Origin of the sequence: Clostridium magnum DSM 2767 (genome assembly GCF_001623875.1) — a bacterium.
Lineage (GTDB): Bacteria > Bacillota > Clostridia > Clostridiales > Clostridiaceae > Clostridium_AM > Clostridium_AM magnum.
This window is the reverse complement of record NZ_LWAE01000008.1, coordinates 1-115,343: the sequence shown is the minus strand read 5'-3', so window position 1 is coordinate 115,343 and position 115,343 is coordinate 1. Positions and strand designations below refer to the sequence as shown.

Genomic DNA, 115,343 nt, shown 5'->3' with positions numbered 1-115,343 from the left:
GAACTTCCTATATCAGAGCAACTTATAATTTCAATATAGATACAGGAATATCTCTAGGATTAAAAGACCTGTTCAAGCCTGGAGCTCCTTATAGAGAACTTATCAATAGCGAAATAAGAAAACAACTTATAGCAAATAAAGATATATATCCTCCTGAAGCTGCACAAAATTTTAAGGGCATTGCAGAGGATCACCCCTTTTACTTAGAAGGTACAAATATTGTGTTATTTTTTGGCTTCAACGAAATAGCTCCTACCATCTCCGAAATACCTGTTATTAAATTGCCATTTAAATCCTTCACTGGTTATATAAAACCAATGTTTCTGAGCTAAGTACACATATTTAAAAAAACAGCCTATAAACCACTAATTAGTTTATAGGCTGTTAAGGCATCTTCAAAAGATTCCTAGTTACTTATTAACTGTATTCATTATTCCTTGTGCTATAGCTTCTGCAAGCTTGTCCTGAAATTCTCCATTTCCTAATAAAGCTTCTTCTGTTGGGTTACTTATAAATCCAACTTCCACAAGCACCGATGGTGCTGCAGTATTTTTTATAACATAGAAATTAGCTGTCAGTACTCCTCTATCAATAAGGCCTGTTTCATTGATTAACTCCGTTTGTATTGATTGTGCTAACTGCTTCCCTTCTGAATTTGCAGAATAATAATATGTTTCTATTCCACGAGCTCCTGATGACACTGAGCTATTAGCATGTATAGATACAAAATAATTAGAACCTGCTGCATCAGATATATCACATCTTGCCTGAAGATCTTCACCAACATTTGCTGGCCAAGACACCTCATCGCTAGTTCTAGTGTATACTACATCTATACCCTTTTGCTCAAGTATCTTTCCCAGCTTTAAAGTTACGTCTAAATTTACATTCTTTTCATATAATCCACTAGGCCCTACTGCCCCTGAGTCATATCCACCATGCCCTGCATCTAAAGTTATTACTGTCCCACCATATATAACTCTTTGTACTACATAATCTGGAACTACTCCAGTTCCTCCAAGAACCTTAACTACAGATACCGAGACTATATGATCTTTAATTATACGTTGTTGACTTCCATTATCATTATGCACTAGCACTATTGGAGAATTACATTTAGATGCTGCTGCCGAACCTGATAACGCATCTGCAAACCCATTTCCATCCGCTACAAAAACTGTACCAATATTTATAGTATCAAGAAATTCATTTATAATGGCAGTATTAGTCTCGTATCTATCTCTTCCACTTAGTCTTTTATAATCATTAAGAACACTTACTACAGAATCCTCTACTGCTCCATTCCCACCTATAACATAATATTTACTACTATTATTATCATCAATAAATTGCTTTGTAACATCCAGTAATTTATTAGGCACTGTAAGGATTATAGGCATTTGTTTTGAAGCTGCAATTGAAGCTATAGATAAAGCGTCCGGGAAATTTTCACCTGATGCAATAACAGCACCATTACTTGTCCCTATTTCCTTAGCTACTTCAATACTAGTTTCATATCTATTTTTTCCCTGTTTACGAATGACCTTTAACCCCTTATTTTTTAATTCATTCTCAATTTGTTCAGATATTACAGCAGTTCCCCCTACTATAAATGCATTTTTAGCATTTAATCTTACAACTTCACTTAGTACATTACTTCTCATATTGCTGCTTTCAGTCAAAAGAATAGGCGCTCTATATTTTTGTGCAAGCGGAGCCGCACATAGAGCATCCGGAAAGTTTTCTCCTGAAACTATTACCACATAATCTGATTCAGTCCAATAGCTCTGAGAGATTTTTATAGCAGTTTCATATCTGTCACTCCCACCAATTCTTTCAACTGCTGGAGCTGCAGATACTTTTAAAGTTGTAGCAAACATTGCAACGAAAAAAGCACAAATAATTAGTAAAACATTCTTTCTGCTAAACATTATTTCATCTCCTTGTATTATAGTTATTAATTTCACCTCATCTATTTTAACATAAATTGCGATGAAAATAGTAGCAATTTAATACGATAATTGGAGATTTAACAAGTATTCATTAAAAATTCATATATTTATAGTTGCTATAGATAACGATTTATAGTATCAGTTTCTGAATTTATACACATATATTTATATATAGGTCTTCCAACAGAGCCATAGACTGCTTCCCTTTTCAATATTCCAATTTCACTTAAAAAATCTAAATATTTTTTCATTGAAACCCGTGAAATCCCCACATTTCTAGCCATTTCGCCAGTAGAAAAAATGTTTTCTTTCATTTCTTTGATATTTGTCCATACTTTTCTCAAAGTATTTTTATCAAGTCCTTTAGGTATTTGAGTTAAGGCCTGAGTTTGATCTTTGTTAACTAAAATAAGTTTATCAAGCTCCTCTTGATTAAGTGCATCCTTATCTCTCATAAAAGTATGAGTTTCCTTATAAGCAGTAAGTGCTGTATTAAAGCGTTCAAATTCAAAGGGTTTTATTAAATAGTCTACTGCGCCATATTGTAAAGTCTTTTTTATTGTTTGAATATCACAAGCAGCTGATACTATAATAACATCTATCTCTTTTCCAGCTTTTCTTATTTGTGCTAACAAGTCTAGTCCACTCATACCAGGCATAAATATATCCAGTAAAACTAGGTCAATTTTTTCATCCTGCAATACTGCTAATGCTTCGTCAAAGGAACGAGTTATAGCTATTAGTTCAAAGCCACCTACCTGTTTAAGATATCTCTTATTGAATTCTGCCACCATTGGATCATCTTCTACAATTAAAACCTTAATCATTCAACACCATCCTTACTCTTATAAGGTAAATAAATTATAAAGGTTGTTCCATCACCTACCTCTGAAAACAACTGCATGTTTCCACCTAATCTCTCTACACTTTTTTGTACTAAATAAAGCCCCAGTCCACGATTGTCTCCTTTTGTAGAATATCCTTTTGCAAAAATCTCATTTTTTAGTTCACCACTAATACCTGGACCACTATCACTTACTTCAATAGTTAGAATGTCATCTTCATAGACTAAGGTTAAATTTACAATTTTATCTTTGTAATCCTTTACCGCGTCCATAGCATTATCCACTAAATTACCCAGTATTGTGGCTATTTCATGAGTTATTTCATTTTCTTCTGGCTCAGGAACAAAACATTCTTCTGATAAAACAAATTGAACTCCAATTTCCCTAGAATAACTGATTTTTCCCAAAATAAATCCAGCAAGCACAGGATCTTTTATATGTCTTATAACGAAGCCAACTTGTTCCTGATATTTATCAGCAATACTATTTATGTATTCTGCCAGTTCGTCATAATATTTCATATGAACCATACCTAAAATAATATGCAATTTATTCATAAACTCATGGGTTTGTGCCCTAAGTGCATCTGCATATAGCCTTACTCCAGTAAGTTGCTCTGCTAATATTCTAATCTCAGTTTTGTCGCGAAATGTAGCTATTGCGCCAACAGTCTCTCCTTTTACAAATATAGGTATTCTATTAGTTAATAGGGTTATACCTTTAAGTTCTTGTTCTTGATCTAGTTCAGCTTGTCCTGTTTGTAAAATGTGATTTAATCTAGTGTTTTGGATACATTCTTCTACCTTCTTTCCCATAGGATCAGTAATTCCAGCTCTACTAAATATAGACATAGCTTCTTCATTAATTAACGTAATACGAGAATCCTTGTCTACAGCCAAAATCCCTTCCCTTACTGAGTGAAGCATAGCGCTACGTTCCTCTAGAAGCTTAGAAATCTCTGATGGTTCTAATCCAAACATAGTTTTCTTAATACTTTTAGCCAGTAACATTGCCCCAATTAAACCAACTAGAAATCCAAATCCAACTCCAATATATATTATTATCCTACTCTGAGCTACAGCTTGATGCACATTATTTAATAAAATTCCCACAGCAACGACTCCAATTTGTCTGCCATCTGATGTAAATATTGGTGTAAAAGCTCTAAGTGCCATCCCCAGCGTTCCTTCAGCCGTTGAAACATATTCATGTCCTTTTAAAGCCTCTTCAACATCATCACCAACAAAGTGTTTCCCTAGCTTAGCTATATCTGGATGAGATTTTCTTGTCTGATTCATATCCATTACAACTATATATTCAACATTAGTCATGTTTTTCATATTGTTAGCCATCTCTTGAATTACTTTTTCATCTTTTTTTCCATTTAGAGCTTCAATTATTGACGGTGAATTTGCCACTATACGTGCAATATATGTTGCTTTATCCTCCAAATTCTTTTCAGTATTATAGGCCACTTTTGCACTAATAAGTAAGTTTGTTACTAATAATGATATAGCAATAACACAACAAACTAGTAGTGTAATAGTAGTCTGTAATTTTAGATTTGGTTTTTTTATCCTCATTCTATTACCTCCAAGACCTTACTACAGAATTCTTATATTTATGATATTAGTTCTTAAAAATATTAAATCTCATAATATTAGTATATCTCGATAAATTCATTTAAGTATATGTATTAGTTTTATTTGTCTTTTAATTTAATAACCTTTATATAATTATATCATATTTTATCTAAAAAAAGCTTTTAAGCACTAAACTAAACGCTTTTCTCATTTATCCGATGACTACCCGCTCTAATACTCCCATGCTTTATATGAAACTCCATCTTATTCAAGTTTCACTTCATTTTAACTCCATAAATATAAGAAAAGTAGAGAAAATTTCTGATAAACTAAGATAATCTATGCTAGAATATAAATAATGGTTAAATCGCCTATTATACAAGTTTAATCCTAACTTGTAATAAGTTATTTTATACTATATAATAATCTCATAAACAAAAGATACTAAGAGTATTGATAACTATTATTCCAATATTTATAATATAATTAATAAGGTTTTTAACCTGAGGAGGATTTTAAATGGGTATATTTAAAAGAATGTCAAATATTATTAGAGCAAAGGCTAACAATTCATTAGATGAAATTGAAAATCCTATTGAATTGCTAGATCAAAAGGTAAGAGATATGGAAGAGAGCTTAAACAAGGCAAAGCTTTCCTCAGCAAAAATATTAGGAAATGTTCATGAAATTGAAAAGAAAATAGAAAAAGCTGAGGCAGAATCAAAAGATTACGATGAAAAAGTTAGATTAGCAATGAATAAAGGCAATGAGGAACTAGCTAAGAAGGCTCTTGAAAAGAAGCTTGAAGCAGACAAAATGTATACAAGTCTTAAAGGATCCTATGATGATGCTCGTACTAAAGCTGAAGCTATAAAGAAAAAATTAAAAGACCTTGAAGAAGAGGTACAGAAAACTAGAAATTATCGTGACGAAGCTGCAGCTAGATATAATAATGCAGAAGCAAGTGGTAAAGTAAATGAAATACTAGCTAGTGTAGAAACTAAAAGTAATAAAATAAGTTTAGATGATATAGAGAGAAAAATTCAAAAGAAAGAGGCTTTTTCACAAGGCTTAGAAGAACTAAAAGTTGATAACTCATTAAACAAAGAATTTGAAAAGCTGGAAGAAGTAAATCTAGATGAAGAGTTAAAGAAATACAAACTAAGTTAAGGTGGGGTTTTATGAGTAAGGATATAGAATTTTTAAAAAATGAAAAAGATCGTTATGGAAAAATATATATAGACTTAACCTATGCAATAGATAATATATCTCCTTTTATAGATAGTAAAGAGCTAAATAATAGAAAATATGTAGCTAAGCTTCCCATACTTAAAAAGTATATAGAGCTTATAGAAGCAGCTCATGGAGAGCTTAGTAAAAAGAGTGGATTCTTCAGATTATTTAGTGATAATAAATATATTGATCTATTAGACACTTACAAAAGAGATAATATGGAGACATTAGCCCAGCTTGAAAACTGCGGCCGCTGTGTATATCGTAATTGTATGGAAGATAGGTTTGATGGATGTCTAGGATGTAAATCTGGTTCCAGAATAGTATTCTGTGATAATAAGAAAATAAGTGTTAGGCTCCATGATAATTGGCTTCTAGATTTAACAAATGATAGAACTGGAGCACCTGATAAGTATAATGTTCTAGCAACACTGCAGGACATAGAGCTCGATAGAAAATATATTATAATTGAAAATTTAATAACAAAAGAAAAGTTTATTCTACATTATTATCCTGGTATCAGTGAAGATAGCTATGGTGAAATTACTGATCCTGAGGAATTTGATTTTATAGTATCCACTTACCAAGGCTTAGAAGAGTAAGATTTTTATTAAATTTATAGATAAACACGACCGAAAGTTGACTTATTTTTCCGGTATATGTTACCAAGCTTCGACACTATAAAAACTTTTAATCAGTCTAAATCTCAGTATTTTGAAAATCTAAGAACCTTTGCGCAGTAGCTAGCAGCCTATAGGACTACTAATTTTAAACAAATAATCTTGTGGGCTGCTAAGCACTACATTTGAATTGCTTAGCAATTCTGCATAAACTCGTACCTCAAACACATCAAAGGCTCTAAGATTTTCTAAAATACTTCTCTAAGACTGATAAAAAAGTTTTTAAATGTGCTTTCAGCTTTGGTAACATATACCTCCGAATAAGTCAACTTTCTATTGCAGTTATCTATAAATTCAATAAAAATACAAAAAACTTATGACATACTACTTGTCATAAGTTACGTTTCAATTTGGAGCGGGTGAAGGGAATCGAACCCTCGTAACTAGCTTGGAAGGCTAGCACTCTACCATTGAGTTACACCCGCATAGACATAAAACATCAAAATCTTTGATTTTATTATGTTTTAGTCCTTCTCAGTTCTACTGAGAAGCTCATTATATGAAATATCAAAATCTTTGATTTTGTTATGTTTTAATTATATTAACTCTATTAATCAATGTAAACATAAATGGTGCAGGTGAAGGGAGTCGAACCCCCATGCCTAAGGCGCTAGATCCTAAGTCTAGTGCGTCTGCCAATTCCGCCACACCTGCAAATATAGATATCAAAGTCAAAGATTTTGTTATTTTTTAATTCTCCTCTACATAAGTTGAGGATTTTAATTTTTGGTGGCTTACCGGGGAATCGAACCCCGGACAACATGATTAAAAGTCATGTGCTCTACCGACTGAGCTAGTAAACCAAAATGGCTGGGATAGCAGGATTTGAACCTACGAATACTAGAGTCAAAGTCTAGTGCCTTACCGCTTGGCGATATCCCATTATACTGGTCGGGGTGACAGGGATTGAACCTGCGACCTCATGGTCCCAAACCACGCGCGCTCCCATCTGCGCCACACCCCGATATTTGGTGGGTCATCGGGGGTTCGAACCCCGGACACCCTGATTAAGAGTCAGGTGCTCTACCAACTGAGCTAATAACCCACACATTTGGTGCGTCTTAAGGGATTCGAACCCCTGGCCCACGCCTTAGAAGGGCGTTGCTCTATCCAGCTGAGCTAAAGACGCATATTTTGGAGCGGGTGAAGGGAATCGAACCCTCGTAACTAGCTTGGAAGGCTAGCACTCTACCATTGAGTTACACCCGCATATTTGGAGCGGAAGATGGGATTCGAACCCACGACGTTCACCTTGGCAAGGTGACGCTCTACCACTGAGCCACTCCCGCAACTGTTGTGCTCACATTGATTTATCTCCTGAGCACATTTATAGATTTTATACTATTTTAGAATGCTTGTCAACCACTTTCATAATTATTTTTAATCATATTAAGCTATATTCCAACTATAAGCTTGTGATATATACTGTTTTCTATTTTTTTCTTCATTTTTCATTATCTTATATATACACCATAGTTATTGTGAAAAGGTGCTAAAAATTTTAGCACCTTTAAAGTTCACTAACTAAACATTTTCATCAATATTGTTGCTACCACTATCATTGAAGCTCCACCTATTCTTGTTGAAATCTGTGCGAAAGGCATTAACTCCATACGGTTTGAAGCTGAAAGTATTGCAACGTCCCCTGTTCCTCCTAATCCACTATGACATGCTGTTACTATAGCAGATTCTACTGGATACATATTAACATATTTTCCTATGAAGAAGCCTGACGCTATCATAGCTAAAACTGTTGACATACATATAACAATATATGCTGGTGTAATTGCCGCTACAAGATCTTTCCATGGAACAAATAGTACTCCAAGCCCTACCATTAGAGGGAATGTTAAGCTAGATGATACAAATTTGTAAAGATGGAATGCTCCTTGTTCCATTTTTGCTGGCATAAGTTTTGAAACTTTTAAAAGTGCTGCTGTGAAAATCATTATGATTGGTCCTGGGATTCCTATGAACTTGCTTGCAAAACCTCCAAATATGAAAAGCGAACATGCTATAAGTAGTCCTGCTCCCATTAATGGAAATTCTACTGGTTTATTAATATTTTGTTCACCAGTTATGTCTGAAACATCACCAGATTTAACTAACGTACCATTTCCACTAAGCTCAGTTTTTTGCTCACCTAAACGTTTTAATAATCCTGATGATATAATAGCGACTACGTTTCCAAGCAGTGCAGCTGGAATCATTTGAGCAATAAACTCTGATTGAGGTTGTTTTAAAATCTCTGCATAAGATAAAGAAAGTGGTAATATTCCTTCTCCTATACCTCCTCCAACAATTGGAATTACTATAAAGAAGAATGTTCTATATGGACTATACCCGAATAAAAGACCTACAAGTACTCCAGCTGCTATAGCTGCAAGTGTTCCAACAATAAGTGGAATAAACATACGTATAAATCCTTGAATCAAAACTTTTCTATTCATTCCAAGTATACTACCTGCTACCAAAACAGAAATATACAGATATAAGAAATTAGAGGTTTTCATTAATCCTGTAATAGATTTTACTATGCTTGGATTTAATAAATTAGCATACAATAGATAAGATGGAACAAATATAGCTAGTATTGCAGGGCCACCGATAGTTTTTAATATTGGAATTTTAGTTCCAATGTCACCTAAGAACATACCCATAACCATAATTATTGCAAAACCACCAATCATGTCTGCTGGTAATTTTCCCACAAATGATGCCCCTATAACCACAATAGATAAGACTACATATAGTGGTAATGGTATAGTTCCAATTTTGTAGTTACATATTGTAGAGAAAATACCAGAATTAGTGCTTTGCTCAGTCTTTTTAGCATTCAACATATAAGATACCCCCCGTTTTAATAATTTTTAAACCCTTATTTAAATTTTTTAATACCCCTATTTTAATAATTTTTTAATACATCTATTCTTGCTACACCTGTTTCTAAAGCTGCTTTTGCTACAGCTTCAGCTACCTTTAGCGCTACTTTTTTATCTAATGCACTTGGTATTACATAATCTTCATTTATATCTTCTTCTTTTATATAGTTAGCTATAGCGTGAGCTGCTGCTAATTTCATTTCTTCATTTATTTGTCTTGCTCTAACATCTAAAGCTCCTCTAAATATTCCAGGGAAAGCAAGTACATTATTAACTTGATTTGGGAAATCTGAACGTCCAGTTCCAACAACTCTTGCCCCTGCTGCTTTAGCTTCCTCTGGCATTATTTCTGGTACAGGGTTTGCCATTGCAAATATTATTGAATCCTTATTCATGGATTTTACCATTTCAGGTTTTAATGCTCCTGGAGCAGAAACTCCAATAAATAGATCCGCACCAACTATTGCATCCGCTAAAGTTCCTGTTATATTATTGGGATTTGTTATTTCTGCAAGAGCTTTTTTAGCAGAATTTAAATCCTCTTGATTTCTGCTAATTATTCCTTTTCTATCGCAAGCAACTATGTCTTTTACACCGGATAAAAGCAACAACTTAATTATAGATGTTCCTGCCGCACCAGCCCCATTTACTACTACTTTAATATCTTCAAATTTCTTTCCTGTAAGTTTAAGCGCATTTATTAATCCAGCAAGTGTTACTACAGCTGTACCGTGTTGATCATCATGGAATACTGGTATGTCTAATTCTTCTTTAAGTCTGTCTTCTATTTCAAAACATCTAGGTGCAGCTATATCTTCTAAATTAATTCCTCCAAAAACCGGTGCCATCAACTTAACTGTCTTAACAATTTCATCAACATCTTTAGTGTCTAAACATATAGGGAATGCATCTACATCTGCAAAACCTTTAAATAATATGGATTTTCCTTCCATAACAGGTATGGCTGCTTTAGCTCCTATATCTCCTAATCCTAGTACTGCTGTACCATCAGAAACTACTGCTACAAGATTTCCTTTCGTTGTATATTTGTAGACGTTTTCTTCATCTTCATGAATTTTATTACAAGGTTCTGCAACCCCTGGTGTGTAGGCAAGACTTAAATCATCTCTTGTTTCTAATGCAACTTTTGATATTACTTCAATTTTACCTGCATTTTTTTCGTGAACTTTTAAACTTTCTTCAAAATAATTCATAATAATTCCATCCTTCCTAGTATTTAAAATTTTTATTTTTTCTCTTCTATGACCATATAATATCAACAAATTCAGAATATTAAAATATTCTGTAACTTTTAAAAGTAGTTTTGTTCATAAAGAATACTTTGTTATATTTTTAACACTAATATGTTCCTCTTCCTAAATCTTTTACCGTAGCCTTTACCCTTACTTCTATATTAGACTCACTTATAACTTTATCCCAATCCATACCAGTTTGTCTTCCATACTTAGCCGCAGCCACTCTTCCTAACTCCCAAATATCTGTTTTATATTCATACTTAGCTTTATTAATATATTCAGTACACATTTTTTTCACTTTATCCTCAATATCACTAGTAATTTTTTTCAGTTCTTTAGGATCTTTATAAATACTCGTATCTAACTCATTAGATGCTATAGTTCCATTTAACTCAATATTTATTATAAAGTTATACTTTCCATCTGTTTTATAGCATTTAACTTTTCTTTTGGATTCTGCATAAAAATCAACATAGTGTTTTGAATCCTTTTGTATAGTTAATATGCCTTTTCCTCCATCAAATTTTAAAAGGCTTATTGTTCTAGCTTCTTTTATATTTGTTTTTCCAATCATTTTATCTCCTTTGAATATAGCAAGACCGGTAATTTCAGGACCTTCTTCCTTTAATTCAACATAAGGAAGTACACCATTTCTTCCCTCTGCATCTACTCTTACAATTAAATCCATCATACTAAATTGATTTGAAAAAAAGTTATTGTATATTGAGTTTTTTATCATTCCCTCAATGAATTCTGCAGAACTTGCATAACCTTCCATTTTATATTTTAATAGATCCACAACCTTCCCCTTAACCACTACTGCTGGACTCCTATCATTAACTGTAGGATTATTAACTAATACATCAATGACGTTATTTACACCAAGTTGTGCATATGCATCGCTTATCACATATAACTTTTCAAGGCCTAATAAAAACTTCTTGTTAGATTTTCTTTGGCGATCATTCCTAGCTTCTGCTATATTGTCACCTTCACTCTTAAGTATCCTGCTTGTTATACTTCCATCTGGATTAAATTCATATACAGAAAGAATAACGCTAGCATATTCGCCTTTTTCTAAGTCAGAACCTATTGCTATTGGAATATCTAGATTTTCTACCACTTCTCCCTTTGTCCCTATGAAACTATATCCTAAAATTAAAGTTAGAATTAATGATAAAATAAGTCTTTTTATGGAGTTTTTCTTCATGTTTCTCACCTTTTTTCATAGTCGTTAAAGAAGCTCCTGCAATGACCTAATTATTGACTAATATGTTCCTCTTCCTTCGTCTTTTACTGTAACCTTTACCTTTACTTCTATAATAGATTCACTTACAGTTTTGTTCCAATCTATCCCAGTTTGTCTTCCATACTTAGCTACAGCCACTCTTCCTAACCCAAAAATATCTGTTTTATATTCATAGTTAGCCTTATTAATATATTCCGTGCACATTTTTTTTACTAGATTCTCCATATCGCTAGTGAACTTTTTTAATGCTTTAGGATCTTTCAAAATACTAGGATCTAACTCATTAGATGCTATATTCCCATTTAAATCTAGATTTATTAAAAAGTTATATTTACCATCTGTTTTATAACATTTAACTTTTCTTTTGGATTGTGCATAAAAATTGACATAGTGTTTAGGATCCTTTTGTATGCTTAATATACCTTTTCCACCACTGAATTTTAAAAGATTTATTGCTCTAGCTTCCTGCATATTTGTTTTTCCAATCATTTTATCACCTCTAAATATTGCAAGACCGGTGATCTCAGGTCCATCCTCCTTTAATTCAACATAAGGAAGCACAGGATTCCTTCCTTCTGCATCTACTCTTACAATTAAATCCATCATATTAAATTGACCCGAAAAAAAATTATAATACCTTGAATTTTTTATCATACCCTCAATATACTCTGCAGAATTTGCGTAACCTTGAATTTTATATTTAAATAAATCCTCAGCTTTTCCCTTAAACACTACTGTTGGATTTCTATCACTAACTTGAGGATTATTAAGTAATATATCAATAATATTACGTATGCCATATTCAGCATATTTCTCACTTATTACATATAATTTTTCTACTCCTAATAAATATCTTTTATTAGCTTTTCTTTGACGATCATCTCTAGTACCTCCTATACTACTGCTCTGACCTGTAATAGTTTTACTCTTTATATCACCTGAAGGAGAAAATTCATATATAGGAATAGGAACTCTGTATTCCCCACTTTCCGAAAGGTCATAGCCTACTGCTATTGGAATTTCTAGGTTTTCTACCACTTCTCCCTTTGTACCTATAAAACTGTATCCAAAAATTATAGTTAGGATTATTATAAAAACAAACCTACGGTTGAAGTTTTTCTTCACATTTCTCACCTTTTCTTATAGTTATTAATAAAGCTATTATCCCCACATATATTACATTATAAAGTGAATATATTGGTATAATTTTATCTACAAAAGATCTCCTTATAGTCGGATTTTGGTATAAAGTCGATAAATAAAATATTAATGGATACATTAATAAAACAAAGGATTTTCTGCTTACACTTTTACTTATCTGATTTAAGCCAAAGGTAAATGTATAATAGGAATTAGATGAAAGTCTAAATATTATCAAAGTCCATAAACTCATAAATATGTATCTAAAACTATTGATAATAGGTATGGTTACAGCTTCTGTTACTGTAATTATAGGCCATAAAAATTTAGGTATAATATCAATTCCTAAATAGAATATAGCACTAAAGACGAACCATGTATAAATAATAGAAGTAATAACCGTACTGACTATACCACACTTTTTTATTTTCTTATTATCCTTAAAAAAAGGATAGATTAAAAGCAAAATTTCTACACCATTATAGGAAAGCATGGTTTCTTTTGTTGACTTTATTATATTTATAATTCCTGATCCAAATACAGGCATTATATTTAAAATACTTCCTTCCTTTAAAGCTGCAATAGGAATAAAGAAAACTATTAAGGTTGAATAAAATATCACTTCATTCATTCTCGCAACAGTTTTAATTCCTTTATATGCTACAAAAGCTGGAATCAAAAGCATTGTTATTAATATTTTTTGTCTGCTTAAAAAAGGAGTCATGTATATCATAAGCATGTTTGCGCCTCCGGCAGCTGCTTCTGTTAGTAGTAACAAAAAGAACATTAAAAATATTAAATTAAAAATAGTCCCTAAAAACTTGCCACAATACTTTTCGCTTAGTATTAATATGTTTTGCTCTGGAAATTTTTTATGCATATATTGTGCTAATAAAATAAAGTACATAGCATATACTGTACCTAATATACTGCTCATCCATCCATCTTGTTTTGCATCCTTAATTACACCAAGAGGCAGGGTTAACACTCCAATGCCAATCATACTTCCAACTAAGATTAAGGTCAGCTGACTAGGTGTTATATAGCTATCCTCATATTTATCCATTTTTCTTCCCCCTAAGCTTATTCTGCCAATTAGTTTGTTTTGTAGGGTTGTTATTAGGTATGGCCTCCGGTCTTTTATTCATGTTCCACATAGGTGCTCTTACAAAGGTATCTTTCATATCCCTTTGATAAAATGAGAAATAAGGTACTCCAAAGCTATCTAAAGAACAGAGGTAAGCTATAATAAAAAATATTACTATAACTACACCTAACATCCCTAACCAATTTGCCATAATTATAGCAGGATAATTTAAAAATCTTATGGAAAGAGACATTTCATAGTTAGGTATTAAAAAAGTTGCTGCAGTTGTTATTCCAACTACAAGCAATGTAGAAGAGCTTACTATTTTAGCTTTAAGTGCTGCATCACCTATAATAATACCGCCAACTACACTTAAGGTTTGACCTATCTTACCTGGAAGTCTAAGGCCCCCTTCCCTTAAAAATTCTATAACCAAATTCATAGATAACATAGACATAAAAGGGGTCAGTGCTAAGCCTTCTCTTGCTTCAATTAAAGATTGTATATAAGCTGAGGGTATTAATTCTGAATTAAATTTAATTATAGTTATATAAACACCTGGAAGAGTTAATACTAAAACAGCAGCTATATATCTTATCATTCTATTGAAACTCGCTACTAAAGTTCTATTGTAATAGTCCTCTACTGTTTCAAAAAATTCAACAAACATAGTAGGTAAAGTTAAAGCAAAAGGAGTTCCATCCAATAGTATAGCTATCTTTCCTTCCATTAAACCTGCCTGCACTCTATCAGGTCTTTCTGTATAAAAAATTTGAGGAAAGATACTATAGGTGTGCTCTTCTAAACACTGCTCAAGAATAGCATTTGACGATACATAGGATATATCTATATCTGTTATTTTATTTCGTATCTTTTTTAATAAATTTTTATCTACTATATCATCTATATACATAATAACTAAGTCAGTTTGAGATCTTCTGCCTACGGTGAAATTTTCTATAATGAAATTTTTATCCTTTATTCGTCTTCTAAGCATACTTATATTTGTTTCTAAACTTTCTATAAAGCCATCTCTAGGGCCTCTAGTTGAAGATTCATTTTCCGGATCTGTAACAGATCTATAGGATCCCTGTGCCGTGTCTATCATTATAAAATTGAAATATCCTTCAACTAAAACAACTGTTTTTCCTCTTTTAATACCTTCTACAGCTTTGTTTATATCTGTCTGGATTTCAGTGTTGCTCATAGCAATGTATTTCTTACATAAGTAGTCTCCTAATTCAGCTATTCCATTTAAATCTTCTTCTACATGAAGCATTAGATGAGTCAATATGTCTCTATCTATAATATCTTTATTAACCAATCCTGCTGTATAAACAATGGCAGCATTTTTGGGACTCTGTTTTCCTATAATAAAGTGTTTTTCAGCTAATTTGCTTTTGCCTCCTATTAAATTTTTAATCTGTTCTATAGCACATGCAATATTATTGTTTGAATCTGGCATATATATCACCTCATATGAGAATTTATCTCTTTACACAATCAACTTGTTCATGTTACTTAAAGATCAAGTTTAGAGACTCCAAAAGTTACTTCCTCTTATTCTTAAAATTATTTTCTCCTTTTTGTAGATATAAAATTCTAATAATTAGTACGTTATTTCTATAATTTCTCCTAATACAAAAACCCCTCAGTTTAGTTAAATAACTGAGGGGTTAATTAGAATCTACTTAGTTCTTTTTATAGAAATCATTCTCTGTCTGAGAACATATTTATATTTATTTTTATCTATGTACATTCTTTGATCTGCTATTTTAATTAGTTCATCAAAACTTTTTTCTGAAGAATATCTAATAGCATATCCATATGCAGCAGATGGAATTAGTATTTCATTTTCATCAAGGATAATTTTTCTTTCTTTAGTAATCTCCCTAATATCAGCTATTATCTTTATCACCTGCTTTTTATCAAGGCTTTTCAGAATTATGTGAAACTCATCTCCTCCCATTCTAAGGATTAAACTCTCTTTTGGACAGGTTTCCTTAAGTATATCTGCAAAAAGCTTCAATAATTCGTCTCCTACATGATGACCATATTTGTCATTGGCTATCTTTAAGTTATTCATATCCGCAACTATCACCGTTTGTGGATATTCTTTATCGTCTAAAGTCTCCTTAATTTTTCTATTAAAGAAGTTTCTATTATGTACATTAGTTAAAGTATCAATATAAAGAAAATGCTCCCTCTGCCTAAGCAATTCTGTTTCAGTTCTTTCTTTTATTAAATCTCTAATCAATTTTATTACACATAGGATTACAATAATTAGTAGGATAGCTAATGCTATTATTGTAAATATAAGCTTTTTATAATATTTCTCGCTATTCACATGTGGAACCTCTTCATAGCCTATCTTGCTTAATTGATCTATATCCATTAATGGAATAACCTTATCTATTATACTTGCTAGTTCTGGTTTATTTTTTGTGACACCGTAATATAAATATGAATCTGCACTAGTTATGCCTTTTTCCACTAAATCGTATAACTGCAGTTCTTCAGTATAGTACCTAACTACAGTTGGATTTTCTATGAGGTAATCAGCTTTTCCTTTATGTACCATGGTAAGGGATTCCTGTATATTGTTTGTCTCTATAATATTAACGTCAGTTAGATTTTTTTTAAGATACTCATAATGCCAGAAGCCTTTAATAACAGCAACTCTCTTTCCTTCTAAACCGAATATATCTCTTACGTCTCTGCTATCCTTTCTCCCCACAATTATATCTCTTTCTAAGCTGAAAGGCCGCGTATACCATGCATATTTCAACCTTTCATCAGTTTTGGCCATATTTAAAACATCTACTTCTCCTTTTGTAAGCTTCTCATATAAACTATCAAAATCTCCATAGTTACTTATAAACTTTACGCCAGTTTTTCTTGATATTTCCTTTATCATCTCTCCACTTATACCTTTATGTGTATTATTTTCATAGTAGTCAAAGGGTAGATAATCTTTAGTAACTCCCACAACTGCTTTACCATCTTTTTTTAGCCATTCTATCTCCTTATCTGTTAGATTCATTATTTTTATATTGTATTCTATTTCACTTTTATCAATTAGCTCTTGAAGTTTATTAGTGCTTGATAAGTATTTGATCTCTTTATCAAGTATACTAGCTAACAACTTATTCTCTTTCCTTGTGGAAAAGGTCATATCTGATGTTATATTATGGATCTTAAAGGCATAGGTTAACTCAGGGAACCTATAGATATAATCATAAACAACAGAGCCTCCAGGCATAATAAAAGCATCAACTTCATTGTTATTTAAAGCTGAGATTCCTTCTTCTTGAGAATAATATTTCTCTTGTTTATAGTTTATATTTTTATAAGTACTTGGCAGTACTTCTGATATAATATCTCCCTTCATAAAACCTACAGTCTTTTTATCAATATCACCTATAGTATGTATATTACTCTCCTTTTTAGCTACAATTACATAAGCATTCTTATTTATAGCACGGGTAAAACTCATGAACTTTTTTCTTTCTGTAGTTTCATTTGCTCCAAGAAGTATATCTACACTACCACTTTGTAGTCCTGAGTAAACTTCCCCCCATCCTTTAGAAGCTTCTATTTTTATATTTAATGCCAAATCTTTTTTCACAATTTCTAGTAGAGGAATTAAGTACCCTTTTTCTTCTCCTTTATACTTAAAATATTCAATTCCCGAATAAGGATCTATTCCCAATACGAAGTCACGATCTTTATTCTCACTTATCCACTGTTTTTCCTCATTGCTCAATTCTATTGGATTATCTATATTAATAGCAGCTGAAACTTTAAAAGAAATAATTGTTAAAAAAGTCAATAAACATGCACAAATCCTTAAAATATGTTTCAACACTACCACCCTCTCAAGTAAAATAATATCATGTCAAACTATTCTTAATAAATAAAGTTATATAATAGTATTTTACATTAGTTCTATATACTAAATAATAATATAAACTACCATTCTCTTCAACTAAAATAGCCTGTTATCGTAAATAAAAAATAAGGGCCTATAGTTAAAAACACTATAAACCCTTATTTTTTCATTTTATCCGATGACTACCCGCTCTAATACTCCCATCTTATTCAAAGTGGGAGTAAAGATCGGCTACATCCCTGGATTCGTTCAACTAAGAATCAGGTGGAGGTTAAATGCCTAGATGGCATTTAACGGGCAAAGCCATCTAGGTCGTAGACAAACTCCATCTGATTCAAGTTTCACTTCATAAACTTATATATTCATCAATCCGCTTATTATATAGGATTTAAGTTTCAAATAGTTAGCATATCCCTAGGTGTAAGCTAACTTTTGAGCCTAAAACCCTATATTAAAGTCCTAAAAGCTCTTTAGTATGTTTTTCTACCATTTCTGGAGTAACATCTGCTCTTCTAGCAACTCCTGTTTCAATAGCAGCTTTTGCTACATAATAAGCTACCTTTGGTGCTATTCTTAAATCAAAAGCATTAGGTATTACAAAGTCTTCTTTTAGTTCTTCTTCACTAACAAGTTCTGCTATTGCATAAGCTGCTGCTATCTTCATTTCATCATTTATTTCACTTGCACGAACATCTAGCGCTCCTCTGAATATTCCTGGGAATGCCAACACGTTGTTAACTTGATTCGGAAAATCTGATCTACCTGTACACACAACTCTAGCTCCAGCTTCTACAGCTAGGTTTGGAAGTATTTCTGGGTTTGGATTTGCCATTGCCATTATTATTGCATCCTTGTTCATGGACTTTACCATTTCTTGAGTCACACAATTAGCTGCAGACACTCCTAAGAATACATCTGCTCCCTTTATTACATCTGCAAGATCTCCCTGCTCAAGATTAGGGTTTGTCATTTGGGCTATTTCATCTTTATATTCGTTCATTCCAACTGTTCTGCCTTTATAAATAGCTCCTTTAGTGTCACAAAGAATTACATTCTTTGTTCCTATTTTTAATAAAAGCTTTGTAATAGCAATTCCTGCTGCTCCAGAACCATTAATAACAACCTTTAAATCTTCAAACTTCTTATTTGTTAGTTTTAAAGCATTTATTAAGCATGCTGCTGAAACTACCGCTGTTCCATGCTGATCATCGTGGAATATTGGAATACTACTTATTGCTTTTAATTTAGCCTCTATTTCAAAACATTCTGGAGCTTTTATATCTTCTAAATTTATTCCTCCAAAACTAGATTCCATAAGTTTTACAGTTTCAACTATTTTATTAACCTTGTTAGTCTCTATGCAGATTGGAAAAGCATCTACTCCAGCAAAAGCCTTAAATAGTACCGCCTTACCTTCCATTACTGGAAGTCCTGCTCCTGCTCCTATATCACCTAAGCCTAGTACTGCTGTACCATTTGTTACAACAGCTACCCAATTTCCTTTTGAAGTATAATCATATATGGTTTCATAATTTTTATTTATTTCTAAACATGGCTCTGCAACACCTGGAGTGTATGCCATTGTTAAATCCTCTTTATTTTTTACAGGGACTTTACAATGAAGGGCTATCTTACCTTCATTATCCTTATGAAATTTTAATGCTCTTTCTCTTAAGTTATCCATTATATATACCCTACCTCTTTTATTATTTATTAACTTTAAATGAACTCTTTAAAGATACTATTCTGTTAAACACTATTTTATCGTCATTAGTATATTTAGGGTCTACATTAAAATATCCCTGTCTAATGAACTGGAATTTGTCATGAGCTTTTGCATTTTTCATGCTTGGTTCTACAAATCCCTGAAGTACTTCTAATGAATTAGGATTAACTTGATCAAGGAAGGTTTTATCCTCATCAGTTTCTTCATTCAAAATCAAAGGTTCGTATAATCTAATTTCTGCAGGTACAGCATTCTTTGCATCAACCCAATGAATTGTTCCTTTAACCTTTCTTCCTGTAAAACCGCTTCCGCTCTTTGTTTCTGGATCATAAGTGCAGTGTAATTCTACTACATTGCCGTTTTGATCTTTAATAACCTCATTACACTTCACGAAATAAGCTTCTTTTAATCTTACTTCATTTCCCGGAAACAATCTAAAATATTTCTTTGGAGGATCTTCCATAAAATCCTCTGAATCAATATATATCTCTCTTGAAAATGGAATTTGACGATTTCCAAGCTCTAGAGCATCTTGATGATAAGGAACCTCAAGCATTTCAACTTGATTTTCCGGATAATTTGTTATTATGACTTTTATTGGTCTTAAAACTGCCATAACCTTTGGAGCTTTATGCTCTAAATCTTCTCTTACAAAGTGCTCTAACATTTGAGCATCTACTGTACTATTAGCCTTTGCTACCCCAATAGCTCTACAGAAATTTCTCATAGCCTCAGGGGTAAAGCCTTTTCTCCTTAAACCAGCTATAGTTGGCATACGAGGATCATCCCAACCATCAACAAAGTTTTCATCTACTAATTGTTTTAATTTTCTCTTACTCATAACAGTATTTGTTATGTTTAATCTAGCAAACTCAATTTGCTTTGGCTTGCTTTCCATCTCGCATTCTCTGATTACCCAGTCATATAATGGACGATGGTCTTCAAACTCTAATGTGCAAATAGAATGAGTGACTCCTTCAATTGCATCTTCAAGTGGATGGGCAAAATCATACATAGGATATATACACCACTTATCTCCTGTATTATGATGTGATGCATGAGCAATTCTATATATAGCTGGATCTCTCATAGTTATGTTTGGTGATGCCATATCAATTTTAGCTCTTAAAACCTTCTCACCATCTTTGAATTCACCTTTACGCATACGCTCAAATAAATCTAAATTTTCTTCTACTGTTCTATTTCTATAAGGACTTTCCTTACCTGGCTGTGTTAATGTTCCTCTATATTCTCTCATCTCTTCTGGTGTTAAATCATCTACATATGCCTTACCATTTTTAATTAATAGTACAGCACGATTATACATTTCTTCAAAATAATTTGATGCAAAATGTAGTTCCTCCCAATCAAAACCTAACCATTCAACATCTTCTTTAATGGATTCAACATATTCTGTATCTTCCTTAGTTGGATTTGTATCATCAAAACGTAGATTAGTTCTACCTTTAAATTCATCAGCTAATTCAAAATTTAAAACAATTGATTTTGCATGACCAATATGTAAATAGCCATTTGGCTCTGGTGGGAAACGAGTTATTATTTCTTTATAGTTTCCTGATTCTAAATCTTCTATTACAATATTCTTTATAAAATTTGATGAAGTAATTTTATTCTCCATTTTTTCTCCCTTCTCTTTTATCATATACTATATATAATTACAACGAATTTAATATATCATAAAAATACATTATTTTCTATCAATTATAGATAATTTTATTACTTTTTCTATTATTAGTATATCTATATTGTACATATTTGATTCTAATTGAAAATCTAAAATTCTGCAATACTTTAATCATTTTCCGTCATAATATAACAATATCAAAGGTCCTTCTCCATGGATATTTGTCCATTTAAAATATAAATTATACACACTACAATTATTAATTTTATTGTATATAATTTATTTGCATGGGTAAACTTAATCTTGGTTGCTATAATAAAATTCCTTTTATTCAAGGTTTGGAATTTCTGTGTTACTAAAACCCAGTTATTCTAAACCTTAAAATTTATGAAGTGTAAACTTGAATCAGGTGGGGTTTCAACCCCCACCTAATTCTTAGTTGAACGAATCCAGGGGCGTAGCCGCTCTAATACTCCCACTTTGGAGAAGATGGGAGTATTAGAGCGGGTAGCCCTCGGATAAATACCTCTTCTAATCTTAGTATTATATACAAAATCCGGATATTTTAAACATGCAAAAGAAGCTGGCAATAACCAACTTCACCAACTCACATTTCATTTAACATCCATATTGTATAATTTAAAACCCCTGCAAAGGATACCCAAATAATATAAGGTATCATTAAAATACCTGCTGTCTTATCAATTTTATAAAATTTAAATGTAGTTAGAAGAATAAAAATCAGCATTAATAACAATTCTATAAAGGCTAATCCATAGAGTTTAAATCTAAAAAAAATAACTGTCCACATAAGATTTAAGCCTAACTGGATAAAATAATATTTCATTGCCCTTCTTATATCTTTACCACCCTTCCCATTTAGCCATATTCTATAAAACGCAATAGCCATGAAAAGATATAATATAGACCACACAATAGGAAACACCCATCCCGGAGGAGAAAATGATGGTTTTATAAGATTATCATACAATCCTCTATTAGACATAGCTAAATAACCTGACAAAAACCCTAATGCTTCAGTTAAAATAATAATAAGAAAAAGGGCTCCTAACTTTTTCTTATCTCCCACCTTAAATAAATTTATCACATTATAACTCCTTTCATTTATTCATCTGATAATTACCCACCCTAATACTCCCATCTGATTCAAGTTTCACTCCATAATATTATAATGCTGTAAACCATTTATTTATGTATTATTTTTTTATATTTCCAGACAAAAAATAAACCTGCTTTAGGCTGGCATAGTAGTTGAATAATAACTAAAAAATATATAGACATCAGTATCTCTACTGATGCCTACATAATTCATCATTTAAAATACAATTAAAATTTTATTCAGCATTTAATCCTGCTAAATTTAATAAATTCCAAGGCTTATTGTAATGTGGTTGGAAGAAGAAATCAACAAATGCTAATTCATCTATAGTCATCTTATTTTGTATACATACAGACATAGTATTAATAGATTGTGTCAAATCTGCTTTTGAAATAATTTGGGCACCTAAAATTATTTTAGATTCTTCTTCATATACCAATTTTAATTTTGCTGTATCATAAGTAGGCATAAATTCCGGACGGTAATTATCTTCAACGGTCACTGTCTTAACCTTAATTTCTGCTGCCTTTGCTGTAACTTCTGTTAGTCCTGTGGAAGCTATATTGTAATCATAAATTTTAATTCCTGAGGTTCCTTGAGTTCCCATGGATCTAGTTGTTGGTTTTACTAAATTCCTAGCAATTAGTGTTCCCATGCGAACTGCATTAGTAGCTAGTGGTATATACTGATGTTTTCCTGTAGGATTATACATTACAGCACAACTATCTCCTGCTGCAAATACTCCTTCTTTATTTGTGCGCATATATTCATCTACCAATATAGCACCGTTAGGCAACATATCAACTTGACCTTTAAATAATTCTGTATTTGGTTTAAATCCAATACATAATATTACTAAATCAGCTTCATATTCACCTTTATTTGTGATTACTTTAGAAACCTTTCCATCTGTTCCTTCAAATTTAGTAACAAGTTCTCCTAAAGATAACTTTATGAAATGATCTCTAAAGGCCTTTTCTGCAGTTTCAGTAAATTCTTTATCTAAGTATTTACTCAAAATACGTTCTTCTGCATCAATTAGAGTTACATTCTTGCCATTTGTTTGAAATGCTTCTACAAGCTCAACACCTATATAGCCAGCACCAACTACTACTATATTTTTAGCTTTTTTCGCCTTTTCAATTATAGTATTTGAATGATAAAAATTCTTGGATAGTAGTATATTTTCTAGATTGATTCCTTCAATTTTAGGAACTATTGGCCATGAGCCTGTTGTTATTATGAGTTTATCAAAGCAGTCCTCAAATTCTTCATTTGTCTTTAGATTTTTAACCTTAAGTTTTTTTTCTTCTAAATTTGTTTCTAATACATCATGACACATTTTAGTGGTTACTCCTAGTGATGCTAATTGCTCTGGAGAAGAATAAAATAGACCTTTAGGATCTTTTACAATTCCGCCAACATATAATGCAATACCACAGGATAAGAAGGATATATTATCATTTCTCTCATATACAGTTATTTTAGCATTTGGGTACAACTTAGCTATATTAACTATTGCTGCTGTTCCAGCATGTGTACAACCTATAACAGCTACTCTCATCATAACACTCCCTTTATGAATAATTATTATTATTAAATATAATTAATTTAACAATAATATCTTTTACTTTATAAATTAATTATATTCTATTTTGGATTCTATTTCAAGTTTCAATTCATAAATATTTTTTCAATGACATAATGGAATAATATTGAAATTAAGGATTATAATTTCAATATTTCCCTTTCCTATAATAAGCATATTTATGTTATAATAAAATGATACTCTATTTATTGAATTTTTACCCAATCTTACTACATAAATATAAGTTTCACATGAAGTGAAACTTAGTTAAACGAATCCAGGGACGTAGGAGGTTTTTATATTGGATACCAGAGACAAAATTAAAAATATATTTTTATACTTACTTAGTATAAAAAATATGGACAAAAAAATTATAAGAGATGTTAATAAGTACACAAGAGTTATTTGGGAAGCAGATTTATATAATAAAAAAGGCTGTACATTAAATAAAAAAGAAGATGAGAACTGGCTTGAAATAGGAAAAGAACATAAAGATCTTTACAATACTCTTTTCAAAATATACTCTGATTTAGAAAAGAATAGCGAAGACTTAGAAATAGTATGGGGACATGGCCTTTTAAGCTGGAAAATAAATGATGAAAAAATACTTCATCCTATGTTCACAACAAAAATGTCATTAAATTTTAACGCTGAGCAAGGCATATTTATACTCACTCCTTACAACAATATAACAAACTTAGAATTAGGGGTATTAGAAGGTTTAGATCTGCCTAATTTACATAAAATAATAGACATAAATATAGATGTTAAAAATCACGGAATAGATGCACGGAATTTTGAGGATATAGAGACCTTATTAGTTGAACTACTAAATTGTTTAAATACTGATTTTTTACAGGAACTAAAAAAGGACCCTGTTACTTTCACAGATATAACAATTGAAGACAAGCCAACTTTTTATAATGCTCCTTGCATAATTTTAAGAAATATAGATACTAGACTTTGGGATTTAGAATTAAAAGATATTTTAAATTATATAGATGAAGGAAGACCTCTTCCTGAAACTATTGAGGCTTTAGTAAAAGAAACAAACTCTGTGGCTATCAAAGAAAGCTATAGAGAATGGCAATATATAGGAAAAGATATACTATTTCCTCTTCCTGCTAATGAAGAGCAAGAAGAAATTACTAAAAGACTTGCAAATAATTTTGGTGTAGTTGTCCAAGGTCCACCAGGAACTGGCAAAAGTCATACTATAGTTAATTTGATATGTCACTTAATGGCTCACGGCAAAAGAGTTTTAGTTACAAGTCAAACTGATAAGGCATTAAAGGTGCTGTCAAATAAGATACCATATGAAATAAAATCTTTATGCATAAGCCTTTTAGGAAATGATACTAAGGCTTTGAAGGAACTGGATGAGGCAGTAAGAAAAATAACTGAAAATTTATCTATAGACCCAAACACCCTTCTAAAGGAAGTTGCACCTCTTGAAGAGGATTTAAAAAAGTGCAGAGAAAATATAAATCATCTTAAGCATGATTTAAAAGAAGCTGAGTCTTTTGAAAATAAAACTGTAAACTATAAAAATGAAACATTTACTCTTACTGAACTTGCAAAATGGTCTAGAGACAATAAAAACATATATTCATGGATAGATGACAATATTCAACTTAAAACAAGATGTCCTTTGAATGAAGAAGAATTCGATGCTCTAATTAAACTTATAAAAGAAAATAAGAAAGAAGATATAGATAAATTAAACAAACTAAAGGATTTATTGTATAAAATCCCTTCATATGAAGATATGTCATTAAAGCTTGATAGAATAAGCTTTTTAGAACAGAATATGCCTAAATATAAAGATAGTATCGATCGTTGGGAAATTAAATCTGTTGATAGCAATATTGACGAACTTTTAAAGCTAGTTATAAAAGCTCAAGAAAAAATCGAACAAATAGATAATAGCTGGCTGAAGGCAGTTATGAAATCCTATTATAATAATGAGGCTTCTAGAGAATTTTGGCAGGACATAATATTAAACTTAAATAATTATGTAAGACAAATAAGTATTATAAAACAAATTGTAAATTCTCATAGCGTTAAAATTCCTAGCAGCATAGATATTGATAAACTTCAAAGTGATTTTGAAATACTAAATAAACATATCCAATCTAAAGGTAAGCTTAGTTCTATGTTTAAAGTATTTCACAGCAACTTAAACTATATCTTAGCTGATTGTGAAGTTGATTATAGACCTATAAGTACTAAAGAACAATGTGATATTTTTGCTAAGTATATAGAAAAAGATATTCTAGAAAGAAGTCTAAGAACTCTTTGGAATAATACTGTAAAAGAATTTGGCGGGAAGCTTGTAACAAATTCGGATAGCAACCTGTTAAATACAATAGCTGAAAATGCTATAGAAATAGAATCCATAATTAACTGGGAAGAAGAATATGTGAATCCTATACTTAAGTTATTAGGTGACACAAAAACCCCAATAGAATTAAACTTATATAATAAACAATCCTATGACTATCTTATAAAAGGATTGAAATCTTTACAATGTATAAAAGAATATGAAGAATTAAATAAATATATGGAAACTACAAGAAAACTATTTCTTAAGAATGATTATTTAGCTGAGGCCGCTGATTGGATAGCTGAATACGATAAAACAAAAATAAGAAAACTCTATGATCAATTGTGGAAGCTTAGAGAATTAAAAGATAAGGGTGAGCAAATAAATAAATTTTTAGTAAAATTAAAGGAGACTTGTCCGAGTTTTACTAAAAAGCTATTAAACGAGTGGAACAATAACTCCTTAAAAGACTATTATAAAAATTGGGATAATGCATGGAAGTGGAGAGCTGCTACATCTCTTCTAAATGAAGTATATAAATTAAAGCCTGAGCAAATTGAAAAAGATATTGAAGCTGAAAAGTTAAGAGAAAAGTCTCTCATAAAGGAAATAGTATCTAAAAAAACTTGGTATAATCAAATAATTCGTACCTCCGAATCCCAAAAGAGAAGTCTCTTCACTTGGATGGAATCTATAAAGAGAATCGGAAAAGGTACTGGTAAGCAGGCTGCTAAATACAGAAAGCTAGCCCAAAGAGAAATGGAAAATTGTAAAGGTGTTATTCCCGTTTGGATTATGCCATTAAATAAAGTTATTGAAACCATAAAGCTTCATAATGATTTATTTGATGTAGTTATTATGGATGAAAGTAGTCAAAGCGACATTTCTGCAATAACTGCACTGCTGAGGGGTAAAAGAGCTGTTATTGTTGGTGACGAATGTCAGATAAGCCCCGAAGCTATCGGAAAAGATAATGAGATGGTAGAGAATCTTATTGGTAGATATTTAAAGGATGTACCTCATGCAGAATGGTTTGATTTGAAAACAAGTCTCTATCATACTGCTTTAAGAGTATTCCCAAGCAGATTAGTACTTAAAGAACACTTTAGATGTGCTCCGGAGATAATAGGCTTTAGTAATGATTTATGTTATTCTAGAGAAATTATTCCTTTAAGATGTCCTGAAAAAGCAGATACCTTTATGCCTACTGTCTGTGCAGTAAAGATTGAAGATGGCTTTAAGGATGCTTCTAAAAATATTAATGAGAAGGAAGCTGAAGCTTTAGTAAATAAGATTGTTCAATGCTGCAGAGATAGTAATTATGACGGTATGACTATGGGTGTTATATCTCTACTGGGAGAAGCTCAAAGTGATCTTATAGAGAATATGCTTAAAGAGAAGTTAGGCATAGAAGAAATGATAGAAAGAAAAATAATTTGTGGTGATGCTTACTCCTTCCAGGGTGATGAAAGAGATATTATTTTCCTATCCTTGGTTATTGCAAATAACGCTAAATTTACTGCCTTAACTAAAGAATCTGATATAAGGAGATTTAATGTTGCTGCAAGCCGTGCTAGAAATCAAATGTTCTTATTCCATTCCGTTGAATTAGAGAGTTTAAACTCTAAGTGTGTAAGAGCATCACTATTATCATACTGCTTGAACAATGAAAATAAATCTGTGATTTATGAGGAAGGTAATAATATACTAGCTTCTGGCTTTAAAAAAGATATTTATAACGAATTAAATCGCAAAGGCTACACAGTTAAGACAGATGTAAAAGTTGGGAAGTATAAAATAGACTTCGTTATTGAGGGCTCCGACATGAGGCTTGCTGTAGATTGTTGCTGCGAAGAAACTGCCTTCTCATTAAACTGGGAAGAAAATCATAACAGACGTATGACTTTACAAAGAGTAGGATGGAATTTCTTTATAATAAGGGAAAGCCAATTCTATTATCAACCGGAGGAGACTATGTCTAGCCTCTATGAGGAATTAAAAAACATAGGAATAAAGTCAAAATTTTATGAAATAGATAATTTAACTGAAGAAGAAGCTGCTTGTGATCTAGAATAGGAAAAGTCTATGAAAAATTAAAGACACGCCTTGCAATCAGTTGAAACTTAAATTAGATGGGGGTTAAATGCTATTTATGCATTTAACCCCCACCTAATTCTTAGTTGAACCAGCTCAACAATATATTCGCTATTTAAATATTCAGACACATACTATTACTAGTTCCCTTTATTGTCAATTGATAATAAAAACCTTCAAATTAAATTTAGAATATTTCATTTACTTTTCTCCACTTATAAGATATTCTTATATAAGATTATGTTTTATCACTTGATAATGCATGTCCAAAAGTTGACAAAACTTGTAAGGAGGATTTGTATGGGACTTTTTTCTGTTTTTTCAAGAAGCTCAAGTAAGGGACATTATCGCAGTAGTAATCATGGCAGTGGTTATTATAAAAGAGGTCATAAATCAAGTTTTGGGTTTTTCGACTCAATAATTCGCAAATTATTTTCTGGAAAACGATATTCTCACTCCTCTTCTAACTATCGCCACTCTTCCCACTATAATAAAGAACATTACCATTCCCACCATAAAAAGCATTATAGTTCATGGTCATAAAACTATTTAATAGAGATACAGTATATTCACCAAACCAACAACTTTATGGATATACTGTATTAAAAGTAATTGGTGAAGGCCGGTATGGTATTTGCTATTTAGTATTTAAAGATAATAAGCACTTTATTCTTAAGCAATTAAAACGAAGAATTCTTGAAAAGACTAGACAGAAAATTAACTTTGAAGCGGAAATACTAAGTGTAACACAGCATGAATCTATTCCTAAATTTATAAAAAAAATTGGAAATAAAGATTTTTTTGGTTATATTTTGGAATTTAAGGCTGGTAAAACTTTTGAAGAAATAATCTTTGAGGACAATTATATTTTTAAAAGAAAAGAAATTTATAGTATAGCTATAAAACTAATCAATATTTTAAAATATCTACATGGTATCAATGTTGTTCACAGAGATATAAGAGTGCCTAATATTTTATATAACAATGGTAATCTTTATCTATTGGATTTTGGTTTAGCCCGGTGGGTCGATAACAAAAAATATACCGCTGATGTAGATTTTTCCTATATAGGGGATTTTCTATTACACTTATATTATACCTCCTTTGAAACTAAGTCTATTATAGGGAAGCCTTGGTATAAAGAATTAGATTTATCTGCAAAAGAATCCTTGTTTTTAAAGAGACTAATGGGAATAAACAAAAGATATGGTAATATAATTGAAGTGGAAGAGGATTTGTTATCCTTATCTATAGATATCCAGTCCGAAAGTTAAGTTTCAATCTGGATATCTATATTAAATAATAATCTCAGTCTATAAAATTCAAACTCTTAGTGAGTCTGTCTTCACCAATTACAGTATTTTTGAATATATCCTTTGCATTTTCTAAATAGTCTTCTGGAACTGATAAAGAAGGACTAAAATGGGTAAGCCAAAGCTCCCTGACCTGCCCCTCTTTTGCTAAGGTGGCTGCTTCAGAAAATAGCATATGTCTGTTTTCTAATGCCTTAGATAAGCTTTCATTATCTCCGTACATTCCTTCACATATAAAAAGGTCTGAACTCCTTACAAATTCTTTTAATTCCTGGATTGGTCTGGTGTCAGTACAATAAGAGACTTTTAACCCTCTTCTCTCATCACCTAAAACCATATCCGGGGTAATCCATCGTCCTTCATGCTCTATCTCTTCTCCCTTTTGTAGCCTATTCCAATACGTAACTGGTATACCATTTTCCAGTGCCCTGTCTTTATCAAATTTTCTACTTCTAGATACCTCTATTGAATATGCTAAGCAAGGAATTGTGTGTTCCACAGATATTATATTTATATTAAATTCTCCTATCTTGTGAGAAGCTTTCCCTTGACCTTTTAACTCTAACAAATCTATTTTGTAAGGAAGTACTGGCGCTATAACTCTAAGCCCATTAACAACCTGCCATAATCCTTCTGGACCTATTATCGTAAGAGGTTCAATTCTACCTGAATTAGCTATTGTTAAAAGGAGACCTGGAAGTCCTGCTATATGATCTGCATGGAAATGGGTAAATAGTATACCCTCTATACTCTTCATTCCCCATCCTAGCATTTTTAAGCTCACTTGAGTTCCTTCACCACAGTCTATGAGGACTTTTTTTCCATTATATGAAGCAAACATAGAAGTAAGGGATCTATTTGGTACAGGCATACTGCCTCCACATCCTAGTAAACAGATATCTAACATAGTGACTTCCTTCTTTCAATTATATTTTGTCCGATGACTACACGCTCTAGCACTCCCATCTGATTCAAGTTTCACTTTCATAATCATCCTTTAGCATGCTGCAGGCATTTGCCTCTATTTTATAACCATCAATAGTACAGTTTCCATCTTCATCTTCTATTATATTCGAAGATTCAATCTCATTTTTTGTTATTTCTTCTCCAGTTTTAACTAAATAATTTTTTGATAAATCTTCAAAAGATATTTGTTCAACTTTTTGATCCTTTTCACTCATAAGACTCACCTCTTTCTACTAATAGACTTTCCATCAAAAGAGGTTTTATGCTTTCATATAAAATTTCTAATCAACTTTTATTTTCATAGTTAAAAATAGGTTTATTAATGCTATGAAAGCTGCCACAAGAAAAACGTATTTATACCCCATAGTCAACCACAATATCCCTCCTAGGAAGGGTATTGTCATAGCTATAACGTGATCAAAGCTTGTACCTGCAGATAACGTAGGGGTAACATCCTCTGGATCAACAGCTATCTTTTTAACATAAGTTGATCTAGCCATCTCTACAACACTCATAGAATTATCAATTATATAGCATGCTGAAATAATAACAATAGCAACTCCTGTTGGAGCTATATCCGCAGCAAAGGAATAACCTAAACATATTACTATAAGAACAATAGCTTCAAGAGAAAGAACAAATCTTTCACCCTTTATGTCAATAGCATTACCTACTATAGTCCTTGTAAATATACTTAATAAAGAAACTATAAGCCCTAATATAGCAAAAGTAGGTGGGTCAACGTGATATATCTGTATGAGTACCCATGGTGCAAAGGTTAGGAAAATCTGCTTTCTTGCCCCGTTAATTACACTAAGAATATAATATAGAGTATATTTTTTTCTAAATACAAATTTTACTTTCTTTACTTCTGGCTTTCTAGGATTCATCAATCCTAAAAAAACAGCTGCAAAAACATAAGATACGGCAGCTATTATAAATACTATTTTATATGTAAGCCTAAAGTATTTGAAACCAACACCTACTATTGCATATCCTATAATAGTTGCTATTAGATTATATGCATTATACCTGCCAAGACGAGCACCAAAATTTTCTTTCTTAGATAAAGTCATTCCTATCCCAGCAGATAAAGGCATAAAAATGTGGGTACCAAGACTTAGTACCATCATCCATATCAGCATACTGCTAAATGTGGGAGAGAATATACCGAGTCCCACCATTCCTAATGCTGCAAGTAACATTGCTACTATTGACATTCTTATATCACCGAGGAATGAAATTATGGCTAAAATTACTACGATGAGCGCTCCAGGAAGTTCACGAGGAAATTCTACGATTCCTCTAGCTGAGGCTGATAGATTATAGACATCGTTTAAAAAATTATTGAATACTGTTGAATTTATACCACTGGCTACTCCTGCAAATAGTCCAACAATTAGAAATAATGAAAAGTCCCTATCAGTTTTAAAACTTCTCCACAATTTCCCTAATGGCCTATTCATCTTTTTTCCACTAACTGTGTCATAATTATTATTTACTACTTTGGGTTCCATATACTACTACATCTCCCTTCATTTACATACATTTAAGTATATATTATAAGAAAATACAAATCAATTGATGATTAAGTAAAAAATAATCATAAACAAAAAACTACAACTTTATTTAGCTGTAGTTTTTTCATATAACTATCTATTTTCATGTTAAAATTATTATTAATTTATCTTAGGCACTTAATATAAGATCGTCCACTCTACATCTTAAAACCTTTGCTAGAACGACTACCTTTTGAAAACTCGGATTACTCTTATCTCCTCTTTCTAGCTCCTCTAAGTAAGACTTAGAAATTGAAGTTTCAAATATCGGGTCTTTCGTGAGATTCTGAATATCCAGGGTTGTATACCCTAAACTCAATCTTATCTCTCGAATTTTTTTACCGTTTAACATAAGAAAACCCCCTATTCACTTATAAGTTCCTTAAATCTATTATAACTTCTTTTTACTAAAAATTATAGACTTTTTAAATAATTCAACAATAATTTTAAATTTTCTGAATAAATTTAACATAAATTTAAAGAATATATTTATCTTTTATAGGACAAATTATTACTGTGTATTTATTTTATACGGAGGTGCTTATAATGCATAATAATAAAAATCTTGTAAGATCTGAACGTCATTCTAATGCAGATCTTAGAAAAATGTATCCGCAGGATGGCGGCGATATTGGAATTGAAAATGGCGAAAAACTCGGTTCTCATTCAAACGGAAAGAAATTTACCAAACGTTCAAAGCTTTCTCATAACGTATAGTTTTATAATAAAAGGATGTGCTAAAAGCATGTCCTTCGTTTTTTATCCCGTGACTCCTTCCACTAATATCTTTATTACTTTTAATTTTCACTTCATTTGTAAGTACACAATTTTTTATTTTGTAGTATAATGTATTAGATGAAACTGAAAAATTCTAGTGTTCTGTTTTTGTATAATATCGGAATTTAGTATCAGTTAGTTATCGGATAACATTAAGAGGTGAAATTCATGAAAGAAAAAATTCTTCATTTACTAAAGGAAAACGAAAAAAACTTTATATCAGGGCAAGGAATTAGTGAAAACTTAGGGGTAAGTCGTACTGCTATATGGAAGTATATAAATGTACTTAAAGAAGATGGCTATGAGATAGAATCTGTGTCAAAAAAAGGTTATAGATTAATCTCCTCTCCGGATTTACTTTCCTTTGAGGAACTAAGTGAAAATTTGCATACAAAATACATAGGCAAAAACATAATGTATTTTCAAACAATCGATTCTACAAATAATAAGGCAAAAGAATTAGCACTAGATGGTTACCCTAATGGTACTATAATCATAAGCGAAGAACAAACCTTAGGTCGAGGAAGACTTGGTCGTAATTTTGTATCTCCTAAACATAAAGGAATATGGTTGTCAATAATTTTAAGACCTGATATAAATCCTATGAATGTACCCAAAGTAACACAAATAGGTGCGGCTGCTGTAATAAAAACCCTTGATGAGTTAGATATAAAGGCCCATGTAAAATGGCCTAATGATATCGTTCTTAACAATAAAAAAATATGCGGGATTTTAACCGAAATGAGTGGGGAATTAAATAAAGTAAATTATGTTGTTATGGGTATTGGAATAAACGTGAATATAGATGTAGAAGAGCTACCCAAAGAATTAAGAGATACTGCAACCTCTATAAGTTATGAGGTAGGCAGATATATAAAAGAAAAGAGCTTGTCAGTAATTTATTAAATAATTTTGAGATTTTGTATGATGAATTTGAAAAAAATGAATCTATAAACACTTCTGTACGTATTTGCAAAGAAAGTTCTATTCTAATCGGTAAAGAAGTTAGAATAATTAACAGAGGAAAGGAATCTATTGGTAAAGCTATAGATCTAAATGATGAAGGTGAGTTACTAGTTCAATTTAGCGATGGAAGAGTGGAAAAGATAATTTCCGGAGAAATTTCAGTCAGAGGCCTAAATGGTTATGTTTAGATATTGAATGTAACTATGTTAAATACAAAAGAAGACTTTAGGTGAATAATAATTCTACTAAAGTCTTCTTTTGTATTCAGCATATTAATTTAAAGCTACTTTTCTCACAATAGGAACCACCTTAACACTAAGAGCTGCGGTAACTATACACTTGGCTATGTCTCCAGGAATAAACAACAACATACCAGTTTTTAAAGCTCCCATAACTGTTATTTTTGCTCCCACTACATATTTTAATACTATATATAGGTAAGGAACACCTATAATATAAACTATAGCAATTCCAACTAATGAAGCTATAAAAAGTCTTACATAACTTGGCTTTTCAACTTTTTCAGCTATCTTTCCAATAACATAAGCGCTTACAATATATCCTATAAGATATCCAAAGGTAGGCTTGAATATATAAGAAATCCCGCCACCTGAAGTAAATACAGGAATTCCCATAAGTCCTAGTGCTACATAAACTAATTGAGAAAGTGCTCCTAATCTCGATCCAAGCATAATTCCTGCTAAAGCTGTAAATAGAAACTGAAGTGTTATCGGAGCCGGTCCTACAGGAATTTTTATAAATGCTCCTATGGCAGTTAACGCTGTAAACATTGCTACTAAAATCATATCTCGTGTTTTTAATTTCATAAGTAGTATCCTCCAATATGTATTATTGTAAACTCAATATCCCAATTAGGTTTACAATAATAATACTATATAAAAACCCCATTGTCAACTTTTTCGATCTATTTCAATAACAATAAAATTAGCCACTTAGTATAATTTAGCGAAAATGATTGATACTATAATAATTTTAATTACTTTAACCTAACAATTAGCTATTACTGGTAATTTTATGATAACATAAATATAGATTAGAATTTCTCAATTATTATTATTTATTATTTTTATTATTATATTAATGAATATAAAATTTAACAGGAGGCCACTTTTATGAATTTTATTGATTTACATTGCGACACTATAGATATGCTCTTAAATAATCCAGGTAACTGGAACTTAGCCAAAAATAACTTAAGTGTAGATATAGAAAAAATGAAGAGAGGTAACTCTTTGGCACAATTTTTTGCTCTTTATATTAATCAAAAGAAAACTAAAAAACCTTTAGAAAAATGTTTACAAATGTTAGATAAGTTTTATTTAGAATTAGACAGGAATAATGATAGCATAGCTTTAGCTACTAACTATAAAGACCTAATAAAAAATAAGCAAAAAGATAAAATTTCAGCTTTTCTTGCTATAGAAGGCGGCGAAGCCATAAATGGAAGTTTATATAATTTAAGAAATTTTTACAGATTAGGTGTAAGGTTAATTACCTTAACTTGGAATTTCCCTAACGAAATAGGCTTTCCAAATTGCAGGAATGAATATGTATATAGAGGGTTAACTTCTTTTGGACACGAAGTAGTTATTGAAATGAATAATTTATCGATGCTTATAGATGTGTCCCATTTATCTGATAAAGGTTTTTATGATGTAGCTAGGCTATCCAAAAAACCCTTTATAGCATCACATTCAAATAGCCGTACCATAACTAATCATCCTAGAAATCTTACTGATGAAATGATTAAAATTCTATCACAAAAAGGTGGAGTTATAGGCATTAATTTTGAAAAGTCTTTTTTAGGAGAAAATGTACCTGCTAAAGTTTCAGACATGATAAATCATATAAAACATATTAAAAACACTGGGGGTGTTGATGTCATATCTATTGGTTCAGACTTTGACGGCATAGAACTACCTAGCGAGATAAAGAATATAGGCGAAATAGATAAACTATCATCTGAATTAAAGAAAAATAACTTTTCTGAAGAAGAAATTGAAAAAATATTTTATAAAAATGCCCTTAGAGTTATTAAGGATACCTTATAGAATAATGTAAGCATAGGGTTCCATTTTTGAACCCTATGTTTGTATTTCATATTTTTTAATCTTGCTATACAAAGTATTCCTTCTTATTCCTAATGCTTCTGCTGAATGACTAATATTTCCTTTAAATTTTCTTAACACTTTAGTAATATGTTCTTTTTCAGCATCATCTAACTTCAAAGATCCACCATTAATATTTACAAGAGTATTCTCTTTACAATCTTCTCCTCCAAAATAACCTTCTGGTACAGATTCCGTATTTATAATTAACTCAACAATATTTTCCAATTCCCTTATATTTCCAGGCCAACTATAGTTTATCATCTTTTTTAAGTATTCTTCTGGTATGATTAAGTCCTCTTTGTTAAGCCTCTTACCTATACTATAGAGAAAATACTTTACTAAAGGAAGTATATCTCCTTTTCTTTCTCGTAAAGGAGGTAGATATATAGGCAATACATTAAGTCTGTAGTACAGATCTTTTCTAAACCTTCCAAGCTCCACTTCTTTTTTTAAATCTCTGTTGGTGGCTGCTATAATTCTCACATCTACAGGTATGTACTTTGAACCGCCTACTCTTGTTATTACTCCTTCCTGTACAGCTCTTAGAAGTTTTGTCTGCATATCAAGAGGCATCTCTCCAATTTCATCTAACATTATAGTTCCTCCATGAGCTAACTCAAATTTCCCAAGATTGCCCCCTTTTTTTGCTCCTGTAAAGGCTCCTGACTCATATCCAAAAAGTTCCGATTCCATAAGTTCTTTTGGAATAGCACCGCAGTTTAATGCTACAAAAGGACCATCCATTCTGCAACTATAGTTATGGATTGATTGCGAAAATAACTCTTTTCCAGTACCACTCTCCCCCATTATAAGAATAGTGGATTTACTATCTGCAATCTTTTTAGCATATTGAATAACTTTTATAAAATTTTCATCTTCTCCAATTATTTTATCAAAGGTATAATATGCCTGACAGTTACTCTTTTTCTTTATTTTTTTTATCTCTTGAAACACATACACTATTTCGATAGTATTTTCTTCAGAATTATATATAGGGCTCCCAGTTAAATGACAGTGAAACTTATTCCTTAATGATAAAATATTTACTTCTTGAGAAACACTTCGCCCTAAATATATATCATTTTTTACCTTATCCCAATCTTCTATAAGCCCTTGCATCTCAGTGGTTTTAATCTCATTGTCACTACTCCCAAACATGTTTAATGCTTTTTTATTGTAAAATCTTATCTTACCATTTACATCAGAGGTTATAATAGAAACTGGAATGGAATTAAATACTGTTTTTTTATATTTTGCATTTATATTTTGTATTGTATTATATTGTTTTACTTTTAACATTTCTTCTATTGCATTTGAAGCTGCAATAACCATGCCTAATGTATGAGGATGCACACATTGAATATATCCAGTAAGATTGAGAACACCTATAAGATTTCCTTGGTTATCTTTTATTGGTGCAGCAGAGCAAGTCCATTTATGATAGGCCTTAATATAATGCTCCTTACCCGAAACTTGCACTGGGGCATTGGTTTTTATAACCACACTCATTGCATTAGTTCCTATATTTTCTTCATTCATAAATGCTCCTGCTATCATTTTCATAGAAAATGCCTCTGAAAGTATCTCTTCGTCTCCTATAGCATTTAGTATGCAACCCTCTCCATCTGTAAGCAGTACAAAAAAATTAAATCCCTTTACAAAATTAATTAACTTTTCCATATATGGAGTTGCTGTTAATATTAGATTCCTATTAGCTGTAACTCTTTGTTGCAACTCCGTATCATCTATTATTCTTTTACTGAAGACTTGCTGTGGCTTAATACTATGTATTTTACATCTTTCGTGAGACATTTCTATATCAGATTTAAAAATAGTTTTCAGCATAATATCAACCCCTTACATTATTTTTTTACACTGCAATTTTTTAAGTTCATCATTCCAGAAGATTTCATTTACACATCCATAATCTTGATTGATTTTAAACATATCATTAATTGAAATGGATAAAATGCTGCTTAATATGACTCTATTTACCCCTGCATGAGCAACTATAAGCACATTATCTTTGGTATTTTCTTTAATAGCCTCAAAGACAGGGATAACCCTTTTCCTTAGCTGCTCAAAACTTTCTCCACCGGGCGTTACGAAAGTAGCTATATTCTCTCCCCTATTCTTAAATTGCTCGGGAAAAAATCTCTTTATATAGCTAAAAGATTTTTTTTCCCACTGACCTAAATTTATCTCCATAAGTTCTCTCATTAAAATTCTTTCTACATTTCTATTTTCTAAAATTATATCTGCGGTTTGAACACATCTTATTAAAGGGCTTACATATGCTTTTTCAATATGTATATTTTGAAAAAATTTTTTAAGCTTTTGTGCCTGAACAATTCCTTCCTTACTCAAAGTTAAATCCGTAACGCCTATATAGCATTTTTCTTTCCCTGTATCTATTTTACCATGTCTGACTAAATAAATCTTTTTATTCATAATGTAAACTTTTCCCTAATATTTTTTCTACCTTTTCCATTATTTTTTTTGCCTCACTAAATCTTCTTATTATTTCACTTGAAGCTTGAGAATCATTATTTGATAAACAACTAGACATTCTACTTTCCAGTGATATAAACTTGTCCTCTTTTGTAAGTTTATCCGCTAAAAATAATATTTCATTTTCTGTTATATCTTCTTTTTCATCTACTTTTATGTCCATATGAGTAGCAACTATATCCCCTATATATCCATAACCGAGGCTAGCTAATATTTCTTGTCCTACTTTTGCATGATTTTTTGATTTTCTAGCTATATCATGTAGTAGCGCTGCTGCCTCCATTACATTTTCATTGAAATTATATCCATTTCTATTTAGCTCATTTAAAATACTTAGAGCCACCTGTGCGACTTTATTACAATGTTTTATTATATTATTAGACACCTTATATCCATTCAAAATACAATAACACTCTTCCCTATCCGGTGCACTTAGATTATTATATTTTAACAGCTTAATATAGTCTTCTTTGCAATCCATATCCATTATACTTGCCTTATCAAACACAGGAATACTTATAGAATCTTCTGCGAATTCATTAAGTATGTTTTTTAATCCTCCCACGCCAGAACCTTTGATTATTATATCTTTATACTTAATATCAATTAGAGGTGGATGACCTTTTTTACCATTAAAAATAGGATATACAATACCTTTATTACACTCTAGATATTTATCTTTTAAAATTTCTATAGTGTGTTTTTTAACAAGGGGAATATCTACTGGAAGAAGAAAAAATGCACTAACCTGCTCCCCCATACCCTCCAAAGCTTTTAATATAGACGAATACATGCCCTGTGAGAAATTTTCATTTTCAATACATTTAACTCCTGAATCTTTTAATAATTCTATTATTTCCTTTCCTCTATACCCAACTACAACTATAATATTATTAATTCCTGAAGCTTTAAAAGTATTAATAACTGTTTCTACTGCAGTATATTCTTGAAATTTTAAAAGTGGTTTAAAATCTCCCATTCTTGAAGAATATCCTGCAGACAATATTATAGCTGCAAAATTATTTTTCTTCATTATATAAGAGCCCTCCTAGTTTTAACCAACTCTGCTGCAATGCTTACAGCTATTTCTTCAGGAGTTTGTGCGGATATTGGAAGTCCTATTGGACAATGTACTTTTTCTAAATCCCTTACACTATAGCCTTCGTTCATAAGACATTCATAAACAAAATCTCTTTTTGTCTTGCTTCCTATCATACCTATGTATTTTGCGTCGGTTTTAAGCATTTGTGCTAATGCGTCTTTATCAAAGGCATGTCCTCTTGTTACTATTATAATATAACTTCTACAGTCTACTTTTATATAATTAAGCAAATTATCAAAACAAGGAATTACTTTTACTTCATCAGCATTTTTAAATCTCTCTCTATTTGAAAATTCCTCTCTATCATCTAAAACAACTGTCTTAAAGTCTAACATTTTAGTTATATCCACAATTTTTTGTGCTACATGTCCAGCACCTAATATATATACAGTTTCATGGTTAAAGATAGGTTCTATCAAATATTCCTCTCCATCTTTATTTACTTTTTCAAAGGCTGTATTTTTAAAATTCTCTCTTATTTTTCCAAAAATGGACTGAACCGTATCATTCTCTTCTCCAAAAAAGCCTATTTCTGTACAGATCCATTTATCTATTCCCTTTATAGCTTTTCCTTCTTCAGGTATTTTTGTTACAAACGTAAAGTTAATACCTTTTCTTTTAATTTCTGACGCTTTTCTGTATATTTCCAACATTTTATTGTCATTAAAATCTATATATTCTAAAAGTAATTTGACCTCTCCTCCGCAGGCCGCACCTAACGCTGATGCTCCCTCATTAGTAAGCGAAAAATCTCTGACTATAGAATTTCCACTTTGAAAAACCTTTGATGCTAACTTTATAGCCATAGCTTCAAATATGCCTCCACCTATAGTTCCTATAATTGAAAAGTCCTTTTCTATAATCATCTTTGTACCTTGCTCTCTTGGTGCTGACCCAAACTTTTCTAATATGGTAGCTAATACAAAGCTTTCTTTTCTATCTAGAAATTCATAGATTATTTCATATAAATCCTTCATATATTAACCCTTCTTTCTATATTCATGAAGTGAAACTGAAATCAAATGAGATTTCAAGACTAACTGATTTCTAGTTAAATGAATCTAGAAACGTGGTGCTACTTATTCCACCTCTTGTGAAGCTGTAGAATTATTGGCCGTTAGTTACTAGACATATTTTTCTTTTTACCATACTGTTAGTTATTTGAATATTTTCCTTTGAGTGTTCTAGTATAATTTTCATAATTCCCTTATTCATTCCCTCTTTTAATGAGGATATATTTCTAATACCATCTATTATCTTCTTATATATACTATAAAACTGATCTTCATTTAATGTAAATAATTTTATTAATAACACATTTTTATCTTTTATATAAACTTTGTAATTTATAACTTCTGGAAAAGAAAAAATAACCTCATCTAAATCTCTCATATGAATAATTATATTATCATCTAATATGATTGAGTTTTCTAATCTTCCACTTACTCTATTCATTGTTTTAAAAAAAGTACCACAACTGCAGGATTTTGAACTAAAAGAAGCTATATCTCCAGTTCTATATCTTATTAAAGGCATTCCTTCTCTTGTAAGTGTTGTAAATACAACTTCACCCTGCTGTCCATCTTCTACCCTTTTCCCTGTTATTGGATCTATTATCTCAAAGTACAAATCAGCATCTCTCATATGATAACCACTCAAGGCTTCGCATTCTACGCCTCCACCATAACCCATTTCAGTCATGCCATAGTGGGTGAAAACCTGACATCCAAATTTATCCGTAATTTCTTTTATTAAGGTTTCTGGCACATAATCTGTACTTAAGAGAACCCTTTTTATATTATTTTTGAATATTGTACTCTCTACTCTGCTTAAATGAAGCAGCTGGATAGGAATTCCTACAATACAACTTATTTCTTTATCCTGTATTAAATTTGCAGTATCTTTTGTATTGGTAAGAACTCCTTGCACATAACATTCTATATCTACTTCTTTTAAAGCTTTTTTTAGCAAATCCCCAATACTTCCGTAGGATTCCCCTGGCAAAAGCACTAATACCTTATCACCTTTATCTACTAAACAGCTCATACCATGCTTGAAAAAGTCAATGGTTAGCTGTAAATCTTTCTCTGTAAAAAATATTCTTTTTTCCTGACCACTTGTGCCAGAGCTTCTTAAGGTCACCACCCTGGCAATATCTTTCTGGGATACACATAAAAAACTAAGGGGACTATTCCTTATATGATGAGGTAATGTAAATGGTATTTTTTCAAAGTCCTCCAAAGAGTTTATACTACTTTCGTAATTATCCCCTAATAGTTCCTTATAAAAATTACTATACTTTTTAGCATATTCTATAACTTCTTTTATTTTATTTAATTGATATTTCTCTATCTCTTTTATATCTCTTTTTTCTATACCAGTTTTATCTAATATCCATTTCTCAATAGGTGTCAGTTTCATTTTATAATTCCCCTTATCATACAATAAGAATCCCTAACTTTAACTTATATTAATAAAAATGCAACTCAAACTAAATTTCCCTTTAATTATAGCAATTTCTATAAATATAATTTCCTTTTGCATCTGTAATATTATAAGCACAAAAAGGTATAAGTTTTCCCTCAGTGCTCACTACATGAATACAGCAATCCTTAACTCTTTCTAAATCTACATTCCATACATCCTGAAAAGCCATACCAGAAATACTAAAGGAATAATTTTTTATACTATATAATATTTCGTCCCAATTCATCACTTTTTTAGACCTTAGTTTGCCATCAAAGTTATCTAATTTTCTAGCAGACCAATTTTTTGAAACAAATTCCTTTGCTTTTTTAGCTCCTTCTTCTGCCTTTTCAATTTTTCCGCAGCAACTATTTGACTTGTTAGTAATACTTATTAGTTCATCCTTGCTTTTATATATATAGTTACCATGGAAAGAGCATAAAGCATTTTCACAACCAGGTGGTTTCATACTATATATTTTGAATTTTCCACTAGTTTGCTCTTGTATGTTATCCATAACCTCAGGAAGTGTAATTCTCTCCTCATCCTTAGGAATCGCCGGAATTCTTCCGAAATAACTTACTGGTTGAAAGTGAACGCCTCTTACTGTGCTTATATTGTCCAGTGCAAAATCTATTATTTTCCCTATGTTATCTACGTTTATCCCTGGTACTAAAGTTGGAACTAATACTACACCTATTCCCGCTTTATTACAGTTCTCTACTGCTTTTATTTTTAATTCCAACAGTTCTCTTCCCCTTAGCTTTTTATATATGTAATCCTTTGTACCATCAAACTGTAAAAAAATCGAATCTAAGCCTGCTGCTTTAAGTTCTTTAGCATACTCTGCATCCTGTCCTATACGTATTCCATTTGTATTTACTTGTATAAAACCAAACCCTAATTCTTTTCCTAAGCTTATTATTTGAGGCAAATCATCTCTAACTGTAGGTTCTCCACCAGATAACTGAATATTACATTTCCCAGATTGCTTTAGAACTTCTTCATATAAAAACTTTATTTTCTCTACAGAAGGATCTCCTTCATTAGTGGCAGAAGAATCAGCAAAACAAAAGCTACACTTTAAATTACATCTTTGTGTAACTTCTATTAGTGCTGTACAGGTATGCTGCCTATGCTCACTACAGAGCCCACAGTCAAAAGGACAGCCTTTTTCAACAGAAGTGCCAGGATTTTTTATATGAGCTCTTTCTTTATTTCTGACCCAACTCTCCATAGGAGTATTTCCACTCCATATAATAGTCTTAAATTGTCCATGCTCTGGACAATACTTTTCCATATATACTTTGTTATCTTCTAAAATTTTTTCAGCATCAATTTTTTTCATGCAGTAGGGACATAGACTCTCAGTTTTAGAAATTACTTTTTTCATAACTAATCTCGGTCCCCGTACTCATATCCATTTTTGAATAATATCTCTTGTATTTTTTCATAACTCTTTTGTATTATGTCCCCACATTTTACTGGATAGGTTATATTTCCTGCATCATCACTTATGCTTTGAATTCCTATTATGTCCCCACATTCTGTACTTTCAAACTCTTCCTCAAACCAATCCATATATTCCTTCATCATGGCATTATAGTTTTCCTTATAAAGCTCTCTTGCCTCTCCCTTGCCAGCATAAAGTCCTAAAATTGCTATTCCTCCAGTAAGAACTCCACAGGTTTTTTTAGTATAACCTATACCTGCACATAATCCATTCACAGCTCTAATCAAATCTATATTTTCTTTTTCCTCGTCCTCTAAAGCCAGCTTTAACATTATTTGGGTACAGCAAAATCCCGCTGAAGCTAATTTAAATATACGAAAAGCTGTATCATTCAAAGTTTCCATCCCCTTTCCTAGCTATCATAATAAAATATCCTGGTTTACATAACTTAAGTATCTTATGAAATTCTTGCCCATCCAAGGAGCATTCAGTAGTCTTATTCCAAAATACACTCATAGAACCATAAGAAAATATTACCTTAACCATAAGTTCCTTTAACATATCACTGCAATCCTCTAAAAACATTATCTTAAACCCGCCTTTTACTAAGGACTCTTGTAATAATTCTAAATTATGAAGTCCTCGCATACAACTATTAACGGAAAGTGCATTGAGCTTATTTGTAAATTGAGGATTTTTAGCATATACATCTGTAATAACAAACCAACCATCTTTTTTTAGAACTCTAGATACTTCTTCAATAACTAAATTGGCATCATCCATAAGAGACATCGTGCACTCTGCAAAGACTCCATTAAAACTTTCATCTGGAAAAGGGATTTGTTCCCCCTTTCCTTTAACTAAATTTATATTCTTATATTTACTAACGCCAATATCTATTAATTTTTCAGATGGATCTACTCCTACAGCTTTTATTCCATGCTTTTCATGAAGATAATTAACCGTGGCCCCCATACCACTGCCTAAATCCATTATAAAATCCTTAGAAGAAAATTTACAGAATTCAACAGCTTTATCCGTTAAAATAAATTTTCCAGGTCTTAAAGTTATTCCTGTAACATCTCGCATGTGTTTACTTTCGTAAGCATTACAGCACTTCATTATTTATCCTCCAGACTTTTTTCTACCTCAAGCATTTTTCCTAGTGCTAAATCTTCATCTATTAATACCATTTTACACTGAGGACACTGCATAAGCTCTACCTCAAATGTTCCTCCAAGATAAACAACCTTTGTGAGCTTAACCTGTAGCTCCTTATTACATTTATCGCAAATCCAAGGAGTTTTTTCATCTTTAACGACTCTCATAACTATCCCTCCACTACTTCCATTCTGTGGCTATAAACACTATGGACAATTAATTCATCATCCTTTTCCTCATATTCTACCCAATAGGTTACATTAATAATTTTCATCCTTGTTAAATAGTGTGAGTTCTCTGGATTGCGAAATCTTTGTTTATTTTTCTGAGCATTAAAAAGAGCCTTTTCTAAATCTTCTTGAAGAATTAATCTTTCTTCCATTTTATTTTGTACACTATCAGATATAATTAATTTTAAACCATAATCTGTTTTCAAATCTTTCATTTCTTCACTCCACAAATCCTTTAATAAATTAATTTTAACATGAGTTCTATTTTCATGTCTTTTCGATAAAGTAGGAGCCTTTCTTAAAGCTACTTCTTCTAAATTTTCACTATAGATTAAATCTAAAATGTGAAAAGTCTTCTTTCCTTCAGATATAAACAAATCTTTACACATTGAGCAGTAAACTAAGTAATCAGAACTGCTTTCCTGTACCCTATCTTTTATAAATTCCTGAGATTGCTCCCTATTAGCAAAATACACAAGTCCACCGTAACCACAACATTTAGTTTTTTCTTTTGTAAATTTAAGTTCTTCTATTTTATATCCTAACTTAACTGCTATATTTCTTATACTTTCATGAATCTTATCATTATATCTAGTGGTACAAGCATCGTGTACGTTTAAAATATTGTTTTCTTTTATTTTATTGTCACCAGGAAGATCATATTTATCCATTACTTCCCATAGGGAAATGAAATTTATACCTGGCATATATTTTTCAAATATACTACAGCAGCTGGAACAAGCTAAAATAAAGGTTGGCTTATCCATGCTATTCCATTTACTTATTATATCTTCTATATTTTTTTGCATCAAGTCCTGTCTTCCTGCCCAATCTGCTGGTGCACCACAGCAACCTAACATTATTCCAACTCCACCTTCAATATTCTCCATAAGATCTTTGTATATTTTACCAATATATTCAGGAGAAGAGGCTGGCAGCTGACATCCTGGATAAAACACATATTTAACTTTCTCATATCCTGGCTGATTTTTTACCATAGAAAAATATTTACCATTACTGAATTCCATATCTTTCAATGCAAAATCATGGGCAGATATAGGCATCTTTTCCCTTTCTACCATGCTTTCACGAGTTTCGTGTATTATATCACTCATATTTAAACTAGAAGGACAAACTTCCCCACAAAGTCCGCAGTTAGTACAAGAGTTAATCATTTTATTTCCGTAGTGATCACCTAATATTACAGATTCATTATGATTTATCACCCTTATATATCTTTTAGGCTTAATATCAAATTTTTTTAAATGAGCACAGGCCTTTACACACTCCGTACATTGACATTTTATGCATCTAGTTGCCTCTTTAATTGCTTCCTGTTCATTATATTCTAAAGAAGCTTTTTTAATTGCTTCTATACTTTCTATATTATCTAATTTAAGTTTCAAAGGTGTTTCATAAGCTCCTTCATTTTCCCTTGCTGCTGTAAGAGAAACTTTTTGAAGATACCTATCAATAGATACCACGGCTCTTCTTCCTGAGCTTACAGAAAATATAACTGAATTGTTCTTATTAACAATTCTTCCACCTGCAAATAGTGCAGTATCTCCTACCTGAAAAGTTTCAGTATTTACCTTTAATTCTTCTTCCCAACTACCAGTCCCTATAAAAACTGCATCATACATACCTAATATTTTCTCTAATTCTACTAAATCCACGGGATGATTTAAATTTTTTTTTATATTTCCTTTATTTATTACCTGTAGTTCTTCTTCTATGAGTTCCTTTGAAAGCTGCTTTCCTTCAAAATCCCATAGCCTTCCTCCTACTTTTTCACTTTTTTCATAGATAGTCACTTCATAACCCTTTTTATCCAAGTCATAAGCAGCTGTAATACCACTTATTCCAGCACCTACTACCGCAACTTTTTTTCCATTTTTAGGAATAGGAATAGTCCTCTTATTGGAAGAAAAGCCTAGTTTAACTACAGCCTTTTCTAGTTCATGTATATTTACAGCTCCTCCTAATTTATTTCTTACACAGGCATTTTCACAAGGATGATCACATATTCTGCCTATTATCCTCATAAAAGGCATTTTTTTAGCCATAACTTTATAGGCTTTTTTAAAATCTGATTTTTCTATTTCTTCAATAAAAGTTTTTATATCCATGTGTATAGGGCAAGCCGCTATGCAGGCTGAAGGTTTATCTTCAATACATAAATCCTGCTTACTTAATAATTTATTTAAATCCATATAATCTCTCCTCCGTCAAATAAAGAATCCAATTAATAAATTATTTATTAATCTGCCCACATTTTTTTATTTATCCTATTACTATCCGCTCTAATACTCCCATCTTCTCAAAACGTGAGTAAAGATCAGCTAGATCTCTAGATTCATTCAACTAAGAATCAGATAGGGTTGTAAACCCAACCTGATTCAAGTTTCACTTCATAATTCTCTATGGAATAAAAAGGAACCAGAAATTTTAGATGATACTCCACAATTATAAAAATTGCTTATTTCTGATTCCTTTAGGAAGATAATTTAAACTAATTTACAATTTACTATTTTTACTACTATTATTTTAATGCTTGAATTGCTGCTAAAACTTTTTCTGGACGTGCAGGTAAGTGTGTTATTTGCGCTCCAGTAGCATCATAAATTGCATTAATTATTGAAGCATGAGGTGCTGATAATGGCATTTCACCGTTACCTGAAGCACCATAAGGACCGTTTGGTCTTGCAGTTTCTTGGTAAATTATTTCTATATCATCAGGTACATCTTTAATTTGTGGTATTCCACAACCTGTAAGTGTAGTGTGTTTCTTTAAGTCTTCAAAATCTTCGCTTAAAGCGAGTCCTATACCTTGAACTAATCCACCATATATTTGTCCATCACATAGTAATTTGTTTACTATAGTTCCTATATCAGCTGCTATAGTTAATTTTTCTACTTTAACTTTTCCTGTAGTAGTATCAACTTCTACTTCTGAAAGTAGAACACCATACATATAAGTTGGGAATGGATTTCCTTGACCAGTTGCTGGATCAGGAGCTGTACAAGGTGCTGTCCATGAACCAGGGTATTTTAATTCTTTACCTGCAGCTACCATTTCATCATAAGTCATGTAAGTACCATCAGCTTTTTTCATAGCTGCTAATAAGTTTTCACAAGCCACTCTAGTAGCATTTCCTGTTAAAACGTTAGAACGGCTTCCACCTGAAGGACCACTGTCTGGAGTAAATTCCATATCATTCATAATTAATTTAATTTGTTCTGGAGTTATTTTTATTGGTTTTAGAGTTTCATGAGCTATAGTTAAAGTTCCCATGTCAGCTCCTTGACCATGATCTTGCCAAGAGTTTCCTATAGTAACTCCTGTTGCAGTTAACTCTGCCCATGCATGTGAAGTATCTGGACCATCAAGACCACAACCATAAATTAATAAGGAAGTTCCTACTCCATATTTCATATTTCCGCCCTTAGCATTTTTCTCTGCAGCAGTTGCTTTAGCAGCCTTATACTTTGGCATTATTTTTTCAATCAGACCTGGTAAACAGATTACATCTGGATCACAACCAGTAGGAGTCTTATCTCCTTCTCTATAAACGTTCTTGTATCTTAGTTCAAGAGGATCTACACCCATTTTCTTAGCTAATTTATCTACTAAAACTTCTGAAGCAAATAAACTTTGTGGTGAACCGTATCCTCTGAATGCTGAACCCCAAGCGTGGTTTGTAGCAACAGTTCTTCCAGCTCCTCTTATATTTGCAATGCCATATCCTGCTCCCATGAATTGTGAACCTCTAGTAGTTACAAGGTCACCAAATTCACAATATGGACCATGGTCACATGACCAATCTGTTTCTAATGCTTGGAATTTACCATTCTTATCAGCACCTAATTTAAGATGCATAAAGAAAGGTGATCTCTTTCCAGTGTAAGTTATTTGTTGGAACATGTTGAATTCTAAGTATACAACTTTCTTTGTTACTAATGCAGCTACTCCTAGAAGGCCTTCCATAGTTGGACTGAATTTATATCCGAAAGTACCTCCAGTAGGATTTTGAACTATCTTTAAGTCATCTAATTTAACACCGATACCATCTGCTACCATTGCAGCGTGAAGGTGTAAACCTATACTCTTTGAATGTACAATTAATTTTCCATCTTCATTAATATATGCAAATCCAACGTCTGGTTCTAGTGGAAGGTGTGGTTGTCTTCCTACATATGAATCATCTTCAACTACATATTCTAATGTATCCATTAAAGGTTTTGTATCTTCACCTTTTATAGTACCACATTCAAAATAAATATTTGGTGTTCCAGGGTGAATTTCCATTGCATCTTCAGCCATAGCTGCTGGCGCGCTCATATATTCTGGAAGTTGTTCTATTTCAACTTTTACTTTTTCTACTGCTGCTTCTGCGTGCTCTGGTGTATCTGCAAGTACCATAGCTATTGCATCACCAAATTGGAAAATCTTTTTATCACATAATATAGGTCTTTCTAATCCATCACCTTTATTTGAAGGGAAAGCCAATCCATTTATTCTATTTGTACCAGGTACATCTTTATATGTTAAAACTCTGTAAACTCCAGGCATTTTTTCTGCTTCTGCAGTATCTATGGATAATATGTTTGCATGAGATACTTTAGCTTGTACTAGTTTCATGTGTAACATATCGTATGGAAGTCTTAATCCTAAGTCTGCTCCAAAGTCCCAAGTTCCTGTTACTTTTCTAATAGCAGTAGGACGTACAGCATCTGAACCTAATAAACTTGCTCCCTCTGGAAGTTTGTACCATATATCTTCTTTTGTTACTTCTCCACGCATTAATTTTGCTGCTAGCATAGCTGCATCAACTAATGGCTTATATCCTGTACATCTACATAAATTTCTATTTTTTTGGAACCAAGCTCTAACCTCTTCTCTTGTTGGATTTATGTTCTCATCTAGTAATGCTTTAGTTGAAACTATGAATCCTGGAGTACAGAATCCACATTGTGCTGCACCAACTGCTGCCCATGCTAATTGTATTGGATGAAGGTTGTTAACGCCTCCAATTCCTTCTACTGTTGTAATTTGTGCATAATCAGGAACTCTCTTAAGTCTAGTTATACAAGATCTTACAACCTTGCCATCTAAAATTACTGTACAAGTACCACATTCCCCTTTTCCGCATCCTACTTTAGTACCAGTAAGAAGCAAGTTTTTTCTTAAAACAGTTGCTAAAGATGTTTCTGGGTCTGCTACAACCATTTTTTCAATCCCATTAACAATTAAATACTTTTTAATCATATTCATATTCCCCCTTTATTTTAGATGTTTTTTATATAAATAACTCGTTTCTTCCCTAAATTTTAAGGTAAATCATTGACTTTTAAACTCAAAATTTCCAATTAAAACAAAAGAATGAAACAAGATATTATCATAATTAGTAAATTTTTAATACAATCCACCTTTACCAAAACCGCAGTTTGGATATCTGCAAGTTTCACACCCAGTACATAATCCACCATGTCCTAACTTCACAATATCTTGCTTTGTTACTATTTCTCCAGCCACAAGTCTTGGAACTACTAAATCAAAAATTGTTCTGTCATTATACATAACACATCCTGGCAGTCCTAAAACTGGTATATTATCTATATATGAAAGTAAAAACATAGCGCCTGGTAGAGTAGGTGCTCCATAGGAAATAATATTTGCTCCAGATTTTCTTATACCTGTAGGGGTTACATCATCAGGATCTACAGACATCCCCCCAGTAGTAGTAATTATATCTGCACCTTCATCTATAAGTGTTTTTATAGATTCTGCAATCATATCAGCATCATCTTTTGAAAATATTTGTTTTATTACACTACAGCCTAACTCTTTAAATTTTTTTTCAATAACTGGTCCAAATTTATCCTCAATTCTTTTATAGAAAACTTCATTTCCTGTAGTTACAATACCTATTTTTAACTTTTTTAAAGGCTTAACCTCTATTATAGGATAATTAATTTTGCATATCTCTTCTACAACCTTTACTTTTTCCTCATCTATAACTAATGGTATTATTCTAGTACCCGCAATTTTAGTATTTTCATTTATAAATTGATTTGTATGAAGAGTAGCAAACATAGCTTCATCAATACTATTTATTTCAGCCAAGGCTTTAAAATTTACTTTTAGTAATCCTGGATACTTTGAAGATAGACTAACCTTTCCTTCTGATGGCCCAGAGAATTCTATCCCCTGACCTGCCGCAGCTTTAGCCATTCTAATAGCTGCCTCATTTTCATGTACGTCTCCTGCTTTAAATTCCATGATATAAATATGTTCTTTCCCCATATTAAGAAGTCTTGGTATATCTTCTTTTTTTATAACATGTCCTTTTTTAAAAGCAGCCCCACTAGATTTTCCGGGAACGATTTCAGTCATATCATGTGCCAGAATCATTCCAACTGCATCTTCTACAGGTAAAATTTTCATTCTTCTCATCCTCTCTACATCACAGGTTTTTTTGTTTATATTTTATATTATTATATAATTAGCAAAAAACATGCCATTAATAAGAATATAGAATTTTCAATATTCTTATTTAATGACATGTTATTTTGTGCTCATTTTTTATACATTTTACTGAAAAACCTCCGTTCATTTTTTGAGCACTGTCTATTTTTTGAACATTTACTTTATAAACAATGAAATTTTTAATTAAATTCGAACAGTATATATTAAAAAAAACAAAAATTTTATAGATAGTTTAAAACATTATATACTATTTTATTAATTGTGTATGTCATATATTTCTCGAAAATAATGTCGAAAAAAATGCCGAAATAAAAAAGGAATCAGATATCTTGGGATGATACAATACAATACAATTATAAAAATTGCTTGTTTCTGATTCCTTTAGGGAGACAATTTGAATTTCCTTGACCATCTTTTGGATCAGGCGCATTACAAAGTGCTGTCAATAATTCACCATGTATATTTCCTATGTATGAAAGTAAAAACATAGTTCCTAATAGAGTAGGTGCACCATAAGAAACGATATTGGCTCCAGATTTATCTTCAATTCTTTCATAAAAAACTTCATTTCCTTTAGTTACAATACCTACTTTTAACTTTCTTAAAGGCAGCCCCCTTAGATTTTCCTGGAACGATTTCAGTCATATCATGTGCTAATATCATTCCAACTGCATCTTCTACAAGCAAAATTTTCATCATTCTCATCCTCCTACATGGGAGGTTTTTTGATTATATTTTATATTATTATACAATTAGCAAAAAACATGCCATTAATAAGAATATAGAATTTTCTAGATTCTTATTTAGTGAAAATTATTTTTTGCTCATTTTTCGTACAAATTCTCAAAAAAACTCCGGTCATTTTTAGAACATTGTGTTTTCTTAGAACACTTATTTTATAAACACTGATAAGTTAAACTAAAATTGAATATTATTTATAAAAAAACTACAATAATTATATGTTGCTTGACTAATTGCATATGTTCTATATCACCTCAAAAAATGTCGAATAAAAGAGGGCTGTTTTCGCCCCTCTTTCTTGCATCATTTAACTTCTCTATTCAAGTTAAAACCTTGTCCCAAAACTTCATGGGTATCACTAATTATTATAAATGCACTATGATCTATATTCTTTACTAAATCTTTAAACCTGTTAACTTCGGATTTGTCCATAACTACCATTAAAATTGTACGTTCTTCTTCAGTATAGCCTCCAAACCCAGACAGCTTTGTAACTCCTCTATCTAAATTCTTTATAATATACTCTTTTATAATTTCTGATTTATTTGATACCACAAAGGCAACCTTTGATCCGCTGAAACCTAATTGTACCAGATCAATAGCCTTAGTAGTTATAAATAAAGATATAATTGCATATAAAGCTTTTTCTCCATCAAATACGAAGGCAGCGGCAATAATTGCAGAAGCGTCTATTAATCCTTGAGAATTGCCAAGACTTATTCCTGCATATTTATTAATAATACTAGCTATAATTGAAGTCCCTCCTGTAGAACCATCGCTTTTAAAAACCAACCCAAGTCCTATCCCTGCTAGCAATCCACCATATATAGAGCCTAATAAAGGATTTAAAGTAACTGCATGCAAATCTCTTGTAAAGAATATAAGTAAAGGTAAAACAAGAGAACCAAAAGCAGTTCTTAATGTATATTTTTTTCCCAATAAAAATAGGCCTACAAAAAACAATGCAATATTTCCACCCCATTGGGTAATAGCAGGCTCTATATTAAATAACTCCTTTACAATTAGAGATATTCCCACCATTCCACCAGAAGCTATTTGATTAGGTTTCAGAAATACGTTAAATCCTACAGCAGTTATTAAACATCCAGTTATTAGCTGTAAATATTGGATTACATAATAGTATTTGGTGTTTTTGCTACTAAATATCTTTTTTTCAATCATCATAACCTCTCCTTCTTCTATTAATCTAGCCTCCAAAATTCACTTTAGTATAACAAAAAGCCTAAAATAAAGCAAATAATTGTTGTAATATGCCTGTATTTGATAATAGATGCTATTGCAATCAATTAAAATTTGATGAAATAAATAATTATTTATTTCACTAAAGTATCTTTTATTTATAATACGGAAAATAAAAGCCTATAACCTGTTTTCTGAGTTATAGACTTTTATCTTTATTATCTCTCACACATTACTAAATATATATTTTTCCCTCAATCCTTCTATCATAATCGGACCACGTGTTAGGTTCAGCACCTTTTTTGATCTGAGTTATTTTATTCAAAAATGCATCTGCTTGATCTGCTAAATTTACAATATGCGCTTCTTCTGTATTAGGTTTCTTTGGTGAACCATATTCAAGCTTGCCATGATGTTGAACTATGCATCCCTTTATCCTTGCTTTGAAATCTTCATTATATAAATCCGATTGAGCTTTGAAAGCTTCATCTACCATTTGTACACCTATTACAATATGCCCCTCCATCTCACCCTCTAATGTAAAAGAAAAGGGTCCATCTACAAAGTATTCTACAGTTTTCCCTATATCATGCAACTTAGCAGCAAGTATAGCTATTTCTTTATTCCTTGCATTGTATCTATAGGCTAACATTTTTGCAATATACATGACGTTTAAAGTATGTTCTGCTAGGCCACCTATATAGTTATGATGCTGACTTACTCCACCTATGCCTTTTTTAAATTTATCTAAGAATTCTTTATTATTAAAGAAATAATCATTCAATGCTATAGCTTCTTTGCTTTTAAATTCAGCTTGAGACATTTCATCCAGTTCTTTCATAATATCCTCTATTTTTTTCTCCACATGTGGAAGGAAATCATCCATAGAAAAACTTTTTACTTTTTCAAATCTTTTAATTTCAAGTATATTTGATGGAGCTGTCTTTACTTTTAACACATCACCTACTTTAAGTACGTTTTCTGGATCTTCTATAGATGTCTTCAAATCCCCACTTTTATCTCCTATTATGGCCACAGTTTTTATGCCATCACGATAAAGTTTTTTCATTATCATAAAGGTTAAATCTATCTTGTCAAAGGACTTCAGTTCTTTGACATCTTTAATATATATATCCTTCAAAATAAATTCTCCTTTCTCTAAAATCCTTATACCATCTTTCGTTTATTAAAAAATTACTTCCCCTAATGTACAGTTCAATTTACCTCAGGACTATCCATTATAATACTCTCATCTGATTTAACTTCTTACTTTACTATTGATTATGTCCATTTTACAACATAACTATTATTAATATTTAATATTTTAAGTTTCAAATTAAACTTCATATCCCTAAATTAGGAACTGATTTAAAGATTTTCTTCAAATATTATTATTCACTTGTGGAAGATTAAATAATATAGTAAATATAAAAATAAAGTTTCCTGATATAAGTATAGGAGGTTTCAATATGAATATTTCATTTGATGAAAATACAAAAAAAGCTTTGTTAGAAAGCTTAGAAAAACAAAACAAATCTTCAGTTAGACTTAACATTAAAGGCATTGGTTGAGGAGGTCCACTACTTGGTGCTGCTCTGGATGAGCCACAGGCTGATGACGAAGTTTTTACTGTAGACAATGTAAGATTTGCAGTAGAACCAGATATATCTCATTTATTTGATGGTTTTAAAATAGTCTATAAAAAAGGAATTTTCGGCAATGGTTTTAATGTTATACCTAAAGATGGTAATAGAGGCTGTTAACACATGTAAAAATAGCGTAGACACTAAGTGTTTACGCTATTTGATGGTGACCCCTAGGGGAATCGAACCCCTGTTACCACCGTGAAAGGGTGGTGTCTTGACCGCTTGACCAAGGGGCCATATTCAATTTTAGCTGTATCTTCAACAAAAGAAACTTTTATTCTAACAGTTACAAGTCGTTATATATATGTCCAACAATACAACTATGATTTTGATATTTAATGGTGACCCATAGGAGAATCGAACTCCTGTTACCACCGTGAAAGGGTGGTGTCTTGACCGCTTGACCAATGGGCCATTTATTCTTAGTCTTTTCTGCTGAACACAATTAGTATAATACAATATTTCATCTAATATGTCAACATCTTTTTATCTTAAATATTATAAAAAGATTATTTTTTTATTTTTTCTACATTATTTTATCTTTTTTCCACAATGTGGGCAATACTCAAATTGAATATCAATAACCTTTCCACAGTTTTTACATTTATTATTATAATGATAATCTGCAGGATATTGCGCTTCTTCAGTCTTTAAATACCAGTAAGTTATTGCTGTATCATCTCCCTGTTCTATTCTCACTCCCTTTTCTTTTGATATCTCATATAAAATATTACAAGTGTTGCAAACTAAATAATATCTTATATTCCATTTAAAAAGTGGTATGAAAAATAAATGAAAAAAAGTATATTGTTTAAATAAAGTAAGTCCAGAGAAACCATCACAATTTTTACAGGACAAGTTTTTTATAGTCTTAATTTCCTTCTGTTTATCTTCTACTCCAAATACTCCAATAAAAAACATTCCATTCTCTCCCTTTATGCTAATGAAGTGTAAACTTGAATCGGATGGGGTTTCAAACCCCATCTGATTCTTAGTTGAACGAATCCAGGGACGTAGCCGCTCTTTACTCCCACTTTGGAAAAGATGGGAGTATTAGAGCGGGTAGTCATCGGATAAAATATCTATTAAACTTTTAGTCTGATATATATTTTATCATAAAGAACTTATCTAATACAGACCAGATTCAAACTTTTCAGCATTATAGTATTAAGTAAAACTTAAATTTAGATATACGTCTTATAATAAGTAATTATAAGATACTGTTCTTAGTTGCATAAAAGCTACCTTCATTTAACTATACTAATATTAGAAAGGAGATGATTTGGTGCTTTTAATAAAAAATATCGAAATTTTCGCACCTGAATCTTTAGGTAAGAAAGACATATTATTGTGCTTTGACAAAATAGTATATATATCCCCCAAAATAGATGTGCCGAATAAAAACTTTCCGGAAATAGAAGTAATTGACGGAACTGGTTTGACTGCTGTTCCAGGGATAATTGATTTACATGTTCATATAACTGGCGGTGGTGGCGAAGGAGGATTTACCACAAGAGTTCCTGAGCTTTCCCTAACTAACTTTACACTTAATGGTATTACTACCTGTGTTGGTCTTCTTGGCACCGACGGAACTACTAGAAGCATGGGTAACCTTTTAGCAAAAGCTAGATCTCTAGAAGAAGAAGGTATCTCAACCTACTGCTGGACTGGATGCTATGAAATGCCTACTAGAACAATAACAGACAGTGCAAGAAATGATATAATCCTTGTAGATAAAATATTAGGAGTTGGAGAAATTGCTATATCAGACCACAGAGGAAGCCATCCGTCAGAGGCTGATCTAATTCACTTAGCAAGTGAATCTAGAGTGGGAGGTATGATATCTGGCAAATGTGGAATTTTACATATACATATTGGCGATGGAAAAAAAGGACTAACGCCTGTACTAGATATTGTAAACAATTCCGAAATTCCAGTTGATAATTTACTTCCCACTCATATTAATAGAAATAGCATTGTATATAAGCAATCTATTGAATATGCTAAAAATGGTGGATTTATAGATATAACTACAGGAATAAAAAATGAAGGGGATGATGCTGTAAATGCTGCTGAGGTTTATAAAGCAATGTTAAATGACGGTATCTCTCCATATAACATAACTATGAGCTCAGATGCTGGCGGAAGTATGCCTATATTCGATAAAACCGGAAAACTTTTAAAACTTACAACTGGCCTTCCATCTACTAATATGGATGTAATCAAAGAATGTATATTAGACAAAGAAATATCCGTGGAAGAGACGTTAATTCCTTTCACATCTTCTCCAGCTAGACGTTTAAAACTAAAAAACAAAGGACGAATTTCAGAAGGGTATGACGCTGATTTAATTTTAATGGATGAGAAGTTAAATGTACATATGGTGATATGTAAAGGTAAAATTATGGTGCAAAACTATAAACCTATTGTATATGGCAGCTTTGAAAAACAGTTTGTATAAATTATGATTAATTAATTTATATGTTGTCACTTAAAATAAAGGGTTGTTGAAATATAGTATATCAACAACCCTTTATCTTTACTTATTTTTTAGTGTCCTCTATGTCCTTGATGATATTGGAATCCTTGCATTCCTTGTTGGCCCATCTGACCTTGTTGATTCTGTTGGCCCATTTGGCCTTGTTGACCCATTTGACCTTGTTGGCCCATTTGACCCATTTGACCTTGTTGGCCCATTTGGCCTTGTTGACCTTGCTGAGCTTGTTGACTCATTTGACTCAATTGACTTTGAACCTGATCTATAAGTTGATTAGTTTGTGCAAGCGCATAATTTGCTTGTATTTGCTCATTAGCCTGGCTTAGAGCCTGCATAGCCTGTTGAATGGAGGATTGTAATTGTTGCTGAACTTGTTGTTGTTGTTGTTGAGCACGACTTCTAAGTCCTTGTATCTCATTTGTAAGCTCACTTGAAATCTGTTGGTTACTTTGACCTTGACTTTGTGATTGTCCTTGATTCATAGGAGAGCTTTTTCTGGTTAAAGTGCTTCCTAATGTTGATTTAATTTCATTTAGTGTGTGTTCCAAAGAATCCTGCTGATTCTTAACAGTATTTAATTCTCTTGCAACTTCTGTATCGGTCTTTTTTTCACTAAAGCTTTTTAAAATTTCTTTATTTTTTTCATCCATGTATATTTTCCTCCCTAAACTTGATAATTAATCACAAAAATATATTTCCCTCTATAATTACATCTATACTTTAATATTTCAGGTAATATTTTACAATTTATAGATATTGAAAATATTATATGCGTAATTACTTAAATATCTAATATTCATATGAGGTCGGATAAAAAAATCAACATGGATCTGTAAGATGACAAAAACCTGCATTCTATCAAAAGAATACAGGCCTTATTTATCATAATATTTATATTAAACTTCCATCAGTAGTTACTGTGACTTCTTTATATGATACAATTATCTGTGCATTTAACATTGCTTTTTTTACTGCATTAACAATCCCAGAGCAGCAAGGCACTTCCATTCTAACTACAGTTATGCTCTTTAAATCATTATTTTTAATGATTTCTGTAAGTTTTTCTTCATAATATTGTATATCATCTAATTTAGGACAACCTATAACTGTAATATGATCTTTAATAAATTCTCTATGGAAGTCTGCATAAGCATAAGCAGTACAATCTGCTGCAATTAGCAGGTTCGCACCTTGAAGATAAGCCGCCTTAGGATTTATAAGTTTTAATTGAACTGGCCACTGTCTTAATTCTGATGTTAACACATCTTCCATATTATTCTTCTGTTTCGCTTTGATAGCTGAGACTACATTTAGAGGCTTTCTTTCTATTTTTTTTGCAGCTGTTCCCGGGCATCCACAAGGTAATGTATCATTTTCAAGAGATTTCTTTCTTTCGGCCATTTTTTTCATTACTAGCTCTTCGTTATATTCCGCACTTTCTCTTTCAATAATTTTTATTGCTCCAGTAGGACATTCTGGCAGGCAATCTCCAAGTCCATCGCAATATTCATCACTTATAAGAATTGCTTTACCTTCTACTAACTCTATAGCACCTTCATGACAGGTATGAACGCATAAACCACATCCATTACATTTTTCTTTATCTATATCAACAATTTTTCTTATCATATTAAATTCCTCCCCTTGTTTTGATATACTTATTATAATAAAATACATATATAAATGCAGTAACATATGTTACATTATTGTACTTCTTTTTACTGATTGTTTTTAAATTAACTTAAAATAGCAAATAGGAGGACAACTCTATGAAGGAAATTATAAAATCATTAACGCAGTGCATTCTCATGAAGGGATTTTCAGATGAAATCATAAAAGAAACATTGGAAAGTATAAATTATACTATGAATAACTTTTCAAAGGGGGAAATTATTGCAGTAGAAGATTCTTACTGTTCTAGCATAGGTGTAGTCATAAAAGGTGGTGTAGAAGTTCAAAAAATTTACGCTTCTGGCAAAACCATAACTATGTCAAATTTAGAAGTTGGAAATATATTTGGTGAGGTAATAATATTCTCTAACAAGAGTGCCTATCCCGCTACAATAGTCGCTTCAACTAATTGTCAAATCATGTATATATCTAAAGAAAATGTATTGAAACTATGCAAATTAAACTCTGAATTTTTGAGTAACTTTATGACCCTTTTATCTAATAAAATACTTATGCTAAACAATAAGCTTAGAAATATATCCTATCAAACAATAAGACAAAAGATTGCTTCATATGTTTTAGATGAATATAAAGCCATGAATAAGCTAACAATTTCTTTGAAATGTACAAAAAAAGAGATGGCAGAACAACTTGGTATTCCTAGACCATCTCTTTCTAGAGAGCTTATTAATATGAAGGACGAGGGCATATTAGACTTTGATAAAAACATTATTACTATTTTGGATTTAGATTCTTTAGAAAATATACTTTTTAATTAAAATGAAAGGGGAAATGAATTTCTCATTTCCCCAAAATCATGCTATTTTTAATTAATTACTTTATACTATAGTTAATGTATAAACTTCATCGGATGTAGTTTACTGTTAACTTTTAGTTAGCACCATCTTCTGCCGCCATTACAATTGCATATTAATATAGCTACTATTATCCAGCATATCCAATTGTTTCCAAATCTACCTTCAAATCCGCATCCGCATCTGTCAAATTTTCTTCTACAACACTTTCTGTGTGACATATAAAAACCCTCCTTATTAACTTATAGTTTACTAATTTTTAAAAGCAGTTTGTTTATTTAAATCTTTTTCTCATGTATAGTAATAGTATATGAATTCAATATAAAAGTGTTACTGATTCTTATTAAATATTGTGTTATTATATATATGAATACACATTACAATCTGATTAAAATAACATACTAATCCATTAAAATTTTCTGGGGGGATAACTGTGAGCGACCTTAAAATTGAAAATAAGTTACAACAAGCTTTTAACGAAATGATTCCTTATATGCAGTATTTTTTTGAAGACGAACTAGCTTTTACTATGTCAACAACAGAACATTTTGTAAAAGTTGTAAATAGCAAAAATATAAATATGAACGCAAAGCCAGGTGATCCTTTAAGACCAGGTGGTGCTGCCTATGAGTGTATTAAAGCAAAAAAGGTGGTTTCTTCAATAGTTCCAAAGGAAGTATTCGGAGTAGAGATTAAAGCTATAGGAATTCCAGTAAAGGATGACAAAGGAACTATTATAGGAAGCATTGTTCTTGTTAAAAGTTTAAAAAGACACTATGAAATATTAAATCTATCAAAGACTTTATCTGATTCCCTAAGTGAAATATCTAAAGCTGCAAGTTTAATTTCAAATGGAATTGAGTCTGCTGTAGGTGCTAACGATACTATTTTAACTGAAGTACAACAAGCTGCTGACAATGCTAAAAATACAGATGAGGTGCTTAACTTTGTTAGAAATATAGCTTCTCAAACTAATCTTTTAGGTCTAAATGCAGCTATAGAAGCTTCTAGAGCAGGTGAACAAGGAAGAGGTTTTTCTGTAGTAGCAAATGAAATTAGAAAATTATCTAGTTCAAGCAGCAAATCCATAAATGAAATAAATAGTACTCTAACTAAAATAGAAAATTCAGTACATAATATTTCTCATGGTATTACATCAACAACAGATACTTTTAAAGAGCAGCTGTCTCAAATTCAACATATGGACGCTGCATTGCAGAGTTTAAACTCTCTGGCATTAAAATTAAATGAATTAGCAGAATAATTATAAACTAAGAGTCAGATAAGTGATAAAACTTGATCTGATTCTTAGTTTATAATTATTTTCTAACGAATTAGGAGTTCCCGCTTTCTCTTTTCCATAATTCTAAGAAAAGTTAAAATTATTCCTATTATGCATATACTTGCTGCCGATAAATATACAAACTTCATAGCATAAATAAAAACATCTGGTCTTCCAGGCACGAAATTCACAACCCTATACCCTATTGAATGACTCATCCTATTATAAAGTAAGGCAACAGAAAAGGCTATCCCAAACACCATACCCATATTTCTCACTAATGCGTTGATACTTCCTGTTATTCCTAACTTATTCTTTGGAACTAAAGACATTACTATTGTATTATTGGGTGACTGAAATAACCCATTGCCAAAGCCTAATATAGCAATTTTAGTTACTATGTCAATATATGTAGAACTTGTATTCAAAAAACTAAGTAACACAAGCCCAATAGTTGTCACTAATAACCCCCAAAAAGTAGTAATTTCGCTGCCAAGTCTATCTGAAATATCCCCACTCATTGAAGCAATAATACCTGCACTTATTGGATAGACTATCATAAGTATTCCCGCTTTAGCTGGAGATATATTCATAATATATTGAAGATAAAAAGGATTAATTATGTTATAACAAAATATTACCATAAAAGAAACAAAGGCGCAAAATATGCTTACATTGAAAATTTTATTATCAAACATAGAAAAATCTAGCATAGGGCTTTTCTCTTTTGTTTCTACAAAGTAGAAGCTAAAAAAAGAAGCAACTGCAACTATAAAACTTACAATAATATATTTGTTCATCCAGCCTAGTTTTTCTCCACTTAACATAGCCCAAAATAATGATACAACAAAAGACATAAATAAAATAGCTCCTTTTAAATCAAAACTATCTTTACTTTCTTTTCTTTCTTCCTTTGGCAGCATTTTTCTTCCTAAAAAAAATGCTCCTATTCCTATTGGTACGTTAATCCAAAATATAGTTTCCCAATTAAAAATTTCTACCATTATTCCTCCTAAAGGTGGTCCCATCATAGTGCCTATTGCCACAGTTGTTGCAGAAAGTCCTAGTGCCTTTCCCCTCTCATTTGGTGGGAATATTGCTGCAATTAATCCCTGATTTGAAGACATTGTCATAGAAGCTCCCACTGCTTGAATAATTCTTGAAAAAATTAGAAATCCTACATTTTTCGAAAATCCACAGAGAAGAGAACCTACTGAAAATATTACAAAGCCATATTGAAAAATTTTAGCTTTACCAATTATATCAGCTATTCTTCCAAAAATTAAAATTAGAGCAGAAATTGCAATCAGATAACTTGTTACTACCCATTGAATTGTATTGATTCCAACAGAAAGCTTTTGTGACATGTCAGGAAGAGCTACATTTACAATACTGCTGTCTAATGTTGCCATCAATGGTCCTAATAAAATCACCGGTAATATGTGCCACCTATTTTCGTACAGATTATGTTCCAATTTATATTCCATTTACTATTCACACTCCTTCCGATAACAGTATTATCTTTAGCTTTTATTATATGCCATATCCATCTATTCAAAATAAAACAAAAAATACTCGCAGTTCAAACTCTGCGAGTATTTTTATAATTGCATCTGATGACTAGCCGCTCTTTGCTCCCCACCTGGTTCAAGTTTTTATTTCATTAAAGTTCTTTTAATTTTGCATCAACAAGTTCTTTAGCTACCTTTGGATTTGCCTGGCCTTTACTCATTTTCATTACCTGACCCATTAAGAATCCTGCTGCTTGAAGTTTTCCGCTCTTGTAATCTTCTATAGATTTTGGATTCGCTGCTAAAACTTCATCTACTATTTTTTCAAGTACGTCAGATGAACTTATTTGTGAAAGTCCCTTTTCTTTTACTATTTCTTCTGGGTCTTTTCCTGTTTCAAACATTTCATCAAATACTTCTTTTCCTGCTGTTGTACTTATTTTTCCTTCTCCTATTAACTTTATCAGCTTACAAAGTATTTCTGCCTTTAAAGTCATCTCACTAGCTTCAATTTCTTTTTCTTTTAACACTCTAAGCACATCACCTAAAATCCAATTCGCAGCAGTTTTAGGATCCGCTCCAAGTCCCACAACATCTTCATAAAAATGACTTAAAGCTTTATCAGAAACTAAGATTTCCACTTCTTTTTCTGTAAGCTTAAATTGTTCCGTAAATCTTATCTTCTTCTCAGGTGGAAGTTCTGGAATTGTAGCTTCTATATTTTCTATTTGACTGTCACTTATAACTATAGGAACTAAATCTGGATCTGGGAAATATCTGTAATCATCCGCATCTTCCTTAGATCTCATAGGAATAGTTCTGCCTTTAGCGCTATCCCATCTTCTAGTTTCCTGTTTTATTTTGTGTCCTTCTCCATAAGTATAAAGCTCACTCTGTCTCTTTTGTTCTTTTTCCAATGCCTTTTGAATCTCTTTAAAGGAGTTTATATTCTTAATTTCTACCTTCGTATTTAATTCTTTCTGTCCCACTGGTCTCATAGAAATGTTGGCATCACATCTCATAGATCCCTGATCCATTCTACAGTCTGATACTTCTGCATATTCTAATAAAGATTTTAAAGTCTTAAGAAAAGCTACCGCTTCCTCTGGTGAATGAATATCTGGTTCTGTAACTATTTCCGCTAGTGGTACTCCTGCACGATTATAGTCTATTAGGGAAAATGGTTCATCTTCCAAGTGAATAAGTTTTGCTGGATCTTCCTCTATGTGAATTCTATTTAAACGTACACTTTTCTTAACTCCGTCTACTTCAAAATCCACGTGCCCTCCGCTGCAAATTGGCAAATCAAACTGTGAAATCTGATAAGCCTTTGGAAGGTCTGGATAAAAGTAATTCTTTCTATCCATCTTATTTAATTTATTTATTTTGCAATCTAAAACCTTACCTGCTTTTATAGCCAAATCAACTACTTCCTCATTCAATACAGGTAGAGTTCCTGGTAAACCTAAACATACTGGACATGTATTACTGTTTGGTTTAGCACCAAACTCAGTGGAACAGTTACAAAATATCTTTGTCTTTGTATTTAATTCAGCGTGTATTTCCAAACCGATTATTGTTTCATAACTCATAATTTTTACTCCCTTCTGCTTACTTTATAGCTAAAGTGTCTACTTTAATTTCTTGTTCAAGTGCATAAGCAGCCTTTAATATTTTCTTTTCACCAAAATGAGGTCCTATAATTTGAATTCCTATTGGAAGACCATCTTTACTGAAGCCACAAGGTAGTGATATTGCTGGAACTCCTGCTAAATTAATATTAACAGTGTATATATCTGCAAGATACATCTCCATAGGATTTTCACTCTTTTCTCCACTTAAGAACGGAAGTACTGGTGAAGCTGGACTTAATATTAAATCATATTTTTCAAAGGTTTCTGCGAATTCTCTTTTAATTTCTTTTCTTAACTTTTGGGCTCTGTTATAGTAAGCATCATAATAACCTGAAGATAATGCATAAGTTCCAAGCATAATTCTTCTCTTAACTTCTTTTCCAAAGCCTTCAGTTCTTGTCTTAGTCATTAAATCATCAACAGATTCATAACCCTCTGCCCTGAATCCATATCTTATTCCATCATATCTATCTAAGTTTGAGCTAGCTTCTGCAGAAGATATTATATAATAGGAAGAAAGTCCTTCTTCTGTTATTGGCATAGATATTTCTTCAACGATTGCTCCCATTTCTCTTAGTTTTTCTATAACACTTTCCATAGAAGCTTTTATTTCTTCATTTAAGCCTTTACCAAAGAACTCCTTTGGTACACCTACTTTTAATCCTTTAACACTTCCATCTAATGCTGATAAATAGTCTGTATCATATTTTTCTTTAGCACTAGTGCTATCCATCTTATCTTCTCCAGCTATAACCTCTAAAAGCATTGCACAGTCTTCAACTGTTTTTCCTAAAGGTCCTATTTGATCAAGAGAGGATGCAAAAGCTACAAGTCCAAATCTAGATACTACTCCATAAGTTGGTTTTAATCCTACTACTCCACAGAAAGCTGCTGGCTGACGGATAGATCCACCTGTATCTGAACCAAGAGACACTGGTGCCATTCCAGCAGCAACTACTGCAGCAGAACCACCGGAGGAACCCCCTGGAACCCTTTGTAAATCCCATGGATTTTTAGTCTTCATGAAAGCTGAATTTTCAGTGGAAGATCCCATAGCAAATTCATCCATGTTAACTTTTCCTATTATAACCGCATCTTCTTCCTTAAGTCTCTTGATTACTGTAGCATCATAAGGCGGTATAAAATCTTCTAGAATTTTAGATGCACAAGTAGTTTTTAGTCCATCTGTACAAATGTTATCTTTTATAGCAATAGGGACACCTGCAAATTTTCCAAGCTTTTCTCCCTTTCTAACCTTTTCATCTACTAATTTTGCTGATCTTATAGCTTCTTCTTCACAAAGTGTTATATATACTTCAACTTTTGGATCAACTTCTTTTATTCTTTCAAAAAGCATTTTTACAATTTCTTCAGAAGTAAATTTGCCTTCTTCTATACCTTTTTTTATCTCAAAAGCTGTCATAGCTTGTATTTCCATCTTTAAAACCTCCTGAATTTTATGTAAGAATTAAGGTGTAAAAAACCTTAATTCTTACTTACTCTATTATCTTTGGAACTTCAATATAAGTTTCTCTCATTGTTTTAGCATTTTTGAATAACTTTTCTTTATTCTCATATACCCTAACTTCATCTTCTCTGATAACAGATTTTAATCCATCTTCATATTTATTTAGGTCTACTGCACTTAAATCAAACTTATCTATAGACTTGAAGTGTTCAAGTATTCCTTCAAAATCCTTAGCCATTCTTTCTGCTTCTTCATCTGTGAATCTAAGCTTTGCAAGCTTTGCAATATGTTTAACATCATCTATACTAATCATTTTCGTATCCTCCTTTATTGATTAGGCATCTGAAAGAAAATAACGAGTCAAAGATGCTACGGATATTTTGCGTCAGACAAGGAGACAGGTTCCGCAGATAGCTGAGCCTATCTAAGGGTTCTGTCGACGCAGTATGACGCAAAATAGACTAGCAGATTGACTAGTTATTTTTTTGAAGATGCCTTATGGTTCTAATCTCTTCATATCTCTTGGAAGTAATGTAGCTTCTCTTATATTGTCAAGGTTAAGAATTTTCATTGTCATTCTTTCTAGTCCTATAGCTAATCCTCCATGAGGCGGCATACCATATCTAAAGCTTTCCACATAGAAACCATAATCATCCGGATTAAATCCAAATTTTCTTATATTTTCTTTAAACATTTCATAATCATGAATTCTCTGTCCACCTGTTGTTATTTCTAGTCCTTTATATATAAGGTCAAAGCTCTTTGTCATTCCATTTTCATCTGGCATAGCATACATAGGTCTTTTTGCTACTGGATAAGCTGTTAGGAATACAAAGTCACTGTCATACTTTTCTTTTATATATTTTGAGAAAAGAACTTCTCCTTCTGCATCAATGTTTCCTGCTGGAGACTTCTTGCCGTACTCTTCTAAAAGTATTCTATGAGCCTCTGCTAGTGTTATTCTTGGTATCTCTACTTTTTCTGGAAGAGCTATATTGTACATTTCCAATTCCTTACTGCAGGTCTTTCTTAAGTGCTGGAATAAATGTCTCATAAAGCCTTCTTCTATATCCATAATATCATTGTCATCTTTTATAAAGCCCATTTCTAAGTCAAGACTTATATATTCATTTAAATGTCTATAGGTATTGTGAAGCTCTGCTCTATAAGCTGGAGCTATTTCAAATACTCTTTCAAAACCAGCTCCTACCATCATCTGTTTGTAGAACTGAGGACTTTGTGCAAGGAATGCTCTTTTGTCAAAATAATTTACAGTAAATACTTCAGAACCGCCCTCAGTACTTGCACCTAGAATTTTAGGTGTATGAATTTCTGAAAAATTATTAGCTAGTAGATAGTCTCTAAAAGCTGTAACTATTTCCTGCTGAACCTTAAAGGCTGCTCTAGTTTTTGGATTTCTTAAGCTTATATATCTATAATCTAATTGAGTTTCTAAATGTGCTTTTTTCTTATATTCATTAACTGCTATTGGTAACATTTCATAATAAGTATTTCCTATTACCTCTAATCCTTTAACCTGTATTTCAACTCCACCTGGTGCTTTTTCATTAACAACTTTAGTTCCAGTAGCTTCTATACTCATTTCAAGTCTTAGTCCTTTTAATACTTCTTTGTCTACTACTAATTGAAGTATACCAGTTTTATCTCTTAAATGAATAAAACCAAACTTTCCAAAATCAATTATCTTATGAATCCATCCTTTTACTAAGACTTCTTCTGCAGCTGATTCTTTAACTTGTTCTGCATATAATCTTTCTTCTACTTTTTCCATAATATTACCTCCTAAATTTTCAAATATAATTAATATCAACAGAATTTTAGAGCTTTCTTCAAACTACAGCTAAAATTCTTTGTAATTATGTCTTTATTGTTATTTTCTAGAAATAAAAAATCCGCCTCCATATCCATTATTAGATATAGGGACGAATACATATCCGTGGTGCCACCCAAATTAGCTTTTAAGCTCTCTTAGTAGATATACGATACTCAGCTAAATACGTTGTATTGCAGATAAGAGTATTTTTTAGAATGACTTTTTATAACCCAGTTTATACAAATAAAAAACGTCCCTATACCTCTCGGTATAGGGACGGATATATTCCGTGGTGCCACCCTAAATTAGCTTTTAGCTATCTCTTATCGGTACAGATAACAAAACATTTACCATTTCTATCGATACCTAGTCCATGTAACGTTGGACACAACGTCTAAGCCTACTATTAATAATTTCGGTTAGCTACTCAAGGGTGTTCTTCAATATAATCTTCATATTCGGCTTTCACCACTCCGAACTCGCTATAAATCTTGACTATATTTACTCTCCCTGTCATCGTCTTTCTGAAAATTTAATTTATGTATAGATTATACCACTGTATAAATATTAGTCAATACTTTTTTATCGATTTCTCAACACTTTTGCGAATTTGATTTTAAATACCTACCTGATCCTATGTTTTTATAATAATACATTAAATAAATTCATGTTTTATTGACATATTAATATTTTCAATAGAAAACAGCTTCATTGATTATCATATTACTGATATAATTAATATAAAAATGGACAACAATTCAACTTACTATACATAAAATAATTAGGAGGTACTATGGAGAATAAAAAATCTTTGCAAATTGATAACGAAAGATGTGTTGGCTGCAGAAAATGTGAAAATTTCTGTTCTATGGGCGCCATCACCATAATTAATGAAGCTGGATACATTGACACAAGTTTATGTATAAATTGTGGTATGTGCATTTCAGTATGCCACAAACATGCAATGAAGTGGAAACTTGAATCAGATGGGTTTTCAAACCCATCTGATTCTTAGTTGAACGAATCCAGGGACGTAGCCGCTCTTTACTCCCTTTTAAGCAGAGAGCCCAAATCTATGATTTGGTGCGAATCGCTTACTCCTCTGACGCTAGGAAGAGGAGTTTCATATAATATGAGAGTATTAGAGCGGGTAGTCATCGTATAAGATAGTAGTTATTTAATGACTTATAGATAAGGAGCAAAATATGACAGTTTGTGCTTTAATTGGTAATCCTAATGTTGGACAAGAGACCTTTTTTAATAAAATAGCTTACGTGCCACAAAAATCAGATGAGGAAGGAAATTCTAAAATAACTAAACTGGAAGGCTTTATTGATAAAAACACTAAGTTAGTTGCTTTTCCAGGGATCTATTCTATTGATACAAATTCTAAAACTGAAGAGTTATTTGTCAATTATATAAAAGAAAATAGAGTAGACCTGATAATAAACATTGTAAATGCTGCAAATTTGGAGAGAAATCTTTATCTAACTTTACAGCTTTCAAAATTAAATATACCAATCCTAATCATTTTAAATACAGTTCATAAAGCCAAAAGAAATGGTATAAATGTGAATTATGAAGATCTTTCTGATAAGTTAGGAATTAAAATTATACCTGTAGATAAATTGAATAAACAACATATTAGAGTTATACATAAGTTTATAAAGGAAAATACCTTTTCATTGCCCAATGCTTTACCTGAAAATATAAATACCGAGAAACACATGTACTCTTATATAGAAGAAATACTAAATTCTTGTGTGAAGATTAAAGAGCATAATTTAGTTAGTATAACAGAAAAAATAGATAGAATTGTTTTAAACAAATACTTAGCCTATCCTATTTTTATGTGTATTATTTATCTTATTTTTAAAATAGTATTTTCCTGGGTAGGAACTCCGCTTTCCGATATATTAAGAAGTGCGCTATTTGACTATACAATACCCCTTGCTAATAGTTTATTATCACATCAAAGTCCATGGTTTAAGTCACTTTTAATAGATGGAGTTATATCAGGCGTAAGTTCTGTATTAGTATTTCTTCCAGTAATACTTACCCTCTTTTCTATACTATCCTTTTTAGAAGATAGTGGCTATATGAATAGAGTTGCATTTCTTATGGATAGAATTATGAATATGGGGGGAATATCCGGCAAATCCTTTATGCCAATGATAATAGGCTTTGGGTGTTCTGTACCAGCCTTAATGGCAGCAAAAAATATTGAAGATGAAAGAGAGCGAAATATTACAGCCCTACTTATACCTTTGATGTCCTGTAATGCAAAGTTGCCAGTTTATATGCTTTTTGCTACTATATTTTTTCATCAACAAGAAATTGTTATTCTCGCGCTTATGTATGCTACTGGTGTGTTTATAGCTTTTTTCTACAGCTTAATTTTTAAGCTCTTAGTTAAAGAAACTAATTATGAACCCTATATTGATGAACTGTCGGAATACACACTGCCAGATTTGAAACTATTATTTCTACATACATGGGAAAAAGGAAGAGGATTTTTGAAGAAAATTGGAACCATTATATTTTCAATGTCTATTATAACATGGCTATTATCTAACTTTAATTTTAGCGGCATGGTAAATATAAACGAAAGCTTTCTGGCCTTTATCGGAAAACTAATTTCGCCTATATTTACTCCTTTAGGATTTGGCAACTGGCAAAACTCGGTTTCACTTCTTACTGGCTTAATGGGTAAAGAAGTTATTGCTGGTACCTTAGGAGTTTTATATGGTGGTAATCTCGAATCAACTGTTATGCAACATTTTAATTCAGCTTCAGCCTTAAGTTTTCTAGTTTTTATCCTTTTATATACTCCTTGTGCATCTACTATAATAACCTTAAAAAAGGAGTTTAGTACTAAAATGGCTTTAATTTCAGTGCTTTACCAGTTTGCTACCGCTTGGATAGTTTCATTTTTATTTTATAATATAGGAATGAGGTAATTTTATGGCTTTTAATCATTGGGGTGAGTTTTTTGTAACAGCTGCAATAATTGTTTCTGCTATTTACATCATATATAGACGAATAAAAAATAATAGCAATCAATGCAGCAGTTGCGGAAGTTGTTCTAAGATGTGTCCTCGTTATAAAAATAGAAAAGACAAAAGCAAATAAAAACAAGGAAGAATTGGATCTTCCTTATTTTTATTTAGCTAATTAGTATGCAACAATGTTTTTGTTATTGTGAATCCATATTAAAAGGGTTAGTTACTTACTTTCATTCATTATTCCCATTATTTTGTTAATTCCTTCTTCTATTTCTTCTGGAGTAAAAAATAAACTCTTTTTAGGGGATATGCTTTTAACTTTAGTATCTTTTTTATCTTTAACTATTCTGCTTCTCTTCTTCTCTATCATAAGTCACTCTCCCTTCTATATATATTGTAACACATATTAAGCTTAAATTATCTATAGAAAAAGAGTTTTATTCATTATCACTATTTTATTCTATGCCTAATCTCAACTAGTACTTGCTTTTCTAATTCTATTCCAACCATACTTCAAACAAATATTCACCACTGCTAAGATAAAAACTATCTCCTGATTTTAAATATTTCTTTTCGCTAGAGTTTACTCTTTCACCATTTCCTAAAAAAGTGCCATTTTCCGAACCATTATCCTCCAATTGAAAATTCTTTTCTTCTGAATTATAACTTATAGTGCAATGTTTTCTCCCTATTTCAAGATAGTCCTGAGAAAATACTAACTTACAAAATCTTGGATCTCTTCCAATGGTTATTGGTTCACCTTCAAATTCAATAACCCTACCTTCTAAAGGTCCAGAGATAGCATATAATCTTGCTTTAATATTTTTACTTAAATTCTTAGTTTCTTCCAAAGAAACAACGTTATTATTTATATTATTTTTAGAATTAGCATCCTTATCTATCTCTTTCTCCAATAGCTTCTTATCATCTTCTGTTTTTATTACTTTAACATCCTCTTCATTGTTATTTTTTCTTTTTTTATCCTGGATAAATCCAAAGTATATCATTGCCACTATACATATTAAAGCCAAAACATCTGTTCCAATTGCAATTTTTTTATATTTAGACCATAATATTTTGCTTTGAGAACTCTTCTGCTGACAATCTGATATTAATTTTTTGATCTCAGATTGATTAGAATTCAACCTTTGAACAGCCTCAAATTTTGCCAAAGCATCCTTATAGTAACCTGACCAATATAGTTGTAGTCCTTCTTTATATAATTTATTTACATTTCCTTCTTCATTTTTTGCACCTGCTTGACTAACAAATTCTTTAACTGTATTTACAGGTACCACGAAATTGAAGCCTTGAGTTTCTTTTGAATTGTTTTCGCTTCTAAAGGTTAGTAAGCCTATAACATTACCATCATCATCAACAACCGGTCCACCACTATTACCATGGGTTGCTGCTGCATTAATCTGAAGCACTGGTGCACCTTGCGTAGATTTTTTATCTGTAGCAGAAACTTTTCCGTCAGTTATAGTTACTACTAATTCAGATTCCTTAGATAAAAGCTGAGAATCTGCTGCTGCTGGGTACCCAAATACTAATATGTTATCCTGTAATTGTGTTTTTTCTGAATCACCTAATATTACAGATGAAAGATTAGTCTTTTCAATTTTTATTACAGCTACATCCTTGCCTTCCCCTGTAGGTGCTCCATAGCTTTTGACTTCACCATCAACAGCCTCCCCCCCACCTGGAAGATATACTTTGGTCAATCTATTAATTCCATCTATTGCTAAGTAATTTCTTATCAATGCATATAGTCCTTCAGCCGTAAAGTTGGTGTTGTACTTATCATTAAAAAACTTAGCTAATTTTGTACACACATCTAAATATATCATTGCCTTAAGTTGTGTGTCTTCCATTTTCATTAATTGAACTACATGTGCATTTGTAACTATATATCCATTTGGACTTATTACAGCACCAGAGCCTTGATAAACAAGATAGGTATAATATTGATTTTCTTTTAAGAATTGAATAACATTGGAATCAAATTGATAGAGTGTACTGTCATAATAAACACTGGAAATTGGCCTATAGTTCCATTTTACAGCAACACCGCTATAAATACGTACTACTGCAGGTTTAGTGTATTCGGAAATCTGCTGTGCTTTAGAAACTTTTGAAATATCAGGTTTTTTATTGATTAAAAACAAAGACGTGGCAATGTAGACTACAAAAACTATAATTACAGAAATAGAGATGATCCTTTTTTTGTTCATAAATTCACTCCTATAATAATTTTATATGTACTAAAAATTTTATACTTTTACCTTAGTACTTCTGTAATTATATGAAGTGGAAGCTTTAATCGGATGGCCAGTAAATGTCATTTAGTTTATTATATTTATTTTTTGTAGTTTTGTTACAATAATTTAACATTAATTTCATAATTTTTTAGACTTAAAGTTGAACAAATGTCTAACCTTAAGTCTAAAAAACTACAAATTAACTATTAAATTCTCATTCCATAGGACATAGCCGCTATTCCAAAAACCTTTTTTCTTAACAACTCATTTAAGTTACTTGAAGTAATACCTCCAATGGCTATTACTGGTATGTTAACACTGTCACATACTTTTTCTATAAAATCTATTCCCCTACCTTTTAATCCAGGTTTGCATTCCGTATCGAAAACATGTCCTGCTATTAAATAATCAGCACCTAGATTTTCAGCTTCTATCGCCTCTTCAACACTATGTACTGATACACCTAAAACAAGCTGTTTTGAGTCATATTCCTTTCTTCTGAAATGCCCATAGGCACTCTCAAAATCTTCTTTTTCTATATGCTTACTTATTATATGATTGCTAGACGCAATTATTCTAATTCCTTCAATTCCTGTATGAAATCCATATGCAGTAACATCCCTTGCTACGTCCATATTTCCATTTATAATTAAAGGAATATTGTATCTATCCGTTATATTCTTTATTCCCTCAGCCATTTTTTTTAAAGAATTGTAATCTAGGTCCTTTTCCCTTAAAATTATTCCATCTGCACCCTTTGCTGCACATTTTTCTATTACTTCATATATGTTACCTTGTTCTATTAGATGTCTATTGGTAACAATGAATATTTTTTTGTTTTGTTTTAATTCAAACATAATAATTTACATTACTCCTTAAATTAATTGCTAAGAGCTTTATCTATTCCATTAAATAGACCCTTTGCTATTTTACTTTGATATTCCTCAGTATTTAACAACCGATCCTCTTGTGGATTTGATAAAAATCCTGTTTCCACTAATATAACAGGAACCTTAGACCAGTTAAAACCTGTAAGGTCACTTCTTTCAACAAGCCCTTTATTTTTCATTCCAACTTCATTTATCAAACTTTCCAATATGATTTCTCCATATTTTCTGCTGATTTCACTTATATCCTTTGCATAACCTATAGTTGCTGGAATCAGAATGGATGCCCCTGAAGTATTTGAGCTTTCAGAAGAATCTGCATGTACTCTTATAACTAAATCTGCATTATTTTTATTACCAACTTCTGCTCTTTCTATATTACCAGGACTCTCTTGAGGGGTTGTCTTAGTCATGATTACAGCGTATCCCTTGTTTTCAAGAAGTACCTTTAACTTCATAGTAATCCCCATAGCTATTACATACTCCGGTGTTTTACTATTTACTCCTTCTGCACCACCACCATCTTTTATTTTCAATTCTGTAGATCCTGGATATATAGCTTCCTTTTCTAAATTTGACCTATTGCCATGTCCTGGATCAAGAACTACAACTTTCTTTTTAACTTCTTTTGATTTTTCATTTTCAACATTTTGTTTTTTGTTCTGTTGATTATTTTCTGGTACTTTCTTACTATTATCCTTATCATCCTTTTCTTTGTCGCTAGTTTTACTTATTGATGTACTTTGAGTTACTTCATTGTTTTTATTTTCATTAGAAACATTTGAAGCTGTTTTTGAACATCCCACAAATAAAAATATTAATAATATACAAAGGGATGTAACTTTTAACTTAAAGTTCAAAACCTCAACTCCTTGTAAATCAGTTAATAAAATTATACATATTTTCCTATAGTCATGTCAAATTGTTGAACAATTCTTATGAGCCAACAACTACAATACCTAAAGAAAATTTAACCAAATATAAATCCATATGCTAGTTTTGACACTGAACATCTTCAAATTTAATATTTTTTTCAATATTCTTAAGTTATATATTAAAATCTTATCCATTTTATGTTAAAATTATATATGACTATAAAATCTAAAGTAATGGTGATAAATATGAACTTTATAAATTTACTTAAAGACACATTATCAACTTATTCATATTCTACTGATATATGTCTCTCAGTCATTAACGAAATAGGGAATGAATTTATCAATATAGGTAAGTCCGGAACTTTTTGCAAGTTTTTCAAGGAGTGCACTGATGACTTATACCCTTGTTCTCAAACCCATTTATATGCAGCCAAGCAGTCTGAAAAACTTGGAGAAGCCTATATATTCTCTTGTCCTGCTGGTCTTATACATTATACCGTTCCAATAATAAAAAAGATGTATTTAAAGGATCTGTTTTAGCAGGACCAATTCTCATGGACTTTCCTGATTAATTAATGGTTGACGACATTATTGAAAAATTTAGCCTAGATATACATTTGAGAGGTATAATAGATAGCCATCTAAGAACTATTCAAGTAATTGAACCCTCAAAGGTGCGACACTTAAGTAAATTATTATTTATTGTAGTGTGCAGTATTATAGAACAAGAAAAATACGAACTATATGAGAGAAACAAAAAATCCCTGCAACAATCTCAGATAGGTGAAAGTATACACGGCCTAAAGCAGACAGATAGGGATGTATTTTATACATATGAAATTGAAAAGGAACTCCTTCTTAAAGTAAGAAGTGGTGATATAATAGGTGCTAAAAACATTTTAAATGATTTACTAGGACACATTCTCTTTGCTTCTGGTAGCAATATAGATATAATAAAAACTCGAACTTCAGAGTTATGCACCCTTCTTTCTAGGGCATCCGTTGAAGGAGGTGCAGATTTTAATAAAATATTTTCCTTAAATAGTGACTTTCTTACTAAACTAAATAAAATTAAAAGTGTTGAAGACTTGTCATACTTAATTATAAATATATTAGATATCTTTACCGAAAATGTTTTCAAATTTAGCGAATCTAAAAATCCTGTTTTAATTAAAAAGTGTATAGCCTATATAAATGAGCACTACAAAGAAAATATAACTCTTGATACAATTGCAAATATGGTACATTTAAACGCTTCTTATTTCTCAAGTGTATTTAAAAAAGAAATGGGTGCAAGCTTCTCAAGCTATCTTAACAAAATTAGAATTGAGCAAAGTAAACTGCTTTTAAAGAATACAGACTACTCTATACTAAATATTGCTCTTGAGATTGGTTTTGAAGATCAAAGCTATTTTTCAAAAGTATTTAAAAGTTTAACTAATATGACACCTAAACAATATAAACAAAGGGGAAGCCTTTCCTTATAAACTAAAGAATGACACTAAAAATCAAATATATTTTCTTTGATTTTTAGTGTCTTATAGAAATTTGGGTATTTTAAAAGCAACTTACTAAGCTCTTTATGCAAAAAGCTGTGATACATTATTTTTATTTAGTTTTGAACCTATTATACACACACTATTAGTAGTTCCTTCGCTGAACTCCTCAAATGTTATATCACCAGGTATGAAATCAAATCTAAACCAGTGTCCTTCAGTATCCTTAAAAATTCCTTTTGCCCTTATAATATATCCATACTCATTTTTATTTTTCAGCATTTGAAAAATATTTTCTATTCTTTCACGATTGAAACTCTTATTAGTTTCAAACTCCCATGTATCAAATCTATGTGATAGATTATCCCTATATAATCTTCCACCAACGATCTTGCCTAGTTTATTCCCTCTCCTAACAGTTTCATATCTGTTATCCATGGCATTAATTATTTCATTAGCTGTTACCTTTTCCCACTGCAAGTTTACAATATTAGCGGTGTTGTTTATCTTTTTTATATAGATAACCTATCATAAATATGCTAGTTACATCACACACCTTTTTTCATACTTTACTTTATAATGTTGTTATTCTAATCCGTATTCTTTTGGTAAGAATTTATCCATATCCAACTCATCTTTAATTTCATTGTAGAATTCTAGCTCATTATCTGGAATATCCTCAATCTTACTTTCCATTATATCAAGCCATCCAAGTTCTCTTTTTTCAACCTTAACTTCTTTGTTTTCTATTGCCTTCTTAAGTTTTTGTACTGCAAGCTGCACCCCTATCTTAGTTCTCATAAATGGATCCTGCGTCTTTACTAGCTCTTTACTTATATCAAATACTACATCTGGTCTTAATACATAAGCTTGAGGGTCAAGTTTAGCATCGGAATCAACAAGTAGATCTCTAAATTGAAGAGCCATTCCTTTATTAGTTGCTTCATTCATAAGTCTACAATCATATATTAATTGTTCCATAGATACTATTGGAGCCATTTCTGAAAGAAGTTTAACTTGTTGTACTGATTCATTACTCCAAAGATCAGCTACGGATGCTGCAATATTTCCTATTGGGCTTAAGTGAGCACATGCTGCTGATTTTCCTTCCATTGCTATTGGCACACCTGCTATGGCCTTTAAGTATTGCCCTTCATAAGCACAGTCCTTACTTGGACCTACTGCACCCATTTCAAATGCTACTAGAGCTCTTGCAACAGTTGCTACTCTGACTACTGCTGCGAAAACCTTAGGAATAAATCCTCTTTCAGCAAGTACCATTGCTGTGTTACCAAATCCACAAGCAGAATCTCCAGCTGCATATGCACCGTTTTTACCACAAATATCAACTATGTTCTTCCATAGGAACTTCATATCACGGCACCCAAGAACTCCTAGAGCAAATATAACTTTTTGTATATCTGCATTTACAAGAGCATCATCATTAAGTTCCTTTCCACCTGTAGATTCCACTGCAATAAAGTCTGCTCCAGCCTTTGAACAACCTTCAAATGTCTCAATCATTTTTTCCCAATACTTTCCGCTTCTCATTATTGGAGGACGATTCATTTCTCTAAGATCGTTTGGTGTAGCTCTAAATGCAGACTTAAGACCATATTTCACATTAAATTCATTCATTGTATCAACAATTATTTTGCTAACCTCAATACCCCATTGTGGATTTTCTGTAAATTGAGGTAAAGTTTCATATTCAATTACTAATCCTGGTGCATACAATTCTCTTGCTCTATTTAATATACCGCTAGTCATGTCTGTGTAGATCTTATATGCATCCTTTATAGTAGATGCATCTACTGTCATCGAAGGTAATGTGAAATTTAGTTCAGGATATATTTGTCCACCTCCGATTGCAAGTCCACTTTTAGTTTTAACAGGGTGAGGACATGAACCATATAGGAAGTCATCCAGTGAATTATATGCTAATTTATCATATACATTTGCCATTTATATTTTCCTCCTTTTTACTGGGCTTTTTTTAATAATGCTTCTTTAGCAACTTCAGCTGCTGTACCTGCATCTGGAGTGTAATAATCCGCATCCACTTTCTTTGCGTAATCGCTTGATACAGGTGCTCCACCTATCATAAATATATATTTATCCTTAAGTCCTGCTTCTTTAAATGAATTTATTGTATCACATATTGCGGGCATTGTAGTGGTTAACAAAGCAGAAAGACAGACAATATCTGCGCCTATTTCTTCTGCTTTTTGTAAAAATTTAGTTTCCGAAACATCAACACCTAAGTCAACTACTTCAATACCTACACCTTTCATCATCATTTTTGCAAGATTCTTACCTATATCGTGCAAGTCCCCCTTAACTGTACCTATTACAGCCTTACCAACTGGCTTTACTCCAGTTTGAGCAAGTATTGGCTCAAGTACCTTCATACCTGCACTCATTGCTCTTGCTGCTATAAGCATTTCAGATGCAAATGCAGCTGCTAAAGTTGCTAGAGAGATTCTTATTAAAAAAGGAAAACTATGAAGTGTAAACTTTAATCAGATGGGTTTCAAACCCCACCTGATTCTTAGTTGAACAAATCTAGGGGCGTAGCCGCTCCCAACGTACAGTTAAGCAGAGAGCCCAAATCTATGATTTGGTGCGAATCGCTTACTCCTCTGACGTAGGAAGAGGAGTTTCATATAAAGCATGGGAGTATTAGAGCGGGTAGTCATCGGATAAAGAACCTACACTAATCTTATAGTTCCATAAGGTTATTTCTAAATGCTTGTAAGTAGTTCATGCAAAATTCATCTTTTCCTGCTAAAGTTTCTGCTGTTATTAAGCTTGCCATCATAGATTTATCCAAAGGATTTACTATGAGTCCATCCAAACCTCTGCTTACTGCCATAATTGCGAATACTTGATTTATAAATTTCCTTTTTGGAAGTCCAAAGGATATGTTCGATAAGCCGCACATTGTATGAATACCTTTGAATTTAGTAGTAATAGTTTGTACCGCATCTAGAAATTCAATACCAAAGGTATCATTAGTTCCTATAGGTTGTACTAATGGGTCCACATATATATTATCTATTGGTATGTTATGTTGTACCAACCCATTTATTAATTTATCTGCGATTTTTAACCTATCAGCAGCGGTTTGAGGCATACCTTCCGCCCCCATGCAAAGGGCTACTATTTTAAGATCTGTTCCAGCTATTATAGGTAAAACGGCATCATATCTTTCTTTTTCAAGGGAAATGGAATTTATCATTGCTATACCTTTATGAACTGTTAGAGCTGCTTCTAGAGCTTTAGGATCTGGTGAGTCTATACAACAAGGAACATCTAAATCTTGTTGAACATTTTGCACTAACCATCTTAAATATTCAGATTCTTGTTCAACAAATATACCTGCATTAACATCTATATAATCAGCACCAGCTTCATATTGTTCTTTTGCCACCTGCTTTATATAGTTAGCATCCTTGTCCTTTACAGCTTGACAAATAGCTTTACGACTTGAATTTATTAATTCACCAACAATTATCATATAATATCCTCCCCTCGTATAATAAGTTTATAGCAGTTATTTACTGCCTATAAACTTATTTATTTTTTATATTTTGTATAGATTAAGAAAGCATCTCAATTTTTCTAGTGGGGATTCTCCCAATTCAGTATTGCTGATTCTTATACTTTCCGATCTATACTGTTTTAACCTACTATTTATTAAAGGATTTTCTAATGCTAAAATAGTCATAACGGAACTTTAGCGAAGGTTACTGCTGTATTCCTCCTGCAAAACACATTGTGTTATTGCCTGTAAAGCTTGCAGCCTGACCAAAGTATCATATTCTGCTTACACAAATGTTGCATCTCCTTTCGCAGCCACCAGCAAGGTTTTGCGTCTGGATGAATGCTAATTACGCGAGGTTGCAGTTAGTACTTTGGATTAGGATAATCCTTTCTAATTTCCTCATTATTTTTGAAAGGTGGTGATTTCATGAAGAAATTAGATTACTTATCAACTCTATTTGTTGGTATCGATATTGGTGCGAGACAAAATGTTGTCTCTGCTATTAATTTTGAACAGGAATTCTTGATTAAGATGAAACCTGTTCCTAATACGCAATTTGGTGCAGAGCAACTTGAATCCATGCTTGTTAAGGTTTTAGAAAACAATACTTTTAAAGCTGTTATAATCGGCTTAGAATCTACTTCCTTTTATGGAGTACATATAGCCAATTTTTTATCTGCTAGTGAAAAACTTATGACTTACAAACCTTATGTTTACTGCTTGAATCCTAAGGAAGTTGCTAACTACAAAGAATCCTTTAATTCTCTTGATAAAAATGATGGCATTGACTCTTTTGTTATTGCTGACTTTGCAAGAGTTGGCAGAATTCATATTGAACCTTGGCGTGGTTCTCAATATCTTGCTCTGCAAAGACTTACAAGGCACAGACTTCATATTGTTGAATGCTTAACTAGAGAAAAAACTTACATGTTATCCAATGTATTTCTTAAGTTCAGCGAATTTGCATTATTACAGGGAGAAGATCATCCTTTTTCTAATAAATACGGTGCTACCGCATCTTCAATACTTACTGAATTTCTATCTTCCGAAGATATTGCAAATACATCAATTGAAGAACTTGTTGACTTCGTCAATAGAAAAAGTCGGAAAAGGATTTCTAATCCTCAGATGACTGCTGAAATTTTGCAGCAAGCTGCACGTAATTCATACCGTCTTGATAAATGTTTGTATGAGCCATTAACAACCTCTATTGCTTGTTCTTTCAACTGTATTCAGGCTTTTGATAAAGAACTTAAAGGTATTAACAAAGCCATTGAAAAAGCTGTTATGGGAATGAATCCTGTGGAATACAAAATATTAATGTCTATTCCTGGTTTTGGCCCTGTTTACTCCAGTGGCATTCTTGCTGAATTAGGAAGTGTGCATGCATTTCCTAGTAATGATGCTATTGCTAAATACGCTGGCATCGTGTGGAAAGAAAATCAATCTGGAGGTTTTAAAGCTGAAAATACACCTATGAACAAAGCTGGTAACCGTTATTTACGCTATTATCTCATAGAAGCTGCAGGAAGTGTTGTTTGCCATATTCCTGAATATCAAGAGTTCTATCAGAAGAAATTTGCTGAAGTAACTACACATCAGCACAAACGAGCACTCGCGCTAACATCTCGTAAACTTATTCGTATGATTTTTGGATTGCTGGCTAAAAATCAGCTCTACTCTTCAAATAGAGTAGATTAATCTATATAAATTATACGAACATACTTTCTCATTGGACTGTATGTTTATTAAGGTTACCCATTTTTAAAGAAATCATTTGATTTTCTTTTCATTTTGTTCTTGACATATTACCAAATTGCTTTATATTAAGTTTATATATCTAGTATATAGGAGCGGAAAATATAAGTATTGTAATTATCTCATATTTTTAGAAATATTGTGAATATTTATTTTTTAAATATGTTTTGCTAATTTTATTGCTAATTAATCTTGCAAAACACGCCGTATACCTGTTATTATGTAATCCATTCATCAGGTAAGTTATATATATAAAATATAATCGTTTCCGGTAATAAAACCATCACATATGATTAAATTGATGATATATCCTTAATTTTGTAATCTTTATTAGAATTTATAAATATTTATAGGTGAATTAAATATATTTTAAAAAACAAAAAATAAGACAGGATTTGAAACCCTATCTTATTCAAAGTTCCACTTCATTCATTTTAATTTTTTACATGGGAATAAGCCTTTTTTAGAAAGCTTGTCTTTAAATTACTGATGAGCCATCATATAATTTGTGAATAATTTTACTAGATGAGATACAAATCGGTCTTTCTTTGTTATTAAGCAGATTTCCCATAGAAAAGAACGATCTTTAAAGGGAATTGAACGAACATTTGAATAATTAATGTCATTAACAAAAAAATCCACACTTACCCCTATACCTTCATTAAGATAACTGGATTTATGTACAGTAATAATTTCTGAAGTAGTTAAACTTATATTGGGTTCAAAACCTGATTCTTTACACTTATTAAAGAAATTATGGTGAAAATGAAATTTTTCATTTAGCGTAATAAGTTTCTCATTTCTCAAATCTATAAAATCAATAGAGGCTTTTTTTGAAAGGGGGTTTTCTTCGTTTATAAGAACGCAAGGATATTGTGTTTTAATCACAGTAGAATTAAAGTTTCTCTCGTTAACAGGACCGATGGACACAGCTAAATCTACATATTCATTCATAACTACTTCTTCACAGATTGAATCTGGGTATGTTTTTATAATCAATTCAATGTTAGGATAACTTTCTTGAAAGCGTGAAATAATATCTGGTGACAGTGCATTTAGAACTCCAAAGGAAAAACATACTGTTAGAGTTCCTTCATTGATATTAGCCATTTTATTGAGACCTTCTAAAATTAAATCAAATTCCTGTACAATATGTTCAGATTGCTTTTGTAAATACTCTCCATAAGGTGTTATTCTAATTCCATTAGTTGTATTATAAAACAAAGGATATTGGAGTTCCTCTTCTAAATTACTAATTGCCTTACTTAAACCTTGCTGCGTAATATAAATCTCTTTAGCAGCCTTTGAAAAACTTTTATGCTTACAAACTTGTAAAAAATACTTTAATTGTTTGATGTCCAATTCAGTACACCACCTTCTTGAATACTATTTATGTATTAATTATACCAATTTGTTAAATTATTGTCTATTGAAAAGGGTTGAAGAATGGCTGCTGATACTTAAACTTTTAGTTGTAGGTGCATAAATTTAAGTTGTTTATCAAAAATTAATAATTATTGTATAATTTACTTGTAAACGTATTAGGGGGAATTCTAATAATTACTCACTCATTAATTATTAGAATTATGTAAAATTCAGATTTCTTATTTATAAGTCTCCAACAATTTATAAACAAGAAAACAAATTTTGCAAAAACATATTCTTTAACCTTGGAATTGCCTAAAACCCAGATTAATCAGTATAGTTTACCCCTACTATGTTATATTATACTACTCATATTAATTTTTGAAAACTAGTTAAACAAGTTATTTAAGTCTCAAACTGAATCCGTGTACTATAATGTACAGTTTATTATTTTAGAGTTTAGGGGGTATTTTATTAATGGAAGACAGAGGATTATTAATAAAAGCAGCTCAGGATCAGCTGCTTGAAAAAGCAAAAAAAGATGGTGTAGAAACTGCCTGGGATAGAAAAGAAGCTATGAAGACACCATGCGGTTTTGGTTCAGCTGGTGTATGTTGCAGAAACTGTGCTATGGGGCCTTGTAGAGTAAGCCCAACTCCTGGAAAAGGAGTATCCGCTGGTATTTGCGGAGCTACAGCAGATGTTATAGTTGCAAGAAACTTTGCTAGAATGTGTGCAGCTGGTTCAGCAGCTCATTCTGATCATGGTAGATCACTAGTGCTTTATTTAGAAGAAGCATCAAGAGACGGACAAATACAAATAAAAGACGAAAAGAAGCTTATGGCTGTTGCTAAAAAATATAGTATTGAAACTGAAGGAAGAGACGTTTACGATATAGCACACGATATAGCTGATGCTGCATTAAATGAATTTGGTAAACCTCGTGGAAACTTAATTTTCTCTCCAGCTCTGCCTAAAAAAAGAAAAGAACTTTGGGACAGACTTGGTGTAACTCCGAGATCAATTGATAGAGATATAGTTAGCGTAATGCACTCAACTCATATTGGATGTTCAGGAGATGCAAAAAATCTTTATGATATGGCAATGAGAGCATCCCTTGCAGATGGATGGGGTGGTTCTTATATTGCAACTGAAATTAGTGATATTTTATTTAAAACTCCATCACCGGTACAAACTGAAGCTAATTTAGGTGTATTAGAAGATAATCAAGTTAATATTATATTGCATGGTCACGAACCATCACTTTCAGAATCAATTGTAGCAGCAGCTGAAGACCCTGAACTTATTGCTCTTGCAAAAGCTGAAGGAGCAGAAGGAATAAACGTTTGCGGTATGTGTTGTACAGGAAATGAAGTAACCATGAGACATGGTATTAAAATGGCTGGAAACTTCCTACAACAAGAACTTGCTGTAGTAACAGGTGCAGTTGAAGCCTTAATAGTTGATGTTCAATGTATAATGCCATCACTTGCAAAACTTTCAAAATCTTATCATACTAAATTTATAACAACTTCACCAAAAGCTAAAATAACAGATTCAACATATATTGAATTTGAAGAACACAGACCATATGACTCTGCAAAAGAAATAATAAGAGAAGCTATATTAAATTACAAAAATAGAAATAGGGATAATGTTTTAATTCCTAATGAAAAATCTAAAGCTGTAGTTGGATTTAGCACAGAGACTATAGTAGATGCTCTTGATACAGTTGTTAATTCAAACATAGGTCCAATGCAAACAGTTAAACCTCTTGCAGATGTTGTAGTATCTGGTGTTCTTAGAGGTGCTGCTGCCATTGTTGGTTGTAATAATCCAAAAAATCCACATGATACATGTCATGTAGAAATGATAAAATATCTAATTGCTCATGATGTAATAGTACTTGTTACTGGTTGTGCAGCTCATGCAGTAGCTAAAGCTGGTTTATTATTACCTGAAGCAAAGGAACTGGCTGGTCCTGGACTTAAAACTGTATGTGGTTTATTAGGTATTCCACCAATTCTTCACCAAGGTTCATGTGTTGATATCAGCCGTAATTTACAAATTGCTGGTGAGCTTGCAAATCATTTAGGTGTAGATATCAGCGATTTACCAGTAGTTGGTGCTGCTCCAGAATGGATGTCAGAAAAAGCTGTAGCTATTGGAACTTACGTAGTAGGTAGTGGTATAGATGCATGGCTTGGAGTTGTTCCTCCTGTAACAGGTTCACCATTTGCTGTAGATTACCTATTAAATAAGATGGAAGAAGATTACGGTGCTAAATTCTATGTAGAAGCTGATCCAGTAAAAGCAGCTGAACAAATGGTTCAAAGAATAGAAGCAAAACGTAAGAAGATTAACATTTAAAAATAGCATACTTCATACCTTTTATTAATCGAGTAGGAGCTGAATAATTATTTTATTCAGCGACCTCTCACACCACCAAGCATACCGTTCGGTACTTGGCGGTTCAATAAGAATTAATGTACTTTCTTATACCTTTTATGAATACTTGTATATCCTATCTTTTCAAAATAAGAATTAGTCAGTGTTGTTGCAAGTATGGGGCTGTTGGCTATTCGCCAATAGCTTTTTCGTGTATTAGCAAATTCCCATGCTTTACTTTCTTTAACTCCAAGCTTCTTTAGATTATTGTGCTTGGTCTTAATCTTTTTCCACTGTTTCTAAAAGCACATCCTAAGTCTTCATCTAGTCCATTCATCTAACTCTTTTGTTAGCCTTGTTATATCAGCTATTCCAAAGTAATTGAGCCATCCTATTATTCACTGACGAAGTTTTAACATTCTATAGTCCTTATCCCAAGCATTGCTTCTTAATGTTATTTTTCTAACTTTAGCCTTGAACTTGTTTATGGATTTTTCATGTACTCTTATTCCTATCTTGCCATACCATTGGCAGAATGTGAACCCTAGAAATTTCCTTCTCCAAGGTCTATCAACTGCACTTTTATCCTTGTTTACTTTAAGTTTGAGTTTGCTTTCGATGAACTTTGTTGTGCATGCTCACCCGATTTAAGTAAGCCTTATATGTGATTTCTGTTCGTCAGACCAGACTTTTGCTGCAGGCTTCCTTCAGATTGCACCTCACGATGGACACCCTTGCCGTAAGCTAATGGTTGGTGCTATCAACCCCCATAGTGGACTTTCACCACCAAGCTGTCGCCCATGCTGGGCGCACATAAAAAATAGCCTAAGTAGTCCTCTCTCTACTTAGGCTATTTCCTAATATACATTCACGCCTTTATTTTAACTAACTGCTTGTGGAATACCAGTCTGTCTTTTATCTAATAAACTGGCTAATAAGAAAGTTATAATATCTTTTTATTATGACTTTTTTATTTTTTAGATTTATCCGATTTTTCAAATTATTTTTTATTTGTTCCTTAACACCCCTCTTGTTTTGATATAATATTTAAATTATAATTAATTAATAATTAATTTGTCAATAATACCCGTATTTTATTGTATTTATGTTAATCAATTGAATTAATTTAAAATACAGTACGGTATACTTTAGAGCCTATTTTGTCAATTCAAAAAGGAGAACGTTATGGGTAATTCAAAAAAACGAATGAAAACTACTATAGTAAACAAATATAAATTAATTTATACGCCTTTATTCATCGGATTGATTGCCATATTTATAATAAGTACAATTAGTTATTACACAAGTAAAAGTTTGCTATTAACGCAGATGAAACAGAATGGAATAAGCCTAGCCAAACAAACTGTTTTACAGGTACAAGGAAATGCTGATTCATTAGAAATGGTTAACAAAATGATAGAAGAAAAAATTAGAGCAGTTGGAAAAGTTGTAATAATGAATCAAAAAAATTTAAATAATGACTTGTTAAAAAAAATGGCAAATGATCTTGATGTATGCGAAATCGACTGGTATTCTCCAGAAGGTACGATTATATATACAAATATTGATAGCTATTTGGGTTGGAAATCACCAAAAGATCATCCCGTAGAAAACTTTAGAATAAGTGGCAAAAATGAATACATGGAAGAAATACGAATGGATACAGAGTCATTTAACTATAAAAAATATGGATACTTAAGAAACTCTGACGGTACCTTTATCCAAATAGGTATAAGTGCCAATGCAGTAAAAAGTCTTACACGAAAATTTGACTATCAAACTTTAGTTGAAAAATTGTCACCGGGAGAAAATGTTCTTCATGTAACTTTTGTTGACAAAAACTTAAAAGCCATTGCAGATTCAAATATAAAAGATATAGGAACTGTATATGATAAGGATAAAGAGCAAGAAATGGAAGAGGCACTCAAAGGGATGATATCTACAAAAGACTCTTCTTATAAAAAAGTAGATACAAAAGCATTGACAATATATGTTCCTGTAGTTCATAACGGAGAAATTAGTAACGTCCTTGTACTAAGCCTTTCCACAGAAAAAGTTTATTACTCCATTTATATGCTCTCCATAAAGTCGTCTATTATAGCTATTATAATGATTTTAATGCTTTTATGGGTAAAAAATAAAAATATTATCAAACCTGTAAAAGAATTAGATAAATGCATTAACCAAATTGATATAGAGAAAAATATTCAATATAGACTTTCTTTATCAGAAAGTGATACTTTTTTCGGCGTAGCTTCTTCTATAAACAATATACTAGATAAGACATCTAGCTATTTTTATCAACTAAGAGAACATCAAGAAGAACTGCAGGCTTCAAATGAAGAAATATTAGCAACCTATCAACAGCTAGCAGCATCAGAGGAAGAGCTTAGAGCTCAATATGATGAAATACAGAGCTACACAGAAAAATTAGAAAGTTTAAGGGGAGAATTAGAACACATTGCTTACCATGATTCTTTAACAAACCTGCCGAATCGAAGAATGTTTGTAAAAAAACTAGAAGAAGGTATAAGTGAAAATAAATATGGTGCTGTGATGCTCTTAGATGTTGATAACTTCAAAGGTATTAATGATACTTTAGGTCATTTATATGGCGATAAAGTATTGAAAAAAGTGGCAGAAGAGCTTGAATATATTAAGGATGAAAAGATGTTTGTATCAAGATTTGGTGGAGATGAATTTTTGATTTTAATAGAAGGTGAAAAAGATATTGCTCTAATCGAGAATTATGCAAAACAGATAATGAATATATTTAAAAACAAGCTAATAATTGAAGGTCAGGAAACCTACCTAAGCTGTAGTATGGGGATTACTCTGTACCCTTTTGATAGCTATAAAGTTAGTAAATTGCTTATAAATGCAGATATGGCCATGTATAGAGTAAAGAATATAGGAAAAAACAACTATATGTTCTTTAATGAAGAGATGACAGAGAAACTACAGGAAAAGATCAAAGTAGAAAATATTTTAAGAGAGTCTATAAAAAAAGATGAATTAAAACTATTATATCAGCCACAGGTATGTACCTTTACAGGAAAAATTGTAGGTTTTGAAGCTCTTTTAAGACTAAAAAATGAGCATATTTCTCCAGCACAGTTTATACCAATAGCAGAAGAAACAGGGTTAATTGTAGAAATTGGAAGATGGGTTACAAAGGAGGCAGTAAAGCAAATAAGCATATGGAAAAATAAGTGCTTAGATATAACGCCAATCTCTATTAATTTTTCTGCAAAACAATTAAATGACTTAAATTATATCGAATTTCTAGAAAATACATTAAAAGAATCGCATGTAGAAGCTAAATATATAGATATAGAAATAACAGAAAGTATATTTTTAGATAAAAAGAAAGAAAACATAGCATTTATTAATCGACTAAAGTCATTAGGAGTAAAAATTGCACTAGATGATTTTGGTACAGGTTATTCCTCTCTTAGTTATTTGACCTTTTTACCAGTGGATAAAATAAAATTAGATAAGTCCTTAAATGATAAATTTTTAGAATTAGAAAATATAAAAGTAATGGACAGTTTAATTTCTCTTGCCAACAGCTTAAATCTAGAAGTAGTAGCAGAAGGTATAGAAGATGTAGTTCAATATAAACGTCTAAAAACAGCTGGCTGCAACTATATTCAAGGGTATCTTTTTAGTAAACCATTAGAGGTAGAGGAAGCAGAAAAAGTATATAATGATAATTTTTTAGAAAAATTAATAAAAATTAGCAAAAATTAAGAAAAATAGAGGTGTAAAATGAATAAAGAAATAAAAGGTATACTTATAACTTTGCTTGCAGCAGCCAGTTTTGGAGCTGTTGCTCCTATTGCAAAATTCATTTATCAGTATGAAATAACGCCAAATTTTATGTTGGCTTTACGATTTTTAATAGCCTCTTTATTCCTTTGGGGGTATATATTTATAAATAGAAAAAAAGTCAATTGTAAACTTGAAAAAGAGCAAATGATTATTATGATAATAATAGGAGCATTGGTTTATTTTTTAACTACAATCTTCTATTTCAATGCTATTAAATTTATCCCTGTATCATTACATGTTATGATTTTTTATTCTTATCCCTTTATGGTAAATATTTTCTCATTTTTGGTGCTTAAAGAAAAAATCAGTAAAAATCAATCTATGGCTATGATAATAGCTTTTGTAGGATTACTTTTAACCGTTTCTATAAACTCTTCTGGGCTGAGCATTATAGGAATAACATTATCCTTACTAGCTGCAATATTTAATGGAAGCTATATTCTTTTACTAGGGACAATTAAGATAAATAGAATTGATTCCGTAGTAACAGCCGCATATACAAACCTATTTAGCTCAATATCATTCTTTATTTATTGCGGTATAAGAGAAGAAATATATGTAGACATGCCATCTGACGGGTGGATTGCAATTGTTTTTATTGCAATTGTTTCTACGGCAATTGGAATTATTTCATTATCAAAGGGTATACGTATGATTGGGGCTTCTAAGGCTTCTATAATAAGTACCTTTGAACCCTTGGAAGGCGTAATTCTTAGCTTCATTTTTTTAGGGGAAAGTATGAATATTAGACAAATAATTGGAATAGTTCTTATTTTATCAGCAATAATCACGATAAATAGTTCTGATAAAAAAATGGGTGAAAAAGACAGTAAAATTCAGGAGGAAGGTACGTCCAGAAATGCATATCATGAGAAAACCCTGTAACTTTTGATGTTACAGGGTTCTATTACGTCAAACTTAATTATACAGCTCCATGGGCAATTGAGAATCCTGTACCTAAACTCTCATTAATAGGTTTAACAATATTGTAACCTTCCTAACTAGTGAAGAAAAAAGTGTTTCTTTCCCACGAACTTTTTGTATATACTATAAAATCACTCCTTCAAGAAATGGATTTAACTTCAAATTTGATGATAAATACTTATTGAATTCATGTGATTTTATTCCTAAAAATAATGATGCAAAAGAATGGCTTGCTGCTATTCCTAAACTTAAAACATATATAGATGAGTACCAAAATGGAGGTAATGCTAAAGGGCAAGTAAAAAACGAAAAAATGTCTCAACAGAGTATTTTGAATAACATTAATTCGTCAATAGATTCGGATTATTACATAACAGATATGGAATATAACTGCCCAGGCATAGGGTATGGAAGATTTGATTATGTTGCAATTAATAAGAAAAAAGGAAAAGCTGGAAAGTATGGATTGGCACTTATAGAACTAAAGTATAGAACCAGTGCATTTGGAACAAGTAGAGAAGAAAAAAACGGAAAAACGAGTTATGGCAGTGGTATTGTTGGACATGCACTTAATTTCTCTCGCTTTGTTTATGGTGTTAAAAATAATAATTCTTTTCAAAGGGAAAAGGTTGCTAATACAAAGTATGATAAACTCGAATTCTTAAGAGAAGAAACTGTAAATATTTTAAGAAATAAAATTGATCTAGGACTACTTGATATAGAATCAAATGAGATGTATGGCATATTAGATGATGAGAATATTGATATTAGTAAAAATAATGTTGAAACCCTGCTTATATGTGTGGCTTGTGAAGATGAATATAAAGCAAAAGACACAATATCAAAATATCTAGGCTTCAATAACGTAGCCGAAGAAAATGTAGAAAAACTTAAAACCAATGGAGAAATAGCCCATAGCTTTAAATTAAAATGTTTTATTACTAAAGAAGATACTGTAGAGTCCTTATATGAAAATCAGTTTACAGACTTATCAATTTAATAATATATTTAATCTAAAAAGTCACAATTCACAGGAGCTAATTGTATAGTGTCCTGTGAATTTTTTTGCAACTTTCAATGGGACATACTTATGTACTTTATCTAAAAAAGAGATATGTTAAAATTAAACTATAAAATAAGTTGAAGTGTAACAATATGCAAAAATGTACTATTTATCACACAGGAGTTTATAATTCTGACAAAGGAGTAATAAAAGACAATAAAGTATATTTTCAAGCACAAGATAATCAGCTTTATTTTCCAGAAGAAATATTTTTAGCAAGAGAAGAGTGTGAAGGTGGACTAATTCAATTTGAGGTTAATGGTAAATGGGGGTTTGCAGATATATACACAGACTAATAAAATGCCAAGAGATAATGATGATTGCATCCTTCAATATCAACGCTACGAAGGAAAAGATAGTATTTTAAATTATAAAGAATTGTTTTCGGAAAGAACTCCAGGTATTAGTTGCTTAACTGCACTTAGCAGTGGTAAAATAGGAACAATAAAACAGCCAATCAATGACAGCAAAGGCTGTGGAGGAGTAATGCGTATTGCTCCAATAGGATTATTTCTACATAATGATCCTGAATATGCTTTTCAAGTTGGCTGTGATGCTGCGGCAATTACTCATGGTCACCCCACAGGATATCTCTCAGCAGGTGCACTAGCTGCAATAATCAGAACTTATAAATAGCAAAAACATTTACTTAAATACTTTGATACGCTCTTCTAATGGTTGAAACTGTTTTTCCTTTGGTTCTGATGCTGGTTTCCCAAATGGCATTTGGGCAATTAACTTCCAACTTTCAGGTATATTCCATTGCTTATTAACTTTCTCATCTATAATAGGGTTATAATGTTGAAGTGAAGCACCTAACCCCTCATTTTCTAATGCTGTCCACACAACTAACTGAAGCATACCTGAAGCCTGCTGCGACCAAATTGGAAAGTTGTCTTTATAAAGTGTAAATTGATTTTGAAGTCCTTCTATGACGTTTTGGTCTTCAAAGAATAAAACTGTACCATATCCATTACTAAAAGAATTTATCTTCTCTTCAGTAGTTGAAAAGCTTTCTGCTGGAACTACTTTTCTTAAAATTTCCTTTGTTATATCCCATACTTTATTATGATTTTCTCCTAGTAAAAGTACTACTCTACCACTTTGAGAATTAAAAGCAGTTGGAGTATACTTTACAGCATCATTTATAATTTCTCCTATTCTATCATCAGATATTGGTGAATCCTTTGTTATTGCATAAAATGATCTTCTTTCTTTTATTGCAGAATTAAAATCTTTACTCATAAATATTTCCTCCATTCTATATTAAACTTTTTATTATTAAAACTGAAAACAAATATAACTTAAAGTTCCATAAGCATAACTTCTGTGCAGGAGCTTGGGTTCATTACTTTGACCGCTTCCCATGGCTATGAATAAAGGAACTATATGCTCTTCACGTGGTATTGCTCGTTTTGCATAAGGTGCTAAATCTTGATATGAAAACAGTGCATCTTTATCATTATTTTCTACTTTTTCTATAAGCCAATTATCAAAATCTATAGCCCACTGCACTGGCTCAGCTGCAGTCCAGTCTACTGTAGCTAAATTATGAACTGTTGATCCACTTCCTATTACTAAAATATCTTCTTCACCCAGGCTTTTAATTGCTTCACCAAGATCATATTGTCTGTTCATTGCCATGTAAGGATTAATAGAAACTTGTATAACAGGTATATTAGCCTTTGGATACATTATATACAGTATGTCCCAAACTCCGTGATCCAATCCTCTTTTTGTATCCAATTTACTTTCTATGCCATGAGATTTTAGCAGCTGTTGAATCTTAGATGCTGTTTCAGGTGATCCCTTAGCTCCATATTTTATGGAATAAAGTTCTTCTTGAAAACCATAAAAGTCATATATCATTTCATAACATGTGTCAATTGATGATATTGTAGTAATTTTATTCTCCCAATGAGCGGTAAAAACAACTATAGCTTTAGGTTTGGTTTTCTCTCCTAATTCTTTAAGAAAATTAGTATACTCATTATTTTCAATTACAAGAGTAGGACCACCATGGCACAAAAATAAAGAATTAATCATAACTATCACCCTTCCTTATAATATTTTTATATTAATCAAAACTAATAGTTAATATACTATTATCTATATTGTAACTAAATTTCATCAACTTACTTTATGTAACCATCATACAATAAGTTATTTGCAGTGTCAAGTAATTATTAATTAATACTTATTATCAAAATCTTTCAAATTAAAATTTTACATTTAAAATCATAGTTTTCCCATATGTCATAAACCTATAATTTAAAATAATCTTACATATGATAAAATAAACATCTTTAATAATTCCCACTTATGTATAATAAAAAAAGAATCTCCTAAAATAATATGCTCCTTTCTCTTTTAACACCTCTATTAAATCCTCTACCTTATTTTTCTACTATTGATTATTAGCAAATTCCCAAAGTTTACCCCCTGTGATCCTTGCGAAGGCCTGCGTGCGCTTGTTATCACTTTATGATGTTTATTGCTTTTTTTCATAGAAAGTGATATATATATATTTGGTTTAAAATAATCTAGGTTTATAGAGCTTACTAATTATGTGATTTTCAACCTATGGATAAGGAGGATAAGCCTAAGAATAAAACTTTAAGTTAAGTTTATTGCTAGGTATAGGGAATTTAATGAAAAGATTTTTAAAATGGTTATTAATTATTTTAGTTGCTTTACTCATTATTTTTATTGCTATTTTTCATAAAAGAATCATATTAACTTATAGACTAGTTGATAAGTATATTTCTTTAAAAGATCGTAATGTGACAACTGAAAAAGTTGATGGATTAAAAATGTCCAAATCTATGAATTACAAGGATATTATATATAAAAATACTAATGGAATTCCGCTAACACTAGATATTTATTCTTCACTAAAAAAGAATAGTGATCCCTCACCAGTGATTTTATATGTTCACGGTGGCAGCTGGGTTTATGGTGATAAAAGTATTCCAAATGCACTAAGTCCTATACTTAATGCTTTCAGAGAAGAAGGATATACAATTATAAGTACTTCTTATGAACTCATGAGAGGTAAAGCTAATTTTAATAAACAAGTTACAGATGTTAAGGATACTATAAGATGGATATATAAAAATAAATCTAATTACAATCTTGATCCAAATGAAATAGGAGTTATTGGTATCTCGGCAGGCGCCCACCTTTCTCTTCTAGCTAGTTATAGTAGCAATGATGAGTTTACAGATGACAAAGATTTAAGCCAATATCCATCTAAAATTAAATATTTAATTGATTTTGCAGGTCCAACTGATTTAAGCCTTTTAAATACAAATAATTTAAATTATGACTTAACCAAAATTTTTAATTCAATAAAAGATAAGGATATTGTGATAAAAAAATTCAACCCTATAAATTATGTTGGTAAGAGAAGTCCAAATACATTAATAATACACAGCAATCTTGATCCGATGGTTCCTTATAAAAGTTCGGAAGAACTTTATGATAAATGTGTTGAAGAACATGTCAAAGCAGAATTAATTACTTTAAATAGTAATGTACATGATTTATCAAATATTTCAAACACTGACATTGCTTCTATGTCTGAAGGATTGTTAAAATTTATAGTATTTAATTCTCCATTATAAACATATGCTTATATATTTTACACCAAGACTAGAATAGACTAGCTTACTGTATCAGCACTAACCTAGTCTATTTTAATTTATTAGTAGAGATTTCATATTATTCTAGCCAAATTCATGCCATGGTATTCCTTTTTGTACGGCTACTGGAGCTATAGATAAAGCATCTGCAAATTCATAACCATTGATTACTACCACTCCGCTTACATTTTTATAATCATAGTAGGCGTCTTGCTACAGATTAAGAATCAGTATCTAAAAATTCTAATGAAACTTTGTCTGCAATAATCCTTAATTCATTTAATGAATGTCTTCCGTTATCATCATAATTATGAAATAATGCTTGAAAATCAAAATTTCCTATATCAGATAAATGAGTTTCATTCCAAAGCCACCAATTACCTACATAGTTATCACTTAGTTCCACAGATTTTATATCACTGAAAGTTAGTACAGCTGATCCACCATTAGATAGAAAACTACCTTCGCAGCTTAATTTAATAATTATTTTATTTTCACCCGAATAATCAAAGTATGTAATTTGTGAGTCATGAAAATTATATTTTTCATTCAAACTTCTAATATCTTCGGGTAAGGAATTTTCTATGCTTTTGTAATATTTAGAATATGTTTTACCAACATTGATATCTGAATCATCAAACATTAAATTACTAAAGTTATCTATGTATTTTTTCATTTCCATAATTGAACTTTCACTTAGCATCTTGCCGTAAACTGAAAGCTCATTGAGAATTATGGATTCTAATGATTCTGGTAAATATTCTAATAAAAAATGCTTTATTTCTTTATAATTTTCTTCATAAATATGTCTTTGCTCTACTTCGTAATCCTTTCCTTGTTCCTGATAAAACTTTTTAATTTCTTCATTGTCGTTATCATCTTCATTTAAAAGGTTTGTTAAAAAGCTCCAAACCTGCATTTGTTCATATAATTGTCTTGTAAAGAATTTCATATCTTCCGTTCCCTCCACTAAAAAGTTTTTAATTTTATTAGTAAAATTTATAGCATATTTTGATTCTCTCATATCATTAAAAATTTTCAAAACCAATGCTTAGTTTTGTTAATCATTGGCTTTAGGATTACCATTTATTTTTAAGTGTATTTCTAAATCTGTAATTTGTAAAAATATTTCTAGATACATCATTTCAGAAAAACAACATTTTTATTGTTAAGTGATACACCAGACTTAGTTTATCAGTAGCAAACGTGAATGCCTTTAAGTTTATTTGCATACTCAATTGTATAAGGGAAAAAAGTTTTAAAATCTAGTTCTAAACTTTCATAATTTCTAACCAACTCATCTGCGGGATTTAATAAGGGGTGCTTTGATTTAGAAAATCTCCATGAAATTCGATCTAATGATTTTTTTATACCATCTATCTTCCTATAGGAAACAAGCCAGTTTTCCTCAATCATTAAAGGCATCCTTGCTATTAACTTATCTGGTAAACAATAAGAAAATCTTTTAAGCATATTATAAAAGTTATCAGCATATTCTTCTAGGGGCATTGAAGAATACTTACACCAGTTCTTAGATAGGAAGTGATCATAGAACATATCAATTAATACCCCTGCAAATCTCCTGTTCAAGCTTGAAATTCTTTTTTTGCTCTCTAGAAAAACTAGATTTGAGTCAGTAAAACCATTAAGCTTCCTATGCATAAAAATACCTCTTTTTATCGAATGCTCAAAGTTATTTTCCAAAGATTTGTTTACAAAATCACTAAGAAAATTTCCAAGCATACTTTCGTCATTGTTGTCTGAAAGATATATATAGATTTCTTAACCATAAAGTTGACTTATTCTTTTAGCAGAAGCTTTATATATCAATGCGCTAGTCAAGGGATAAGTCAGCTTTTAAGCAGATTTATCTGTATGCGCTAAACAATTCATCTTTTTCTCCTCTACCCTCTCATATACGCTTAGCTCAAATACATAATCCTTTCTGAGAATTTTGTAAAATATTTCAAATATCTCTTTTGCTGCCTGACCAAATCGACCTTATTCTCTTCAGCAAAAATACTATATACTTTGTCTTAAAATTTATTATTGTCCTTTTCATTATATATGTCAACACTCTGAACCTTAAGAAATCAAAGTTTTTTTCTTTTTATAATGTGATATAATTTAATTAATCCATCCCAAAGGAGTAAGCCCTTATGAAAATGCTGTTATTTAAAATGGAAATAATAGATGCTCTAAATAATAATTATAAAATCAAGATAAGTAATCATATAGAAGATACTTTGATAGAATTTAACCCTTATAAAAAAGAACTAAATTTTATTCATAATAATAATTTAACTGATTGTCTTAAGGATAACGAATATCAGCTTAGAAAAATGCTTCATAATAAACGTATAGATACTTATTATGTGGGTTTCAATGTCAAACTTGTTTTAAGGTGTAATAAAGACGTCGCAGCTTTTAATGATAGAAGTAAAATAGTAGCTTTAGATAAGCGAAATAATAATAACCATAGTTATGTCATAGCTGAAGATAAATGCGAAGAAAAAATTTATAAAATATTCTCAGATGCATGCTATTTTGAAAATAAAAAGCATGGTGGTTTTGCTTTTATAATAGAGGATTTAGAAGGGAATTATAAGCTATTCACAGAAAAAGTTCAAGCAATAGGTAGTAGCCAAGCTGAGCTTACAGCAGTTATAAAAGCCATTGAATTACTAAAAGATATCGAAAAAATAAGAATAGTAACAGACAGCCAATATGTAAGAAAAGGCCTAACAGAATGGATTCCTTGCTGGAAATTAAATGATTTTAAAACCATCAATGGAGAACCTGTTAAAAATATTGAGAACTGGCTTCTCTTTGATAATGTCTGTAATGGAAAATATATTGAATTTCAATGGGTAAAAGGACACTCCAATCACTTTGAAAACTCTCTTTGTGATATGTATGCAAGAGATGTAGCTGAGAATTCAAAAAACTTCTAAAACCTCTTAAGCATTTTACGTGAGTCCAATAATTAGATAAAAATCCAATGCTTAGCTGTAAACAATTGGATTTTTATCTATTGTGGGAATTCATATAAATTTTTTCGGTGAGCACAAATTATTTTGCTCTTATAAGTTCTCTAAGCTTAGTTTTTATTTTATACCTCCAACTTTGAATATTTCTTAAGTTCTGATGTAATAAGAATACCAGTCACTATAACTGATAATATTTCTGCACAGGGTCCTGCATACAGAACTCCTAAAACTCCCAAAAACTTAGGTAAAATTATCATTATCGGAACTATGAAGAAGGTCTGCTTACATAAGGTAAGTATCATTGCTTTTGCTGGCTTACCTGTAGCCTGAAAGAAAACACAGCTTGTAAGTTCAAAACCTATGAACATACAAAGCATCAAAAATATCTTAAAGGATTTTAATGCAAATTCATTATACAGTGCATTATTTTGACCAAATAGATTTATTATGCTTTGTGTAAAAAACTGAAATACAATAAAACCTATTACTGACACTACCGTTGCTATTTTTATAAGCATAAAATAAGTATCCTTTACACGTTTAAAGTTTTTAGCACCATAATTGTATCCAAGTATCGGCTGCCCACCTATAGCTATACCTATTACAACTCCTAATAGAAGTTCATTCACTTTCATTACAATACCAATTGCTGATATGGGAATATCACTGCCATAAATTGATTGTGCCCCATAAACCTTAAGCATATTATTGCTTACTATTATTATTGCTGTTACCGCTACTTGCGTAATCAAACTAGATACTCCCAAAATCATTATTGTCTTGCTTACCTTTACATCAAGCTTCAAATATTCTCTTTTAAATTTTATATTTTTAAACTTGTTAATATACATTAGAGAAATTGTGAAGGATAAAATTTGTCCTATTACTGTTGCTATAGCAGAACCCTTAACCCCCATACCAAAATGAAATATGAATATAGGATTCAAAACAATATTTACAACCGCTCCAACTATCATAGCCAGCATTGAATATTCCGGGCTGCCATCTGCACGTATTATTGAATTTAAACCTGCAGCTAAAATCATAAAAGGAAATCCTATTAAAATTATTCTCATATAATCTAGTGCTATAGAAATGTTAGTGCTTGTAGCTCCAAAGCTCCATAGTAATTTCTCCATAAAAATATATCCAATTACTAAAAATATCAAACCTAAAAGCACCATCAAACTAATTGCATTACCTATTGCTTTAGCGCCCTCTTCTTTGTTTTTCTCTCCTAATTTTATACTGTAAAAAGCAGCTGCTCCATCTCCTAAAAGCAGTGAAAAACCTAAGGCTAAAACTACAAAAGGAAAAGTTATATTTGTAGCTGCATTACCAATATAGCCTACCCCTTGACCAATAAAAATCTGGTCCACAATACTGTAAAGAGCATTGACTACCATCGCAAGGACACAAGGAATTGAAAACTTCATAATAAGCTTGCTTAATTTTTCATTTTCAATATAGCTTTCACTAATTTTTATACTTTTTTCACTCACTGATATACACCTCTTTCAAACTTTATACTTGAAAGAATAATGCATCCAGTAACTGGAGAGTCAATACTTATTTGATTGGAATTATAAGTTCAGTCACATAATTTCCTTCATCTGCTGTACTCATTATGTCTACAAGATAATTATCTATAGGCTCACCATAAATTTCATATCCATTTTCATAAATGTATTCATTCATCTTTCTATAAGTATCTATCATATTATCATAACTTCCATAATGAATAGCAGTAACAGCTTTAAAACCTCCAAATTTTCTAACTAAACCATCTATTTCTCTTTCTTCAGATACAGCTATACAAACTTCAATATCATAATTTTCCTTTTCTTTTTCCTCAAAATCGATACAGTCATCATAATATATTGCCATAGCGTTTTTTGTAATATGAAAATTATTTCTTTCAACTAATGAGATCAGCTTACAGTACCTAACTGTAAACTCTTCAATAGTACAAGGTCCTTTGCTCCTAAGATAAGCAACATAAGAAATAGGTATTTCTTTTATCTCAATTTTAAAGTCCTTACGTTGTTTCTTTTCCTTCTCACTTTCTTTAATACAAAACTGCAATTTTTCTTTTAACATTTTTAAATCGTTAACTTTATTATCAATCTCTACACATTTTTCATTAATTTTTCTTGTGTTATATTCCAAGTCTTCTCTGCCTAAAAGCACTTTTATTTCCTTTAATGAAAAGCCTGCTTCTTTAAAATGCTTGATCACAAGCACCAAAGTCAATTGATCATTTGAATAATATCTGTAATTACTGTCTGGATCAATCTTTCTTGGTATTAATAATTCTATTTCATCATAATATCGCAGTGTTTTTATTGGAATATTGCATATTTTAGATACTTCTCCTATTTGATAAAATTCTTTACTTTCGCCCATCTTATTAATCAACTCCCCTATATGAACATTAACTTCTTCTTTTACCTTTAATTTTCCTTTTCATATCTCTATCAGTATATAAATAGATACTATTCTACTTAAAAGTATCTACTTCCTAAAAATTACAATACATTATATACTATATTTTGTAAAATGTTTTACAGCATTAATTTAAATCATGGTAGAAACATCAAATATAAGAATTAATTTTATAAATATAAAATTTAAGAGGTGAATATTAATGGATTTAATTAAAGTAGATAAATCATTATGTACAAAATGTGGAGCTTGTATAAAAGTTTGTCCAACTACAGCTTTGTGCATGAAAGAAGACGGTCCTGAACACAATAATTTAAATTCTTGTATTGCTTGTGGACAATGTGCTGCTGTATGTCCTTGCGGTGCACTTGATAATGTTAAAACACCACTATGTAATCAAACAGAAATAAAAGATTTTAAAGTTTTGGATCCAAAACTTGCTGAATATTTTCTTAGATCCCGCAGATCAATAAGATGCTACAAAAATACTCATGTACCCTATGAAGAATTATTAAAGTTGGTTAATATTGCACATTTTGCTCCTACTGCTAGTAATTCGCAAGGAGTATCCTATATTATTGTAAGAGACAAAAAAATATTAGAAAAGTCTACTGAAATAATAGTAAAGTGGATGGAGGATAATATTGAATTGCACTGGAGTTTTCCAAGACATATAAATAATTATAGAAAAAATGGCATAGATTCAATTTTACGTGATGCTCCTCACATTATATTAGCAACGGCTCTAAGGGATTTTAGAAACGGAAGAGAAAATACCATTTCTGCATTATCCTATATCGAATTATTTGCACCTACATTAGGCTTAGGTTCCTGTTGGGCTGGATTATTTGAATTTTGTGCATTTTCAAATTATGGTCCATTATTAGATTTGTTTAATATTCCTAAAGACAAAGTAATAACAGGGGCACTTATGGTTGGATATCCTAAATATAAATATAAAAGATTGGTAGATCGTAATCCATTAGACGTTACATGTATAGGGTAATTTTATTTCCTATAAGTGGACCAGAAAACAAAACTAGCCAACCAAGCTGCGACTAATCACATTAGTTGGCTAGTTTTTTAATCTACTTCTACGTCTTTTCCCTAAGAAAACATCATTTAATATTTTATAAATTTTTCTTCTATCTTTTTATAAGTCTGCATAGGTACACCATATTTTTTACCCATACGTACTACTTCAAATATAAGCCCGTCAATTTCTGACTTTTTCCCCTGAGCAATATCCCTTTGCATTGATGTTGATGCTGTAGGATTAAGTTTGTCCAAAATATCTAGGTTAATTTGTACTATATCTTCTGTAAAATAAATTCCCATAGCCGTAGCCAGCTCATTTATTTCCTTGATTAGTTCAACAAAAGTTTCTCTGATTTCTCCCGGTTTCTGCATTTGTAATGCTTCTGCATCATAATATAAGCCACATGCTGCCATAGCTGAGACATAGGAAAATTTCTGCAAAGCATCTCTCCTTATATCATCTGATAAAAGCCCTTGAATATTACTCTCTTTCAAATCCTGTTCTATTTGCTTCAAAACCGGTTTGTATTCCGAATTGTTACGAACACCATAAATAATCCTAAATATTTCCCCATGCATCAAAAGAGTTCCAGGCTCTTTAATATTTGCAGATATATAAATGCAGCCATCCGTAACTAAAAGTTCTGGCAACATTTTCTGCATTTTTCCGCCAGTTCCATAAATATTTAGAATAGGAATTACTACTGTATTCTTGTGAGCAACTCGATTAATAAAAGGAACTGTATCTTCTAGAGAATAACCTTTCACGCAAACAAAAATAACATCTGGTTGTTCCTGATAATGTTCCATATCACATACATTAATCGGTGAAACGGTGTAATTCCCTTTCCAAGCAGTCTCTATCTTAAGTCCATTTTCCTTAATTCGCTGAAGATGTTTACCCCTAGCAATTAATGTCACATCTTTCCCCGCTTCTGTCATATAGGCACCAATACATCCACCGGTGCCGCCTGCGCCAATAATCAAATACTTCATTTTTTATTTCCCCCTTTAGATATGCTTTTTATATTACATAAATTCTAGCACAAACATATATCTATGAAAATAGTAGAAGTCTCGTCCTTACATATCTCTCTCTTTTCTTTAAAACTTTGTTCCAAAAAAATACCCTCAGGGGACGTAAACAGTTTAAAACAATTTAGTCCGCTCCTCTATTTTAAACCTAGACGCTACAATTACTTCCTTTTCCTCCTCACCTTTTGTATGTTCACCTTTCAGATATTTAACAGTTTATTATTAAAGCTATAGTTGAGAAAATTTCGTAACATATGTTTACAGTTACAAAAATTTAGAAAACATAAGCATCATTGGTATTGTGAGTATGGATAGAACATGTGTAGCTAAAATACACTTTGACGCTAAAATCGTATTATAATTATACTTTTCGCAAAACAAAACTGTAACAGTAGCTGTGGGAATTACCTCTGCTACTATGCAGACATTTTTAATTAAAGGTGTCTCATTAAATAAACTTATTATAACAAACATTATAATAGGAGCAATTATAAGCCTAATAAATGAACAAAAGTTACATCCTTATCAAATATAATTTCTTTAAATTTCATTGAAGTAATTTTCTCACCTATTATCATCATAGATAAAGGCATGGTAATAGCTCCTATATCACTAAGTGCTTGTTTTACTATGAAAGGTACTTTTATAGATAGCATAAATATAAATAAACCCACTACTACAGCAACTATATTAGGATTACTTAAATACTTTTTTAAGGAAATTCCACCTTTTTCATGGGAGAAAAGTCCTTCTCCATATGTCCAAAATAGTATCTGATAATGAATTCATTTCTTCTACACCCCTCTCATTAATTTATACTATCAAAAAACTATATATTTGTAAAATTGATATATTCGAATTGACAATTCGTTTTTTACAAATATATAGAAATCAGATTAAATTATGAATTTAGGGAACCTAGTAAACTTAATTCTGTAACTGACATCATAAATGCAAGGTCTGTACCCATGCTCACACCTGCTCTTGTTAGTTCTCTAACAAGAGGTATGACCCCCGCAGCATTTGAATATAGCGGTATACCAATTAAATTTATACCCCTGGGGTGTTTGCGAAGGCCTGCCTGAGCTTGCCCTTTGCTTAGCGCACGATCTGACCCCATTACGAGAGACTTGTCTTGAGCTTGCCAGTGAATGCAGTACCATTCGGTTGTCACTAAATCAATTTTTGAAAAGTAGATAATTTTATTTAGTAAGTAGTATAATTATAGTTAACGAACATAAATAATAACGTAAGGGGGGAGAATTAGTGAGGAAGAGTAGTTATAATAAATTCCCTCACTAAGATAAAAGATGAAAAAAGAAGATTTAATAAAAATAGCATCATGTTTTATTGAAAATTCAGAAGACAATACTATAACAGAGGAAATAGCTATTTCTGAAAATGTTGTAGGAATGAAAATTTTTGAGTCACCAATTTTTGGCTTTGGATCTGCGGGGGATGAATATTTTACATTATTTAAAGATCCAAAAGCAATTGGAGAACATTTCTTGCTTCCAAAAAAGTGGTTACCACATGCAAAAACAGTGATATCATTTTTCCTACCTTTTACCCAAGCTGTGAAAATTGGAAATAGAAAAGATATGTCTTGGCCTTCTGAAGAATGGTTGCATGGACGTATTGAGGGACAAGTTTTAATAAACAAGCTGTGTTTTCGTTTAAAGTCAGAATTAATAAATAAAGGCTACAATACTATTGCTCCTTCTATAGATGAAAGGTTTTGGTCAAAAGCTGCATTTAATAAGGACTCTTCACATGGGGATATATCATTTACAAGCAACTGGTCTGAAAGACATGCTGCTTTTGTATGTGGACTTGGAACATTTGGACTTTCAAAAGGACTTATAACTAGAGAAGGTATGGCTGGTAGATTTGGAAGCATTATTACAGAATTATACTTGACTCCTGACAAAAGACCATATCAAGATATTTATGAATATTGTTCTAGATGTGGTGCATGCGCAAAAAATTGTCCAGTTGATGCAATATCACTAGAGAATGGAAAAAATCATAATATATGTTCTAAATTTTTAGATATAACATCTGAGAAATTCAAACCTAGATATGGTTGTGGAAAATGTCAAATAGGTGTACCATGTGAAAACAAGATTCCTAAGGTAAAGGGTATGAAAAAACCTTCTCTTGAAACCTAGTCTCTAAAAAAGATATCTTTGAATTTAGAAACAGAATTTTTATATTAGTAAAAGGCTGTGGGTGTCCACGGCCTTTTTGAAAGTGTTTTCAAATCCCCTAGGTCTTCTAATGAGCGCAGGGATCTAATCATTCTTATAACCATACTGTTTTCATAGATTGTTTGAAATTCTATTTCATATTCATTGCCACTTCCACATATCTTTTATTTACTATTGATTATTACCAAATTTCCAAAATTTACACCCCTGGAGTTCTTGCGAAGGCTTGTATGAGCTTGCTATTTTACCATATAAAAAATGTGATGAACTCACCACATTTTATGTTTATCTTAATTTTATTATATCACAGTTTAAAATAACTTAGTCTGCTCCTCTATCTTAAATCTGGATGCTACAATTACTTCCTTTTCCTCCTCACCTTTTGTATGTTCACCCTTCAAATATTTAACACCACTTTTAAGTTTAGAGGATATAAGATTTAAAACATAGATGTTATCAAATCTATTATATATTGAATCCCCACCAAGGCCCGTTAAACATATAAGCTGGGTGTTGCTCTTTTTAGCAATATCTATTAATGGTTTTAAAAGATGGGCTGAACTTGTTTGGGCAAAAGGATTATCCATTACCAGCACCTTACCACTTTCTTTTCTGCTAAATATATCACTTTCATCTTTTCTCATATAAGATAATAAGCTTGAGAGTATTACAAAGGCTGACAAAAAGCCCTCTCCCCCTGAGTTTTTTGAAACCTCATCCCAGGTAATCTGTCTTTGTTTATCTTCCTCTATTTTATACAGTTTAATATTTACACTTCCAATTCCAATCACTTCATCATATAACTTATTTATATTGATTTTATTGCTGATAATGTCTTCTATATCTTCATTTTTCTCTAAGGCTTCTAGACTTTGACCTCTAACCTGCTCAACATAATCCTTTAATCTAATCTTATAAAGCTCTTTATTTTCTTCCCAATCAGCTACACTTATATTAAGCATCTTTAATCTTTTTGTACCAATTGTTATTGATGAGTTATCATCTATCTTCTCAATATTTTCATGAACATCTTTAATATACTCCAATAAACTTTCTAATAGCTTTCCTTCTTCTTTTTCAATAAGTTCAATATCTGCCATTAACTTTTCCATAATAAGCTCATAAGAACTTATTATAAGCTGCAGCTGGTCCTTAAATTCTACTGGACTCGCTATTAAGGTCTTAAGGGTTTGAATTGGCTCTTTAAACAAGCTTTCCTGCTTAAACTCATCCTTTATCTCAATATCTACAACTAAATTTGTAAGATTTCTCTCTCTTGTAGCTTCTTGTGCCTTGATATTATTTAAATCTCTTTTTAATTTTCCAACAAACTCATCTAATTCATTAAAGTCTACTGATATATCAACTTCTTCTTTAATATTAAAATCATTAAACTCATTTAAACTAGTTAAATTATAATGTATTTTAGTTTTTACGGCATTTACCTTTTTCTTGTTAACCTCAGCTTCTTTAATTTCTATTTTTATTTTTTCTATCTCTTCTTTGAAATTTTTAGAAATTAATACTTCCTTATCCTTTGGCTCCTCCTTATTGAATTTTTCCTTAAGTTTATTGTACAAATCCTCTAATTTACTTTTTGCAACTTCCAAACTCTTGTCTAATTCAATATACCTATCCTTTAAAGAATTGTAATTCTGTCTTTCTTTATAGAGTTCATCCTTAAATTCAAGCTCCTTGTGCATATCATAAGCTTCATTAATATATTCCGCCTCTTTTATTTCATATTTGTTAGTTTTTAAATTAAGTTCACTATCAACTTCCCCAAACTTCTGCGTAAGTTCTTCTATTTTCTTTTTCAGTTCCTTTTCTGAACTTGTAATATCCTTTGTAAGAGCATTATATTCTGATAATAGATCTTCCTTGTCCTTTTCTATTATCTCCCCTGTTTTATAAATATTAAAAACTGATAGTTCCTTTAATAAATCCCCTTCCTTAGAGTTATAAAATCTGATGGCATCAGCACACTCTATTAGTTCACTCTCTATTTCCCCATTTCTCTTTTCATCTTTATCTATTTGATTACTTACTATAGCTAATCTTTCAAGTACCCTTTCCAAAGCACCTTTATTCTTTTTATACCTCTCATAGTCTTCCTTTAATTCTTTAAATTCTTTAGCTTTATTATCATTGTTTACTATATCCTTATCTAAAGACTGTGCCTTTTTCTCATAATTTGTGATATTTTCTTTAATACTTACAATTTCTTTTTCTAAATCTATTTCTATTGTTCTCAATTTTGACTCTTCACTGCTAAGTAATTCAATTTCTTCTTTTAGAGCTTCATATGCTTTAAGCGTCAAAGAGGAATATTCTATAACGTTTCTTTTTTTATCATAAAATGTTATATTTTCCTTCTTAGAGTTTATCTTTTTTTCTATTTCTTCTAATTCTACTTCTTTATTCTTTATTAATTTCAAAAGCTCACTTTCATTTAACAGCTTATTATTAAAGGATATAAAGAACCTGATTCCCTTCAAAGCTATAATATTCTCTTTTGAACTTTCCAGACTGTCTTCAAGGTCTTTTCTATTAATTATTGATATAGGTGAAGAGGTAAATGTATCTAAAGCTTCTTTTTCTAAAAGCTCTATTTCCTTAGAATCCATAATTAAGGAATAGGGAATAAAGGGATTATTCTTAACAAGACTTTCATTTTTCTCAAGAGAATAGCCATTTTTCTTAAGCCATTTCATACCATAAGTTATGCTGATATCCTTTTCTCTGAGCCTGTCTTCAACTTCCTTAGGCAAATCTAAAACTTTACCAGTTTTAAGCTTTTCTAATTCATAAGCTATATTGTCAAAGCTTTTTACAAGCTTCATTTCATCCTCTTTTAATAGATTTATCTTTCTATTAAAAGCATTAATTATCTCTTCAGAAGCAAAAACCTTGTCTTCATCAAAATCCACATATTTAATTATTTCTTTTCGTATTTCTATTTCCTCTTCAGCCTTTTGGAGCTCTGACTTTTTATTCTTCAGTTTATTTTTAACATCAGAAACATTTTCTAAATTCCTTATTTTTTCACTTTCTTTGCTTTTTAATAATTCTCCACTTAATAAAATCTTTTCCCCAATATTTTTTCTTTCTTTTTCTAGGGTAAGTCCTTCACTCATAATTTCCTTATCAATAATCAGTAATCTTTCATTATCAAAGTATCCTGAAATATTTCTAAACAAATCCAGTGCATACCTGTTATTAAACCTTTCCTCCAGCTTATCAAAATATGAAATTTCAGAGTCTAAACTTCCCTGCTTCTGCTTTAAATCACTAATATCCCTTCTACTAGCTTCTAGGGATTTTTTTATATCCTCTTTTTCCTTCTCTAAATTCTTCTTTGAAGCAAGCTTATTTTCATTTTGCTCTTTTATCCCCTCTAGTTCCTTTTTCAAAATTCCCTTTATAGTAAAGCCTAAGTTATTAATAAGCGGAGCATTGTCCTCATTCTTTTTGTTTAATATCCTTAATTCAGTTTCATACTGTTGAAGCTCTTTTGAAGTATTTTGATACTCCCTATGTATCTTTGCACATTCTATAATATTACCTTTTCTTATTAAGCTTTTTTCTCTTAACTCACTTTCTTTTACCAGTTGCCCTTGTGCCTTAATAACCTCTTCTAAGTCTGCTATTTCATCCTGTTTTTCATAAATTTTAATGGATTCTCTTTCATAATTTAGCTCTGTTATTTTATCATTAAGAGTATTTATTAAAGCCTCTAATGACAACTCTTCTTTTTCTTTATCCTCAAGATTTTCTCTTAAGTAAGCTATTACATTTGCTATTCTATTTTTTAAGCCTTCTCTCTTTTCAATGGTATCTATAAATTCATCACAGGAGCTTATTATATTCTTAGATAGTTCATTAAAAAGCTCCATCTTTGCCTTTTTATCGATATTGGCTTTGTTAGCCCTATATTGCTTGATATACCTGTCTATCAGTTCTCTATAATTTTGGATTCTATCTTCATCGCTTTTCAATTTATTTTCAATAGCTGGCAAAAACCATTCCCTAACCAGTCCACTGCTGTCCTTAGCCTTTGTAAAAAGTTCTGATAGACCGGATTCTTTAATATTTACCTGCTTAATTATGGTTTCCCATTCTCTATGATTGATCTTATATTCCTCTAACTTGCTAAAATAATTCTTTGCTGTTAGCGAATTATTCATATCATAATAATTAAATTTCAAATCTTTATTTTTTTTCAAATTCTCAAAGAAATTTTTAGTGTTAGCATAGCTTTTTATTATTTTTCTGTCATCTTTTTCTTCAATTACAGGAATACTATTGATATCATATTCATTTTTCTCTTTATACTCATGAATAAAGTTTATAATATCTAGTTTTTCCTTTGAATTTTCATCTGATGAAACTTCTTTTTTTCTAACCATCATACCAGTTAATAAATAACCTGCAGCATCATCCAGTTTCCATTCTATTAATATATATGTAGGTATACTTGATGTGAAATAGCTTTCGAAGGTTCTGTCCTTTATACTTCTATACCTTCTATTGACAAAGGGAGCCATGACCATTTGTACAAGTACCGATTTACCTCCACCATTTCTTAAGTTCAGCATGGTATTTTCTCCATCTAAATAAAAACTCTCGTCATCTATCTTCATAGTATTGTTATTATAATTTAAATTAACAAACCTTATTTTGTTTATCTTACTCATTGGTATCTTCTCCTAAAGCTTTTAATACTCTATTGTAGTTATTTTTATTTAAAAGATTCCAGTCCATAAAGCTATCAAGCTTTTTAGTAGTCTTAATCATATCATCGCCTTTTATATAATAAATTAATCCTTGATCATCTAAAAAATCTAAAATTGTATTTATAAAACCTTCCTTAGTTGTCTTAGAGATACTTTTCTTGTCACTGCTTTTTAAGGCTTCAAATCTCTCAAGTATATTTTCAAAGGCTATTCCGCTTTCCTCACTACCTGAATTATTAATAGACCTAGTAACTCCATCATTTAATCTATCAGTAATAATATTTAAAAATTCTCCAACCTTCATATACTCCCTTGAATTACTTGTAATTCCCTGTGAACTATAAAATTCCACCAAAAGAGTCAATATTACAAACTGAGATAGATAATAATCCTTATCATTTGCAGAGGACTTACAGAGTATTTTCTTAAGCTCACCCTTTGAATATCCTAAAAAATCATTATCTTCCTTTGGTATAAGGTATACTACTCCCCCATATTTTTTAACATAACATTCTGAAGCTTCCCCAAGTTCCTTAACCAGTTCCGTTACATTTTCATTTTCTGAATAGGCTTTATATAATTCCCCTGCTTCCTCTTTTAACTCACCATGTTTTAATATGTAATAAAATATTTTATTGCTTATCTTAATTTCTTCCGTTGTATATGCCATTATAATTTTAGTCCTCCTGCTTTTATAATCTTAAAGGAAATATCCGAACATATGAAGTTTTTTATCTCTCCGTTTTCATTGCGCAAACCTTCCAATTTAATATCCTCATTATTTAAAAGCTTATAAACCCTTATCTTTGCTATATTCTTAAAACTTCTGTTTTCATCTATAATTTCTAAAATGCTTTTATTCAGCTGAAATTCTATTTCTCCAGTCTCAACTGAATTTTTTCTTTCCTCTCTTATTTCAGCTATATCTATACTTTTATTCTTAAGCATTTCAATAATTACCTCTCTAAATATCTCCACCGTTGGAATTAACGTATTTATAAGTACTTCACTTTCTTTAATTAAGGAATTAATATCACCTAAAGAAATGCTTCCTCTTTGAATTGCAAGCTCTAATATTATTTGAATTACACCTTTATACTTCTCTAGCTTTTCTAATTTTTTCTTATTTTCAGCTTCAATAAAATCTTTTTCATTAAAGGTAATTTCTTCATCTTCTTCTATTTCATTTTTTCTAATTGTCTTTTGATATTCTAAAGCTTTATTTATGTTATAAAATTTTTGGGGCATCATTTTAAATAATGGTCTCAAAAATATATCAATATCCTCCAGCCTATTTGGGTTGTCTAGCACTTTTTCATAAACTTCCGTCCTGAAATTAAATCTTTCAATCAAGGACATTTTAGAGATGTTTTCAAGTTCCTTTCCATAAACCTCTTTCAAATCAAAATGCTTTCTTAAAACTCTTTGATCTTCATCAATAGTTCTGCTTAAATACTGCTCTATTATATTTAAATTATTGAGATTTTCCTTTTCTTCTTTGTTCAATTCCTTTATATGTATATCGTGTTCAATAAACTCCTGAATTTTTTCCTTTACCATCTCTCTATGAATAATAAACTTCTTTTTAGTATTATCAAGAAGCTCTAAATTTCCATCCATCATAGATTTATAGTCTTCTGTAGAATAGGCCAGTGGATTTTCCTTAATCTTTCTTATGGCATCTTCCATACTTTGGACTCTTATTCTAAGCATATTAAATATATTTTTGATATCGTCTACAGCCTTATCATAAGAAGCTTTTTCTAAATGCATTTTAAATACTATTTCATGAATAGTCATTTTTAAATTTTCTTCTATTTCTAAAGTAGATAAAAGAAGGGAATACCCATCATCAGTCAAGGAATATGATACCCTTCTTACTCCTTCAATATATTCCATTTTGTTTTTAATAAAGCTTATATTTATATTCTTATACTCTCCCACCTTAAAATCATAAGCTTTAAAATACATTGCCTTACCTTCATCACAGAGAATTGTGTTAACTATAAACTCACCTAACTCCTTGCACTCCTCATAAGTAATTCCCTTTTTAAAATAAAGGTTGTTTACCTCATCAATAAAGGTTCCTATATGATCAATGGTGCATATATCCTCTTTCAAGGATTGTTCCATTATGTAAATAAGTACTGCAAATATTAGATTGTCCTGTTCATATCCCTCTTCAAAACCATATTTTTTCCAGGTACCCTTAGCTATACTATTTCTAAAAAGTAAAGCATAAGCACCTATTTTTTTCATTCTAATATGCTGTACGTCTAAAAAGCCAAAATCCATTTTTTCCTCCTTTTAGTCGAAATACTCGGTAATTTTTCTTCTTTCACTTCGGGAATTAGATAACTTAAGATGTTCGCTTCCGCTGGCAAGTTACCCTTAAAAGTTCATTTAGAACTTTTACCTAGCAAAATTACCCATTAAAGTCCATTTAAGACTTTAAGCTCCTATAAATCTGTAATATTCAATATCTCTTGTGGTATATAAAAATCTTCCTGCAATATATTCTCTATTTCAACTCTATACTCGTTATCAAATTCTCTTAAGAATATTTCATTAATATTTCTATTTTGTCCTTCTTTTGTCTTAGGTAAACAAATCCTTTCGCTCTTTGCCTTATCAATCATTTTTTTATATCCATTTACAAAGGGAACCATATTATATTCTTTACTAAATAGCTGAAACAAGCCTTCGTATATAACTATTCCCTCATAATCTAAATCACCAAAGTATAGTATAGCATTTTTACTATCTGATACATACTCTTCAACGGATATTTTATAATCATTGAAGGCCTTTTTTATATTTTTTCCGCCGCCATAGATAAGTGTGCCTATATTGTCACCTAATATAGTTTCTCCTCCAGCTATTAAATGTCTTCTCATTGTATAGTAGGTATCCTTATTTTCTAAAATCAACACCTTCTGAGGTACCTCTTTTGACTTTGAATAATATGCTAAAGGTTCAGAGGTATCATAATAATTCAGTTCATCTAATTCTAAACCTAAATTCTTTACAATAGTTTTTCCACCTTCCTTTTGTAAAAACTTCTCTCTTCCCCATATTTGAAAAGACCTTTCATTCATAGAAACAGTTGAATGCAATAATTCCTGCTTATTATCAAAAAAATCACTTAACTTAAGTATGTATTCTCTATCCTCTTCATACTTATCTAAATGATTTTTATAATATTCAATGCTTAATTTAGTGGAAAGCTTATAATGTATCTCATCAAGAAGATTACTGCTATGGACATTATCACTTATCAATCTATACCTCTTATATAGAGTTGGTTTTTTACCATTTCCTCCGCTGCTTTTCACTGGTAAAATCTTTTTTTCCTCTAGTAAATTGTTAACTACTTTACATAATTCTTCGTAGGTTTCAGTTTTATATATCTTTTCTATTTCATCTAATTCTATAAATTTTTTATTGATGCTGCTTAAATTTTTCATAATGTATCTCCTTACTCCTTTGGCAGATAGTATACATATCTAGAAGCTAAATCTTTTGTTAATAAATTTATTATAACAAAATAATCTATGCTGAAGCTAAAAATTTCAAATAAAATAAACAGAATTTTGACATGCCAAAAAGAGGTATTTTACACCCCTGGTGCTTGCGAAGGCCTACTTGAGCTTCTACTACTACTAAAAGTATTTCTCCAACTCTTTAATATCTTCCATATCAAATATAATGTGCTTTTTTAAATATCATGAAATCCCTGCCTAAAGCTATTGATTTTACTAAAAAGGGCACTTTTAGACTTAGCTGCGTAAATAGTAAAAGTGCCTTCAGTTTGATATATACTGAAGACACTAATATAGTCAGTTGTAAGTGTTATCAAAAGAAATTTCTCCGACTTCCTTTGCTGTTTTTACATCAAAATATTCTTTTAAGCTCTTAATTAAATACATAAAAAACACTAGGTGTCAAAACCTAGTGTCTTCCTATTACTTACCTGGCGACGACTTACTCTTCCACACAGTCTCCCGTGCAGTACCATCAGCACTGTAAAGCTTAACCTTCGTGTTCGGAATGGAAACGGGTGTTGCCTTTACGTCATAATCACCAGATTTATTTAGTTGAGAGTTAAGAATTAATAGTTAAGAGTTATGGTTATTTTTTCTCCTATCGTCGAAAAAACGATAATTATACTAACTAATAACTTTATACACAATAAATTATTAACTCTTATGAGAATATTATTCTCTGAAAATTGCACAGTGATAAGTATAGCTTTTATTATAGAGTTCAATTAATTAAATTTTAGATTTTCACGCTAGTGAAAATCATCATTAACTCTTAATTCTCAACTCTACACTCTTAACTATTTTTTGGTCAAGCCCTCGACCTATTAGTATTAGTCAGCTGAACATGTTACCATGCTTACACCTCTAACCTATCAACCTTGTGTTCTTCAAGGGGTCTTACTAGCTTATGCTATGGGAAATCTTATCTTGAGGTGGGCTTCACGCTTAGATGCTTTCAGCGTTTATCCCGTCCTGACATAGCTACCCAGCTGTGCTCCTGGCGGAACAACTGGTGCACCAGAGGTCAGTCCATCCCGGTCCTCTCGTACTAAGGACAGCTCCTCTCAAATTTCCTACGCCCGCGACGGATAGGGACCGAACTGTCTCACGACGTTCTGAACCCAGCTCGCGTGCCGCTTTAATGGGCGAACAGCCCAACCCTTGGGACCTACTTCAGCCCCAGGATGCGACGAGCCGACATCGAGGTGCCAAACCTCCCCGTCGATGTGGACTCTTGGGGGAGATCAGCCTGTTATCCCCGAGGTAGCTTTTATCCGTTGAGCGATGGCCCTCCCACGAGGAACCACCGGATCACTAAGCCCGACTTTCGTCCCTGCTCCACTTGTTTGTGTCGCAGTCAGGCTCCCTTCTGCCTTTGCACTCTTCGAACGATTTCCAACCGTTCTGAGGGAACCTTTGGGCGCCTCCGTTACTTTTTTGGAGGCGACCGCCCCAGTCAAACTGCCCACCGAGCTGTGTCCCGTGACCAGTTTCATGGCCGCCGGTTAGAATCCCAGTACTGTCAGGGTGGTATCCCAAGGTTGACTCCACAAAGGCTGACGCCCTTGCATCGACGTCTCCCACCTATCCTGTACAGACAATACCGAAATTCAATGCTAAGCTACAGTAAAGCTCTACGGGGTCTTTCCGTCCAATCGCGGGTAGCGAGCATCTTCACTCGCAATACAATTTCGCCGGATTTGTTGTCGAGACAGTGCCCAAATCATTACGCCATTCGTGCGGGTCGGAACTTACCCGACAAGGAATTTCGCTACCTTAGGACCGTTATAGTTACGGCCGCCGTTTACTGGGGCTTAAGTTCATACCTTCGCTTGCGCTAAGTATTCCCCTTAACCTTCCAGCACCGGGCAGGCGTCAGCCCCTATACTTCAGCTTTCGCTTTAGCAGAGACCTGTGTTTTTGCTAAACAGTTGCTTGGGCCTATTCTCTGCGACCTACTTGCGTAGGCACCCCTTCTCCCGAAGTTACGGGGTCAATTTGCCGAGTTCCTTGACAACAATTCTTCCGCTGGTCTTAGGATTCTCTCCTCACCTACCTGTGTCGGTTTGCGGTACGGGCGCGGGCTTCCTCCATAGAGACTTTTCTTGGCAGCGTGGAATCAGATACTTCGCCCATAAGGGCTCCCCATCACACCTCAACATTGACTAAACGGATTTGCCTGTCTAGTCTGCCTAGATGCTTAGACGCACATCCAATAGTGCGCACATCTTATCCTCCTGCGTCATCCCATTTGTAATAACGGAAGCTTGGCGGTATCGGAATATCAACCGATTGTCCATCACCTACGCCTTTCGGCCTCGGCTTAGGCCCCGACTAACCCTGAGCGGACGAGCCTTCCTCAGGAAACCTTAGGTTTTCGACCAATAAGATTCTCACTTATTTCTCGCTACTTATGCCAGCATACTCACTCCTGTACAGTCCACCGCTCCTTTCGGTACGACTTCAATCCATACAGGAAGCTCCTCTACCACTGATACTTACGTATCAATCCATAGCTTCGGTGGTAAGTTTTAGCCCCGAACATCTTCGGCGCAGGATCTCTCGACTAGT

General features: G+C 31.6%; 92 protein-coding genes, 11 tRNA genes, 2 rRNA genes, 3 pseudogenes and 1 other annotated feature (1 of these 109 running past the window's edge). Of the genes and pseudogenes, 27 read left to right on the top strand and 81 right to left on the bottom strand.

Annotated elements, in window-relative coordinates:
* Positions 1 to 332: the end of a PdaC/SigV domain-containing protein gene (locus tag CLMAG_RS24085; RefSeq protein ID WP_242873125.1), read on the top strand. Its footprint begins 781 nt before the window's first position; 332 of the gene's 1,113 nt are visible here — the last part of the coding sequence; the start codon falls outside the window, past its left edge; it ends in the stop codon at positions 330 to 332.
* A gap of 78 nt (positions 333 to 410) precedes the next feature.
* Here CLMAG_RS24085 and CLMAG_RS24080 read toward each other — a convergent pair whose 3' ends face one another.
* From CLMAG_RS24080 to dcuS, 3 genes are all read right to left on the bottom strand, one after another.
* Positions 411 to 1,931: an N-acetylmuramoyl-L-alanine amidase gene (locus CLMAG_RS24080; RefSeq protein WP_066628637.1), complete on the bottom strand. Its 1,521-nt coding sequence runs from the start codon at positions 1,929 to 1,931 to the stop codon at positions 411 to 413.
* Between the two features lie 137 nt (positions 1,932 to 2,068).
* On the bottom strand, positions 2,069 to 2,779 hold the full coding sequence (locus tag CLMAG_RS24075; RefSeq protein WP_066628629.1) for a response regulator: 711 nt from the start codon (positions 2,777 to 2,779) through the stop codon (positions 2,069 to 2,071).
* Positions 2,776 to 4,380: a DcuS/MalK family sensor histidine kinase gene (dcuS, locus tag CLMAG_RS24070; protein ID WP_066628628.1), complete on the bottom strand. Its 1,605-nt coding sequence runs from the start codon at positions 4,378 to 4,380 to the stop codon at positions 2,776 to 2,778. The genes CLMAG_RS24075 and dcuS overlap by 4 nt, the downstream gene beginning before the upstream one ends.
* A 519-nt stretch (positions 4,381 to 4,899) precedes the next feature.
* Here dcuS and CLMAG_RS24065 point away from each other — a divergent pair.
* Positions 4,900 to 5,550 (top strand): PspA/IM30 family protein, encoded by a 651-nt coding sequence (locus CLMAG_RS24065; protein WP_066628627.1) that lies wholly within the window; start codon positions 4,900 to 4,902, stop codon positions 5,548 to 5,550.
* Positions 5,551 to 5,561: 11 nt separating this feature from the next.
* Positions 5,562 to 6,215: a DUF1292 domain-containing protein gene (locus CLMAG_RS24060; protein WP_066628625.1), complete on the top strand. Its 654-nt coding sequence runs from the start codon at positions 5,562 to 5,564 to the stop codon at positions 6,213 to 6,215.
* A gap of 429 nt (positions 6,216 to 6,644) precedes the next feature.
* Here the strand turns inward: CLMAG_RS24060 and CLMAG_RS24055 are convergent.
* The 20 genes from CLMAG_RS24055 to CLMAG_RS23960 form a co-directional block, all read right to left on the bottom strand.
* Positions 6,645 to 6,718: transfer RNA gene (locus tag CLMAG_RS24055), tRNA-Gly, on the bottom strand.
* 145 nt (positions 6,719 to 6,863) lie between these two features.
* A tRNA-Leu gene (locus tag CLMAG_RS24050) sits at positions 6,864 to 6,947 on the bottom strand.
* Positions 6,948 to 7,020: 73 nt separating this feature from the next.
* Positions 7,021 to 7,096: transfer RNA gene (locus CLMAG_RS24045), tRNA-Lys, on the bottom strand.
* A gap of 4 nt (positions 7,097 to 7,100) precedes the next feature.
* Positions 7,101 to 7,175: transfer RNA gene (locus CLMAG_RS24040), tRNA-Gln, on the bottom strand.
* 6 nt (positions 7,176 to 7,181) lie between these two features.
* Positions 7,182 to 7,257 (bottom strand) — tRNA-Pro (locus tag CLMAG_RS24035).
* 5 nt (positions 7,258 to 7,262) lie between these two features.
* Positions 7,263 to 7,338, bottom strand: a tRNA-Lys gene (locus CLMAG_RS24030).
* A gap of 7 nt (positions 7,339 to 7,345) precedes the next feature.
* Positions 7,346 to 7,422 (bottom strand) — tRNA-Arg (locus tag CLMAG_RS24025).
* A 6-nt stretch (positions 7,423 to 7,428) separates the two neighbouring features.
* Positions 7,429 to 7,502 (bottom strand) — tRNA-Gly (locus CLMAG_RS24020).
* Between the two features lie 5 nt (positions 7,503 to 7,507).
* Positions 7,508 to 7,582, bottom strand: a tRNA-Gly gene (locus CLMAG_RS24015).
* A 231-nt stretch (positions 7,583 to 7,813) separates the two neighbouring features.
* Positions 7,814 to 9,136 carry a 2-hydroxycarboxylate transporter family protein gene (locus tag CLMAG_RS24010; protein ID WP_066628622.1) on the bottom strand — a complete coding sequence of 441 codons (1,323 nt, stop codon included), beginning with the start codon at positions 9,134 to 9,136 and terminating at the stop codon, positions 7,814 to 7,816.
* Positions 9,137 to 9,198: 62 nt separating this feature from the next.
* The gene (locus CLMAG_RS24005; protein ID WP_066628619.1) at positions 9,199 to 10,389 is read right to left on the bottom strand and encodes an NAD(P)-dependent malic enzyme; all 1,191 of its coding nucleotides are present in this window, start codon (positions 10,387 to 10,389) and stop codon (positions 9,199 to 9,201) included.
* Positions 10,390 to 10,534: 145 nt separating this feature from the next.
* Positions 10,535 to 11,641: a Ger(x)C family spore germination protein gene (locus tag CLMAG_RS24000; RefSeq protein ID WP_066628617.1), complete on the bottom strand. Its 1,107-nt coding sequence runs from the start codon at positions 11,639 to 11,641 to the stop codon at positions 10,535 to 10,537.
* 57 nt (positions 11,642 to 11,698) lie between these two features.
* On the bottom strand, positions 11,699 to 12,805 hold the full coding sequence (locus CLMAG_RS23995) for a Ger(x)C family spore germination protein (RefSeq protein ID WP_066628616.1): 1,107 nt from the start codon (positions 12,803 to 12,805) through the stop codon (positions 11,699 to 11,701).
* Positions 12,783 to 13,886 carry a GerAB/ArcD/ProY family transporter gene (locus CLMAG_RS23990; RefSeq protein ID WP_066628615.1) on the bottom strand — a complete coding sequence of 368 codons (1,104 nt, stop codon included), beginning with the start codon at positions 13,884 to 13,886 and terminating at the stop codon, positions 12,783 to 12,785. Before CLMAG_RS23990 ends, CLMAG_RS23995 begins: the two co-directional genes overlap by 23 nt.
* The gene (locus CLMAG_RS23985; RefSeq protein ID WP_066628614.1) at positions 13,879 to 15,372 is read right to left on the bottom strand and encodes a spore germination protein; all 1,494 of its coding nucleotides are present in this window, start codon (positions 15,370 to 15,372) and stop codon (positions 13,879 to 13,881) included. Before CLMAG_RS23985 ends, CLMAG_RS23990 begins: the two co-directional genes overlap by 8 nt.
* A gap of 222 nt (positions 15,373 to 15,594) precedes the next feature.
* Positions 15,595 to 17,775: a transporter substrate-binding domain-containing diguanylate cyclase gene (locus CLMAG_RS23980; RefSeq protein ID WP_161487025.1), complete on the bottom strand. Its 2,181-nt coding sequence runs from the start codon at positions 17,773 to 17,775 to the stop codon at positions 15,595 to 15,597.
* 475 nt (positions 17,776 to 18,250) lie between these two features.
* Complete coding sequence (locus CLMAG_RS23975) at positions 18,251 to 19,483, bottom strand: NAD(P)-dependent malic enzyme (protein ID WP_066628608.1); 1,233 nt, start codon at positions 19,481 to 19,483, stop codon at positions 18,251 to 18,253.
* A gap of 22 nt (positions 19,484 to 19,505) precedes the next feature.
* Positions 19,506 to 21,188, bottom strand: a complete 1,683-nt coding sequence (locus CLMAG_RS23970; protein WP_073393020.1) for a glutamine--tRNA ligase/YqeY domain fusion protein — start codon at positions 21,186 to 21,188, stop codon at positions 19,506 to 19,508.
* 589 nt (positions 21,189 to 21,777) lie between these two features.
* Entirely contained in the window at positions 21,778 to 22,278 is a 501-nt protein-coding gene (locus tag CLMAG_RS23965) for a TspO/MBR family protein (RefSeq protein ID WP_139264117.1), read from the bottom strand.
* A 247-nt stretch (positions 22,279 to 22,525) separates the two neighbouring features.
* On the bottom strand, positions 22,526 to 23,854 hold the full coding sequence (locus CLMAG_RS23960) for an FAD-dependent oxidoreductase (protein ID WP_066628600.1): 1,329 nt from the start codon (positions 23,852 to 23,854) through the stop codon (positions 22,526 to 22,528).
* 325 nt (positions 23,855 to 24,179) lie between these two features.
* Here CLMAG_RS23960 and CLMAG_RS23955 point away from each other — a divergent pair, with 325 nt between their 5' ends.
* Complete coding sequence (locus CLMAG_RS23955; RefSeq protein ID WP_066628597.1) at positions 24,180 to 28,280, top strand: AAA domain-containing protein; 4,101 nt, start codon at positions 24,180 to 24,182, stop codon at positions 28,278 to 28,280.
* A gap of 551 nt (positions 28,281 to 28,831) precedes the next feature.
* The gene (locus CLMAG_RS23950; RefSeq protein ID WP_066628594.1) at positions 28,832 to 29,572 is read left to right on the top strand and encodes a protein kinase family protein; all 741 of its coding nucleotides are present in this window, start codon (positions 28,832 to 28,834) and stop codon (positions 29,570 to 29,572) included.
* Positions 29,573 to 29,606: 34 nt separating this feature from the next.
* Here CLMAG_RS23950 and CLMAG_RS23945 read toward each other — a convergent pair whose 3' ends face one another.
* From CLMAG_RS23945 to CLMAG_RS23930, 4 genes are all read right to left on the bottom strand, one after another.
* Complete coding sequence (locus tag CLMAG_RS23945) at positions 29,607 to 30,518, bottom strand: ribonuclease Z (protein WP_066628591.1); 912 nt, start codon at positions 30,516 to 30,518, stop codon at positions 29,607 to 29,609.
* Positions 30,519 to 30,582: 64 nt separating this feature from the next.
* The gene (locus CLMAG_RS23940) at positions 30,583 to 30,792 is read right to left on the bottom strand and encodes a hypothetical protein (RefSeq protein WP_066628588.1); all 210 of its coding nucleotides are present in this window, start codon (positions 30,790 to 30,792) and stop codon (positions 30,583 to 30,585) included.
* 66 nt (positions 30,793 to 30,858) lie between these two features.
* On the bottom strand, positions 30,859 to 32,094 hold the full coding sequence (locus tag CLMAG_RS23935) for an MFS transporter (RefSeq protein ID WP_066628585.1): 1,236 nt from the start codon (positions 32,092 to 32,094) through the stop codon (positions 30,859 to 30,861).
* Positions 32,095 to 32,266: 172 nt separating this feature from the next.
* Entirely contained in the window at positions 32,267 to 32,488 is a 222-nt protein-coding gene (locus CLMAG_RS23930) for a helix-turn-helix domain-containing protein (RefSeq protein WP_066628584.1), read from the bottom strand.
* Positions 32,489 to 32,682: 194 nt separating this feature from the next.
* Between CLMAG_RS23930 and CLMAG_RS33085 the strand changes: the two genes are divergently transcribed.
* Complete coding sequence (locus CLMAG_RS33085; RefSeq protein WP_169809816.1) at positions 32,683 to 32,853, top strand: hypothetical protein; 171 nt, start codon at positions 32,683 to 32,685, stop codon at positions 32,851 to 32,853.
* A gap of 228 nt (positions 32,854 to 33,081) precedes the next feature.
* Positions 33,082 to 34,067, top strand: a pseudogene (locus CLMAG_RS23925) (biotin--[acetyl-CoA-carboxylase] ligase).
* A gap of 84 nt (positions 34,068 to 34,151) precedes the next feature.
* Here the strand turns inward: CLMAG_RS23925 and CLMAG_RS23920 are convergent.
* Entirely contained in the window at positions 34,152 to 34,706 is a 555-nt protein-coding gene (locus CLMAG_RS23920) for a biotin transporter BioY (protein WP_066628583.1), read from the bottom strand.
* Positions 34,707 to 35,012: 306 nt separating this feature from the next.
* Here CLMAG_RS23920 and CLMAG_RS23915 point away from each other — a divergent pair, with 306 nt between their 5' ends.
* On the top strand, positions 35,013 to 35,951 hold the full coding sequence (locus CLMAG_RS23915; RefSeq protein WP_066628581.1) for a dipeptidase: 939 nt from the start codon (positions 35,013 to 35,015) through the stop codon (positions 35,949 to 35,951).
* A gap of 33 nt (positions 35,952 to 35,984) precedes the next feature.
* On the opposite strand, the gene CLMAG_RS23910 is transcribed toward CLMAG_RS23915, so the two are convergent.
* The 18 genes from CLMAG_RS23910 to CLMAG_RS23830 all read right to left on the bottom strand — a co-directional run bounded on the left by CLMAG_RS23910 (position 35,985) and on the right by CLMAG_RS23830 (position 55,932).
* The gene (locus CLMAG_RS23910; RefSeq protein WP_066628579.1) at positions 35,985 to 37,856 is read right to left on the bottom strand and encodes a sigma-54-dependent Fis family transcriptional regulator; all 1,872 of its coding nucleotides are present in this window, start codon (positions 37,854 to 37,856) and stop codon (positions 35,985 to 35,987) included.
* Positions 37,857 to 37,868: 12 nt separating this feature from the next.
* Positions 37,869 to 38,462: an alpha-ribazole phosphatase gene (cobC, locus tag CLMAG_RS23905; RefSeq protein ID WP_066628577.1), complete on the bottom strand. Its 594-nt coding sequence runs from the start codon at positions 38,460 to 38,462 to the stop codon at positions 37,869 to 37,871.
* Complete coding sequence (locus tag CLMAG_RS23900) at positions 38,455 to 39,555, bottom strand: DVU_1551 family NTP transferase (RefSeq protein ID WP_066628572.1); 1,101 nt, start codon at positions 39,553 to 39,555, stop codon at positions 38,455 to 38,457. Before CLMAG_RS23900 ends, cobC begins: the two co-directional genes overlap by 8 nt.
* Positions 39,555 to 40,601 carry an XdhC family aldehyde oxidoreductase maturation factor gene (locus CLMAG_RS23895; RefSeq protein ID WP_066628569.1) on the bottom strand — a complete coding sequence of 349 codons (1,047 nt, stop codon included), beginning with the start codon at positions 40,599 to 40,601 and terminating at the stop codon, positions 39,555 to 39,557. The genes CLMAG_RS23900 and CLMAG_RS23895 overlap by 1 nt, the downstream gene beginning before the upstream one ends.
* Before the next feature lie 130 nt (positions 40,602 to 40,731).
* Positions 40,732 to 42,045 (bottom strand): DVU_1553 family AMP-dependent CoA ligase, encoded by a 1,314-nt coding sequence (locus CLMAG_RS23890; protein ID WP_066628566.1) that lies wholly within the window; start codon positions 42,043 to 42,045, stop codon positions 40,732 to 40,734.
* Positions 42,046 to 42,127: 82 nt separating this feature from the next.
* Complete coding sequence (trsS, locus tag CLMAG_RS23885) at positions 42,128 to 43,483, bottom strand: radical SAM (seleno)protein TrsS (protein ID WP_066628563.1); 1,356 nt, start codon at positions 43,481 to 43,483, stop codon at positions 42,128 to 42,130.
* Between the two features lie 2 nt (positions 43,484 to 43,485).
* Positions 43,486 to 43,938, bottom strand: a complete 453-nt coding sequence (locus CLMAG_RS23880; protein WP_066628551.1) for a DVU_1555 family C-GCAxxG-C-C protein — start codon at positions 43,936 to 43,938, stop codon at positions 43,486 to 43,488.
* Positions 43,931 to 44,665 carry a DVU_1556 family methyltransferase gene (gene trsM / locus CLMAG_RS23875; protein ID WP_066628548.1) on the bottom strand — a complete coding sequence of 245 codons (735 nt, stop codon included), beginning with the start codon at positions 44,663 to 44,665 and terminating at the stop codon, positions 43,931 to 43,933. Before trsM ends, CLMAG_RS23880 begins: the two co-directional genes overlap by 8 nt.
* Positions 44,665 to 44,871: a DVU_1557 family redox protein gene (locus CLMAG_RS23870; protein WP_066628545.1), complete on the bottom strand. Its 207-nt coding sequence runs from the start codon at positions 44,869 to 44,871 to the stop codon at positions 44,665 to 44,667. Before CLMAG_RS23870 ends, trsM begins: the two co-directional genes overlap by 1 nt.
* A gap of 2 nt (positions 44,872 to 44,873) precedes the next feature.
* A complete protein-coding gene (locus CLMAG_RS23865; protein WP_066628542.1) occupies positions 44,874 to 47,147 on the bottom strand; it encodes a pyridine nucleotide-disulfide oxidoreductase/dicluster-binding protein in 2,274 nt (757 codons plus the stop codon).
* Positions 47,148 to 47,476: 329 nt separating this feature from the next.
* A complete protein-coding gene (locus tag CLMAG_RS23860; RefSeq protein ID WP_066628540.1) occupies positions 47,477 to 50,203 on the bottom strand; it encodes a molybdopterin-dependent aldehyde oxidoreductase in 2,727 nt (908 codons plus the stop codon).
* Positions 50,204 to 50,350: 147 nt separating this feature from the next.
* Positions 50,351 to 51,382: a molybdopterin-binding protein gene (locus CLMAG_RS23855; RefSeq protein ID WP_066628538.1), complete on the bottom strand. Its 1,032-nt coding sequence runs from the start codon at positions 51,380 to 51,382 to the stop codon at positions 50,351 to 50,353.
* Positions 51,383 to 51,997: 615 nt separating this feature from the next.
* Positions 51,998 to 52,123 carry a hypothetical protein gene (locus CLMAG_RS34490; RefSeq protein WP_278331612.1) on the bottom strand — a complete coding sequence of 42 codons (126 nt, stop codon included), beginning with the start codon at positions 52,121 to 52,123 and terminating at the stop codon, positions 51,998 to 52,000.
* A gap of 345 nt (positions 52,124 to 52,468) precedes the next feature.
* Complete coding sequence (locus CLMAG_RS23850; protein ID WP_242873124.1) at positions 52,469 to 53,350, bottom strand: YitT family protein; 882 nt, start codon at positions 53,348 to 53,350, stop codon at positions 52,469 to 52,471.
* Positions 53,351 to 53,600: 250 nt separating this feature from the next.
* A complete protein-coding gene (locus CLMAG_RS23845; protein ID WP_066628529.1) occupies positions 53,601 to 54,506 on the bottom strand; it encodes an HD domain-containing protein in 906 nt (301 codons plus the stop codon).
* A 666-nt stretch (positions 54,507 to 55,172) separates the two neighbouring features.
* Positions 55,173 to 55,247, bottom strand: a tRNA-Glu gene (locus tag CLMAG_RS23840).
* A 103-nt stretch (positions 55,248 to 55,350) separates the two neighbouring features.
* Positions 55,351 to 55,425: transfer RNA gene (locus CLMAG_RS23835), tRNA-Glu, on the bottom strand.
* Between the two features lie 117 nt (positions 55,426 to 55,542).
* Positions 55,543 to 55,932 carry a zinc ribbon domain-containing protein gene (locus tag CLMAG_RS23830; protein WP_066628525.1) on the bottom strand — a complete coding sequence of 130 codons (390 nt, stop codon included), beginning with the start codon at positions 55,930 to 55,932 and terminating at the stop codon, positions 55,543 to 55,545.
* 364 nt (positions 55,933 to 56,296) lie between these two features.
* Here CLMAG_RS23830 and iadA point away from each other — a divergent pair, with 364 nt between their 5' ends.
* Positions 56,297 to 57,472: a beta-aspartyl-peptidase gene (iadA, locus tag CLMAG_RS23825; protein ID WP_066628522.1), complete on the top strand. Its 1,176-nt coding sequence runs from the start codon at positions 56,297 to 56,299 to the stop codon at positions 57,470 to 57,472.
* An 89-nt stretch (positions 57,473 to 57,561) separates the two neighbouring features.
* Here iadA and CLMAG_RS23820 read toward each other — a convergent pair whose 3' ends face one another.
* On the bottom strand, positions 57,562 to 58,158 hold the full coding sequence (locus CLMAG_RS23820) for a hypothetical protein (RefSeq protein ID WP_066628519.1): 597 nt from the start codon (positions 58,156 to 58,158) through the stop codon (positions 57,562 to 57,564).
* A gap of 241 nt (positions 58,159 to 58,399) precedes the next feature.
* Positions 58,400 to 59,137, bottom strand: coding sequence for an ATP-binding protein (locus tag CLMAG_RS23815; protein ID WP_066628516.1), 738 nt, complete (start codon positions 59,135 to 59,137; stop codon positions 58,400 to 58,402).
* Positions 59,138 to 59,277: 140 nt separating this feature from the next.
* Between CLMAG_RS23815 and CLMAG_RS23810 the strand changes: the two genes are divergently transcribed.
* Positions 59,278 to 59,958, top strand: coding sequence for a Crp/Fnr family transcriptional regulator (locus CLMAG_RS23810; RefSeq protein WP_066628513.1), 681 nt, complete (start codon positions 59,278 to 59,280; stop codon positions 59,956 to 59,958).
* A 116-nt stretch (positions 59,959 to 60,074) separates the two neighbouring features.
* Here the strand turns inward: CLMAG_RS23810 and CLMAG_RS33080 are convergent, their stop codons facing one another.
* Positions 60,075 to 60,215: a hypothetical protein gene (locus tag CLMAG_RS33080; protein WP_169809815.1), complete on the bottom strand. Its 141-nt coding sequence runs from the start codon at positions 60,213 to 60,215 to the stop codon at positions 60,075 to 60,077.
* Between the two features lie 212 nt (positions 60,216 to 60,427).
* Between CLMAG_RS33080 and CLMAG_RS23805 the strand changes: the two genes are divergently transcribed.
* Positions 60,428 to 61,258 (top strand): methyl-accepting chemotaxis protein, encoded by an 831-nt coding sequence (locus tag CLMAG_RS23805; RefSeq protein WP_242873123.1) that lies wholly within the window; start codon positions 60,428 to 60,430, stop codon positions 61,256 to 61,258.
* A 62-nt stretch (positions 61,259 to 61,320) separates the two neighbouring features.
* Here the strand turns inward: CLMAG_RS23805 and CLMAG_RS23800 are convergent, their stop codons facing one another.
* The 5 genes from CLMAG_RS23800 to aspS form a co-directional block, all read right to left on the bottom strand.
* Positions 61,321 to 62,763 carry an MFS transporter gene (locus CLMAG_RS23800; protein WP_066628510.1) on the bottom strand — a complete coding sequence of 481 codons (1,443 nt, stop codon included), beginning with the start codon at positions 62,761 to 62,763 and terminating at the stop codon, positions 61,321 to 61,323.
* Positions 62,764 to 62,939: 176 nt separating this feature from the next.
* On the bottom strand, positions 62,940 to 64,379 hold the full coding sequence (gene gatB / locus CLMAG_RS23795) for an Asp-tRNA(Asn)/Glu-tRNA(Gln) amidotransferase subunit GatB (RefSeq protein ID WP_066628508.1): 1,440 nt from the start codon (positions 64,377 to 64,379) through the stop codon (positions 62,940 to 62,942).
* A gap of 19 nt (positions 64,380 to 64,398) precedes the next feature.
* Positions 64,399 to 65,859 carry an Asp-tRNA(Asn)/Glu-tRNA(Gln) amidotransferase subunit GatA gene (gene gatA, locus CLMAG_RS23790; protein WP_066628501.1) on the bottom strand — a complete coding sequence of 487 codons (1,461 nt, stop codon included), beginning with the start codon at positions 65,857 to 65,859 and terminating at the stop codon, positions 64,399 to 64,401.
* A gap of 58 nt (positions 65,860 to 65,917) precedes the next feature.
* Entirely contained in the window at positions 65,918 to 66,202 is a 285-nt protein-coding gene (gene gatC / locus CLMAG_RS23785) for an Asp-tRNA(Asn)/Glu-tRNA(Gln) amidotransferase subunit GatC (RefSeq protein WP_066628492.1), read from the bottom strand.
* Positions 66,203 to 66,385: 183 nt separating this feature from the next.
* Positions 66,386 to 67,681 carry an aspartate--tRNA(Asn) ligase gene (aspS, locus tag CLMAG_RS23780; protein WP_066628489.1) on the bottom strand — a complete coding sequence of 432 codons (1,296 nt, stop codon included), beginning with the start codon at positions 67,679 to 67,681 and terminating at the stop codon, positions 66,386 to 66,388.
* Between the two features lie 311 nt (positions 67,682 to 67,992).
* Positions 67,993 to 68,249 (bottom strand) — a binding site (T-box leader).
* Positions 68,250 to 68,516: 267 nt separating this feature from the next.
* Between aspS and CLMAG_RS23775 the strand changes: the two genes are divergently transcribed.
* The 3 genes from CLMAG_RS23775 to CLMAG_RS31125 all read left to right on the top strand — a co-directional run bounded on the left by CLMAG_RS23775 (position 68,517) and on the right by CLMAG_RS31125 (position 70,855).
* Positions 68,517 to 68,738 (top strand): 4Fe-4S binding protein, encoded by a 222-nt coding sequence (locus CLMAG_RS23775; RefSeq protein WP_066628486.1) that lies wholly within the window; start codon positions 68,517 to 68,519, stop codon positions 68,736 to 68,738.
* Between the two features lie 190 nt (positions 68,739 to 68,928).
* Positions 68,929 to 70,683 (top strand): ferrous iron transport protein B, encoded by a 1,755-nt coding sequence (gene feoB / locus CLMAG_RS23770; protein ID WP_066628483.1) that lies wholly within the window; start codon positions 68,929 to 68,931, stop codon positions 70,681 to 70,683.
* A gap of 4 nt (positions 70,684 to 70,687) precedes the next feature.
* Entirely contained in the window at positions 70,688 to 70,855 is a 168-nt protein-coding gene (locus tag CLMAG_RS31125; RefSeq protein ID WP_073393017.1) for a FeoB-associated Cys-rich membrane protein, read from the top strand.
* A gap of 93 nt (positions 70,856 to 70,948) precedes the next feature.
* On the opposite strand, the gene CLMAG_RS32660 is transcribed toward CLMAG_RS31125, so the two are convergent.
* The 4 genes from CLMAG_RS32660 to CLMAG_RS23755 form a co-directional block, all read right to left on the bottom strand.
* On the bottom strand, positions 70,949 to 71,098 hold the full coding sequence (locus CLMAG_RS32660; RefSeq protein WP_161487024.1) for a hypothetical protein: 150 nt from the start codon (positions 71,096 to 71,098) through the stop codon (positions 70,949 to 70,951).
* Positions 71,099 to 71,225: 127 nt separating this feature from the next.
* Positions 71,226 to 72,962: a trypsin-like peptidase domain-containing protein gene (locus CLMAG_RS23765; protein ID WP_066628481.1), complete on the bottom strand. Its 1,737-nt coding sequence runs from the start codon at positions 72,960 to 72,962 to the stop codon at positions 71,226 to 71,228.
* A 233-nt stretch (positions 72,963 to 73,195) separates the two neighbouring features.
* Entirely contained in the window at positions 73,196 to 73,846 is a 651-nt protein-coding gene (locus tag CLMAG_RS23760) for a thiamine phosphate synthase (RefSeq protein ID WP_066628479.1), read from the bottom strand.
* A 23-nt stretch (positions 73,847 to 73,869) separates the two neighbouring features.
* Complete coding sequence (locus CLMAG_RS23755; RefSeq protein WP_066628478.1) at positions 73,870 to 74,736, bottom strand: N-acetylmuramoyl-L-alanine amidase family protein; 867 nt, start codon at positions 74,734 to 74,736, stop codon at positions 73,870 to 73,872.
* Between the two features lie 261 nt (positions 74,737 to 74,997).
* On the opposite strand from CLMAG_RS23755, the gene CLMAG_RS23750 reads away from it, so the two are divergent.
* Together CLMAG_RS23750 and CLMAG_RS23745 are read left to right on the top strand one after the other, a co-directional pair.
* Entirely contained in the window at positions 74,998 to 75,294 is a 297-nt protein-coding gene (locus tag CLMAG_RS23750; protein WP_066628477.1) for a PocR ligand-binding domain-containing protein, read from the top strand.
* 35 nt (positions 75,295 to 75,329) lie between these two features.
* A complete protein-coding gene (locus CLMAG_RS23745; protein WP_066628476.1) occupies positions 75,330 to 76,241 on the top strand; it encodes an AraC family transcriptional regulator in 912 nt (303 codons plus the stop codon).
* Between the two features lie 93 nt (positions 76,242 to 76,334).
* On the opposite strand, the gene CLMAG_RS23740 is transcribed toward CLMAG_RS23745, so the two are convergent.
* The 4 genes from CLMAG_RS23740 to CLMAG_RS23725 all read right to left on the bottom strand — a co-directional run bounded on the left by CLMAG_RS23740 (position 76,335) and on the right by CLMAG_RS23725 (position 79,770).
* Positions 76,335 to 76,730 carry a CobW C-terminal domain-containing protein gene (locus tag CLMAG_RS23740; RefSeq protein ID WP_066628474.1) on the bottom strand — a complete coding sequence of 132 codons (396 nt, stop codon included), beginning with the start codon at positions 76,728 to 76,730 and terminating at the stop codon, positions 76,335 to 76,337.
* A 105-nt stretch (positions 76,731 to 76,835) separates the two neighbouring features.
* Positions 76,836 to 78,215 carry a methyltransferase MtaB domain-containing protein gene (locus tag CLMAG_RS23735; RefSeq protein ID WP_066628472.1) on the bottom strand — a complete coding sequence of 460 codons (1,380 nt, stop codon included), beginning with the start codon at positions 78,213 to 78,215 and terminating at the stop codon, positions 76,836 to 76,838.
* 17 nt (positions 78,216 to 78,232) lie between these two features.
* Positions 78,233 to 78,694, bottom strand: a complete 462-nt coding sequence (locus tag CLMAG_RS23730; protein ID WP_082832064.1) for a cobalamin-dependent protein — start codon at positions 78,692 to 78,694, stop codon at positions 78,233 to 78,235.
* Positions 78,695 to 78,972: 278 nt separating this feature from the next.
* Positions 78,973 to 79,770, bottom strand: a complete 798-nt coding sequence (locus CLMAG_RS23725; protein WP_066628470.1) for a methyltetrahydrofolate cobalamin methyltransferase — start codon at positions 79,768 to 79,770, stop codon at positions 78,973 to 78,975.
* A gap of 453 nt (positions 79,771 to 80,223) precedes the next feature.
* On the opposite strand from CLMAG_RS23725, the gene CLMAG_RS23720 reads away from it, so the two are divergent.
* Positions 80,224 to 81,498, top strand: coding sequence for an IS110 family RNA-guided transposase (locus tag CLMAG_RS23720; RefSeq protein ID WP_066616512.1), 1,275 nt, complete (start codon positions 80,224 to 80,226; stop codon positions 81,496 to 81,498).
* 540 nt (positions 81,499 to 82,038) lie between these two features.
* On the opposite strand, the gene CLMAG_RS23715 is transcribed toward CLMAG_RS23720, so the two are convergent.
* Positions 82,039 to 82,917 (bottom strand): LysR family transcriptional regulator, encoded by an 879-nt coding sequence (locus CLMAG_RS23715; protein ID WP_066628468.1) that lies wholly within the window; start codon positions 82,915 to 82,917, stop codon positions 82,039 to 82,041.
* Between the two features lie 480 nt (positions 82,918 to 83,397).
* Here CLMAG_RS23715 and cooS point away from each other — a divergent pair, with 480 nt between their 5' ends.
* Positions 83,398 to 85,290, top strand: coding sequence for an anaerobic carbon-monoxide dehydrogenase catalytic subunit (gene cooS, locus CLMAG_RS23710; protein WP_066628466.1), 1,893 nt, complete (start codon positions 83,398 to 83,400; stop codon positions 85,288 to 85,290).
* 338 nt (positions 85,291 to 85,628) lie between these two features.
* Here cooS and CLMAG_RS34485 read toward each other — a convergent pair whose 3' ends face one another.
* Positions 85,629 to 85,703 carry a group II intron maturase-specific domain-containing protein gene (locus tag CLMAG_RS34485; RefSeq protein WP_278331610.1) on the bottom strand — a complete coding sequence of 25 codons (75 nt, stop codon included), beginning with the start codon at positions 85,701 to 85,703 and terminating at the stop codon, positions 85,629 to 85,631.
* Between the two features lie 790 nt (positions 85,704 to 86,493).
* Here CLMAG_RS34485 and CLMAG_RS23705 point away from each other — a divergent pair.
* The 5 genes from CLMAG_RS23705 (at position 86,494) to CLMAG_RS23685 (ending at position 91,765) form a co-directional block, all read left to right on the top strand.
* A complete protein-coding gene (locus tag CLMAG_RS23705) occupies positions 86,494 to 89,061 on the top strand; it encodes an EAL domain-containing protein (protein ID WP_066628463.1) in 2,568 nt (855 codons plus the stop codon).
* Positions 89,062 to 89,079: 18 nt separating this feature from the next.
* A complete protein-coding gene (locus tag CLMAG_RS23700) occupies positions 89,080 to 90,027 on the top strand; it encodes a DMT family transporter (protein ID WP_066628461.1) in 948 nt (315 codons plus the stop codon).
* Positions 90,028 to 90,247: 220 nt separating this feature from the next.
* Complete coding sequence (locus CLMAG_RS23695) at positions 90,248 to 91,066, top strand: hypothetical protein (protein WP_066628458.1); 819 nt, start codon at positions 90,248 to 90,250, stop codon at positions 91,064 to 91,066.
* A 155-nt stretch (positions 91,067 to 91,221) separates the two neighbouring features.
* Entirely contained in the window at positions 91,222 to 91,425 is a 204-nt protein-coding gene (locus CLMAG_RS23690) for a hypothetical protein (RefSeq protein WP_066628457.1), read from the top strand.
* 4 nt (positions 91,426 to 91,429) lie between these two features.
* Complete coding sequence (locus tag CLMAG_RS23685; RefSeq protein ID WP_066628454.1) at positions 91,430 to 91,765, top strand: ADP-ribosylglycohydrolase family protein; 336 nt, start codon at positions 91,430 to 91,432, stop codon at positions 91,763 to 91,765.
* A 9-nt stretch (positions 91,766 to 91,774) separates the two neighbouring features.
* On the opposite strand, the gene CLMAG_RS23680 is transcribed toward CLMAG_RS23685, so the two are convergent.
* Both CLMAG_RS23680 and CLMAG_RS23675 read right to left on the bottom strand, forming a co-directional pair.
* Positions 91,775 to 92,374, bottom strand: a complete 600-nt coding sequence (locus CLMAG_RS23680; RefSeq protein ID WP_066628452.1) for a nitroreductase family protein — start codon at positions 92,372 to 92,374, stop codon at positions 91,775 to 91,777.
* Positions 92,375 to 92,410: 36 nt separating this feature from the next.
* Positions 92,411 to 93,175 (bottom strand): DODA-type extradiol aromatic ring-opening family dioxygenase, encoded by a 765-nt coding sequence (locus tag CLMAG_RS23675; RefSeq protein ID WP_066628450.1) that lies wholly within the window; start codon positions 93,173 to 93,175, stop codon positions 92,411 to 92,413.
* Between the two features lie 605 nt (positions 93,176 to 93,780).
* Here CLMAG_RS23675 and CLMAG_RS23670 point away from each other — a divergent pair.
* The gene (locus CLMAG_RS23670) at positions 93,781 to 94,755 is read left to right on the top strand and encodes an alpha/beta hydrolase (RefSeq protein WP_066629036.1); all 975 of its coding nucleotides are present in this window, start codon (positions 93,781 to 93,783) and stop codon (positions 94,753 to 94,755) included.
* Positions 94,756 to 94,875: 120 nt separating this feature from the next.
* Here CLMAG_RS23670 and CLMAG_RS32655 read toward each other — a convergent pair.
* The 3 genes and pseudogenes from CLMAG_RS32655 to CLMAG_RS23660 all read right to left on the bottom strand — a co-directional run.
* Positions 94,876 to 94,965, bottom strand: a pseudogene (locus tag CLMAG_RS32655) (cell wall-binding repeat-containing protein); the annotation flags it as partial.
* 28 nt (positions 94,966 to 94,993) lie between these two features.
* Positions 94,994 to 95,815 carry a DUF4085 family protein gene (locus CLMAG_RS23665; protein ID WP_207647058.1) on the bottom strand — a complete coding sequence of 274 codons (822 nt, stop codon included), beginning with the start codon at positions 95,813 to 95,815 and terminating at the stop codon, positions 94,994 to 94,996.
* 152 nt (positions 95,816 to 95,967) lie between these two features.
* A complete protein-coding gene (locus CLMAG_RS23660; RefSeq protein ID WP_423231096.1) occupies positions 95,968 to 96,546 on the bottom strand; it encodes an acyl carrier protein phosphodiesterase in 579 nt (192 codons plus the stop codon).
* A 386-nt stretch (positions 96,547 to 96,932) separates the two neighbouring features.
* Between CLMAG_RS23660 and CLMAG_RS23655 the strand changes: the two genes are divergently transcribed.
* A complete protein-coding gene (locus CLMAG_RS23655) occupies positions 96,933 to 97,727 on the top strand; it encodes a ribonuclease H family protein (protein WP_066628442.1) in 795 nt (264 codons plus the stop codon).
* Between the two features lie 158 nt (positions 97,728 to 97,885).
* Here the strand turns inward: CLMAG_RS23655 and CLMAG_RS23650 are convergent, their stop codons facing one another.
* On the bottom strand, positions 97,886 to 99,265 hold the full coding sequence (locus CLMAG_RS23650; RefSeq protein ID WP_082832061.1) for an MATE family efflux transporter: 1,380 nt from the start codon (positions 99,263 to 99,265) through the stop codon (positions 97,886 to 97,888).
* Between the two features lie 67 nt (positions 99,266 to 99,332).
* Positions 99,333 to 100,169: a MerR family transcriptional regulator gene (locus tag CLMAG_RS23645; RefSeq protein ID WP_066628440.1), complete on the bottom strand. Its 837-nt coding sequence runs from the start codon at positions 100,167 to 100,169 to the stop codon at positions 99,333 to 99,335.
* 241 nt (positions 100,170 to 100,410) lie between these two features.
* Here CLMAG_RS23645 and CLMAG_RS23640 point away from each other — a divergent pair, with 241 nt between their 5' ends.
* A complete protein-coding gene (locus CLMAG_RS23640; protein ID WP_066628438.1) occupies positions 100,411 to 101,214 on the top strand; it encodes a nitroreductase family protein in 804 nt (267 codons plus the stop codon).
* A 116-nt stretch (positions 101,215 to 101,330) separates the two neighbouring features.
* On the opposite strand, the gene CLMAG_RS23635 is transcribed toward CLMAG_RS23640, so the two are convergent.
* The 4 genes and pseudogenes from CLMAG_RS23635 to CLMAG_RS31975 all read right to left on the bottom strand — a co-directional run.
* Complete coding sequence (locus CLMAG_RS23635; RefSeq protein WP_066628435.1) at positions 101,331 to 102,242, bottom strand: ketopantoate reductase family protein; 912 nt, start codon at positions 102,240 to 102,242, stop codon at positions 101,331 to 101,333.
* Positions 102,243 to 102,545: 303 nt separating this feature from the next.
* Positions 102,546 to 102,755, bottom strand: a complete 210-nt coding sequence (locus tag CLMAG_RS33975; protein ID WP_242873120.1) for an AEC family transporter — start codon at positions 102,753 to 102,755, stop codon at positions 102,546 to 102,548.
* Between the two features lie 14 nt (positions 102,756 to 102,769).
* A complete protein-coding gene (locus tag CLMAG_RS33970) occupies positions 102,770 to 102,955 on the bottom strand; it encodes a hypothetical protein (protein ID WP_341420825.1) in 186 nt (61 codons plus the stop codon).
* Between the two features lie 248 nt (positions 102,956 to 103,203).
* A pseudogene (locus CLMAG_RS31975) lies at positions 103,204 to 103,329 on the bottom strand (permease); the annotation flags it as partial.
* Positions 103,330 to 103,591: 262 nt separating this feature from the next.
* Between CLMAG_RS31975 and CLMAG_RS23620 the strand changes: the two are divergent.
* Positions 103,592 to 104,452 carry a 4Fe-4S binding protein gene (locus CLMAG_RS23620; protein ID WP_066628430.1) on the top strand — a complete coding sequence of 287 codons (861 nt, stop codon included), beginning with the start codon at positions 103,592 to 103,594 and terminating at the stop codon, positions 104,450 to 104,452.
* 350 nt (positions 104,453 to 104,802) lie between these two features.
* Here CLMAG_RS23620 and CLMAG_RS23615 read toward each other — a convergent pair whose 3' ends face one another.
* From CLMAG_RS23615 to CLMAG_RS23590, 6 genes are all read right to left on the bottom strand, one after another.
* Positions 104,803 to 109,188: a coiled-coil domain-containing protein gene (locus tag CLMAG_RS23615; RefSeq protein ID WP_066628427.1), complete on the bottom strand. Its 4,386-nt coding sequence runs from the start codon at positions 109,186 to 109,188 to the stop codon at positions 104,803 to 104,805.
* Positions 109,181 to 109,897 carry a DUF6063 family protein gene (locus CLMAG_RS23610; RefSeq protein ID WP_066628423.1) on the bottom strand — a complete coding sequence of 239 codons (717 nt, stop codon included), beginning with the start codon at positions 109,895 to 109,897 and terminating at the stop codon, positions 109,181 to 109,183. The genes CLMAG_RS23615 and CLMAG_RS23610 overlap by 8 nt, the downstream gene beginning before the upstream one ends.
* Complete coding sequence (locus CLMAG_RS23605; RefSeq protein WP_066628420.1) at positions 109,897 to 111,522, bottom strand: hypothetical protein; 1,626 nt, start codon at positions 111,520 to 111,522, stop codon at positions 109,897 to 109,899. The genes CLMAG_RS23610 and CLMAG_RS23605 overlap by 1 nt, the downstream gene beginning before the upstream one ends.
* 164 nt (positions 111,523 to 111,686) lie before the next feature.
* Positions 111,687 to 112,694, bottom strand: a complete 1,008-nt coding sequence (locus CLMAG_RS23600; RefSeq protein ID WP_066628415.1) for a Wadjet anti-phage system protein JetD domain-containing protein — start codon at positions 112,692 to 112,694, stop codon at positions 111,687 to 111,689.
* Between the two features lie 504 nt (positions 112,695 to 113,198).
* A 5S ribosomal RNA gene (rrf, locus tag CLMAG_RS23595) occupies positions 113,199 to 113,315 on the bottom strand.
* Positions 113,316 to 113,576: 261 nt separating this feature from the next.
* A 23S ribosomal RNA gene (locus CLMAG_RS23590) occupies positions 113,577 to 115,343 on the bottom strand; the annotation flags it as partial.

What these genes read in the sequence shown, in the direction of transcription:
- CLMAG_RS24080 (WP_066628637.1), bottom strand. Translation starts at nt 1,931, where the DNA reads ATGTTTAGCAGAAAGAATGTTTTACTAATTATTTGTGCTTTTTTCGTT.
- CLMAG_RS24075 (WP_066628629.1), bottom strand. Translation starts at nt 2,779, where the DNA reads ATGATTAAGGTTTTAATTGTAGAAGATGATCCAATGGTGGCAGAATTC.
- dcuS (WP_066628628.1), bottom strand. Translation starts at nt 4,380, where the DNA reads ATGAGGATAAAAAAACCAAATCTAAAATTACAGACTACTATTACACTA.
- CLMAG_RS24065 (WP_066628627.1), top strand. Translation starts at nt 4,900, where the DNA reads ATGGGTATATTTAAAAGAATGTCAAATATTATTAGAGCAAAGGCTAAC.
- CLMAG_RS24060 (WP_066628625.1), top strand. Translation starts at nt 5,562, where the DNA reads ATGAGTAAGGATATAGAATTTTTAAAAAATGAAAAAGATCGTTATGGA.
- CLMAG_RS24010 (WP_066628622.1), bottom strand. Translation starts at nt 9,136, where the DNA reads ATGTTGAATGCTAAAAAGACTGAGCAAAGCACTAATTCTGGTATTTTC.
- CLMAG_RS24005 (WP_066628619.1), bottom strand. Translation starts at nt 10,389, where the DNA reads ATGAATTATTTTGAAGAAAGTTTAAAAGTTCACGAAAAAAATGCAGGT.
- CLMAG_RS24000 (WP_066628617.1), bottom strand. Translation starts at nt 11,641, where the DNA reads ATGAAGAAAAACTCCATAAAAAGACTTATTTTATCATTAATTCTAACT.
- CLMAG_RS23990 (WP_066628615.1), bottom strand. Translation starts at nt 13,886, where the DNA reads ATGGATAAATATGAGGATAGCTATATAACACCTAGTCAGCTGACCTTA.
- CLMAG_RS23985 (WP_066628614.1), bottom strand. Translation starts at nt 15,372, where the DNA reads ATGCCAGATTCAAACAATAATATTGCATGTGCTATAGAACAGATTAAA.
- CLMAG_RS23975 (WP_066628608.1), bottom strand. Translation starts at nt 19,483, where the DNA reads ATGGATAACTTAAGAGAAAGAGCATTAAAATTTCATAAGGATAATGAA.
- CLMAG_RS23970 (WP_073393020.1), bottom strand. Translation starts at nt 21,188, where the DNA reads ATGATAAAAGAGAAGGGAGAAAAAATGGAGAATAAAATTACTTCATCA.
- CLMAG_RS23960 (WP_066628600.1), bottom strand. Translation starts at nt 23,854, where the DNA reads ATGAGAGTAGCTGTTATAGGTTGTACACATGCTGGAACAGCAGCAATA.
- CLMAG_RS23950 (WP_066628594.1), top strand. Translation starts at nt 28,832, where the DNA reads ATGGTCATAAAACTATTTAATAGAGATACAGTATATTCACCAAACCAA.
- CLMAG_RS23945 (WP_066628591.1), bottom strand. Translation starts at nt 30,518, where the DNA reads ATGTTAGATATCTGTTTACTAGGATGTGGAGGCAGTATGCCTGTACCA.
- CLMAG_RS23940 (WP_066628588.1), bottom strand. Translation starts at nt 30,792, where the DNA reads ATGAGTGAAAAGGATCAAAAAGTTGAACAAATATCTTTTGAAGATTTA.
- CLMAG_RS23935 (WP_066628585.1), bottom strand. Translation starts at nt 32,094, where the DNA reads ATGGAACCCAAAGTAGTAAATAATAATTATGACACAGTTAGTGGAAAA.
- CLMAG_RS23930 (WP_066628584.1), bottom strand. Translation starts at nt 32,488, where the DNA reads ATGTTAAACGGTAAAAAAATTCGAGAGATAAGATTGAGTTTAGGGTAT.
- CLMAG_RS33085 (WP_169809816.1), top strand. Translation starts at nt 32,683, where the DNA reads ATGCATAATAATAAAAATCTTGTAAGATCTGAACGTCATTCTAATGCA.
- CLMAG_RS23920 (WP_066628583.1), bottom strand. Translation starts at nt 34,706, where the DNA reads ATGAAATTAAAAACACGAGATATGATTTTAGTAGCAATGTTTACAGCG.
- CLMAG_RS23915 (WP_066628581.1), top strand. Translation starts at nt 35,013, where the DNA reads ATGAATTTTATTGATTTACATTGCGACACTATAGATATGCTCTTAAAT.
- CLMAG_RS23910 (WP_066628579.1), bottom strand. Translation starts at nt 37,856, where the DNA reads ATGCTGAAAACTATTTTTAAATCTGATATAGAAATGTCTCACGAAAGA.
- cobC (WP_066628577.1), bottom strand. Translation starts at nt 38,462, where the DNA reads ATGAATAAAAAGATTTATTTAGTCAGACATGGTAAAATAGATACAGGG.
- CLMAG_RS23900 (WP_066628572.1), bottom strand. Translation starts at nt 39,555, where the DNA reads ATGAAGAAAAATAATTTTGCAGCTATAATATTGTCTGCAGGATATTCT.
- CLMAG_RS23895 (WP_066628569.1), bottom strand. Translation starts at nt 40,601, where the DNA reads ATGAAGGATTTATATGAAATAATCTATGAATTTCTAGATAGAAAAGAA.
- CLMAG_RS23890 (WP_066628566.1), bottom strand. Translation starts at nt 42,045, where the DNA reads ATGAAACTGACACCTATTGAGAAATGGATATTAGATAAAACTGGTATA.
- trsS (WP_066628563.1), bottom strand. Translation starts at nt 43,483, where the DNA reads ATGAAAAAAGTAATTTCTAAAACTGAGAGTCTATGTCCCTACTGCATG.
- trsM (WP_066628548.1), bottom strand. Translation starts at nt 44,665, where the DNA reads ATGAAGTGCTGTAATGCTTACGAAAGTAAACACATGCGAGATGTTACA.
- CLMAG_RS23870 (WP_066628545.1), bottom strand. Translation starts at nt 44,871, where the DNA reads ATGAGAGTCGTTAAAGATGAAAAAACTCCTTGGATTTGCGATAAATGT.
- CLMAG_RS23865 (WP_066628542.1), bottom strand. Translation starts at nt 47,147, where the DNA reads ATGGATTTAAATAAATTATTAAGTAAGCAGGATTTATGTATTGAAGAT.
- CLMAG_RS23860 (WP_066628540.1), bottom strand. Translation starts at nt 50,203, where the DNA reads ATGATTAAAAAGTATTTAATTGTTAATGGGATTGAAAAAATGGTTGTA.
- CLMAG_RS23855 (WP_066628538.1), bottom strand. Translation starts at nt 51,382, where the DNA reads ATGAAAATTTTACCTGTAGAAGATGCAGTTGGAATGATTCTGGCACAT.
- CLMAG_RS34490 (WP_278331612.1), bottom strand. Translation starts at nt 52,123, where the DNA reads ATGATGAAAATTTTGCTTGTAGAAGATGCAGTTGGAATGATATTAGCA.
- CLMAG_RS23850 (WP_242873124.1), bottom strand. Translation starts at nt 53,350, where the DNA reads ATGATGATTGAAAAAAAGATATTTAGTAGCAAAAACACCAAATACTAT.
- CLMAG_RS23830 (WP_066628525.1), bottom strand. Translation starts at nt 55,932, where the DNA reads ATGTTTTTTATTGGAGTATTTGGAGTAGAAGATAAACAGAAGGAAATT.
- CLMAG_RS23820 (WP_066628519.1), bottom strand. Translation starts at nt 58,158, where the DNA reads ATGGATGAAAAAAATAAAGAAATTTTAAAAAGCTTTAGTGAAAAAAAG.
- CLMAG_RS23815 (WP_066628516.1), bottom strand. Translation starts at nt 59,137, where the DNA reads ATGATAAGAAAAATTGTTGATATAGATAAAGAAAAATGTAATGGATGT.
- CLMAG_RS23810 (WP_066628513.1), top strand. Translation starts at nt 59,278, where the DNA reads ATGAAGGAAATTATAAAATCATTAACGCAGTGCATTCTCATGAAGGGA.
- CLMAG_RS33080 (WP_169809815.1), bottom strand. Translation starts at nt 60,215, where the DNA reads ATGTCACACAGAAAGTGTTGTAGAAGAAAATTTGACAGATGCGGATGC.
- CLMAG_RS23800 (WP_066628510.1), bottom strand. Translation starts at nt 62,763, where the DNA reads ATGGAATATAAATTGGAACATAATCTGTACGAAAATAGGTGGCACATA.
- gatB (WP_066628508.1), bottom strand. Translation starts at nt 64,379, where the DNA reads ATGAGTTATGAAACAATAATCGGTTTGGAAATACACGCTGAATTAAAT.
- gatA (WP_066628501.1), bottom strand. Translation starts at nt 65,859, where the DNA reads ATGGAAATACAAGCTATGACAGCTTTTGAGATAAAAAAAGGTATAGAA.
- gatC (WP_066628492.1), bottom strand. Translation starts at nt 66,202, where the DNA reads ATGATTAGTATAGATGATGTTAAACATATTGCAAAGCTTGCAAAGCTT.
- aspS (WP_066628489.1), bottom strand. Translation starts at nt 67,681, where the DNA reads ATGGAAAAAGTAGAAGAAAGATTATATGCAGAACAAGTTAAAGAATCA.
- CLMAG_RS23775 (WP_066628486.1), top strand. Translation starts at nt 68,517, where the DNA reads ATGGAGAATAAAAAATCTTTGCAAATTGATAACGAAAGATGTGTTGGC.
- feoB (WP_066628483.1), top strand. Translation starts at nt 68,929, where the DNA reads ATGACAGTTTGTGCTTTAATTGGTAATCCTAATGTTGGACAAGAGACC.
- CLMAG_RS31125 (WP_073393017.1), top strand. Translation starts at nt 70,688, where the DNA reads ATGGCTTTTAATCATTGGGGTGAGTTTTTTGTAACAGCTGCAATAATT.
- CLMAG_RS32660 (WP_161487024.1), bottom strand. Translation starts at nt 71,098, where the DNA reads ATGATAGAGAAGAAGAGAAGCAGAATAGTTAAAGATAAAAAAGATACT.
- CLMAG_RS23765 (WP_066628481.1), bottom strand. Translation starts at nt 72,962, where the DNA reads ATGAACAAAAAAAGGATCATCTCTATTTCTGTAATTATAGTTTTTGTA.
- CLMAG_RS23760 (WP_066628479.1), bottom strand. Translation starts at nt 73,846, where the DNA reads ATGTTTGAATTAAAACAAAACAAAAAAATATTCATTGTTACCAATAGA.
- CLMAG_RS23750 (WP_066628477.1), top strand. Translation starts at nt 74,998, where the DNA reads ATGAACTTTATAAATTTACTTAAAGACACATTATCAACTTATTCATAT.
- CLMAG_RS23745 (WP_066628476.1), top strand. Translation starts at nt 75,330, where the DNA reads ATGGTTGACGACATTATTGAAAAATTTAGCCTAGATATACATTTGAGA.
- CLMAG_RS23735 (WP_066628472.1), bottom strand. Translation starts at nt 78,215, where the DNA reads ATGGCAAATGTATATGATAAATTAGCATATAATTCACTGGATGACTTC.
- CLMAG_RS23730 (WP_082832064.1), bottom strand. Translation starts at nt 78,694, where the DNA reads ATGCTTATAGCAGCAAGAGCAATGAGTGCAGGTATGAAGGTACTTGAG.
- CLMAG_RS23725 (WP_066628470.1), bottom strand. Translation starts at nt 79,770, where the DNA reads ATGATAATTGTTGGTGAATTAATAAATTCAAGTCGTAAAGCTATTTGT.
- CLMAG_RS23720 (WP_066616512.1), top strand. Translation starts at nt 80,224, where the DNA reads ATGAAGAAATTAGATTACTTATCAACTCTATTTGTTGGTATCGATATT.
- cooS (WP_066628466.1), top strand. Translation starts at nt 83,398, where the DNA reads ATGGAAGACAGAGGATTATTAATAAAAGCAGCTCAGGATCAGCTGCTT.
- CLMAG_RS23705 (WP_066628463.1), top strand. Translation starts at nt 86,494, where the DNA reads ATGGGTAATTCAAAAAAACGAATGAAAACTACTATAGTAAACAAATAT.
- CLMAG_RS23700 (WP_066628461.1), top strand. Translation starts at nt 89,080, where the DNA reads ATGAATAAAGAAATAAAAGGTATACTTATAACTTTGCTTGCAGCAGCC.
- CLMAG_RS23690 (WP_066628457.1), top strand. Translation starts at nt 91,222, where the DNA reads ATGCAAAAATGTACTATTTATCACACAGGAGTTTATAATTCTGACAAA.
- CLMAG_RS23685 (WP_066628454.1), top strand. Translation starts at nt 91,430, where the DNA reads ATGCCAAGAGATAATGATGATTGCATCCTTCAATATCAACGCTACGAA.
- CLMAG_RS23680 (WP_066628452.1), bottom strand. Translation starts at nt 92,374, where the DNA reads ATGAGTAAAGATTTTAATTCTGCAATAAAAGAAAGAAGATCATTTTAT.
- CLMAG_RS23675 (WP_066628450.1), bottom strand. Translation starts at nt 93,175, where the DNA reads ATGATTAATTCTTTATTTTTGTGCCATGGTGGTCCTACTCTTGTAATT.
- CLMAG_RS23670 (WP_066629036.1), top strand. Translation starts at nt 93,781, where the DNA reads ATGAAAAGATTTTTAAAATGGTTATTAATTATTTTAGTTGCTTTACTC.
- CLMAG_RS23655 (WP_066628442.1), top strand. Translation starts at nt 96,933, where the DNA reads ATGAAAATGCTGTTATTTAAAATGGAAATAATAGATGCTCTAAATAAT.
- CLMAG_RS23645 (WP_066628440.1), bottom strand. Translation starts at nt 100,169, where the DNA reads ATGGGCGAAAGTAAAGAATTTTATCAAATAGGAGAAGTATCTAAAATA.
- CLMAG_RS23640 (WP_066628438.1), top strand. Translation starts at nt 100,411, where the DNA reads ATGGATTTAATTAAAGTAGATAAATCATTATGTACAAAATGTGGAGCT.
- CLMAG_RS23635 (WP_066628435.1), bottom strand. Translation starts at nt 102,242, where the DNA reads ATGAAGTATTTGATTATTGGCGCAGGCGGCACCGGTGGATGTATTGGT.
- CLMAG_RS33975 (WP_242873120.1), bottom strand. Translation starts at nt 102,755, where the DNA reads ATGTTTGTTATAATAAGTTTATTTAATGAGACACCTTTAATTAAAAAT.
- CLMAG_RS23620 (WP_066628430.1), top strand. Translation starts at nt 103,592, where the DNA reads ATGAAAAAAGAAGATTTAATAAAAATAGCATCATGTTTTATTGAAAAT.
- CLMAG_RS23615 (WP_066628427.1), bottom strand. Translation starts at nt 109,188, where the DNA reads ATGAGTAAGATAAACAAAATAAGGTTTGTTAATTTAAATTATAATAAC.
- CLMAG_RS23610 (WP_066628423.1), bottom strand. Translation starts at nt 109,897, where the DNA reads ATGGCATATACAACGGAAGAAATTAAGATAAGCAATAAAATATTTTAT.
- CLMAG_RS23605 (WP_066628420.1), bottom strand. Translation starts at nt 111,522, where the DNA reads ATGGATTTTGGCTTTTTAGACGTACAGCATATTAGAATGAAAAAAATA.
- CLMAG_RS23600 (WP_066628415.1), bottom strand. Translation starts at nt 112,694, where the DNA reads ATGAAAAATTTAAGCAGCATCAATAAAAAATTTATAGAATTAGATGAA.